Here is a 109,278-nt window from a genome sequence, read left to right on the forward strand (position 1 = left end):
TACAAGAACGGCGACAAGACCGCCGGCGACCTGGACTACGTGCCGATGCCCGACAAGGTGAAGGGCGCCATCGCCACCGCCTGGGGTGACATCAAGGACGCGTCGGGCAAGCCCGTCGCGATCAAGTAAGACCACCACCCCCCGGCGCGCATGAGCACACCGCTTGATCGTGCGCCGGCTTCGGAGCGACCTGTGTCATCCACATTCCCCGCCGGCGCCAGCCCGCTCGACCTCTCGGCCGAGCGCGCCCGTGCCCAAGTCACTCCGCCGCCGGCCAAGCGGCCGCGCAGCGGCCCCGCCACTGACCGCCTGTTCGGCTGGGCCGCCAAGGGCGCCGCACTGCTGACCCTGGCGATGCTGATCGGCATCCTGCTGTCGCTGCTGGTCGGCGCCTGGCCCGCGATCTCGAAGTTCGGCCTCGGCTTCCTCACCAGCAGCGTCTGGGATCCGGTGCAGGACCAGTACGGTGGCCTGGTGATGATCTACGGCACGCTGGCGACCTCGCTGATCGCGCTGCTGATCGCGGTGCCGGTGAGCTTCGGCATCGCGCTGTTCCTGACCGAAATGTCGCCGGCCTGGCTCAAGCGGCCGCTCGGCACGGCGATCGAACTGCTGGCCGCGGTGCCGTCGATCGTCTACGGCATGTGGGGCTTGCTGGTGTTCGGCCCGATCCTGTCGACCTATGTGCAGCAGCCGCTGCAGAAGCTGTTCGAGGGCGTGCCCTACCTGGGCGCGCTGGTGTCGGGGCCGCCGGTCGGCATCGGCATCCTGTCGGCCGGCATCATCCTGGCGATCATGATCATCCCGTTCATCGCCTCGGTGATGCGCGACGTCTTCGAGGTCACGCCGCCGCTGCTCAAGGAGTCGGCCTACGGCCTCGGCTCCACCACCTGGGAAGTGGTCTCCAAGGTGGTGCTGCCCTATACCAAGGCCGGCGTCATCGGCGGCATCATGCTCGGCCTCGGCCGGGCGCTGGGCGAGACGATGGCGGTCACCTTCGTGATCGGCAACACCAACCAGCTCAACTCCCTGTCGGTCTTCGAGCCTGCCAACAGCATCACCTCGGTGCTGGCCAACGAGTTCGCCGAAGCCGGCGCCGGCCTGCACCAGGCTTCGCTGATGTACCTCGGCCTGGTGCTGTTCTTCATCACCTTCGTGGTGCTGTCGCTGTCCAAGCTGCTGCTGGCGCAGATGAAGAAGAGCGAGGGCACCAAATCATGACCACTGCGGAACGCCTCCTGAACGCCAAGACGCTGGAAGAGACCCGCGCGGCGCGCTTCGCCGGCCGCAAGCGGGTCAACTTCGTCGCCCTGACCCTGTCGCTGGCGGCGATGGCCTTCGGCGTCTTCTGGCTGGTGTGGATCCTCTGGGAAACGCTGCGCCTTGGCGTCGGCGGCCTGGCCCTGAGCACGCTCACCGAAATGACGCCGCCGCCGAACGAGGCCGGCGGCATCGCCAACGCGATCTTCGGCTCGCTGGTGATGGTCCTGATGGCGACCTTCGTCGGCACGCCGATCGGCATCATGGCCGGCATCTACCTGGCCGAGTACAACCCCAAGGGCTGGCTGTCGACCATCGTGCGCTTCGTCAACGACATCCTGCTGTCGGCGCCGTCGATCGTGATCGGCCTGTTCGTCTACGCCGTGGTGGTGGCCTACTTCAAGTCCTTCTCGGGCCTGGCCGGCGCGCTGTCGCTGGCGCTGATCGTGATCCCGGTCGTGATCCGCACCACCGAGAACATGTTGCAACTGGTGCCGCCGGGCCTGCGCGAAGCCGCCTACGCGCTCGGCACGCCGAAGTGGAAGGTGATCCTCAGCATCACGCTGCGCGCCGCCCGCGCCGGGGTGGTCACGGGCATCCTTCTGGCCGTGGCCCGCATCGCCGGCGAGACCGCGCCGCTGCTGTTCACCGCGCTCAGCAACCAGTTCTGGACCTCCGACGTGACCCAGCCGATGGCCAGCCTCCCGGTGACCATCTTCAAGTTCGCGATGAGCCCGTACGAGAACTGGCAGCAGCTGGCCTGGGCCGGCGTGTTCCTGATCACCGTCGCCGTGCTGGCACTCAACATCCTCGCGCGGGTCCTGACGCGCAACAAGCTCTAAGAAAAACCATGCCTACCACCACCCTCGCACAGCCGACGCGCTCGAAGATCTCGGTCAAGGACCTGAACTTCTACTACGGCAAGTTCCACGCGCTCAAGGGCATCAACCTCGAGATTCCCGAGAACAAGGTGACCGCCTTCATCGGCCCGTCGGGCTGCGGCAAGTCGACCCTGCTGCGCACCTTCAACCGCATGTTCGAGCTCTATCCCGAGCAGCGCGCCGAGGGCACGATCGCGCTCGACGGCGAGAACCTGCTCACTTCCAAGCAGGACGTGGCCCTGATCCGCGCCAAGGTCGGTATGGTGTTCCAGAAGCCGACGCCGTTCCCGATGTCGATCTACGACAACATCGCCTTCGGCGTGAAGCTGTTCGAGAACCTCAGCGCCTCCGAGATGGACGACCGGGTCGAATGGGCGCTCAAGAAGGCGGCCCTGTGGACCGAGGTGCGCGACAAGCTCCAGCAGAGCGGTTCCGGCCTCTCGGGCGGCCAGCAGCAGCGCCTGTGCATCGCCCGCGGCATCGCGATCAAGCCCGAGGTGCTGCTGCTCGATGAACCCTGCTCGGCACTCGATCCGATCTCCACGGCGAAAATCGAGGAGTTGATCGCCGAACTGAAAAGCGAGTACACCGTGGTCATCGTGACGCACAACATGCAGCAGGCAGCGCGCTGCAGCGACTACACCGCCTACATGTACCTGGGCGACCTGATCGAGTTCGGCGCCACCGAGGAACTGTTCTTCAAGCCGAAGCGCAAGGAGACCGAGGACTACATCACAGGCCGTTTCGGCTAAGGGGACGACATGACCGAGAAGCATCTTTCCAGCCAGTTCGACAGCGAACTCAACACGGTTTCGTCGCGCGTGATGGAGCTCGGCGGCATGGTCGAGGCCCAGATCCACCAGGCGGTCTACGCGCTGCAGGAATTCGACGCCGAGGCGGCCGAGCGGGTCGCCGAGACCGAGCACCGCGTGAACGCGATGGAGATCGAGATCGACCGCGAGCTGTCGTCGATCATCGCCCGCCGCCAGCCGACCGCGCGCGACCTGCGCCTGCTCATCGCGATCTCGAAGACCACCGCCAACCTCGAGCGCGTGGGCGACGAAGCCAACAAGATCGCCCGCATGGTCAAGTCGATCATCGAGAGCGGCTCGGCCCGCGCGCTGCCCTCGACCGAGCTGCGCATCGCCGCCGACCTGGCCTCCGGCCTGCTGCGCAAGGCGCTCGACGCCTTCGCGCGCCTGGACACCGCGGCGGCGCTGTCGATCCTCAAGGACGACGACCTGATCGACAAGGAGTTCGACGGCTTCGTGCGCAAGCTGGTCACCTACATGATGGAAGACCCGCGCAAGATCTCCGCCAGCCTCGACCTGCTGTTCCTCGCCAAGGCGATCGAGCGCATCGGCGACCACGCCAAGAACATCGCCGAGTTCATCATCTACATCGTCAAGGGTGCCGATGTGCGGCACACTTCGATGGAAGCCATCGAGTCGGCGTTGCAGTGACCGGCAGACATTGAATTCATGAAGAAACCAAGGATCCTGATCGTCGAAGACGAGTCGTCGATCGCCGAGCTGATCGCGGTCAACCTGCGCCACAACGGCTTCGAGCCGATCTGGGCCGAGGACGGTGCCGCCGCCCAGCGCGAGATCGACGCCTTCCTGCCCGACTTGGTGCTGCTCGACTGGATGCTGCCGGGCCAGAGCGGCCTGCAGCTGGCCCGTCAGTGGCGCAAGGACCCGCGCACCAAGTCCATCCCGATCCTCATGCTGACCGCGCGCGGCGACGAGCCCGACAAGGTGGCCGGGCTCGATGCCGGCGCCGACGACTACATCACCAAGCCGTTCTCGACCCAGGAGATGCTGGCGCGGATCCGCGCCGTGCTGCGCCGCCGGGCGCCCGAGGCCGTGGCCGAGCGGGTCGAGATCGGCGAACTGGTGCTCGACACCGCCACCCACCGCGTCACCTGGCAGGGCGCGCCGCTGAAGGTCGGGCCGACCGAATTCAAGCTGCTGGGTTTCCTGATGCAGCACGCCGAGCGCGTCCACAGCCGGGCCCAGCTGCTCGACAAGGTGTGGGGCGACCACGTCTACATCGAGGAGCGCACGGTCGACGTGCACGTCAAGCGCCTGCGCGAGTCGCTCGGTGCGGCCGCGCCGATGGTCGAGACCGTGCGCGGCGCCGGCTACCGGCTCACCGCCCAGGCCACCGTCTGAGCACCGATCGCGCCAGAGGCCTGGCCGGCTGCGGCCGGGCGGGATAATCGTCCGGCATGCCGTTTCGTATCGCTACCTTCCTCGCTGCTTCCGCCCTTGGCGGCGGCCTGGCCACGGCCTTGCTGAACTGGCGCCACGCCTGGCTCGGCGCCTGGCTGGGCGCCGTGCTGTGGCTGGTGCTCGATGCCTGGCGCGCCCAGCGGCTGCTGAACGTGCTGCGCCGCGATGCGGCCGGGCTGCCTTCGCGCGGCGCGGGCGTCTGGGGCGAACTGTCCGAGCGCATCCGAAAGCTGCTGCGCGACCGCGAACAGCAGACCCGCCAGGCCGAAGACCGGCTGCAGGAATTCCTGGCCGCCATCCAGGCCTCGCCGAACGGTGTCGTGCTGCTCGACGAGCAGGGCCGCATCGAATGGTGCAACCAGACGGCCGCCGGCCAGTTCGGCATCGATGCCGAACGCGACCTGCTGCAGCACATGGCGAACCTGGTGCGCGACCCGGCGTTCGTGGCCTACCTGGCGTCCTGGAACTACAGCCGCGACGTCGTGATCGATGCCCAGGGGCCGCAGCAGCGCAGCCATCCGGCCCGCCTGTCGGTGCAGGTGCACCCCTATGCCGGCAACCGCCGCATGCTGCTGACGCGTGACATCACCTCGCTCGAGCAGGCCGAAGCGATGCGGAGAGACTTCGTCGCCAACGTCTCGCACGAGATCCGCACCCCGCTCACGGTGCTGGCCGGCTTCGTCGAGACGCTGCAGAACCTGCCGCTCGACGCCGAGGAGCGGGCCCGCTACCTAGGCCTGATGTCGCAGCAGTCGCACCGCATGGAGACGCTGGTCAACGACCTGCTGACCCTGTCGCGGCTGGAGGGCAGCGCGGCCCCGCCTGCGACCCGCTGGACCCGCATGCGGGCGTTGATGGCGCAGTGCGAGGACGAGGGCAGGGGCTTGTCGAGCCGGCTGAGCTCGCACGGGCATCGGCTGTCGTTCTCGATGGAAGCCGACTCCGAGATCGCCGGCGCGCCGACCGAGCTGCAGAGCGCCATGTCCAACCTGCTGAGCAACGCGATCCGCTACACGCCCGGCGGCGGCGAGGTCGCCGTCAGCTGGCGCCTGCTGCCCGACGGCCGTGGCGAGTACGCGGTGCGCGACAGCGGTCCGGGCATCGCGGCCGAGCACCTGCCGCGGCTGACCGAGCGCTTCTACCGCATCGACCGCAGCCGCTCGCGCGAGACCGGCGGTACCGGCCTCGGGCTGGCGATCGTCAAGCACATCGCCCAGCGCCACGGCGCCGAACTGCGCATCGAGAGCACCGTCGGCAAGGGCTCGCGCTTCGCGCTGGTGTTTCCGCCGGCCCGGCTGCGGCAGGCGACGCCCCTCAGCGCCGTCGCTTGAGCGTCGCCAGCAGCAGTGCGACGAACAGGCCGGCCGTGAGCGCCAGGGCCGCCGCGCCCATGAGCCAGAAGGCGAGCGGTGACGCCATCGCGGCCCAGGGGCCGATGCCGCGATAAGCCAGCAGGTAGCCGCCGCCCAGCCCCATGCCCCACAGCAGCGCGCAGTACAGCGCCAGCGGCGTCACCGTGACGTGGTAGCAGCGCAGGACGAAGACGCACAACGTCTGCAGCGCGTCCGCGAAGTGATAGAGCGCGGTGGCCAGCAGCAGCGTGGCGCCGAGCGCGATCACCGCCGGGTTGGCCGAATAGACGGCGGCCAGCTGCCAGCGCAGTGCCGCCATCGCGCCCGCGAACAGCAAGGCGAAGAGCACGGTCAGCTCGAAGCCGCGGGCGCAGGCGCGCCGCGCGAGCGCGGCGTCGCCGGCGCCGAGCCAGTAGCTGACGCGTGCGCTGGTCGCGATCGAGAGCGACAGCGGCACCATGTAGGCCACCGCCGTGAGGTTGGCGGCGATCTGGTGGGCCGCCGAAGCCGCGGTGCCCAGCCGGGCGATGAACAGCGCCATCAGGGTGAAGGACGTCACTTCGACCAGCACCGAGAGCCCGGCCGGCACGCCCAGGCGGGCGAACTGGCGCAGCTGCGGCCAGTCGGGCGGCTCGATGCGCTGCCAGAAGCGGTAGCCGGTGTAGAAGGGGTCGCTGCGCAGGAGCCAGACGGCGGCGCCGAGCATCGCGTAGTTGACCACCAGCGTGGCCCAGCCGCAGCCCACCAGTCCCAGCGCCGGCAGCCCGGCGCCGCCGAAGGCGAACCAGATCGACAGCGGCAGCTTCAGGCCCAGCGACGCCAGCTGCAGCCAGGTCACGAGCTGGGGCTTGCCCAGGCTCTGGCTGAGGGTGCTGAAGACGCGGAACAGCAGCGCCGGCGCCAGCGCGAAGGCCAGCACCTGGAGGTAGGCCTCGACGTCCTCGCGCATGGCCGCGGGCACCTCGGTCCAGCGCAGCAGCGGTGCGGGAAAGAGCAGCAGCCCCATGCCGAGCGCGATCGCGGCGGCGCAGAGGTAGAGCGACTGGCGCACCGAGCGGCCGACTTCGGCGGTGCGCCGGCCACCGTGCAGTTCGGCCCAGATCGGCAGCAGGGCCTGCAGCCCGCCCATCAACGAGACGTAGACGCTGATGAAGATCGCCGAGCCGACCGACAGGGCGGCCAGTGCGCCTTCGGCATAGCGGCCGGCCACGATCGTGTCGGTGACGCCGAAAGCCATCACCGCGAGCTGGCCGACCAGCACCGTCGCGGCGTGGCGTGCGATCAGGCCTCGATCCCGGCTGGCGCCCGGCTTGCTAGCCACCGCCACCGGCCGGCGTGATGCGTTGGTAGAGCAGCAGGTCGTCGCTCGGGCTGGTCGGGCGGCGCAGCGTGCCGATCAGGCGCCAGCCGTCGAGGCTCACGATGTCATGCAGGCGGGCGATCGCCGCCGGGCTCACCAGCAGCCAGGGGCAGGGCGCCTCGGTGGTGAGCGATCTCAGCTTGAAATTGCCGTGGTAGCGCAGCGCGGCGATGTGCGGCCGGCTGAGCGCGAGTTCGGAGATGCATTCGGTCTGGCCGACTTTTTCGGAGATCGCATGGACCTGGGGGATGTAGCTGCGCGCGTAGTCGAGCAGCGGCAGCCACAGCGTCATCAGCAGCATCCAGCACAGCGCGGCGCCGCCGGCCGGCAGCACCAGGGTCTTCCAGAGCGCGGCGCGATGGCGGCCGGTGCGCCAGCGCACCAGCCAGGCCCAGGCCAGCGTCGCGACCAGCGCGAAGACGAAGGCCACGGCCGAGAAATTCGGCACGAAGCCGGGCGCCAGCTTGGCGACGTTGGCGGCCGGCTTGGCCGGCACGCCGGTCTGCATCGCCACCCACATCACCCAGATGATGATGGCCGAGCCGGTGAAGAACAGCAGCGTGAACCAGTCGATCAGCGCCGCCACGCTGCGGCGCAGGGTCGGCAGCGCGAACGCCGCCAGCGTGGCGAGGGCCGGCAGCCCGAGCAGCAGCGAGCGCTCGGAGAAGTCGGTGGTCCAGGTCGCCAGCAGCGGTACCAGGGCGAACCACAGCGGCAGCGCCACGTGGCGCGCGAGCAGCTGCCGGCGCCAGCGCCAGAGCGTCCACACCGCCAGCGGCCAGGTCGGCCAGGTGAACCACAGCAGCAGCTTGGCCTGGTCGCGCAAGTCGGCGATCAGGCGCACGTTCGGGTCGCTGCCAGGCAGGTCGATCTTCCATTGGAAGAGGCCGAGCCCGGCGCCGAGCGCCGCGGCCAGCAGCGTCGTGCCGAACACGGCAGCGATGGCGCCGCGGCTGTAGGTCGGCTCGGATTCGGGCTCTTCATCGTCGCTGCTGCGGCGGCGCTCGGCGACCAGCACCCCGACGCAGCCCAGACCCAGCGCCAGCCCGACCGTCGGCCCGCCGGACAGCACCAGGCCGAGGCTGCCGACCAGCAACGCGACGAAGGCGCCGATGCGGTGATAGGGCAGCGCCGCGACGCCGTAGAAAAGGTGCGCGGCGAAGAACAGCTGGGCCAGCGCCGGCGTGGTTTCATGCCCCAGCTGCGCCAGGCCCAGCGAGGCGATCAGCGCCAGCAGGGCGCCGTCGGCGATGGCCCGCGCATAGTCGGTGGGCCGGGCCTCGCCGCCGAAGGCGAAGGCCACCGGCTGCGCCCGCCGCGTGCGCGCCAGGTAGTAGGCGGCATACCAGGTGGCGGCAAAGGCACCGGCCAGGAGCAGGGCGAAGGCGATCCGCACTGCGAGGTCGGGATTGATCCAGGCCGGTGCGATCTTGATCGCCCAGGCGCCGATCCAGTAGGGCAGCAGCGCCGGCGTCTCGGGACTGAGGCTCAGCAGCATCGGATCGAACCAGCGGGCTAGGCCGCTGCCGCCCTGGGCGAGCTCGGCCATGAAGCCGAAGGCCGCGATATCGGCGCTCTTCCATGGCCCCCGGCCCAGCAACCCCGGCATCAGGTAGGCCGCGCACAGCAGCAGCAGCGCGATCCGCGGCAGGCGGCGCACGGCGCTTTGGGCAACGATCGCGGGCGTCGGCTGGTTCAAGGGTCGGGAGTTCGAGGGAGGCAGATGTGAAAAAGGGCAGCGCGGTAAACCGGGCTGCCCTCGACGCGGAAGCGCCCTCCTTACTTGGAGGCGGCGCCGGTCGTCTTGCCGAAGCGGTTGCGGAACTTCTCGACGCGGCCACCCATGTTGTCGACCGACTTTTGCGTGCCGGTGTAGAAGGGGTGCGACTCGCTCGAGGTGTCGAGCTTGAAGAGAGGCAGTTCGCGACCGTCGTCGGTCTTGCCCATTTCCTTGGTGTTCGCGCACGAACGGGTCACGAACTTGAAGCCGTTCGAGAGGTCAACGAACAGAACTTCGCGGTAGTTGGGGTGAATGCCTTCTTTAGCCATGATTCAAATCCTTTGGGTCGATGCGAGAGCCACTTGCCGGGCAGGACGCCAACGAGAGCACTTTTCGCTAAGCCCGCAATTATCGCATACTGGCCTGTTTCAGCGCCAGAGGCCCATTTCAACATGCCATCTCCCACCCTGAAGGCCGGCCTGGTCGGCTACGGATTCGCCGGCCAGACTTTTCATGCGCCCGTGCTGTCGGCGGTTCCGGGGCTCGAGCTCGGTGCCGTGGCCAGCTCCCAGCCGAACAAGGTGCATGCCGACTGGCCCCGGGTCGACGTGGTCCCGGATATCGGTGCGCTGTTGCGTCGAAGCGACATCGACCTGGTGGTGGTGGCCGCCCCCAACGCCCAGCATCATCCGGTGGCGCGGGCGGCGCTGGAGGCCGGCAAGCACGTGGTGGTCGACAAGCCCTTCACCCTCGATGCGGCCCAGGCGCGCGATCTCGCGGCGCTGGCGAAACGCCAGGGGCGGCTGCTGTCGGTCTACCAGAACCGGCGTTTCGACTCGGACTTCCTGAGCCTGCGCGAACTGCTCGCGCGCCGCGAGCTCGGTCGTCCGGTGTTCTTCGAATCGCACTTCGATCGCTTCCGGCCGCAGGTGCGCGAGCGCTGGCGCGAACAGCCGGTGCCCGGCGCCGGCCTGTGGGTCGATCTGGGGGCCCACCTGGTTGACCAGGCGGTGCAGCTCTTCGGGCGGCCCGACACGCTGCAGCTGGACACCGCCGCGCTGCGCGAGCGGGCGCTGGTCGAAGACTATTTTCATGCCGTGCTGCGCTACGAGAGCGGCGAGCACGCGCCCTTGCGGGTGGTACTGCACGCGACCACGCTGGCGGCGTTCCCGGCGCCGCGCTACATCGTGCACGGCACCCGTGGCAGCTACCTGAAGCGCGGCGTCGATCCGCAGGAAGACGCGCTGCGCGCCGGCGGCCGGCCCGGCGATGCCCAATGGGGCGCCGACCCGGTCGACGGCGAACTCACGCTGGTGGGGCTGGATGGCAGCGCACGCACGCAGAAGCTGCCCACGCAGGCGGGAAACTACGTGAGCTACTACGCGGCGGTGCGCGATGCGATTCTGGGGAAGGGCCCGAATCCGGTGACCCCGGAGCAGGCGGTCGAGCTGATGGAACTGCTCGACCTGGGTCGCCAGAGCGCGGCGGAAGGCCGGGCCCTGGCGGCGCGCTGACAAGGCGTCAGCGCGAGGAGGCGTTCTCAGCCTCCGCGACGCATCATGTCGAAGAACTCGACATTGGTCTTCGTCGCCTTCATGTTCTTGAGCATGAGCTCCATCGACTCGATCTCGTCCATGTTGTACATGAGCTGGCGCAGGATGCGGGTCTTCTGCAGGATCTCGGGCGCGAGCAGCAGCTCTTCGCGGCGGGTGCCGCTGCGGTTGAGCTGGATCGAGGGGAACACGCGCTTTTCGTAGAGGCGGCGGTCGAGGTGGATTTCGGAGTTGCCGGTGCCCTTGAACTCTTCGAAGATCACTTCGTCCATGCGGCTGCCGGTGTCGATCAGGGCGGTGCCGATGATCGTCAGCGAGCCGCCTTCTTCGACGTTGCGGGCCGCGCCGAGGAAGCGCTTGGGCCGCTGCAGCGCGTTGGAGTCGACACCGCCGGTGAGCACCTTGCCCGACGACGGCACGACGTTGTTGTAGGCGCGGGCCAGGCGGGTGATCGAGTCGAGCAGGATCACGACGTCCTTCTTGAGTTCGACCAGGCGCTTGGCGCGCTCGATCACCATTTCGGCGACGTGCACGTGGCGCGCGGCGGGCTCGTCGAAGGTCGAGGCGATGACCTCGCCCTTCACGGTGCGCTGCATCTCAGTCACTTCTTCGGGCCGCTCGTCCACCAGCAGCACCATCATGTGCACTTCGGGGTAGTTGGCGCTGATCGCGTGCGCGATGTGCTGCATCATCACGGTCTTGCCGCTCTTGGGCGGCGCCACCAGCAGGGCCCGCTGGCCCTTGCCGATGGGGGCGATGATGTCGATGATCCGGCCGGTGATGTTCTCTTCGCCCTTGAAGCCGTCGCGCTCGAGCTTCATCTGCTCCTTCGGGAACAGCGGCGTCAGGTTCTCGAACATGACCTTGTGCTTGTTGTTCTCGGGCAGGCCGTCGTTGACCTTGTCGAGCTTGGTCAGCGCGAAGTAGCGCTCGCCGTCCTTGGGCGTGCGCACTTCGCCTTCGATCATGTCGCCGGTGTGCAGGTTGAAGCGCCGCACCTGGCTGGGCGAGATGTAGATGTCGTCGGTGCTGGCGGTGAAGCTGGTGTCGGGGCTGCGCAGGAAGCCGAAGCCGTCGGGCAGGATCTCGAGCACGCCGTCGGCAAACACCTGTTCGCCGGCCTTCGCGCGCTTCTTGATGATCGCGAACATGAGCTCCTGCTTGCGCATGCGGCCGACGTTTTCGATCTCAAGGGCTTCGGCCTGCTTGAGGACTTCGGACACGTGGAGTGCCTTGAGTTCGTTTAAGTGCATGGAATGACCCCGTGCGGGGAAATCAGTCTGAAACCAGGAGGGGGAGGTTTGAGGAGAGGCGAGAAATGCCTCACAAACCGGGGAACTCGAACCGGGTCCCTGGAAGGGCCGGTGATCTGCGGGAGATTATGACAGGAAAATCGGCGGCTGCCGGCGCATTGCGCGCAGGCAGCCGGACAAGGCTTCAGGCGAGCTGCTGGTCGATGAAGGCCGTGAGTTGCGCCTTGCTCATCGCGCCGACCTTGGTGGCGGCGAGTTGGCCGTCCTTGAACAGCATCAGGGTGGGGATGCCGCGGATGCCGAACTTGGCGGGGATGTCGCGGTTCTCGTCGACATTCATCTTGGCGATCTGCAGCTTGCCTTCGTAGGTGTTGGACACCTCGTCGAGGATGGGCGCGATCATCTTGCACGGGCCGCACCATTCGGCCCAGTAGTCGACCAGCACGGGCTTGCCGGACTTGAGCACGTCGGCTTCGAAGGAGGAGTCGGAGATGTGTTTGATGAGGTCGCTGGCCATGGGGTTGTGTCCTTCTGCGCGGAGAGTTTCGGTGTCGCCAAAGTGCAGGTCATTGTGACAGAAACCAAGTGGCGGCGTGGTCGGCCCCCAGGCTATGGCGCCGATAGGCAAAGCGGTGACACTCGACGCATGAACCAAGTAAAGAAAGTCGCGGTGGTCGGTGGCGGCCCCGCCGGATTGATGGCCGCCGAAACGCTGGCTGCCGAAGGCGTCGAAGTGCATCTCTACGACGCCATGCCCTCGGTCGGGCGCAAGTTCCTGCTGGCGGGACGTGGCGGCCTGAACCTCACGCATTCCGAACCCTTCGAACGCTTCGCCGGCCGCTTCGGCGAGCGCAATGCGCAGATCGAGCCGCTGCTGCGCGCCTTCGGTCCTGACCAGGTGCGGGCCTGGGCGCAGGGCCTGGGCATCGAGACCTTCGTCGGCACCTCGGGGCGCGTGTTCCCGAAGGACATGAAGGCCGCGCCGCTGTTGCGTGCCTGGCTGCATCGGCTGCGGCAGGCCGGCGTGCGCTTTCACATGCGCCATCGCTGGCTCGGCTGGGCCGACGCGCAGGCCGCGGCCACCACGCTGCGCTTCGCCGCGTCGGACGGCGAAGCTGCGGTCTCCCATGACGCCGTGGTGCTGGCGCTCGGCGGCGCCAGCTGGTCGCGGCTGGGGTCGGATGGCGCCTGGGTGCCATGGGTGGCCGGGCGCGGCGTCGGGGTGGCGCCCCTGGTACCGGCCAACTGCGGCTTCGACCTCGGCTGGACGCCGCACTTCGCCGAGCGTTTCGCCGGCATGCCCTTCAAGTCCGTGGCGATCGCGTTCAGCGATTCGCACGGTCGCAGTTTCGCGCGCAAGGGCGAGTTCGTCGCCACCGCCACCGGCATCGAGGGCAGCCTGGTCTATGCGGCATCGGCCTTGCTGCGCGACGAGATCGCGGAGCGCGGCAGCGCCACGCTGATGCTCGACTTGCTGCCCGATCGCAGCGCCGAGCAGGTGCGCGCCGCGGTGCTGCACCCACGCGGCGCACGGTCGCTGGCCAGTCACTTGAAGAGCCGGCTCGGCATCGAGGGCATCAAGGCCGGTGTGTTGCACGAGGTGCTCAACCGCGACGAGATGCATGCGCCGGACAAGCTGGCCGAGACCCTCAAGGCGGTGCCGCTCCGGCTGAAGGCCGCGCGACCCATCGACGAGGCGATCAGCACCGCCGGCGGCGTGCGTTTCGATGCGCTCGACGACCAGCTGATGGGGGTCGCGCTGCCGGGCGTTTTCTTCGCCGGCGAGATGCTCGACTGGGAGGCTCCGACCGGCGGCTACCTGCTGACCGCTTCGATGGCCAGCGGTGCAGCGGCCGCGCGCGGCGTGCTGGCGCGCTTGAAGTAGCGTCCGTTCGCCTCAGGGCAGGCCCAGCCAGTGGCGGGCGGTGGTGGCGATGACCTGTGCCGCCCGGGCCCTGATCTGCGGCGCCGCGGGCGGCTCGCAGGCCACCGGAAACGGCCAGGACGTGCGCCTCGCAATGCGGGGCCGAGGCTCGAACGGCAGCACCCTGCCGGCGTTCGACGAGGGTGTGGGGTGGTGCATGGTCTCGCCTCGGCGTGGTGGTGGGGCGGTTCATTCTACAGAAATAACTGTATAAAAGTACAGTATCTCGAGCTCGCGACCGATACCTTCGACTTAAGGCAGTCCTCAGCAACCTCGTTGATGCTAGGGTCATGAGCCCGACCCACCCCAAACACGCCGCCGCGGACCTGCTGGACAGAGGCGGCCGCGCCGATGCACAGGCCGCCGCCCTGAGCCCCGAGGCATCGAAGGCCTGCCGGCGCGCTGCGCGCGCACTGACGGCATACCTGCACGACTGCGGCGAGCAGGCGTTGAGCTATCCGCAGGTCAACCTGATCCGGGCCCTGTTCCTGGCCGAGGCCGCATCGGGCCGCCCGCCGCGCGGCGCCAACCAGACCCTGGGCATGGTGGCGCAGTTCTTCACGCCCATGCAGATGGATTTCGCAGTCGAACTGCTGACCGAGGCCTTGGACGGGGAAGAGGGCGAGGCCTGGGCGATCCTCTCGGAACTCGAGCGCATTGCCGATGAAGCCGCGCCGGGTCGCCCGGACGCGACCCGGCGTCCCGGCTGATCGTGGCGCCGCAGCAGCGTTCTTCGGGCCGGCCCATGTTCACCAAGCTTCTGGCGCTGGCCATGGACTGTGCGCGCCCGCGACCGCCCCAGCGGCCCCTGGTCCCGATCTACATCGAGTCCCAGTGGGAGACCGCCTTCGAAGAGCGGCCCCGCATTCGCGTCCTGCCTCACCGGGGCGCCGTCTGGGTGCCGATATCGGATGTGCGGCTTGCCTTGAGCCCGTCCGCCGACGAACTGGCGCATGGCGTGCGGCAATCGATCGCCACCCACCGGCCCGCGCCGGTCCCCGTGATGCTTCCGGTGCTGCTTGCATGCCCCGAGGCGTCGCACGAAGAGCTCGGTTGCGTGCGGATTTCCCAGCTGGCTGCGCTCGGGGCGTACTGGGGGTGTGAGGCCCGCGCTCGCTACCTGCGGCATTACCTGTCGCTGGCCTTGGGCGAAGGGGGCGGGCGCATGACGCGCTAGATGGCCTGTTTCCGCTGTCCGACCGCCGCCGACGGCACATCGGCACGCAGCAGTGCGCAGATCCCGCGAACCTGCTTCTGGATGATTTTCGCCACCTCGACCCGCCGCTCGGGGCCGAGCCGGCTCGATATGGCAGCCACGCTGATGGCGGCGATGGGGTTTTTGGGCGGAAAGGCAACGCCTACGGCTGCGGTGCCCGGCGTTGCGGCACTGTCCAGGAACGAATAGCCGCGGGCACGGCTTTCGATCAGTGCCGCACGCAGGAAGCCAGGGTCGAAGGCGGCGCCGAACTTCGCATACTGCGCGCCGCTGGCATCGACGATGTGATCGGCTTCGGCTTCGGGCAGCGCGCTGAGGATGGCGAGCCCACCCGCGCCAACTCCCATCGGCCGGCGGATGCCGACGTCGAGCGTCAGCGCCTTGATGGGGTAGTCGCCGAGCGCGCGGCTGGTGCAGATCGATTCGGCTCCGCGCCGCTCGCTCAGGTAGACCGTGTCCTGCGTCTGGTCGGCGATCAGCTGCAGCGCCTCGTTGCACAGTTCGCTCAGCTGATAGCGCGGCTGCGCCAGCAGTCCGAGCTCGTAGAGCAGCGGGCCCAGGTGGTATTTGCGCGTCAGAGGATCGCGATACACCAGTCCTTCGAGTTCCAGTCGCTGGAGCATGCGAAAGCAGGTGGACATCGGCAGGCCGCTGACGTCGACGACGTCCGCGATGCGCATGCCGCGCCGCCCGCGCGTTGCGATCACGCGCAGCATGGCCACCACCCGCTCGATGCTCTGGGTGCCGCTTCTCGCCTGTTGCTCCGGAACTTCGGGAGTCGCGGGCCCGCGCCTTTTGCCTGGCTTGTCTTTAGTTTCCACCATGTGGCAGTAATTCGGGTTGCACCCGAACGATATCAAAGGGGAGATCAATATAGTCGAAAGCACTGACAAACGAAAACCTCCCACATAGTGGGAGTCAAACGGAATCGACAATGCCCCACACGATGACCGAGAAGATCCTGGCCCGCGCCTCCGGCAAGGAGAGCGTGACGCCGGGCGAAGAAATCACGGCGCGCCCCGACTTCGTCATCGCCTACGACTTTCCCGGCTACACCGACGTCTTCTTCAAGGAGACGCGCGAGGATTTCGGCATCGAGAAGGTGTCCAGCCCGGAGCGATTCGTCCTCTTCATCGATCACATGGTCCCGGCTGCGGCGCCAAAGGAAGAAGAGCTGCACAAGATCACCCGCGCCTGGGGCAAGGAGCAGGGCGTTCCGGTCTACGAGCGCGAAGGCATCGGCCACCAGGTGGCGGCCGAGCTGGGCTATGCCACGCCGGGCGGCTTCGTCGTGCACTTCGACGGCCATGTCAGCCAGCTGGGTGCCTTCGGCAGCTTCGCGTTCGGCGCCCGCAAGGGCGTGATCGAATCCTTCGTGACGGAGAACGTGACGATGACCGTACCGGCGACGGTCAAGGTGGAGCTGGTCGGTACGCTTCAGCCCGGCGTGATGGCGCGCGACGTGTTCCACCAGATGGTGCGCGTGATGGGGCCGGCTTCCTGCTGCTTCAAGGCCGTCGAACTCTGCGGTCCCGTCATCGACCAGATGAGCATCGAAGGCCGTCAGACTATCTGCGGCCAGGCGATGTTCCTTGGCGCGACCACCATGCTCATCGCACCCGATGCGAAGACCCTGGCCTACGTGGAGGGCCGCTCGAAGGTCGACCTGGCGCCGGTCTATCCCGACGCCGATGCGGTCTACGAGCGTGTCGTGACCATCGATGTGTCCACGCTCGAGCCCATCGTGGTGGTGCCGCCCAGCCCGGCGAACACGCGCGACCTCAAGGACTACGTCGGGGTGGAGGTTCATACCGGCTACCTCGGTTCTTGCGCCAGCGGGCGGCTGGAAGACCTGCGCGTGGCGGCCCAGGTGCTGCGCGGCCGCCGCATCCAGCCCGGCTTCCAGCTGCATGTGGTGCCGACATCCAAGGCCATCATGGCGGCGGCGGCACGCGAAGGCCTGATCGAATGCCTGGTCGAAGCCGGCGCATTCATCAGCTCGCCCAGCTGCGACTACTGCTTCGGCCGGATCGCCACCATGAGCGCCGGCCAGCGCGCCGTGTCCACCGGCACGCTGAACACGCCGGGCCGCATGGGAAGCGTCGATTCCGAGATCTACATCTGCAACGCGGCCGTGGTGGCGGCATCTGCGCTGGAGGGCCGCATCGCCGATCCGCGCCCGTACCTGGCCGAAGTGGCCAATGTCGCCGGAGCCGCCGCATGAGCCTCGCCAACCTGCGCGGGCGCGTGGCCTGGATCTTCGACGAAGACGATTTCGACATCGACCTGATCGTCGGGGTGCGCAACATCAAGATCACCGACGTGTCGGAACTTGCCGCATTGGCAATGGCCGACTACCTGCCCGACTTCGCCAGCACCGTGCGGAAGGGGGACGTGCTCGTCGGCGGGCGCAACTTCGGCTACGGCCATCCGCACTATCCGGCCATGCGTGCGATGCGGCACCTGGGAATTTCCTGCGTGATCGCGGAGTCGTTCTCGCCGGGATTCTTCCGCGGAGAAATGAGCATGGGCTTTCCGTTGGTCACCTGTTCCGGCATCCGCGCCGCGGTTGCGCGAGGCGATGCGCTGGAAGTGAACTGGGACACCAGCGAAGTGAGCATCACCCGTACCGGTGAGACGTTGCCGCTTCAGCCTTTTTCGGCATCCGAGCGCGGCATGCTCGACGCGGGCGGCCTGATCCCCTATCTCAAGACGCGCATCGCGAAAGCCGAGAACCCCGAGGCGCATGCGCCCTGACCCCATCGGCGCCCCGCGCGCCATGCGGACTTTTCTCAATCAACCGTGCCGCGGACCGTCTCGGACAAGGGCACGATCTTCTGGAGTATCGAGATGACCCCAAGCCGCCAGGCGCTTCGCCAACGCATTACCCACGGCCCCACCTTCTGGTTCGGCGGCGCTCAGGATGCCTTGTCCGCACTGCTGGTCGACCAGTCGGACTTCGATGGCGTCTTCAGCACGGGCTTCGGCATTTCCGCCTCGCTGCTCGGGCAGCCCGACATGGAGCTCTACACGCTGAGCGAGAACGTGGCGACCGTCAACCGGATGGTCAATGCGGTTCGAAAGCCGGTCTTTGCCGATGCCGATACCGGCTACGGCAACGTGCTGAACGTCGGGCGTACCGTGCGCGAGTTCGAGAAGGCCGGCGTGGCCGCGCTCTCGCTGGAAGATCAGGTCAGCCCCAAGCGCTGCCCGGCTGCGGCCACGCAATCGATCGTGGTGTCGATGGAGGCGGCGGTGGCGCGCATCAAGGCCGCGGTGGACGCGCGCCAGGACGCCGACCTGCTCATCGTCGCGCGCACCGACGCGATGGATGCGGGCGAGGCCCTCGAACGTGCGGCCCGGTATGCCGAAGCCGGCGCCGATCTGATCCAGCCCATCTCGCGCACCTTCGACAGCTACGAGCAACTGGTCCAGCTGCGAGAGGTGTGCGGCCGCCGCCTGTCGCTGCAGCTCATGGCGGGCACCTGGATGACGTCGCTGAGCCGGGCCCAGATCGAGCAAGTCGCGGCCTTCGCGACCTACCCCATCGCCAGCCTCCTGAGCATCGTGCAGGCGGTGCGCGGCAACCTGCAGGAACTGGCGCGGCGACGCTCCGGCGACTTCGACGGTCTGCCCTTCGAACAGACGACGATGGCGGCCTTCAAGGACATCATCGGCTGGCATGCCCTCGAGGAGCGGCAGGCCCACTACGAAGTCGGCGGCAGCCACTGACGGCGCGACTTCTTCGACCCATTTCTTCCTTTCCTCCCAGCAAAACGATCAGGAGCAAACGTGCGTACTTTCAAGCTGATGGGCCACCTCGTGGTGGCCGGCACTCTGGCGCTGGCTTTCGGCGCGGCGATGGCGCAGGGCAGCGCCTATCCGACGAAGCCGATCCGAATCGTCGTGCCGTACCCGCCGGGTGGCGCGACCGACGTGGCGGCGCGCATGCTTGTCCCTCGTCTCCAGGAGGAACTGGGCCAGTCCATCGTGGTCGAGAACCGCCCCGGCGCCGGCGGCAACATCGCGATGAACGCCGTGGCGCAAAGCAGCCCCGATGGCCACACCCTGGCGATGACGCTGACGGGGATGCTGTCGATCAATCCCGTGATCTACAAGAAAGCCGGCTTCGCCGCTTCGGACTTCGTGCCGGTCGCTCAGGTCTCGCTGGCGCCGCTGCTGCTGGTCGTGCCGGAAAACTCCCCCTACAAGAACGTGCAGGAACTGCTGGCGGCCGGCAAGAAGGCCGGCAAGGATGGGCTGGCCTACGGTTCGGCCGGTGCGGGCGGCCTGTCGCACCTGGCTTCCGAATCGATCAACGCGCACGCGAACGGCAACTTCGTGCACGTGCCTTACAAGGGCGGCGCGCCGCTGGTGCAGGCGCTGATGGCCAACGAGGTGGCGTGGGGCCTGCTGGGTACGGGCGATGCGCGGAGCTTCGTGCAATCAGGCAAGTTGCGCGCCATCGGCGTGCTGCGCAACGGCCGATCCGAGCTGTGGCCGGGCATCCCCACGCTGACCGAGCAGGGCGTGCCAGGGGGCGTGGACTTCGACGTCTGGTTCGGCGTGGTGGCGCCGGCCAGGACGCCGGCGCCGGTGGTGAAGCTCCTGAACGAGAAGATCGCGCAGATCGTCGCCGAACCGGGCTTTCGCAAGCGGCTGAACGAACTCGGCGGCGTGGCGCCGGTCAGCGGCAACAGCGCCGCGGATTTCGCGGAGGTGCTCAAGCGCGAACTGGCGGTGCTCCCCAAGGCAGCGCAGGCGGCCGGCCTGCAACTCGACTGACCGAGAGGCCTGCGGCTTCAGCTTCGCGGATCGACAGGGAGGACTTGCAAGTCCTTGTCAGCGCGTGAGCTAATGAAAGCTCACGGCTTTTTTATAGGTTGACGAGCCTTACCGCTGCCACGCGCCAAAGAAAACCTAATGAAATCAATAGGTTGGAGGCGCTGCGCGATCTTTAGGTTCTACAGTTTGGTTGCACAGCCGCGGACATCGTAGCACCGGGGCATGGTGGACGATCAGAGCACCGCACTCCACATTTCCGATACCTCCCCGAGCGGCGGACACAAACACACTGTGCAGGTCTGCGCCTCGCTGAGTGAGGTCAGGTGAGCAGTCCGGCCAGAGGTGCAAATATCGGTGCGAGCACTGTTGCGTGGTCGGAGGCGCTGCTCATAAAGCGTTGGTACTTTTCCAGGAAAGTTTTCGTGCCATGCGCTTCTTGCATCTGCTTTGCGGAGCTTGCAAGCGCCTCACGGGCGTCCCGGTCCGCAATCTTAGATACCGCCTCTCCGATGAGGGCGAACACCTCGGCAGACGATTGCGCCTGCACGATGTTTTGCGAGAAGTCCGCAGAGTTGATATTCACACGTGCGTTGCTGCCGCTTACGTTGTAGGTGACCTGTGACGGTGGGGTGGGGGCTTGATTGTTCATCGCGTGAAGGTGGGCTTTGTAGTTGGCAACAACAAACTGCAGTTGTTGGTTCCAGAAGAATTGCTCTGCGACAGAGAACAGATCGAAGTCGGCCGGCGCACCGCTCTTACCCGAATCGTGGATCGGAATGAGAAAGGCGCCGTCCTCGTTGCGAAGTTCAAGCTTGGTGCGGAAAAAGAACTGCCACAGTTGAATGTCTTCAACCCTTGGTGGTAGAGCGGGTGCGCCTTGGTGGTTGAAGCGTCGCAGTTCATCCCCTCCTGCAGGAACGCCTGACAGCTTGTCCTTCAAGACAATCACAGCGTAGTTCTCGTCCAGTTGAAAACCCTCAAAGTCGAACGCTTGAAGCAACGGCCATTGCCGCAGGTCTTGGGGAAAGTTCTGTCGAACGAGCCCTTCGATTGCGCCGCGGATTCCGAAGGCCCAGTCCACCAAGAAATGCTGACGCATGCATAGCTCCCCGATTTGAAAGATGCTGAATCTACCGCAGGCCCGCCACTCGGCCACGAACTCACACTTCCGCGCAGGTTCGGATGCTGCCTGGCGGTGGGGGCCGCCGACGCGAAAGACATCGAGAATATCAACCTGTCGCGACTGTCAACGAAGCGAGAGAATTAGATTGTGTGCAATCAAATTGAACGATAACACACGGAAATCCAGGCGTACTTCCTCGCATAGCCTCCGCCGAATTTCCTGCGCATGATTCGCTCCGTCGCGTCACTTCGGCGCGTGCATCTCAACGGGAAAATCATGGAACTGACATTCGGCTTCGCCTCCAACCGCGTCAACAAACGCCAGGTGGAAATCACCAGCGGGAGCTTCTACTACAAGTCTCAGACGTTGGAGGTCTACCTTCATCGCGAACCTGGCTTGCCGCCCGCGCCGCACCTGGAGACCATGCCGGATGGAAGTGTCTGGCAAGCATTCGGATGGGAACTCATCATCCAGCGTTTCGGTCCCCGCAGGTTTCTCCGAGCGAGGGCGTGAAGGCTCCCTTCCTACGGGATGTGGCATGCTCTTAGTTCAACATGTCCACGGGAATTCAATGCCGGAACTAACAGGGACGGGTGGCGACGGTTTTGCGGGGGGCATCACATCTCGCCAGCGTGCCCACTTCAGCATCTCGCACCTGCTAACCGCCGCCTTCTTCTCGCGGAAAGTAGGTGAGATCGAAAGGGCGAACGCTGGAGCGGAGCTTGGCCCTTTCTGGGACGAAATGTTCTCCTATGCCGTTGGCTGTGTGCTCACGTCCTTTGCGGGTCTGGAAGCGTACGCGAACGAGGTGTTTATAGACTACGCCGACTACTACCCAGAGTACCAAGCACCCGTGATGCAGGACCTTTGGAAAACCTATGAACGCAAGCGTGCGCCGGACAAACTGAAGTTCGCTCTCCTGCTAAAAGGAATCACGCCCGACACAGGAACTTCCACGTGGGAGAACATTCGCTGTCTCGAAGCGTTGCGAGATGCGTTGACGCATTTCAAGGCAGAGTGGTCCGACGAGAAAGCGAAGCACGCTGCTTTGAGCAAGCTGTTGGTCAACAAGGCCGTGCCTGGCACCTTCCTCACGGGCTACAGCGCCTTGTTTCCTCAACTCTGGGTCAGCCACGGCACAGCGATGTGGGCAGTGCGCTCCGTGGTGAGCATCATTCGGGAGTTTGAGGGGCTCTTGCCTCCGCCCAACTCTAAGATGGAATTTTTTGCGCGTCAGCTTGACGACCTTTAGTCAATTGGTCTTTTCGATTTTGGATTTGGAGCAAGAACCCGAGAGCGCCCTCCAGCAAATCCGGCCGCGAGAATCCCCCCCTGGCCCCCCCTCGCGCTTCCACTGGGGCACGCACCGCGCACGTTGACGCCCGCGTTAGGGGGAGCCTGGGGGCCGGACATCAGGGCGGCGCCGCACGGCTTCGACAACAGCACCAGCGAGCGCACAGTGGTAGCCGTCTTCCGGGTCGCACGGAGCGCCCATGACATCGGGAAAGACGGTTGGGACGGCTTCCCAAACGTAAGCGATCAATGGACCGCGTCCTTGAGCCGACTGATGCTGTGTTCGAATCCCGGGTGTAGCCGACTACCTGTCCTGACCAGCAAGCCATTCCGAGATGGCTGATACTGTGGCGGCGGCCCTGGCCGCAACATCTGCTACATCGTGCGTCTCATAGTCGAACGGCACGTCTCCGAACCTGCGCCTGCGAGGAACGTGGTAGTACTTAAGCCGATGACCTGGGACGTGGGTGCCGTCGGCGAGCGCAAAACCTGATTTGCTGCCAAGGCCAACTTCAATATAGAACTGGCCACCCCACTGACTAAACTGTAGGCCGACGACATGAACATGGTCAACGGAGTCTCGAACGAAATGAGGGTAGCTTCCCTTGAAGCCAAGTTCCCGAAGCCTTGGAACAAGTACGGCTTTCAGGGCTGCGTCCATTTCTTTGCGCGGTAGTGTCATCGACTCTCTCCGGAGTACCACGTTCGTCATTGGCCGTCGATGCACTCTGGCATTGGCGGGATGGTGCGAGACTGTCCGCCAACGTTGACGGTGCGCTGCTGCTCGACCGAAGTTTCAGTCGTCAGAGGGAAGATGTTCCAGGGCAGCAGCGCCTCGTAGTCGTCGGCCGTTTGCGCCAGTGGCAGCTTCTTGAACAGGGCCACAAGATAGCGGTACGGCTCGACCCCATTGGCCTTGGCGGTCTCGATCAGCGAGTACAGATTGGCGCTCGCATTCGCACCGCCGACGGTGTCGGCGAAGAGCCAGCCTTTTCTTCCGACAACGAACGGCCGGATCGCATTCTCCACCGGGTTCGTATCCAGAGGCCAGGCGCCGTTGTCCAGGAAGCGCACGAGCTTGGACCACTGCCCGTGCAGGTAGTGCAACGCCTCGCCCAGCAGGCTCGATGGTGCGACGGCGTGGAGATTGGCGAGCAGCAATTGCTCGATCTGTCTCACCACCGCGGCGCTGTAGCGCGCACGCAGCCTTTGACGACGTTGTGGCGTCCAGGCCTTGGCCAACGCCTCCGCGCGGTAGAGCTTGCCGATGAGCTTGATGAAGCGTGTCGCCAGTTGGTCCGGTGACCGGGCTGCTTTCGGGATCGCCTCCTCGGCCTTGATGAAGGATCTGCGCGCATGCGTCCAGCATCCAAGATGCGTGAGGCCATATTCCGCGGCGATGCCGTCATAGACCTGATACCCATCGCTCACGAGCGTGGCGCCGCGCCGGATTCCGGCGTAGAGCTTCCGGGCATGCTCGGTGCCTCGACCTGGCGCATAGGCGAACAATCTCACGGGCGGGCCGCTGCCGTTCATCTGCGCCCACATATAACTCTTCGTCTGCGCCTTGCGCCCGGGCTCCTTGAGCACCTGGACGGTGGTCTCATCCCCGTAGATCAGATCGGAGTCCAGCAGGTGGTCCCGCAGCAGGTTGATGATGGGCTGCACCGCTTGACCGATGCGCACGACGCCGGCGGCCAGGGCGTTGCTCGCGATGTCGCCGCCGAAGCGACGCAGCAGCACGGCTGTGCGATACAGCGGCATGCCGAATTGGTACTTGCCCGTGATGACCCAAGCCTGCGCCTCCTCGGTGAGGAGACCTCGCGGGATGATGCGAGCTGGTGTCGGCGCGACCTTCAGGCTCAGGTCGCAGCAGGGGCACGCGTACTTGATGCGGTGGTGCTGGAGCACGCGCACCTGCTCGGGGATGACGTGCATCTGCTCACTGACCTCGGCGCCGATCTCGACCAATCCGTGGCCGTCGTGAGCACAGACACGCTCCGACTCGGGCAGCTCGTGACGAACGATGTCGCGCGGCAGTGCGGGATCCATCGGCTTGCGGCCGCGCTTCTTGCGTTGGTGCCCGGCGACCGGCGTCGATTCCTCGTCGTCGCTCTCCGCCGGCGGCGTCTTCGCGGTCGGAGCGAGCGCCTCAGCCTCGTTGAGGAACAAGTCCTTCTGATCCGTGCCGCGTGCCTCGCTCTTGGCAGCGAACAGTTGACCCTGCAAGGCCCTCAGCCGCTCCAATGCCAAGTCGCGCTCGGTGGTCACCATGCGCAACTCGCCCATGGCATCGGCCAAGGCCTTTTGCAAAGCGGCGAATTCTTCGGCGGTGGGCATCTGAACCATCGCCTGCTTCGATCCACATCGAACGCGAGCGTTCCGGGATCATCGCATCTCCATGCGAATTCTTCGCGGCGCTGCGCGCCGCGCCCGCCCTCGATCAGGCTACGCGCGTGTAGAAGCGATGGGGATGCTTGCGGATGACGGCGAGGTCGATGCCGTCGAGCAACCAGTGCAGTTGCTCCACCGTCAGCGTCGGCACCGTCGCCGCGTCGGGCCAGATGAAGCGATCCTGTTCCTCGAGTCGCTTCATCATGAGCCAGAACCCATTGCGATCCCAGGCGAGGATCTTCACACGATCACGCCGCCGGTTGCGGAAGACATATACCGCCTTCGCAAACGGATCCAAGCCCAAGGCCTGCTCGACCACGATCGCCAAGCCATTGAGGCCGATTCGGAAGTCGATGGCCTCGCGGTGCAGGTAGACCTTCAGCCCTTCGTCGAAGCGGAACACCGCAGCCTCCCCAACGCTTCGATCATGCCGTATGCCTGCTGCATGTCGCACCCGCGCAAATCGACGACCACCCCATTGGGAAGGCGCGCCTGCACATCCATGGACACGGGTGCCTGCGCAGGTGTCGCAGACGCTGCATCGATGTGGACCGGAACGAACGCCGGAGCCTGAACCTCCAAGGCACTCATGTTCGGCGACGCAGCCTTGGCCATCTTGCGCTCATGCAGCCGCACCCAGCTGTTCACCTGGTTGGCATTGACTCCGCACTCGCGGGCCAACTTGGCAATCGACACCCCTGACTCGCGACACGCCAGGACCAGCTCCAGCTTCGCTTGCGGGTCATAGATGCTCCGACCATCGCGCTTGTGCCCGATCACCAGGCGCCGAGCCAACTCCGAAATCCACTCAGTCATTACGTACCCACGTTCATCTACATGGGCACGTAGGGTCTCAGTTCACCGCGCGAGAAGGAAGGACGTGGTTAATTGACTGCTTACTCCCAAACGGTGGCCTCATCGGCATTCCTCAGGTGCGCCAACCGGAAGGTCATGGCATTGATCCATGCGTCCGGGCCATCGGTGGCCGTTCGCTCATGGACTTCCATTGCCGCCCCCAGGATGCTGGAATTCGTTGGCCACTTTTCCCAGATCACGAAGCAGGGTGGCGACCTCTTCAAATGTCAACGAATAAGTGCGAGACGCGGGGCCGTCGTTGGTCAGCCACATCGGAACCGTGTCATCGGGAAGATGAGAAACGGAAACACCCTTTTTGCTCCAGTGCTTGATGTGGTTGTGCAGTCCGTAGGCGCGTTCTTCCACTGATCCATCGTTCGGATTGAATGCCTTGTCGGGCTTGCTGATCGTGTTGTAGCTCTCGACTGCCATCGCCCAGTTCAGAACTACAGACTCCCAAGCGTTGACCGCTTCAAAGTACCCTGCGATTGATGGGCTACCCGGCTTGAGCCCGGTGAGAAATTTCGCGGTTGCTTCCCTGGCACGCCCGTAATCGCGAAAGCACGCTTGTGCTCGCATCAGAAACGTCACGAAGTGCGGCCGATGACCCGGCTTGAACTTTGGGCCGAACAGCGTGTTCAGAAAGTGATTGGTCATCCAATGCTTCGACTGATCAAACTCGGTTTGAATGTCCGGGATGACTGCGGCCGTAAAGTAGGCGAGACCTGGTGCTACGCCGTTCAGGCTTTCGTCTGAGAACTGGACCACAAAAGAACTCCTAAGCGATTGGCGCTTCAATGTAGCAGGCCACCTGCACCGCGCCGGTTGCGTCCGAAATCGACCGGTTCCGTACACCCCCAGCGACACTGTCCAAAAATTAGCTTGACCGGTTTATGGACATGTCTGATGATTCGGACATCGTTTCCGTACATTCAGGAGCTTCCACATGTCCAGAGTCTTTGCCTACTGCCGCGTCAGCACCACCGATCAGACCACCGATAACCAGGTGCAGGAAATCGCTGCGGCCGGCTTCAGCGTCACCCCTCAACGCACCATCACGGAAACCGTCTCGGGCTCCGTCGCGGCATCGGAGCGGGCCGGGTTCGGGAAGCTCATGGAGAAGTTGGAGGCCGGGGATGTGTTGGTGGTCACCAAGCTGGATCGCCTCGGACGCAACGCAATGGATGTGCGGGCTACGGTGGAGGCGCTCACTGGCCTCGGCGTCCGGGTTCACTGCCTGGCGCTCGGCGGCGTGGACCTCACCAGTCCGGCCGGCAAGATGACGATGGGCGTTATCGCCGCCGTCGCGGAGTTCGAACGGGATCTACTCATCGAGCGAACTCAGGCGGGGCTCGCCCGGGCGAAGTCGGAAGGCAAACAGTTGGGTCGCCCAATGTCCTTGCGGCCGGTGCAAGTTGCGGAAATTCGGGAGCGACTTGCCAGCGGGAGATTTTCGGTGGCTGGATTGGCCGCAGGCTACGGCACGAGCAGGCAGACCATCATGCGTATCCGGGATGCAATGGCGTCGGCATAGGTCCACACGTCCCCCTGAAACGAGCCCCGCAAGGGGCTTTTCTCATTGGACAATGGCCGCATGGAACCATCTCTCGACATCCGCAAGCTGCGGCCTGGCCTCTACGCCTACCATCTGACGGTTGGCGGCGAGCCTTTCATCGACCCTTCCGAAGCCCATCAGACCATCTCTGAATGCCTTCAGGACGCCGCGCAGGCGATGGGTGGCGGTTTCCCCTCAGTTCGCATCTGCTACGGTTCTACGGCCCTCGGAAGCTTTCCCGTAGGGCGCCTCGAAAGCGATCCTGAGGGGCTCGCGGATGAAATGATGGAGCGCGTGTCGGCCCTGATCGAGGCGAACCGATAGTCAGCCACGTCTAGCGCGGCGAGACCACGCCCTTGGTTTGCCGCTTGAGGCCTGTCTGATCTCCTGGGCGACCACCGCGCCGGGGTGTGTCGTCGCTGGCGAAATCGATTAACCCTCCCAATAGGCAGAGCACCGCCCCAAGGCACGTGCGCTACCGCAGACAACCACCCACCAGCCTCCCGCTCACCGCGGCGCAGGCACCTCATCCAAGTTCACCGGACATGCGTTCGCCCCGGTGATAAGACCTCAGCCCTCCGCGGCTTTTGGAAGGAAAAATGAGGGGAGGGGGTGCAGAGACGAAGTCTCCCTATAGGTTTCCTGAAGTTCATCCTGGCGGTGCATCTCTCGATGGAAGACCATAGAAGGGAATCCTCATTCCTGATGCCCATAGAGATGTCCATGAAGGTGACCTGCTGATGTCATCTCCCGGCCATCGCTCCGGGATTCCAACAGCCGGCCTCCATCGTTCCCCCTCACCAGGTGGAAGTTCATGGTCTCCACATTCAAAGATGTCCCCTGACGCCCGCCTAACGAAAGCGGATTGATGCCCGCTCATGTCGCCTCGCCGTGACGCCAATCCGTTTCCGTTAGGTCGCCTCCGCGGCCTTGCTCTCAGCCCCTACGCCTTGTCGGTGTCGGGGCTTTTTTGTTCCCTCTCCACCAAAGTAATAAATCATGCTCAGAGTCCAGGTTTCCGACGAATTCGGGGGTCAGCCCCTCACCACCCACGCCCGCACGATGGCAGCTACCGAACAAGCAGCGCCGCCCGTTCAGGACACCCGGTGGCGTGAGCTTGCGGATGTCTTCGCGCAGGGCGCCGGCCTGGCCGAGACGGTCGGCAAGCAAGCGCATCAGGATGATGAAGCCAGCGCCCAACGGTATGCCCAATCGCTCACCGTAGGGGAACTCGGCAAGGCCGTGAAGGAGGGTCGCATGATGCCCTCGCAATCCCCTGTGTTCGTCGGCACGGTCCAGCACATCTGGGGCGCCAACTCCCACGAGGCCGGCCTTCGGGACATCCAGTCGAAGCTCACCAAGGGCGAACTGAAGTTCAACTCCCCGCAGGAGGCTGACCAGTACCTCACCGAGTGGCGCAACAGCACGCTCGCGGGCCAGTCCAAGTACGCCCAGGCGGGCTTCGATAAGGCGTACCCGCAGACCCGGGAGAAGCTCATGGACGGGGTGAACCGCCAGAACGACAAGGAATGGGTGGACAACGCCCAGGTGCAAGCCACTGACTTCCTGGCGAACTCGGTCAATACGGTCACCGGCAAGGACTTCGCAGGGACGCCCCAGGACGCCGCGAAGCAACTGCTCGACCAGTACCAGCTCATGCGCCACACCATGACGCTGCCCGAGGGTGCCCGCAAGGGAGCCCTTCAGGAGATGCTCACGCGCCTGGCAGGGTCCGGCCACACGGGCGTCCTAAACGCCATGCTCGATTCCAAGCTGGAGGACATCGGCTCGCTGCGCTCCTTCATCGGGGAAGCGAAAGCCCTCACGCTCTCCAACCAGGCCACCCATACGTTCGACGGCGCCCAACGCCAGCGGATCGATGACGAGGCCCTCCCGTGGTATCAGGCCGCGGACAAGGGCGAACTGAACGTGGAGAAGCTCCGCGCCTGGGGCACCTCCGCGGAGAACAAGAAGTACGTCACCTCGGCGTTCATCAACAGCATCGAGAACGCCAACCAGGCGTCCCTCGCTCGGCTCCAACGGGACCTCCAATCGAGTGCCCTTCAGATCGAAGCGGGGCGCCTGGAGGCTGACGCCCAACAGCGGACCCTTGCGGCATTCCGTGAGGGGCGCCTGTACGAGGTCCAAGGGGTGAACCGCCCGCAAGTCATGAGCGCCTCTGGCGACCTCAAGGACTTCGACGTGGACAAGTTCATCACGAAGGCCGGAGCGGCGATGACCTCCAAGCTGCCCTTCGAGCAACAGGTTCACTCCTTTGCGGCGAACGGCCTGGAGCACCCCGACTGGAAGAACCAGAGTAAGCGTCCGGCCATCCCGTCTTGATTCCCACCGCTCCGGCTAGGAGCATCGTGTTCACTACTCCACTTATTTCTTGGCGGACACGTGAACACTATCGAGACGACAGCGGTGAAGGGGGAGCGCCGTCGGAGGCGTCGTCACAGCGATGAATTCAAGGCGAACCTGGTCGCCGCGTGCGCTCGATCCGGTGTGTCGATCGCCTCGGTGGCGTTGGCAAACGGCATCAACGCGAACCTGCTGCGTCGCTGGATGATCGAAGGGGGCCAGGGGCTCTCCAGCCCTGAAGCGACCGCCGAGCTATCGCGCGATCAGCGCAACGGAGCCTTCGTAGCTGTGCAGCTTGGCGCTGCGCAGTCCTCTCCGGTGCAGGACCTCCGAATCGAGCTCAAGCGCGGCGCGACCACAGTGGTCGTGCACTGGCCGAGCAGTGCTTGCGCGGCGAGTGCCGCCTGGCTTCGCGAGATCCTGCGTTGATCCGGATCGAATCGATCTGGATGGCGGTCCAGCCGCTGGACATGCGCGCCGGCACCGAGGCGGCGCTGGCCCGCGTCGTGGTGGTGTTCGGCGCTGCGCGCCCACATCACGCCTACCTCTTTGCGAACCGGCGCGCCAACCGCATGAAGGTCCTCGTGCACGACGGCATCGGCGTGTGGCTGGCAGCCAGGCGGCTGAACAGCGGCAAGTTTGCCTGGCCCAAGAACATCGACGGGACGCTCACGTTGAGCCGGCCGCAGTTCGATGCGTTGGTGCTGGGACTACCCTGGCAGCTCGTCGGTGAGGCCGGTGTGATCACCACGCTGTAGCGCGTCCATTGCGGTATCTGCGGATGGTGCGTGCGCATCCGTGCCGGCACGATCACTGTCCGTGATCGCCGACGACATCGACACGCTGGACCCGCAAGAACTTCGCGAGAGGCTGCGCAAGGCCGACGCGCAGTTGACGTTCCAGCAGTCGATCATCGACAAGCTCACCCATGAGAACGCGGTCCTCAAGCGGCTGAAGTTCGCCGCCAAGAGCGAGGCGTACAACGCCGAACAGAAGAGCCTGATCGAGGAGACGCTGGACGCCGATCTGGCCGCCGTTGCCGCGGAGATCGAAGCGCTGCAGGGAACAAGGCCGCAGGCTGAGAGGCAACGAGCCAAGCGCGAGAAGTTGCCGGCAAACCTGCCGCGTCGCGAGATCCACCACGAGCCGGAGAACACCACATGCGGATGCGGCGAGCCGCTGCAGCGCATCGGGGAGGACGTCGCCGAGAAGCTGGACTACCAGCCTGGCCTGTTCACGGTGGAGCGCCACATCCGCGGCAAGTGGGTGTGCAGGTGCTGCGAGAAAATCACCCAGGCCCCGGTTCCTGCGCACGTGATCGACAAGGGTATGCCAACCACCGGCCTGCTCGCGCAGGTGCTGGTCGCCAAGTACCTGGACCATCTGCCGCTCTACCGACAGGAAGCGATCTTCGAGCGCGCGGGCCACGTCATCGCCCGTTCGACACTGGCGCAGTGGGTGGGTGAATGCGGCATGCAGCTTCAGCCGCTCGTGGACGCGCTGGCGGCAGAACTCTTGCGACACGACGTGCTGCACGCCGATGAGACCCCAGTGGCGATGCTCAAGCCCGGAATCGGAAGGACCCATCGGGCGTACCTGTGGAGCTACTGCACGACGCAGTTCAACCCGATCCAGGGCGTCGTGTTCGACTTCGCCGACAGCCGGGGCGGCCAGCACGTGCGTGACTTCCTCCAGCTCAGCGGCACGAACGCCAAGCCTGGCTGGCAGGGCAAGCTCGTCACCGACGACTTCAGCGGCTACAAGGCCTGCTTCGAGCTCGGGGTGACCGAGGTTGGCTGCATGGCTCACGCGCGGCGCAAGTTCCACGAGCTATGGGCCAACCATGGCAGCCCGGTCGGCGAGCAGGCGCTCAAGTTCTTCGGCGAGCTGTATGACGTCGAGCGTGAGGTGGCCGGGGCCGACAGTGTCGGCAGGCTCGAACTTCGGCGACGACGATCAAGGCCAGTGGCCGATGCGTTGCATCAGTGGATGCGCCAGCAGCGGCAGAAGATCCCCGACGGATCCGCGACCGCCAAGGCAGTCGACTACAACCTCAAACGCTGGGATGCGCTCTCGCGCTTCCTGGAAGACGGTGATCTGCCGATCGACAACAATTGGGTTGAGAACCGCATCCGGCCCATTGCGCTGGGCAGACAAAACTGGCTGTTCGCAGGCTCCCTGCGCGCCGGCAAACGAGCAGCAGCGGTGATGAGCTTGATCCACTCGGCCAAGCTCAATGGGCATGACCCATACCTCTATATCCGCGACGTCCTCAAGCGGCTGCCGACGCAGCCTGCCAGCCGCATCGAAGAGCTACTGCCGCATCACTGGCAACACAGCTAAACGCTGAACTTGCCGTCAAGGCGGGTTGGCCGGACGCTTACGAACCAGATGCAAGCCGGTTTCAACAACCTGGCGAGCATCCGGCTCGATGCCAAAGGGAAGCCCGTGGGGGAACTGAACGACCAGGGCAAGGCCAGCATCGAACTATTTCGGCGGATGGATGCCGTGAACGCCGACTACGCCAAAGGTCTGGTGGGAGCAGAGGTCTACCAGCGTTTCTCCGACATTGGTTTTCTGATGCACCTCGGCAAGGCCCCGAGCGAGGCCGCAAGCATCGCAGCGAACGCGGCATCCGGCGCCGTCCTCGGGAGCGACACGGACAAGCTCATGACGAAGGTCAAGGGCGAAGTAGGCAAGCTCCTCGCTGACCCTTGGTACTCGGCGGACTGGGTGCGCCATCTCGGCGGCGACAACACGCAAGCCAACACGGCGCAGGTTCACGGGTGGATGCGCCGCTACGGCACCCTGCTTGTCCAGAGCGGGATGTATGGCGATTCGGACATGGCTTTGAAGGCTGCGAGCGAGTACCTGGCGAACCCGAAGGTTTCCGCGAAGGTCAACGGGGCGCTCTACCTGCGTTCGGAAATGCCGACAGCGCCGCCTTCGCGCAGCCAGGATGAATGGTTCTCCCGCTTCATTGACGCAGTGCCGAAAGCTCGGGCCAAGGAACTCCACGGTTCGGGCGACCAGGTGCGGCTTGAGTTCGATGAGCACCTCCGGGCCCGTTCATCAAGGGGGTTCCACTCCACGATTCCGAGGGCGGCATCGAGGTCTACACGAAGGCCGAGATTCAGACTTGGTACGCCGAGCAGGAAAAGCGCGACATCTCCGAAGCGGTTGCCAAGGCCCAGACGCTCCAGGCTGACAAAGCCCATGAAGCGTACCGCAAGAGGCTGTGGCGCGAGGTCGGCCAGGTGCAACGGGATGAAGGCCGCTTCGCGATGGAGCGGTATGACGGCACGGTCAACAAGTCCGTGCTGGAGTCACGCATCTTCGGGAGGGATGCCTTCGCACAGATCACCAAGGACGGCCACGCTGGCAAGTCCCTGGGTGAACTCATGAAGCTCTACCCGGCTCGGCGCCAGGCGAATCCATAGCCATTCGTCAGGGGCCTTGCCGGCCCCGTAGCGCCCATCGCGGCGTCTTCTCAAGGCCAACCCACATGAAGCCCCGTTCGGCGTCTCTACGGCGTCCTGCGGGGCTTCCTCGCTCCTACTCAAACAACGAAATCAAACATGACCATCAAACCTACAACTGAACCCCGCCCGAATGCGCAGACTCGCGCCGATGGTGAGGTACTCGTCTACCGCAGCATCACGTTCAGGCTCTCCACCTTTGACGCCCTGATGGCGCACAAACGGGCCATCGCAGAGAGCACCGGCTCGATGCCATCGAATGCAGCCGTGGTGGATCGACTGATTCGCGCACAGCTTCTCGGGGGTGCAGCATGAACACGGCCTCCACTGAAATCCTGGCGTTCGCCTTTGGTGATGCGAAGGTCAACATCCGCGCCGTCAAGGACGCAGCCGGCGCCCCTTGGTTCATCTTCCAGGATGTTCGGCAGGTCCTCGGCCTGGCGAAGTCCGGCCGCACGCTCGGCCGTCTGGACGATGCGGACAAAGGGGTGTGCCAAATGCTCACCCCTGGGGGCCTTCAGTCGTTCGCTACGGTCAACGAAGCGGGCCTCTTTGCGCTCATCTTCCGAAGCCACAAACCTGAGGCGCTGGCGTTCAAGCGATGGGTCACCTGTGTAGTCCTCCCGGCCATCCGCATGGATGGGGTCTACATCCGTGGCGAGGAGCGCCTTGCGCTGGCCGATGCGACCCCCGAGCAACTTCAGGCGCAGCTTGAGGTGCTCAGAGCGACTGCCGCAAAGGCCATCGAGCGAAAGGCCCAACGGGCAGGCTTGAGCGGCCCCGAGGAACTCGATGCACGGCATTGGGCACTGAGGCCCGTCAAAGCAAGGCGTAGGGGCGAGGGCGGTTCGTTCAGCGAGCGAGGACTGTAGGCTGCAAGGGGCGAGGTTGTCCCCCGCTTCGGGGGGCGATGCGCTCAAGGTATGCTATCAAAATGATAGCGTCCCTGTGAGTATCTGTCGTAAGCTTGCGGGGCATCGTTTGGGACATCTCCACGAAACCATTGGCCAGCCATGAAGATTGCCGAGCACATCAAAAATTCCATTGACGCCTGCGGCGCCAAGGAGATGGAAAAGGCAATGCTGTTTGCCTGCATAGCTGTTGACGGGACCGCCAAGCGAACCTATCCGGGAGTTACCAAGGTTGGCGAACGCTTCAGAAAGTTCGTCAACGAGCACCTTGACATCATCGAACTGATGTTCGGCGGGATTGACCTTAAGGAAACCGTCTTCCCCTTCAAGGATGCAAAGGGCAACCTTGGGATCAAGTTTGCTGACATCGTCTACGAGAAGTTCCGCTGCAGCTTGGCGCACGGGGATGAGCTGCCCGATGGGTATGGCGTTTCAGTGCAGATAGCGGAGTTTCATCAGCAGTTCGTCATCGACATTGAAAAGCAGTCGATGACCATGCCGCAAAGCGTCACCTATGCACTCGGGTTGGCATGTGTTCTGGCACCGGCCAACGCCGATCAGAAAATCGGCAACAACCACTACCACTACCGCGACACGATCAATACGTACGTGGTAGACCGGTGGTGGGGAAAGGCTGCGTGCGCAAGGCAGATCATGGACTTCGACGCTCAAGTCCGGGTCAAGATGGATTTTTCTAATGTTTGGCCGTCAAGCTGAAGGCCCGCACCCCTGAGGTCAAGGCGTTCCGTAGATGGGTCACCTCGGTGGTCCTGCCGGCCATCCGCAAGGACGGCGTCAACGTTGTGAGAGACGGCTGCGGAGGTGGTCAAATCCCTGGATGACATCTGACCCTCCGGCTTCGCTGCCATTAGCTCCCGAGCCCCCGACCGTCGCCGCCCCGGCACCCTCAGGCGGACCCGAAATGACTTCGGGCAACTTCTATGAATCCTTGGAGCGTCACTTCACGACCTTCGATGTGAAGATCACCGGACACAACACAGACGCGTATCTGGCAGCATTTACATGTGCGGAAGCTGTGCGCCAGAAGGGCGTTGTCTATCTCTTTCGGGCGGAGCGTGAGGTGCCGCGACTCGTGAAGGAAAGCGACATCCTGTACATCGGCCAAACAAAGAATTCCTTTCAGCGCCGCTACCAGCAGTGGGCGGCGCATCACGCGACCATCAAGCGAAACGAACATGCGCTCAAGGACTATGGGCCCATTCGTCTTTCTGTTTGTGACTATCGGGTGTTCGGGGCGAGCCTGCTCGCAGCAGAGAACCAGTTGCTGTGGTGGTACTACGCAAACCATTTTGAGTACCCGCCCTTCAACTACACGCGAGCGAAGAACCCGAGCAAGACCAAGCCGAAGGCAATGGCCCAGGTAGACCCTCAGGACGCTCCGTAAGGCCCCACTACGGCCAATGTGAGGGCAGGGTGGCGGATCGCCTCCACGGCCTCCTGAACCTCCTTCAGCGTGCGATGGTCGTAGACCACCGTGCCAATGCTGCCCACAGTCTTGTGCCCGGTCACCTTGTCCATCGTGCCCTCGCTGTGGCCCCCCTTGCGCATCAGCGGGCGCACCGTGTGGCGGAAGCAATGGAAGTCGGGGCGGGTGCCGGTGAGACCGAGGGCGTTGCGATGTTCCTTGAACCAGCGGCCGAAGAAGTCGCTCGGCTTCCCCTCGCGCAGCGGTAGGGACGGCCATAGGGAATCGCTGCGGGTCTTCCTGATGGCCTCGACGTACTTGAGGAACCCCAGTCGGATGAGTTCGCTGTGGATCGGAACGCTGCGGTGGCCGGCATCGCTCTTGATGCTCTGACCCTCGCCCTCGTTCGTCAGCACCAGGACATCGATGCCCTCGACCTTCTGCACGTCAGCCGTCCGCAATTGGCAGAGTTCCCCCAGGCGGGTTCCCGTGAACAGCCCCATCAGGGGAATCCAGTAAGCCGCCTCCCGGCCTCCATAGCGGGCGTCGGGGAGCGCATACGCGGTATGCAGTGGCGAGTCGAACAGCGTTTTCAGTTCATCGTCCGTCCACTGCCGGCGCTTGTTCGTTGTCGTGGTCTTGATGTCCAGGCCGCGCCAGGGCTGCTTCGGTAGCCATTCGAGGGTCTCATGAGCGAATTTCAGCAGGGACTTGATGTTCGTGAGCCGGTCGCGTGCGGTTTTCGTCGTGTTGCAGTTCTCACGCAGCCACGTCCGGTAGGTGTCGCCCATCTCCCGCGTGATGTGCTCCAGTGCGATTCCCTTGTGCTGCCCCTCGAATTGCTTCAAGGCCCGGTCATAGACGGCGATGGAGTCGCCCGAGCGGGGAGAATCGCCGGAGGTCTTCCATTTGTCGAAGACATCGCGCAGGGTGCGAGGCGTGGTTTTCAGAGCCTTTGCCGATGAGACCACGGGCGTCTCCACCACCTCACCCGCATCCCTTAGCAACGCCTCTTTGCGCCCCTCTCGGAAAGCCTTCAGGCAAGCCACAAGGGCATCCCGTGTGCCTGGCGTTTTGGCGTCAAACGAAAACCCGCATTTGGTCGCCTCCGCCTGGGCAAGGGGAAGGACTAACGCGAGGTTGCCGCCAGCTTGGGCAATCGCAGCCTTGCCATCAAGGTAGGCGTTCAGGTTTTCCAGTTCGGCCCGCTCCTCGGCCGTGGCCCCGGTCAGGTCATCCTCTCGGGGCTCGGGAAGGTCCCACTGGGGGATGCGCAGGGCGTTGGCCTTTATCCTGCCGAATTCCCGCCCAACGTGGACCATCTCGGCCAGGAGCGGGAGGTTGGAGCGCACTCGGTCATCGTCGGCCAGGACGAAGGCCCTCACCCGAGCGGCCAGCAGCGCGGCCAGGTCCGGCGTAATCACGTCGATGGGGGAGGGGTTCAACTCCCGGCGCTTCGCGGCGAACTCCGCCAGCCATTCGGCACGCTTCATGGTGCCCCGAACGGTGGCCTCGCGGCGGTCGCTGGTTTCGAGCGCCAGGTTCATCGCACGCTTCCCATAGACCTCGCGGAGGTCGGGGGGAACGACGATGTTGATGTACCAACGGGAGCCCCGCAAATTCAGCCCCGTGAGGGTGCTTGCCATGTCTTTCTCCAAGTTCATGGCTGTGCGAGGTTCTACAGTTAGGTTCTACAGTCCGGGGCTCGTAACCCCTTGTCAGCGCTTAAGTTCTTGAGAACAAAAGGCTTTTTTGAATTAGGTTGACGAGCCTTACCCCCGGCACTGGCTACGCAGTTAGGGCTGCTTGGTTCCCCACCTGACCCGGTTGGCCACTTCACCATGCGGGGAGGCCCGTCAACCGAGGATTGTAGGCGACTGCGAAAGCCCCGGCGTTCACCAGACCATCAACGAGGTTTCGAGCGCCGCGTCGGCATAGTAGAGACGCACGCCCACCTGGTATTTGCGGCCCTTCAGCAGCCGCATCGTCACCTTGGCATTGAGGTCGGTGCCGCTGTCGTCCGCGCCGGCGATCTGCACGTTGCCGGTCGGCGTCACCTCGAACAGCACCAGCACGGTGTCCGAGGTGCCGAAGGTGCCGATGTTGTAGGTCCGGGTGCGGGTCGGCGAGAACTCGAAGGTGCGGGTCTCCCCGGCCTTGAGCTTCAGCAGTTGCGACAGCCCGATCTTCAGCGGCGTCGCCGCCGGCGTCCGCACGCCCGGGTACGACTCCACCACCCAGGCCTTGTCCGCGAAAGAGAGCCCGCCCTTGGGCTGCAGGCCGGCCTGGTATTTCTCCGGCGCGATGATCAGGCCGGCATCGAACTGGTATTCCATGACCGAGTCCGGGTCCCAGGTCGTGCCCTTGATCTCCGACACCGGGATCTTGCGCAGGATGTTCCACTCGATCTGCGACTCGTCCCAGTTGTTCGGCGGCCCCTTGAAATACGTCAGCACGGCGTCGCGGTTCCAGGAGATGCCGGCGTTCGGGTTCTGGTGCTCGTGCTGGAGGCCGAGCGTATGGCCGATCTCGTGCAGCGCCGTGTCATGCCCGTAGGCGGTGGTCAGCGACCAGCCGAAGTTCATCGTGCGTTCCTGCGGCGACCGGGTGTTGAGCACATCGCGCCCGACATAGGACCAGGAACCGTCCTGCGGATCGAAGCCGATCCGCACCATCGCATCCTCGGGCGCCTCCACGCGCCGGAATCCGATGCTGAGCCCGAGCTTGGCCCAGGTTTCGAAGGAGCTGTCGACGACCGCTATATCGGCGCCGCTGCCCTGCCAGGCGGCGGGCACGCTGTCGCCGCGTTTGAAGCAGTAATAGGTGATCTGGGTGCCGCCGACCCATTTCTTGCCCGCGGCCAGGATGGCACGGGCTCGGCCGGCAGCGACGCCGGCGTCGAACTGGCGCACCGGCTGCACCGGCTGCGCGCAATAGCGCCGCGCCTCGACGGCGCCGCGCGCACCGGATTTGCTGGCGGCAGCCGGGCGGGCCGCCTTGCGGGTCGCAGTGGGCATGTCGATCTCCTCGTGTTTTTTTCATGCTAGGCGCGGCGAGCGCGAAAGCCATCCGCAAGATGGCCTAGGCCGCTGCGCGAGGTGGTCGCCGCGTCGCCCTAAAATGCGGCGATGGCCTACCTCGTGCTCGCTCGCAAACACCGTCCCCGAACCTTCAGCGAGATGGTCGGCCAAGAGCACGTCGTCCAGGCGCTCGAGAACGCGCTGACCTCGCAGCGGCTGCACCACGCCTACCTCTTCACCGGCACCCGCGGCGTCGGCAAGACCACCGTCTCCCGCATCCTGGCCAAGTCGCTCAACTGCCAGGGGCCCGACGGGCAAGGTGGCATCACGGCCACGCCGTGCGGCCTATGCCAGGCGTGCAAGGACATCGACGCCGGCCGCTTCGTCGACTACACCGAGCTCGATGCCGCCTCCAACCGTGGCGTCGACGAGGTCCAGGCGCTGCTGGAGCAGGCGGTCTACAAGCCGGTGCAGGGCCGTTTCAAGGTCTTCATGATCGACGAAGTCCACATGCTCACCGGCCACGCGTTCAACGCGATGCTGAAGACGCTCGAGGAGCCGCCCGAATATCTCAAGTTCGTGCTGGCCACCACCGACCCGCAGAAGGTGCCGGTCACGGTGCTGTCGCGCTGCCTGCAGTTCAACCTGCGGCCGATGGCGCCCGAGACCGTGCTCGAACACCTCACGCAGGTGCTGCAGTCCGAAGCCGTGCCGGCCGAACCGCTGGCGCTGCGCCTGATTTCGCGCGCCGCCCGCGGCTCGATGCGCGATGCGCTGTCGCTGACCGACCAGGCCATTGCCTTCGGCAACGGCGAACTGCTGGAGACGGGCGTGCGCCAGATGCTCGGCAGCGTCGATCGCGGCCACGTGTTCCGGCTGATCGAGGCGCTGTCGCAAGGCGACGGCAAGACGGTGGTGGAGACCTCCGAAGGGCTGCGCCGCGACGGTCTCTCCGCCGCTTCCACGCTGGAGGAAATGACCACCGTGCTGCAGGCGATGGCGGTGCTGCAGGCGGTGCCTTCGCGGGCCGAGTCGCGCGATGGCGCCGATCCCGACGCGGCGGAGACCGCGCGTCTCGCGGCCCTGCTGCCGGCCGACGAAACCCAGCTGCTCTACAGCCTCTGCCTGCACGGCCGCGGCGAGCTCGGCCTGGCGCCCGACGAGTACGCGGCGCTCACGATGGTGCTGCTGCGCCTGCTGGCCTTCAAGCCCACCGCTTCGGCCGGCGCGGAAAAAAAAACTCTGAATGACGCCGTGCCTGCGGCTGCGCAGGCACCAACGGCCGCGCCGCTGCCTCCTCCCCCGGGGGCTGCGCCAGTGCCGGTCGAGCCGGTGCGGCCACCTGCGGTGGCGGTTCCCGCGGCGCCGGGTCATCGGCTGCCGGTGGTCGAGGCCCCGGCGCTGAGCGCCTCCGCGCCGCCCAGGGCGGCCGCCACGCCCGAACCGGCCGCCAGGCTGATGGCCATGCCGGTGCGCGTGCAGCCGCCGGCCGGCGCGCGCGAGGCGCCGTCGGCTGTTGCCTCGACGCCGATCCCGCCAAGCGAAGAGGGCGATTTCTGGCATGCCACCGTGACGCGGATGGTGGTGGCCGAGGCGATCACTGCGCTGACGCGCGAGCTCGCCCTGCAATCGCAGCTGGTGGCGCGCGATGTCGACCAGTGGCTGCTGCGGGTCGAGCGCGAGTCGCTCAACCAGACCAGCAGCCGCGAGAAACTGCAGGCGGCGCTCGCGGCCCTCGGCCACTCGGTGACAATCGCCATCGAGATCGGCGGCGTGGTCGACAGCCCGGCCCGCCGCAACCGGCAGGCCGCCGAAGAACGCCAGCGCATCGCCGAGGAAGCCATCCACAACGACCCCGAGGTGCAGTCGATGATGCGCGACTGGGACGCGAAAATCGTTCCGGGGACGCTGCGGCCCTCGTGAGACCTTGCGGGACAGACCAAGAAACTGCGAAGCAGTTTTTGCTCTGTCCTCAACTGACTAGACTCTTTTTTTCAACGATCGACAAACAGGATCCCCCATGTTCAACAAAGGACAACTGGCCGGCCTCATGAAGCAGGCGCAGGCGATGCAGGACAACCTCAAGAAGGCCCAGGAAGAACTGGCCACCATCGAGGTCGAAGGCGAATCGGGTGCCGGTCTCGTGAAAGTCGTCATGACCTGCAAGCACGACGTCAAGCGCATCACGATCGACCCCAGCCTGCTGGCCGACGACAAGGACATGCTCGAAGACCTGGTGGCCGCAGCCTTCAATGCCGCCGTGCGCAAGGCCGAGGAAACCAGCGAGCAGAAGATGGGCAAGCTGACCGCCGGCATGCCCGGCCTGCCGCCCGGCATGAAGCTGCCGTTCTGAGCCTCCATCGGTCCTCGATGGCGGATTCCAGTTCGCTCGATGCGCTGGTCGAGGCGCTGCGCCGGTTGCCCGGCGTCGGCGCCAAGTCGGCCTCGCGCATGGCTTTCCACCTGCTGCAGCACGACCGCGAAGGCACGCTGATGCTCGCGCGCGCCCTGCAGCAGGCGGCCAGCAACGTGCGCCACTGCGAGCGCTGCAACACCTTCACGGAAGGCCAGGTCTGCAGCGTCTGCCAGGACGCCCGGCGCGACGGCACCAAGCTGTGCGTGGTCGAGACCCCGGCCGACCAGGCTGCGCTCGAGCGCACCGGCGTATTCCGCGGCTACTACTTCGTGCTGATGGGCAAGCTGAGCCCACTCGACGGCGTGGGGCCGAACGACATCGGACTCGCGAAGCTGTTCGCGCGCGCGCTCGACGGCACCGTGAGCGAGGTGATCCTCGCCACCAACTTCACGGCCGAGGGCGAAGCCACGGCCCATGTGATCGGCGATGCGCTCAAACAGCGCGGACTTTCGGTGACCCGGCTGGCGCGCGGCGTGCCGGCCGGCAGCGAGCTCGAATACGTCGATCTCGGCACCATCGCGCATGCGCTGGTCGACCGTCGCTGAGGGCCGGGCAACGGCCTTTCAGTTTACGTAAAAACCCGCACGGGATGTTCCCGATGCAGGGGCAGGGGGCCGCCCCTAAGCTCGATTCGAATCACACGAAAAGAGCCCGCGGGCGCCACTCATGCTCAATCGCCGTACCTTTACCGTTGCCGCAGCGCTGGGCGCCGCTGCGATCGGGGCGCCGCTGGTCCATAGCCAGCCGAAGCTCGAAAAATCCAAGGTCTCCATCGCGGTCGGTGGCAAGGCGGCGTTCTACTACCTGCCGCTCACCATCTCCGAGCAGCTCGGCTACTTCAAGGCCGAAGGACTCGACGTCGAGATCTCGGACTTCGCCGGCGGCGCACGTGCGTTGCAGGCGGTGGTCGGCGGCTCGGCCGATGTCTGCTCGGGCGCGTTCGAGCACACCATCAACCTGCAGGCCAAGAACCAGTTCTTCCAGGCCTTCGTGCTGCAGGGGCGTGCGCCGCAGATCGCGATCGGCGTGTCGACCAAGAACATGCCCGGCTACACGGGCATCGCCGACCTCAAGGGGCGCAAGATCGGGGTCTCGGCGCCGGGCTCGTCGACCAACATGGTGGCCAACCTGGTGCTGTCGCGCGGCGGGCTCAAGGCCAGCGACGTGAGCTACATCGGCGTCGGCGTGGCCGCCGGCGCGCTGACGGCGCTGCGTTCGGGCCAGATCGATGCGATCAGCAACACCGATCCGGTCATGACCATGCTCGAGCAGAAGGGCGACGTAAAGATCATCAGCGACACCCGCACGCTGAAGGGCACTCAGGAGGTGTTCGGCGGCCTGATGCCGGCCGCCTGCCTCTATGCCTCGTCGGAATTCATCCAGAAGAACCCGAACACCTGCCAGGCGCTCGCCAATGCCATCGTGCATGGCCTCAAGTGGCTGCAGACCGCCGGCCCGGGCGACATCATCAAGACCGTGCCCGAGACCTACCTGCTGGGCGACCGGGCGCTGTACCTTGCATCGTTCGACAAGGTGCGCGAGGCCATCGCCGTCGATGGACTGGTGCCGGCCGACGGCCCCAAGACCGCGCTCACCGCGATCGCGAGCTTCGATCCTACGGTCAAGGCCGACAAGATCGACCTGGCGAAGCTCTACACCAACGAATTTGCGCGGCGCGCCAAGGACAAGTTCAAAGCTTGACCCCGGTGTCGCTGCAACCCGGCCCAGGCCGGGTTTTTTCTTCCAAGCCCATGGCCGCCCACGCGCTCGAACTGATCGACATCCGCTGCACCTTCCGCGCGAAAGACGACCACAGCCAACGCTACACCGCGGTGGCGGACTCCACGCTGCGCATCGCCGACGGCGAGTTCGTCTCGGTGGTCGGACCGACCGGCTGCGGCAAGTCGACCTTGCTGAATGTCGGCGCCGGCCTGCTCGAACCCTCGTCGGGCTCGGTGCGGGTGTTCGGCCAGCCGCTGTCCGGCATCAACACGCGTGCCGGCTACATGTTCCAGAGCGAAGCCCTGATGCCCTGGCGCAGCGCGCTGGACAACGTGAAGGTGGGCCTGCAGTACCGTGGCGTGCCCGATGCCCAGGCCAGGGAGCAGGCCGAGGCCTGGCTCGCGCGGGTCGGCCTCGCGGGCTTCGGCGACCGTTATCCGCACCAGCTCTCCGGCGGCATGCGCAAGCGCACCGCGCTGGCACAGGTGCTGGCGCTCGATCCGGACATCATCCTGATGGACGAGCCCTTCAGCGCGCTCGACATCCAGACCCGGCAGCTGATGGAGAACGAAGTGCTGGATCTCTGGGCGGCGAAGAAAAAGGCGGTGCTCTTCATCACCCACGATCTCGATGAGGCGATCGCGATGAGCGACCGCGTGGTGGTGCTCTCCGCCGGCCCTGCGACCCACCCGATCGGCGAGTTCGAGATCGACCTGCCGCGGCCGCGGGACGTCGCCGAGGTCCGGGTGCATCCGCGCTTCGTCGAGCTTCACACGCAGATCTGGAACGTGCTGCGCGACGAAGTGCTCAAGGGTTATGCGCAGCAGTTGAAGAAGGCAGTGGAATGAACTCGCCCCCAGGTTGGCTCACTTCGTGTAGCCCCCCACCCCCTACCGGGGGCAACACCAGCGGCCTGGCAAAGCCAGTTCCGCGGTGTTTCACGAAGGGGCCTGGCTGCGCCGGCCAACTCAACCCGGTCTGCATCTGTTTTTCGGCTGCGCGCAGCGCGCCCATTCGTGGGCAGTCGCGGAACCGGCTTTGCCGGGCCGCTGACTGCGCCCCCGGCAGGGGGGTGGCGGCCGGACACGAAGTGCCGGGCAACCTGGGGGCGAGATGAAGCTTCGGCCCGACGAGAGCAATGCGCGCCTCTGGCAGCTGGCGGTGCTGGTCGCATTGCTTGCGGGCTGGCAGCTGGCGTCGCGCAACCAGCAGTTTGCCTTCTTCGTCGGCGAACCGATTCAGGTGGCCGGCCGGATCTGGAGCTGGTTCATGCCGTTCGCGATTCCGCCCAATCCGCTGTTCCCCGATGGCCTGGCGGGCAACGCCGACATCTACCTGCACCTGGGCACCACCTTGCTCGAGACCGTGCTGGCGTTCATGATCGGCACCGTGCTCGGCCTGGCCTGCGGCCTCTGGCTGGCCCTGGCGCCGACCGCGAGCCTGGTCTTCGATCCCTACATCAAGGCGGCGAACTCGATGCCGCGCGTGATCCTGGCGCCGATCTTCGCGCTGTGGTTCGGCCTCGGCATCTGGAGCAAGGTGGCGCTGGCGGTCACGCTGGTGTTCTTCATCGTCTTCTTCAACGTCTACCAGGGCGTGCGCGAAGTCAGCCCGGTGGTGCTGGCGAATGCGCGCATGCTCGGCGCCAGCCAGCGGCAGCTGCTGCGCACGGTCTATCTGCCGAGCGCCACCAGTTGGGTGTTCTCCAGCCTGCACACCTCGGTCGGGCTGGCCTTCGTGGGTGCGGTGGTGGGCGAGTACCTGGGCTCGGCGCGCGGCGTGGGCTACCTGATCCTGCAGGCCGAGGGCACCTTCGACGTCAACACGGTGTTTGCGGGCATCGTGGTGCTGACCGCTTTCGCGCTGCTGCTCGATGCGATCGTCGGCGTGCTCGAGAAGCGGCTCATGAAATGGCAGCCTCGCAGCGGCGAGACCGAAAAACTCTAGCGCTTTTTCTTCGACGGCGTGCCGCCGCGCTTCTCGCGCACGACTTCCTTGCTGCTCGACGTCTTGGTCAGCTTGGCGGTCGAGCTTTTGGCGGTCGTGCCGCCACGCGGCGCCACGGCGCTGCTCTTGAGCACCGGCGCGCGGCCGATGCCCGCGCCCACGCCGGCGGCCTTCGCAGCCCGCACCGGCAGGAACACCACCACTTCATAGCCGCGCTGGAAGGTGTGGTTGGCCTTGACGTCGTTCCATTCGGCCACGCTGGCCGGGCTCAGCCGGTAGCGCCGCGCGATGCTGGCGACGCTGTCCTGGCGCCCGGCCTTGATCACCGTGCGGCGGGTGACGATCTCGGGCTGGAAGCTCAGCTGCCCGGTGTCGGCGACCACCGCCGCGACGTCTTCCTGGACCCGCGCGCTGCGCGGAACGATCAAGGTCGAGCCCGACTTGATCAGCATGCGCGGCGGCACGTTGTTGATGGCCCGCAGGTCGGCCTCGCTCATGCCCGAGCGCTGCGCGGCGTCGGCCACGGTCATGGTCGAGGGCACGGTCCAGGCGGTCCAGCTGGCGTACTGGCCCTGGCTGTAGGCCTCGAAGTTGCGCTGGAACACGGCGGCGTTGTCCCACGGCAGAAGGATCTCGGGCGTGCCGGCCGCCAGCAGCACCGGCTTGTGGGCCGACGGATTGAGGGCCCGGAAGTCCTCGATCTGCACGTCCGCCAGCTTGGCCGCCAGCGAGACATCGAGATCGCGCTTGAGCGTGACGGTCTGGAAGTAGGGGTGGTTGGCGATCAGCGGCAGGTCGACGTTGAAGCGCGCCGGATTGGCGACGATGTTCTTGACGGCCTGCAGCTTCGGCACGTAGAGCCGGGTCTCGGCCGGCATCGACAGGTCGCTGTAGGTGGCCGGCAGGCCGGCGCGCTGGTTCTTGGCGATCGCCTTGGCCACGTTGCCTTCGCCCCAGTTGTAGGCCGCCAGCGCGAGCTGCCAGTCGCCGAACATGCCGTAGAGCCGCTGCAGGTAGTCGAGCGCCGCCCGGGTCGAGGCGACCACATCGCGGCGGTCGTCGCGGAAGATGTTCTGCTTCAGGTCGTAGTCGGTGCCGGTGGCCGGCATGAACTGCCACATGCCGGCGGCGCGCGCGCTCGACACGGCCTGCGGATTGAAGGCGCTCTCGATGTAGGGCAGCAGCGCGATCTCGGTCGGCATGTCGCGGCGTTCGAGTTCCTCGACGATGTGGAAGATGTAGCGGTTGGAGCGCTCGGTCATGCGCTGGATGTAGTCGGGCCGGGTGGCATACCACTGCTCGCGATCGCGCACCAGGTCGCCGTCGAGGTCGGGCATCTTGAAGCCGCGGCGGATGCGGTCCCACATGTCGACCGGCGGGGCGAGCGTGACCACGGGGCGCGACTTGGTGTCGCCGGAGGTGATCGGCGTCAGGCTGCCGCGCGGGTAGACCGGCGAGCCACCGCTCGAGGCGGCACCGGACGACGACCCATCCATCGACGGACCGGTGCCTGTGGCGCAGCCCGCCAGGAACAGGGAGCCCGCGAGGCAGGCAGCTAGCAGAAATTTCATCGAAAATCGTTCTTCCATTGGTGCGGGGCAGCGAGCAGGGGCCGTGGCGGCTCGCCGCGCGCACGCAATGCGTCGCAATGCGCCGTGGAGTGAGTGGGATCCGGCTTGGGGGGTTCCATGCTTTGCACGAATCTCAGGTTAGCAAGTGTGTATCCATGGTGCGTCGCCACACCGTCGACGCCGTCGGCGCGAGGGCGCGTGACTAGAATCGCGGCCAGTTGCAGTTGCTCGCGCCCGGGTGCATCGAACACGGGTGTTGCATCCCCTGGGTCGACCTCGATCGCGTTGCGCCCCTGCTGCAGCATCCAGATGTAGTTGTCGGCAAGGGCGGGCAGCGGAACGAGGGTCATGAGCGGTCAAATTATAGGTTTGCACGATTGGTTCGAGACCCCCCCGGGCCGCTACCTGCTGGCTTGGGAGCAGGCCCAGTTCGACCAGGCGGTGGCCGACATGTTCGGCTACCACGCGCTGCAGCTGGGCCTCAGCGAGGTCCAGGGGCTGCGTGCCAATCGAATGCCGCACCGCTGGCTGGCGCTGTCCGATCCGGCGCAGGCCGGCGCGCCCGCGCTCTGGACCGACTTTTCGGCCCTGCCTTTTCCGGCCAACAGCCTCGACCTCGTGGTGCTGCCGCACACGCTCGAGCTCAGTCCGGACCCCCACGCGACCCTGCGCGAGGTCGAGCGCGTGCTGGTGCCCGAAGGGCGGGTCGTCATCTGCGGCCTGAACCCGGCCAGCCTCTGGGGCATGCGGCAGCGGCGCGCCCACCTCTACCGCGGACTCGGGTTCGGCGAGCTGTTCCTGCCCGAGGCCGGTGACTTCATCGGCTACCGGCGCATGCGCGACTGGCTGCGGCTGCTGAGCTTCGAGGTCGAGTCGGGGCGATTCGGCGTCTACCGGCCGGCGGTCCGCAGCGAGGCCTGGCTGGAGCGCTGCCGTTGGTTCGATGCCGCCGGCGAGCGCTGGTGGCCGATCTTCGGTGCGGTCTATTTCCTGGTGGCCGTGAAGCGCGTGCGGGGGCTGCGGCTGCTGAGCGCCGACTGGCGCCGCGCCGCATCGCGCGCCAGTGCGCCGGTGCCGATCGCCGGCAAGATGCACCGGGGGCGCGACAATGGCGGCCAGCTAGAAGAAGGAAGCGGTTCTTGAACGAAGTACAGATCTACACCGACGGTGCCTGCAAGGGCAACCCCGGTCCCGGCGGCTGGGGCGCATGGCTCAAGTCGGGCGCCACCGAAAAAGAACTTTTCGGCGGCGAACTCAACACCACCAACAACCGCATGGAACTGCAGGCCGTGATCGAAGGCCTGGGCGCGCTCAAGCGCCCGTGCAAGGTCGTCCTCTACCTGGACAGCCAGTACGTGCGCATGGGCATCACCGAGTGGATCCGCGGCTGGAAGGCCAAGGGCTGGCGGACCTCGACCAAGCAGCCGGTGAAGAACGTCGAGCTCTGGCAGCAGCTCGACAAGCTGGTGGCCGAGGGCGGCCACCAGATCGAATGGCGCTGGGTCAAGGGCCATTCGGGCGATCCGGGCAACGAGCGCGCGGATGCGCTCGCCAACAAGGGCGTCGAGCGCGCGCTCGGCCGGATCTAGGGCCTGTTCACACTAGCGCCGCAGCAGCCGTTCCGGCGCCTCGGGCACGTCGCCCATGCTGGCCCTGAAGAGCAGATCGTCCGTGATCCGCAAGCGGCGGCTCATTTCGCGGGCGATGTTCATCTGGATCAGCGCGAACTGCTCGACGTCGCGCTCGAACACCCGGTACAGGTTCGCGGAAGTGAGTTCGATCGCGCTGCAGTCGACGTCGGCCCGGACCGAGGCGCTACGCGGGAAAAGGTCGAGCAGCGCCATCTCGCCGAAACAATCGCCCTGTGCCAGGCGCCGGATGAGCAATTCGTGCTGCTGCCAGCTCTTGGAGATGGTCACGCTGCCGCGCTCGAGCACGAACATGCCGTGGCCGGGCTCGCCCTCGCGGAAGAAGTAGCCCCCGCGCGGCACCTCGACCACCGGCGCAGCCGCCAGCAGGAACTCGACGGTGTCCGCGGCAATGGCGCCGAAGATCGGCATCTGCTGCAACAATTCGATCCTGCTCGCTGCCATGCGCAACTCCGGTGAGGCCAGGGCGGGGACCGACCTTACACCACGCCGTCGAAGATCATGACGTCGACCGTGTCGCCCGGGGCCACGCTGGCCTGGTCGTGGTGCAGCACCACCAGGCCGTTGGCCTCGACCATCGAACTCAGCACGCCCGAGCCCTGGTTGCCCGCGATGCGCACCTGCGGCAAGGCACCCGCCACCTGTTCGACCCGGCCCCGCTGGTACTCGGTGCGTCCGGGCTTCTTGCGGATCGCGTCGACGCTGGTGGCGCGCAGCAACGGCGGCGGCGCGGCGCAGGCGGGGTTGCAGCCCATCATCTTGAGCAGCGCCGGGCGCACGAAGGCAAGAAAAGTGACCATCACGGCGACCGGGTTGCCCGGCAGCCCGAACAGCACGGCCGGCCCGCGGGGTGCGCCTGGGGCCGGGATCAGGCCGACCGCCATCGGCCGGCCGGGCCGCATGGCGACGCGCCAGAACGCCATGTCGCCGAGCCGCTGCATGACGGCGCGCGTGTGGTCGGCCTCGCCGACGCTGACGCCGCCGCTGGTGATGATGGCGTCGGCCTGCGCGGCGGCGCGGCGCAGCGCCGATTCGAGCGCCGCCGGGTCGTCGCGCACCAGGCCGAGGTCGATCACCTCGCACCCCAGCCGCGTCAGCAGGCCGAACACCGTGTAGCGGTTGCTGTCGTAGACCGCGCCTTCGCGCGGAAGCTCGCCAAGACTCAGGATCTCGTCGCCGGTGGAGAAGTAGGCGACGCGCAGGCGCCGCAGCACCGGCACCATCGGCAACCCGAGGCTGGCCACCATGCCGAGCGCGGCCGGGGTGACGATCTGGCCGCGCCGCAGCGCCGGCTGGCCCTGCATCAGGTCTTCGCCGGCGAAGCGGCGGTTGTCGCCGCGTCGCAGCGCCTTGGCCGGGAAGCTCACCCGGTCGCCTTCGACCGTGCAGAACTCCTGCGGGATCACGGTGTCGAGGCCGGCCGGCATCACGGCGCCGGTCATGATCTTGACGGCGTCGCCGGTGCCCGACGCGCCGCGCCAGGCGGCGCCGGCCAGGGCGGTGCCGACCACCCGCAGGCTCAGCGCGGTGTCGCCGGCCGCTTCGAGCTGCGCGCCGTCGAAGGCGAAGCCGTCCATGGCCGAGTTGTCGTGCGGCGGCACGCTGACCGGCGAGACGATGTCCTCGGCCAGCACCCGTCCGAGCGCATCCCGCAGGGCCAGGCGCTCGACCTCGGTGACGATCGCCGGCTCGGCCAGCTGCGCCAGGAAGGCCTGCACGGCATCGACACCCAGCGCCTTGGGGTCGTAGCCCGCCAGCGCGGCGGCGATTTCGGCGATTCGGCTCATGACGGGAGAGGCCTCACGAACGCTGGCGCTCGAGCGTCTGCAACTCGGCCAGCGTGTTGGCATTGAAGAAGGCGTCGGCGGCGTCGCCCGGGCGATCGAAGGGCACCAGCACGGTGTGGTGCTGCGCGGTCCATTTGTCGATCTTGCGGCCGCCGTCCTGGGTGAAGCGCACCAGGCTGTCGAGCAGCGTGGCGCGCAGCAGGCAGAACACCGGCTGCGGGAACAGCGCCGCCGAGGCACCCGGCGGACCCGCGGCCTCGGGCGCGGAGACCATCGCGATGTCCGCTTCGTGGGACGCCAGGGCCGCCGCCAGCCTGCTGGCGAGGTCGAGCGGGAACAGCGGGGTGTCGCACGGCACGGTGAGCAGGTAGGGCGTCTCGCAGCGCTCCAGCCCGGTCAGGAAGCCGGCCAGCGGGCCAGCATAGTCGGCCAGCCCGTCGGGCCAGACCGGCACGCCGAAGGATTCGTAGGCGGCCAGGTTGCGATTGGCGTTGACCAGCACCTGGCCGACCTGCGGACCCAGCCGCAGCACCGCATGCAGCGCCAGGGGCGTCCCGTTGAAGTTCTGCAGGCCCTTGTCGACGCCGCCCATGCGCGAGCCGCGCCCGCCGGCGAGAACGAGGCCGGTGATTTCGCTGGCGACGATGGGGGCCGGTGCGCTCATCCGCCGATGTAGCTCATCTCGACCCGGCGCGCCGCGCCGGCATCGGTGTCGGGGACCCGCGACGCGCGCAGCTCGGAGTAGCGATCGCTGCGGCCCTGCCAGATGTGGCCGAGCGCGGAGGTGATCTGCGCGTCGTCGGCATCGCCGCGCAAGAGCGGCCGCAGGTCGTGTCCCTGGCTCGCGAACAGGCACAAGTAGAGCTTGCCTTCGGTCGACAGGCGGGCCCGGCTGCAGTCGTGGCAGAAGGCCTGGGTCACGCTGCTGATGACGCCGATCTCGCCGCCGCCGTCGGCGTAGGCCCAGCGTTGTGCGGTTTCCCCGGGGGCGCTGGCTTCCAGCGGCACGAGCGGGAATTCGGCGCCGACGCGGCGCACCACCTCGGCCGATGGCAGCACTTCGTCCATGCGCCAGCCGTTGGTGGCGCCGACGTCCATGTATTCGATGAAGCGCAGCACCACGCCGCTGCCGCGGAAGTGGCGCGCCATCGGCAGGATCTCCTGCTCGTTGGTGCCGCGCTTGACCACCATGTTGACCTTGATCGGGCCCAGGCCTGCCGCCTTCGCGGCCTCGATGCCGGCCAGCACTTCGGCGACCGGGAAGTCGACGTCGTTCATGCGCCGGAACACCGTGTCGTCGAGGCCGTCGAGGCTGACGGTCACCCGATTCAGGCCGGCGGCCTTCAAGGCGCCCGCCTTGCGCGCCAGCAAGGATCCGTTGGTGGTCAGCGTGAGGTCCAGCGGCTGGCCCTGCGGCGTGCGCAGCGCGGCGAGTTGCTCGACCAGCACCTCGAGGTTCTTGCGCAGCAGCGGCTCGCCGCCGGTGAGCCGGATCTTGCGCACGCCGTGGCTGGCGAACAGGCGCGCCAGCCGGGTGATCTCCTCGAAGCTCAGCAGCGCGCTGTGGGGCAGGTATTGGTAGTCCTTGTCGAACACTTCCTTCGGCATGCAGTAGCTGCAGCGGAAGTTGCAGCGGTCGGTGACGCTGATGCGCAGGTCGGTCAGCGGCCGGGCCAGCCGGTCGAGCAGCACGCCGGTGGCCGCCACGGCGGGCGCGGCCGGCGCGGCGCGGGGCGCGCGACCGATCTCGGCGATTTTGACGACATGCTGCGAACTCATGGGAGGGCCAATTTACCGCATCGCCCGGCCTGATACCGCTGCAAGGCCTTGGCGCCGGTTCAGACGCAGCGGGCGCCGTCGACTTCGATGCAGACCCCGCTGATGAACGAGGCTTCGTCGCTGGCCAGGTAGAGCGCCGCGTTGGCGACGTCGAGCGCGGTCGAGAAGCGGCCCAGCGGGATGGTGGCGCGGAACTTGGCCTTGCGCTCTTCGGTGACCGGACCGCCGGCGAACTCGGCCGCCAGGCCGGTGTCCGGGTTGAACACCGGGTTGATGCAGTTGACCCGGATGTTGTCGGGTCCGAGTTCGGCCGCCAGCGATTTGCTGGTCGTGATCACGGCGCCCTTGGAGCCGTTGTACCAGGTGAGGCCCGGGCGGGGCCGCACGCCCGCGGTCGAGGCGATGTTGATGAACGATCCGCCGCCGTTGGCCCGGAAGGCCGGCACTGCATGGATCGTCGACAGGTAGATGCTCTTGACGTTGACCGAATAGCAGCGGTCGAACTCGTCCTCGCTGACTTCCAGCGCGGGCCGGTTGCGGTGGGTCCAGCCGGCGTTGTTGACCATCACGTCGAGCTTGCCGTGGCGCTGCACGGCGGCATCGACCAGGGCCTTCATCGGCTCGGACTTCGTGACGTCGGCGGCGAAGAACGAGGCCCGGCCGCCGTCGCGCAGGATGGCCTCGACCACCTGTTCGCCGAGCGCCTGGTTGATGTCGTTGACGATGACCTGCGCGCCCTCGGCCGCCAGCCGCTTCGCGATGCCCTCGCCGATGCCGCCGCCGGCACCGGTCACGATGATGGATTTGTCCTTGACGCGCACAGGTGTCTCCTCGAAATAAAGTGCAGCCGGCCAGTGTATCGGCCGGCCCGGCCCTCGCGTTCAGCCGTGCTTGACGGCCACGGTCTTGAGGGTGGTGAAGCCGTAGAGCGCCTCGAAGCCCTTTTCGCGCCCGTAACCCGAGGACTTGACGCCGCCGAAGGGCAGTTCGACACCGCCGCCGGCGCCGTAGTTGTTGATGAACACCTGGCCGCTCTTCACGCGCTTGGCCATCCGGAACTGCCGTCCGCCATCGTTCGTCCAGATGCCCGCGACCAGCCCGAACTGCGTGGCGTTGGCCAGCGCCACGGCCTCGTCCTCGTCGCGGAACGGCATCGCGGCCAGCACCGGGCCGAACACTTCCTCCTGCGCCAGGCGGTGGGCCACCGGCACGTCGCGCAGCAGGGTAGGGGCCTGGTAGAAACCGGCCTGGGGCGCCTCGTCGACCACCACGCCCTGCGCCACCATCGGAATGCCGGCCACATGGGCGTCCGAGAGAAAGTCCCAGACGCGCTGCTGCTGCGTCTGGCGGATCAGCGGGCCGACGTCGAGGTCCATCGCCGCCGGGCCGACCCGAAGCGCCTCGAAGGCGTGGCCGAGGCGCTGCAGCAGCGGCTCGTAAATGGCCTGGTCGATCAGGACCCGCGAGCCGGCCGAGCAGGTCTGGCCTGCGTTCTGCACGATCGCGTTGATCAGCACCGGGATCGCCGCGCCCAGGTCGGCATCGGCGAACACGATCTGCGGGCTCTTGCCGCCGAGCTCGAGCGTCACCGGGCAATGCCGTTCGGCGGCCACCTGCTGGATCAGCGTGCCCACCTTGGGGCTGCCGGTGAAGCTGATGTGGTCGATGCCCGGGTGCCGCGCCAGGGCGTCGCCGACCTCGTGGCCCAGGCCGGTGACGATGTTCAGCGCACCCGGCGGAAAGCCGGCCTCGGCCGCCAGCTTGGCGACCCGGATCAGCGACAGGCAGGCGTCCTCGGACGGCTTCACCACGCAGACGTTGCCCGCGGCCAGGGCGCCGCCGACGCTGCGCCCGAAGATCTGCATCGGGTAGTTCCACGGGATGATGTGGCCGGTGACCCCGTGCGGCTCGCGCCAGGTGAAGACGCTGTAGCCGTCCTGGTAGGGAATCGTCTCGCCGTGCAGCTTGTCGCAGGCGCCGGCATAGAACTCGAAGTAGCGCACCAGCGCGAGCGCATCGGCGCGCGCCTGCTTGACCGGCTTGCCGCAGTCGCGCTGCTCGATCAGCGCCAGCTCGTCGACATGCTCGGCGATCTTCTGCGACAGCTTGTAGAGCAGCCGGCCGCGCTCGGCCGCGCTGACCTTGTGCCAACCGGTCTCGAAGCAATGGCGCGCCGCCTGCACCGCGGCGTCGATGTCGGCGGCATTGCTGCGCTGCAGTTCGTCGAAGGGCTGGCCGTCCGAGGGGTCGATCACCGGCAGCGTGCGGCCGGAGGAGGAAGCAACGTTTTCGTTGCCGATGTAGTTGAGTTGCATGGGGCAAATCTTAAGGTCAGCGCGAAGGCGTCGCCTTCGGCAAGGCCCGGAGCGCATTGAGCATGCGCTCGACGTGCTTGTCCGGATTCAGGTTCTGATAGTAGTAGGCCACCTTGCCGCTGGGCGCGATCACGTAGGACAGGCGATTGGCGAAATCCGGGCGGGTCTGCATCAGGGCGTCGAAGCCCTCGATCACGGTCTTGGCCTCGTCGGACGCGACCGGAAACCGGCTCTGGCAGGACTTGACCGAGAACTTCGCCAGCGTGTCGATGTCATCGGCCGACACCCCGATCACCGTGGCGCCGAGCGCCGCGAACTGATCGATGGCCTCGGCGAAGGCGTGGGCCTCGATCGAGCAGTCGGTCGAGTCCGCCGCCGGAAAGAAGTAGAGCACCACCGGCCCCTTGGCCAGCGCATCGGCGAGCGAATAGCGAAAGGTCTTGCCGCCGAGCGCCGCGTTGGCCGTGAATTTCGGCACCGGGTCCCCGATGTCGAGCGCGGCGACGGCCGGCAGGGCCAGCATGGCGGCGGCCGCCATGAAAATTGCGCGCGCGCTGATCGAGAACGTCATGATGTAACCCCGGGTGGAAGCGTTTCGAATTCTAGGACTGCATGCCGCGGTCCATGACGCCCGCCCGCCGCCACGAAAGCACACACGACATGAGGATTGACCTGGACCGCTGGCTTCGCCTGGCGCTGGTCGCGGCCGGCATCGCGCTGCTGGGTGCCTGCGGCTCGCTGCCGATCGCCCGCGACCGTCCGGCCGATTACGCCGCGGCGCCCGACCGATCGACCCGGCTGGCCAAGATCGTGGCCGATTCGACGCCGCCGGGGGAGCAGTCGGGATTCCGGCTGATGCCGCTGGGCGTCTATTCGCTCGACGCCCGCATCCAGCTCGCCCAGCGGGCCCAGCAATCGCTGGTGGTGCAGTACTACCAGCTCGAGAACGACGCCACCGGACGGCTTTTGATGCGCGCCGTGCGCGAAGCCGCCGCCCGCGGCGTCAAGGTGCGGGTGCTGGTCGACGACCTCTACACCGCCAAGAGCCAGCAGCCGCTGCTGGCGCTGTCGCACACGCCCAACGTGGAGGTGCGGCTCTTCAACCCCTTTTGCTGCGGCCGCGACGGCTTCCTGTCGCGCTTCATCGCCTCGCCGCAGGACATCGCGCGGCTCAACCACCGCATGCACAACAAGCTCTTCATCGCCGACGGCGTGGTGGCGGTGGTCGGCGGGCGCAACATCGCGGACGAGTACTTCGTTCTCAGCCAGGCGCAGAACTTCATCGACATGGACGCCCTAGTGGTCGGCCGGGTGGTGGCCGAACTCGAGGCGATCTTCGACGCCTACTGGAACGCCGAACAGGTCTGGCCGATTGCCGAGATCGTGCGCGGACCCGGCGGTCGTCCGCCCGGCCCGGACGACTTCGATGCCTGGATCGGCATGAGTTCCCCGGCGCCGAAGGTCGAGCTGCCGCCCTCGGACGTGCTTGGCTACGGGCCGATCACCGAGGAGCTCGACGGCGGTCGCATGGGCCTGCTGTGGGGCGAGGCGCATGCGGTGGCCGATCCGCCGACCAAACCGGCCACGATGAGCGCCGACGAGGCGCTCGCGACCAGCGTGACCATGAAGGTCTGGGGCCTCCTGATGGATGCGCGGTTCGAGGTCGACCTGACCTCGCCCTACCTGGTGCCGGGCGAGAAGGGGATGGCCGCGTTCGAGGACCTGTCGCGGCGCAAGGTCAAGCTGACGCTGCTGACCAATTCCCTGGCCGCCAATGACGAGCCGCTGGTCCACACCGGCTATGCGCGCTACCGCGAGCGCCTGCTCGCCAGCGGCGCCGACCTCTACGAGCTGAGCCCCGAGCGCACCACCGCCAACAAGCGCTTCGACATGTTCGGCAACTCGCTCGGCCGGCTGCATGCCAAGACGGCCGCGATCGACCGGCGGCGCATCTTCATCGGCTCGATGAACCTGGACCCGCGCTCGGCGACCCAGAACACCGAAATGGGCGTGGTGGTCGACAGCCCCCAGCTGGCGCGCGAAATGCTGCGCGTGATCAACATCAGCAAGCTGCAGAACTCCTACCGCCTGCGGCTGGACAAAGACACCGGCGCCCTCGAATGGCTCACCACCGACGGCGAAAAAGAGATGATCCTCCACTCGGAACCGGAATCCAGCTTTTTCAAGCGTTTCTACAATTCGCTGATCGCCCCGATCGTGCCGGAGATGCTGTTGTAGGCTCGGGGGATGGTTCTTTCACGCCCTTGCAATCCTTCGGCACCGCCCCACATGCTGTGCATGAACGCTACCCACACCCCCGCGCACAAGGCCGACCTGGCCGTCACGCATGTCCTGGCCCAGCTCCTCGAGCGGCTGGAACACAGCGCCGTGCCGGTAGGCCCCGAGCAATACCGGTCGGTGGTGACGCACCTGGTCGAGCAATTCCGCGACTCCGAGCCCGGCTCCGAGCTGGGCCGGCTGCTGGATGCCTATCCGGCCGCCTCCGAGGTGTACGAAAACCTCAACTACCAGCACGCCGGCCTCTGCCGCTCGGCGCTCGACGCCTCGCTGGCCGGCGAACTGGCCGCCCGGAAGGCGATCGAACGCGCCATGCACGGCGTTGGACCGGAAGCCGCCCATGAGTAAGGCCGAGGTCAAGACCGCCGTGGTGGCCGACGGGCTGCGCTACAAGGCCAAGGCACCCGGCTCGCCGTTCCGGGCCTCGGCCTCGTTCAGCGGCGCCACCATGTCCTGCTTCATGTGCGGCAAGCATCGGGTCCGCTCGCAAATGCGCACCCGGCAGCTGCTGGGCAAGTCGCAGACCGTCTGCGCGCCGTCCTGCAAGGCGCTCGACGAATTGGTGGAAGCTTCCGGCGGCGCCTGAGACGGCGAGCCGGCGGCCGGCTATCGGCCGCTCATTGGCAATTGATTGAGTCAATTTAATACTTCGTGTTGCCTATCCATTGAAGGCAATTCGGACTACAGTTAGAAACAATTGGTGCAGCAGATTGTGCCCAATACCTAAGTTCTAATTAAGTAGATTCAATGCTTCCAATGAAACCCATTGCCTGCAACGGGTCGAAACTGACTCGAATGCTTGCGAAAGGACGGCCTCTGTGAGCCAGCTGCGTCACGTCATCATGCAGGTCGTCAAGCGCTCGGGTGGCGCGACGCACCATGTCGAGTTCTGCATCGACGACAACTTTGCCGAACGCCTGCGGCAGTTGCGTTCGCTGGTGCCTCCGCTCAATGCACTCAACAAACAGCGCGACCTGGTCATCGACAAGGTGCGCGTTCGGCTGCCGACCGCCATCTGGCGCTGCGGGGGCGACATCGACAGCTCGGTCGAAGGATCGTGCATCGTGATCGCTGCCGAAGGCTTCTTCAATTGCGGTGCCAAGGACCGCAAGACGAAGGAAAAGCTGGTCACCTACACCTTCCCGATCGCGCGCCTCATCGAGCTGCACATGGAGCGCCCGGCGGGCGAGACCTTCTACATCCGCGACGGCATCTTCACCAACGACGAGCCGGCGGAGTCCGCCGCCGGTCGTTGGGTCGCCTCGCTGCATGAGCTCGAGGAAATGCGCGTGCCCGAGGCGCCGTCGGATTTCGACACCCTGCAGGGCGTGCCGCTGCGCACCGAGCAGGGCGCGCTGCCGGTGCAACGCGCCAGCCTCAACTGAGCGTCGAGGCCGAGGGCAGGGCCTTACTGCAGCTTGACTTCGACCCGGCGCGCTTCGGCCGGCGGCCCGTCGGCCTGGGTCTGGGCCGGCTTGGCGAGTTCGAGCTTGTCTTCGGGCACGCCGGCGATCTTGAGCGCGGCACCCACGGCCATCGCACGTTGCTTGGCGAGTTCGGCGTTTTTCTCGGGGTCGCCGGTGGCGTCGTGGTAGCCGCTCACCAGCACCCGGCCCCCGCTCTGCACTGCCTTCACGACATCGGCCAGCGCCGCGCTGGATCCGGCGGGCACTTCGGCGCTGTTGGTGGCGAAGTAGAACTTGACCACGCCGCCCTCGGACTTGATCGAGGCGCCGCCGTCGGCGACCGGCGCCGCAGCGGGCGCTGCCGCGGCAGGGCCCGGTGACGGTGCGGCCGGTGCGGCCGGCGCGCTGGCCGGCGGCGGGGCCATGGTGGGCGCCGTCATCGCACCCGCATCGCCGGCGTGGAACTTGACCACCAGCGGCACGATCAGCAGCGCCACGATGTTGATGATCTTGATCAGCGGGTTGACCGCCGGGCCGGCCGTGTCCTTGTAGGGATCGCCCACGGTATCGCCCGTGACCGCGGCCTTGTGCGCCTCCGAGCCCTTGCCGCCATGGTGGCCGTCCTCGATGTACTTCTTGGCGTTGTCCCAGGCGCCGCCGCCGGTGCACATCGAGATCGCGACGAACAGGCCGGTGACGATGGTGCCCATCAACAGCCCGCCGAGGGCCTTGGGTCCGAGCAGCAGGCCGACCAGGATCGGCACCACCACCGGCAGCAGCGAAGGAATCATCATTTCCTTGATCGCGGCGCCGGTCAGCATGCTCACGGCGCGGCCGTACTCGGGCTTGCCGGTGCCTTCCATGATCCCGGGGATCTCGCGGAACTGCCTGCGCACCTCCTCGACCACCGAGCCGGCCGCGCGGCCCACGGCTTCCATGGCCATGGCGCCGAAGAGGTAGGGGATCAGGCCGCCGATGAAGAGGCCGACGATCACCATCGGGTCGCTCAGGTTGAAGCTGATGGCGAGCCCGTAGCTCTCGAGCTTGTGGGTGTAGTCGGCGAACAGCACCAGCGCTGCCAGGCCGGCCGAGCCGATCGCGTAGCCCTTGGTCACGGCCTTGGTGGTGTTGCCCACGGCATCGAGCGGGTCGGTGATGTCGCGCACGCTGGCCGGCAGCTCCGACATCTCGGCGATGCCGCCGGCGTTGTCGGTGATCGGGCCGTAGGCGTCGAGCGCGACCACGATGCCGGCCATGCTCAGCATCGCAGTGGCGGCGACCGCGATGCCGTAGAGGCCGGCCAGCGTGTAGGAGGCCAGGATCGCGATGCAGACGAAGATCACCGGCCAGGCGGTGGACCGCATCGAGACGCCGAGGCCGGCGATGATGTTGGTGCCGTGGCCGGTGGTCGAGGCCTGCGCGATGTGCTGCACCGGCGAATACTGCGTGCCGGTGTAGAACTCGGTGATCCACACCAGCGCTGCGGTCAGCGCCAGGCCGACGAAGCAGGCGCCGAACAGCTTCAGCTGGCTGCCGCTGGCGGCGATCGCGTTGTCGGGGATCAGCCAGGCGGTGACGAACCAGAAGGCGATCAGCGACAGGATGCCCGCCACCGCCAGCCCCTTGTAGAGCGCCGGCATCACGTTGACCATGCCCGGCGAGGCCTTGACGAAGAAGCAGCCGATGATCGACGCGATGATCGACACGCCGCCCAGCGCCAGCGGATAAAGCACCGCGTTGACCGGCGCCGCCGTCACCATCAGCGCACCGAGCACCATGGTGGCGATCAAGGTCACGGCGTAGGTCTCGAACAGGTCGGCCGCCATGCCGGCGCAGTCGCCGACGTTGTCGCCCACGTTGTCGGCGATCACGGCCGGGTTGCGCGGATCGTCCTCGGGGATGCCGGCCTCGACCTTGCCGACCAGGTCGGCGCCGACGTCGGCGCCCTTGGTGAAGATACCGCCGCCGAGGCGGGCGAAGATCGAGATCAGCGAAGAGCCGAAGGCGAAGCCGATCAGTGGGTTGAGCAGGCTGGCCAGGCTCTTGTCCGGCGTCAGGCTGCCGTTGCCGGCCAGGAACCAATAGAAGCCCGACACGCCCAGCAGGCCCAGGCCGACCACCAGCATGCCGGTGATGGCGCCGCCGCGGAAGGCGACGTCGAGGGCCGGGCCGATGCCTTGCGTGGCGGCCTGCGCGGTGCGCACGTTGGCCCGCACGGAGACGTTCATGCCGATGAAGCCGCAGGCGCCGGAGAGCACGGCGCCGATCACGAATCCCACGGCCGTGGTGAAGTCGAGGAAGAGGGCGATCAGGATCGCCAGCACCAGGCCGACGACCGCGATGGTGCGGTATTGCTTCGCGAGGTAGGCCGCGGCGCCGGTCTGGATCGCGGCCGCGATCTCCTGCATTCGGGCGTTGCCCGGGTCTTTCGAAAGAATCCAGCTGCGCGCCCAGAATCCATAGGCCACGGCCACCAGGCCGCAAACCATGGCAAGGACGAGAGGGGTGTTGCCAGTCATGCCGTTGCTTCTCCAGTCGTTCGTTGTAACTAATGGAGACGAAAGCCGGACCCTGTGCGCAACGCGTACGGGACAGTGCTTCCGCCGCGTTGCTTCCTCGAAGCCCCGGCGCTGTGAAAGGCAGGGACCGATTGGCCAACGTGGGCAATTTACAGGCAAAAACGGCTTTGTGTGCGACTGTCCGATGACATGGAAAGTAAACTTCGGGTTTGTCCGCATCCCGCTAACACTTTCAACTACTCCAAGTCAGACCATGTCCCTCGGCCAAGTTTCCCCCGGCAAAGACGCCCCCGAAGCCTTCAATGTCGTCATCGAAATCCCGATGAACGCCGACCCGATCAAGTACGAAGTCGACAAGGAATCGGGCGCGATCTTCGTCGACCGCTTCATGACCACCGCGATGCACTACCCGACCAACTACGGCTACGTGCCGCAGACGCTGTCGGGCGACGGCGATCCGGTCGACGTGCTGGTGATCACGCCCTGGGCGCTGGTGCCCGGCGTGGTGGTGCCGTGCCGCCCGATCGGCATCCTGATGATGGAAGACGAGGCCGGTGTCGACGGCAAGGTGCTGGCCGTGCCGACCACCAAGGTGCTGCCCATCTACAGCCACTGGAAGACGGTGGAAGACGTGAACCAGATGCGCCTGAAGGCCATCACGCACTTCTTCGAGCACTACAAGGATCTCGAGGCCGGCAAGTGGGTCAAGGTGCTCGGCTGGGAAGGCATCGATGCCGCCAAGAAGGAAATCATGGACGGCATCGCGAACTACAAGAAGTAAACGCCGCCGTAGCAAATCAACGCCCCGCGATCTCGGCCGCGGGGCGTTTTTTCATTCGGACGCAGTGTGGCGGAACGGGCTGCGTTCGCCCAGGTGGTCCAGGTAGTTCTCGATGCCTGCGCCTTCGCGCTCCAGAAAGCGCTCGACCGCGTCGGCGAAGGCCGGGTGGGCCAGCCAGTGGGCACTGGTGGTGCGCACCGGCATCAGCGCGCGCGCCATCTTGTGCTCGCCCTGGGCGCCGCCCTCGAAGCGACGCACACCGTGCTCGATGCACCACTGCAGCGGCTGGTAGTAGCAGGCCTCGAAATGCAGGCAGTCGACCCGTTCGAGCGCACCCCAGTAGCGGCCGTAGGCGACCCGCGGCGCGGGCGAGTCGTCCCCGCCGCCGGGCCCCGCCGACAGCGCGATCAGGCTGGATGCGATCGGCTTGCCCTCGCGCTCGGCGATGAACAGCAGCCAGGCCTCGGGCATGTCCGCGGCCATGCGATGGAAGAAGTCGCGGTTCAGGTAGGGCGGATTGCCGTGCTCGCGATAGGTGCGGGCATAGCAGCGGTAGAAGAAGTCCCAGTCGGCCGCGCGGATGTCGGTGCCGCGCGACCAGCGGAAGGAGACGCCGGCGTCGTGCACCTTGCGGCGTTCCTGGCGAATCTTCTTGCGCTTGTCGTGGGCGAGGCTGGCGAGGAAGGCGTCGAAGCTTGGCCAGTCGGCATTGTCCCAGTGGAACTGGACCGTGTGGCGCAGCATCAGGCCGGCTTCCGAACAGGCCGCGATGTCCTCGTCGACGCCGAACAACAGGTGCAGCGACGACAGTTCCTCCTCCTTGCACCAGGCGACCAGGGCCTGCACCAGCAAGGCGCGGCTCTCGGCATCGCGGGCCAGCAGGCGCGTCCCCGGCACCGGCGTGAAGGGCACCGCGCAGACCGCCTTCGGGTAATAGGCCAGCCCGTGCTGCTCGTAGGCGTTGGCCCAGGCCCAGTCGAACACGTACTCGCCGTACGAATGGTCCTTGATGTAGAGCGGGCAGGCCGCCATCAACTGCTTGCCGCGCCAGAGCGTGACGAACTGCGGCGTCCAGCCGCTCGCCGGCGAGGCGCTGGCGCTGGCGTCGAGCGCGGCCAGGTAGGCGTGGCGCATGAACGGGGAGGGCGCAGGCTGCAGGGCCAGCAGCGCGTCCCAGTCGGCGGCGTCGATCTCGGACGGCGAACGGTGGATGCGGACGATCGGCGTGGTCAAGGGCGTGGGGTCAGCGTTGCTTGCCGGGCCCGAAGGTCTCGGCGATGTAGATGCCGCCCAGCACCAGCGCCAATGCGAGCGCGTGGTAGGCGGAGAGCGGCTCGCCGAGGACCAGCACCGCCAGCAGCGGGCCGAAGATCGGCACCAGGTTCAGGAACAGCCCGGCGCGCGCCGGCCCGATCGCCTCGACCGCCTGGATGAAGAAGATCTGCGAGACGAAGCTCGGCAGCAGGCCGATGAAGACGATCAGGGCGACGCCGGTGGCGGTCGGCATGAAGAAATGGCCGGTGACGATCTCGGCCACCACCAGCGGCACCGAGGTCAGGGCCGCCACCGCCGCCATCGCGGCAAAGAAGACGATGGCCGGCACCGCCGGCCGGTTGCGCAGCGCGAGCGCATAGCCGGCATACAGCAGGCACGCCAGCACGATCCAGAGGTCGCCGATGTTGAAGGCGAGGCCGGCCAGCAGCGCGAACTGCCCGCGCGATGCCACGACCACGATGCCGGTCAGCGTCACCAGCACGCCGATGATCTGCAGCAGGCCGATCCGGCTGCCGAAGAAGATGAAACCGCCCAGCAGCACGAGCACCGGAATGGTGCCCTGGATGATCGCGATGTTGATGGCGGTGGTGTGGTGCGCCGCGGCGTAGAAGAGGGCGTTGAAGCCGGTGAAGCCGAGCGTGCCCATCAAGGCGATGGAGCGCCAGGACGGCCGCAAGGCCCGCCAGTGCGTCGAGATCTCGCGCCGCGAACTCAGGGCCAGTGCGAGGCAGCAGACGATCCAGCGCGAGAAGGTCAGCATCATCGGCGAGACCTCGCCCACCGCCAGCCGGGCCGCCACCGCATTGGCGCCCCAGGTCAGCGTCGCCAGTACCAGCAGCAGGTAGGCCCGGCCCTGGGGCCGGGGCGCAACGGCGTCGGAGAAGCTGGGGGAAGAAGAACCTGTGCGCATCGCCCGTCGAGGGTAACAGCCCGCGCCGCGGCGTGTGGAACGTGGTCCGCAAGCCATGGGATTCGAAGGCCGATGACATAATCGACCAGCCTTTTTTCTACATCGACATGACCCTGAAACTCGCCATCGCGCAGCTCAATTTCGTCGTGGGCGACCTCGCCGGCAACGCCCGCAAGATCGTCGACGCGGCCCGCGACGCCTATGGACAGGGTGCGCGCCTGCTGCTCACGCCCGAACTGTCGATCTGCGGCTATGCCGCCGAGGACATGTTCCTGCGGCCGGCCTTCGTCACTGCCTGCGACGACGCGGTGCGCGCCGTGGCCGCCGAACTGGCCGACCTCGACGGCATGGTGGTGGTGGTGGGACATCCCACGGGCGGCAGCCTGCGCAGCCGGTCGGTCGCGGTGCAACTGCGCCACAACGCCGCCAGCGTGCTCAGCGAAGGCCGCATCCTCGACACCTACGCCAAGCGCGAACTGCCGAACTACCAGGTGTTCGACGAGCGCCGCTACTTCACACCGGGCGAGGGCGTCTGCGTGTTCGAGGCCGGTGGCATCCGGGTCGGCCTGCTGATCTGCGAGGACGCCTGGTTCGACGCCCCGGCCCAGCTCGCCAAGGACGGCGGCGCCGAGATCCTCGCGGTCATCAATGCCTCGCCTTTCCATGTCGGCAAGGAGGGCGAGCGGGTCGCGCGCATGGCCGAGCGCGCCACCGCGGTGGGGCTGCCGCTGGTCTACGCGCACCTGGTGGGCGGCCAGGACGAGGTGGTGTTCGACGGCGCCTCCTTCGCCCTCGAGGCCGACGGCGCCAGGGTCTTGCAGGCCGACAGCTTCCAGGAGCGCCTGGTCTTCGCCCAGCTCGAACGGCGCGCGACCGGCGTCGGCTTCGTGCGCAGCGAGGGCGCTGTCGCCGCACCGCGCGCGCCCGAGGCCCAGCTCTGGGATGCGCTGGTCGTGGGCGTGCGCGACTACATCGGCAAGAACGGATTTCCGGGCGCCATCCTCGGCCTGTCGGGCGGCATCGATTCGGCGCTGGTGCTGGCGATCGCGGTCGACGCGCTCGGCAAGGACCGCGTGCGGGCCGTGATGATGCCCTCGCCCTATACCGCCGACATCAGCTGGATCGACGCCCGCGAGATGGCCAAGCGGCTCGGCGTGCGCTATGACGAGATATCCATCAAGCACACCTTCGAGTCCTTCCGCGGCGCGCTGGCCGAGGAGTTCAAGGGCCTGGCCGAGGACACGACCGAAGAGAACCTGCAGGCCCGCATCCGCGGCACCCTGCTGATGGCGCTGTCGAACAAGTTCGGCTCGATCGTGCTGACCACCGGCAACAAGAGCGAGATGGCCACCGGCTACTGCACGCTGTACGGCGACATGGCGGGCGGATTCGCGGTCATCAAGGACCTGCTGAAGACCACCGTGTTCGCCCTGGCGCGCTGGCGCAACGCGCACGACCCCTACGGCACCGGCACCGCGCCGATCCCCGAGCGGATCATCACCCGGCCGCCCAGCGCCGAGCTGCGGCCCGACCAGACCGACCAGGACAGCCTGCCGCCCTATGACATCCTGGACGGCATCCTGGCGCGCTACATGGAAGACGACGAAGGCATCGACGAAATCATCGCCGCCGGCTACGAGCGCGCCGTCGTCGAGCGGGTGGCGCGCCTCATCAAGATCAACGAGTACAAAAGGCGCCAGGCGCCGGTGGGTATCCGCGTCACCCATCGCAGCTTCGGCAAGGATTGGCGCTACCCTATCACCAGCAAGTTCAACGAAACCGCCGGAAGAAAGACCGTATGAAGCAAATCACCGCCATCCTCAAACCGTTCAAGCTCGATGACGTGCGCGAGGCCCTGGCCGAGGTCGGCGTCACCGGACTCACCGTCACGGAGGTCAAGGGCTTCGGCCGCCAGAAGGGCCACACCGAGCTCTACCGCGGTGCCGAGTACGTGGTCGACTTCCTGCCGAAAATGCGCGTCGAGGTGGTCGTCAACGAGGCCGACGTCGAACGCTGCGTCGACGCCATCGTCAGCGCCGCGCGCACCGGCAAGATCGGCGACGGCAAGATCTTCGTCACCAACGTCGAACGCGTGGTGCGCATTCGCACCGGCGAAGAAGACGAAGCCGCTGTCTAGGCTCGCGCGCTACAGGACTTCTGCGAGCTTGTCGCCCTTGGGGTGACGCCGGGCTTCGTCGGCCAGGGACTCGAGCAGGGCGGGGGCGTCGGTGCCGGTGCGCACCAGGGTCATCTGCCAGTCGTTCATGAAGCCCGCGCGGACGCTCTCCGCCAGGAAGGCGAGCATGCCGTCGTAGTAGCCGCCGGCGTTCAGGATGCCCACCGGCTTGTCGTGGTAGCCGAGCTGGCGCCAGGTCCAGATCTCGAACAGTTCCTCGAAGGTGCCGATGCCGCCGGGCAGGGCCAGGAAGGCGTCGGCGCGTTCGCCCATCATGGCCTTGCGCTCGTGCATGGTGTCGACCACGTGCAGCTCGTCGCTCTGGCGGTTGGCGAGTTCCTTGTCGACCAGGGCCTTGGGAATGATGCCGACCACCCGGCCGCCGGCCGCGCGGGTGGCCTCGGCCACGGTGCCCATGAGGCCGGTGCGGCCGCCGCCGTAGACCAGCTGGCCGCCGCGCTCGCCGATCCAGCGGCCGACCGCCTGCGCCACGGCGGTGAATTCAGGGCGCTCGCCGGGACGCGAGCCGCAATAGACGCAAATCGAGAAAGAGGGGGAAGTCATCATCCCCCGATCATGCCGCGGGCCTGAGACTTTGCGGGACAGACCAAGAAACTGCGCAGCAGTTTTTGCTCTGTCCTCGACTTCCTGAGACCTTGTGGGACAGACCAACAAACTGCGCAGCAGTTTTTGCTCTGTCCTCAATTGACTAGAAGAATTTTTGCCACAAGGCGGCCAGCCAGACGCCAACGCACAGCAGGATCGACAGCAGCACCGCCGCGCTGCCCAGGTCCTTGGCGGCCTTCGACAGCGAATGCCATTCGGGCCCGATGCGGTCGATGGCGGCTTCGATCGCGCTGTTGAGCAGTTCGACGATCAGCACCAGCACCACTGTGGCGACCAGCAGCGCCACCTCGACCCAGCTGCGGCCGACCCAGAAGGCGGCCGGGACCATGACGACGGCGCAGGCCACTTCTTCGCGGAAGGCGGCCTCGCGCCAACCGGCGCGAAAGCCGTTCACCGAGATCAACGCGGCGTGCCAGACGCGCTGGATGCCGCGCCGCAGGGCCTGCGGATTGACCGGATCGGAGCCGTTCATCGCCGGCTCATCGGCTTGGAGGTGATCAGCCGGGTGCCGGCCCAGGCGTCGTGCCAGAACTGGCGCTCGGGATGGAAACGCGCCAGCAGGGCCCAGACCGCCACCCAGCCGAGGACCAGCACGGAGGCTTCGCCGCCGCCGAGCTTGAACGGCGCGATGAGCGCGAGCGGCGGCAGGAACCAGACCCAGCTGAGCAGGTAGCGCAGCAGCGCCCGGCCCTGGCTCAACGCCCGGCCCCGGCGGTCGACCACGCGGATGCCCCAGGTCTTCATGGCCAGGGTCTGGCCCTTGGCCCAGAAAAAGACGAAGTAGACGCCGAAGACGATGAACAGGAAGGCCTGCAGCAGATGCCGGCGCGAATCCATCGCGTCACGCATCTGGCCCAGGGTGCTGAAGAGCCAGCCGGCGACGAACACCACCGCGAACAGCAGCATGCCTTCGTAGAGCCAGCAGGCCATGCGGCGCCAGAGACCGGGCGTGCCCGGCAGCGGGGACGCGGCGTCGCCGCCGGCAGCCGTGTGCGGTCCGGTCGGGCCGGAGAGTGTGGATGCCATCGACGATCAGGGCGCCGACGATGGCTGTTCGGTCTGGCGGACCGGCGGGGTCGATGCCACCGGCGGCTCCGCGGCGGGGGCGTTGGGGGTTGGCGGCGGCACCTGCGCTTCGGCGGAGACGGGCGGGCTGAACGAGGGCGCCGGGGCGACCGGGCGCGCGACGACCGTCGGCGCGGTCGGTGGCGCCAGCTGGATGCGCGGCGTGTGCTGAGGGTCGGGGCCGGCCGCGGGCACCGGCACCAGCTTCTGGAGCGGCACTGGCCGGATGGCCGCGGCGGCGCCCGGCGAGGTCGTCGGAGCGCTGGCGGCAAGCCGGCTCTTTTCCTCGTCGCTGAGGGCCTGGTAGGCCTCCCACTTGGCCTTGCGCTCATCGGCGGGCAAGCGCTTCGCGTCGGCGAAATTGAGACGCGCCTGCGCCCGCTCCTGGTTGCTCAGCTTGGCCCACTCTTCCATGCGGCTATGCAGGATCTCGCGGTCTGCGGTCGACATCTCCGCGTAATCACGCACGATCGCGAGCCATTTGCGCTTATGGGGCTCGGTCAATTCATCCCAAGTGGACGCCAGGGGCTCCAAAGCCCTCTGCTGACGCGCGGTCAGATCGCGCCAAGCGGGCTTGGCGACGGCCTTGGCCGCCGGAGCCGGTGCCTTGGCGGGCGGGGCGTCGGCGGGCGGCCCGGCCGCGGTCTCGAACGCGACCAGCACCAGCGCCGCGAACAAGACACCGGCCGCGGAAGAGAGGGGAAGTGAAGGCAGCATTCGTCGCGGGGAGGAATCAGCGCTCGCCAGCGTCGCTGGTCTTCAGGAACTGGGCGAAGCCGGGGTCGGTGTAGGCCGCGGGCGGCAGGTCATCGGTCAGGAGTGCCGAGTCGACTTCCGCCAGTTCGTCGGTACGGCGTTCTTCCTGGATCACGCTGATCGCCATCAGGCCCGCCACCAGCGCCACCAGCGGCACCACCGAGCCGATGCGCGTCCACCAGCCGCCACCCAGGACGGCGGCGCGGCCGCTGGCCACCACCACCGGGACCGATCGGAGTTCGGGTGCGGTCTTGCGGCGTGCCACGGCCTGCACGCGGGCAGCGCGCAAGCGCTCGCCAACCTCGTGCGAGAGATCGAGGTTGCCGGCAGACAGGCGCGCGGCGACCCGGCGGCCGAATTGCTCTTCGAAGGCAACGGCGGACCCTGTCGGGGTGGTGTTAGTCGGTTTCATAGCGAAATTCCCTTGGCTCTGAGCGCCTTGCTCAAGGCGTGCACTGCCCGCGAACAGTGGGTCTTGACGCTCCCTTCGGAGCAGCCCATCGCGGCGGCCGTCTCGGCGACGTCCATTTCCTCCCAGTAACGCATTAGAAAGGCCTCGCGTTGACGTCCTGGCAGTGCGGCAATTTCTTCTTCGATCTCGTGAAAGATCTGCGTGCGCCGGGTGGCGTCCTCGGCGCTCTCGCTTTCGCGCGTGTCGGTCGGGGCCTGGACGTGTTCCAGAAGGTCGAAATCGCCGTCGTCGTCGATCGATTCGAAATCGCTCAGGTTCGAGAACAGGGCCCGCCGGGTCTTCTGGCGCCGGAACCAGTCGAGCGTGCAGTTCGAGAGGATCCGCTGGAACAGCATCGGCAGCTCGTTGGCCGGCTTGTCCCCGTAGTGCTCGGCCAGCTTCATCATGCTGTCCTGCACGATGTCGAGCGCTGCCTCTTCGTCCCGGACGTGGTAGACGGAACGCTTGAATGCCCGTCGTTCGACGCTCTTCAGGAAGTCGGAAAGTTCTTTTTCAGTGGCCAAGCGAATCCGGCGCCGGGGAAGTGCGCCGCGTGGGGAAAAGTCTCGGGGACGTTTGTCTTTTTGTCGCCGCGAATTATGCCCCGGTGCCCGAAGGGCTCGCTCGGGCCGCCAATCGGGGTTCCTCCATGTCATAATCCGCCTTGCAAGTCAAAAGGCAAACGGGTCACGGTCCGGCGGTATACAGATACGCTCATGGTTGTGGCCTCAAGTCCTGACGCGGCTTCAAAAGAGCTGGCGAAGGGGCACCCAAGGTTTTTCGTTCCCGAAAAAACACAAAGGTTCATCATGGAAATCTCCAAGGCGGAACTCACTTCCGCAGCAGCCGCATCCTCCGGGATGGGCAACCAAACCCAAGAACTCATGGGCGCCGAGGTGCTGGTCAAGGCACTGCAGGCCGAGGGCGTCAAGTACGTCTGGGGCTACCCCGGCGGCGCGGTTCTCTACATCTACGACGCCTTCTACAAGCAGGACACCATCCAGCACGTGCTGGTGCGCCACGAGCAGGCCGCCGTCCACGCGGCCGATGGCTATGCCCGCGCCACCGGCGACGTCGGCGTCGCCCTGGTCACCTCCGGTCCGGGCCTGACCAACGCGGTCACCGGCATCGCGACGGCCTACATGGACTCGATCCCGATGGTGATCATCTCGGGGCAGGTGCCGACCGCGGCGATCGGCCTCGACGCCTTCCAGGAATGCGACACCGTCGGCATCACGCGGCCGATCGTCAAGCACAACTTCCTCGTCAAGGATCCCAAGGACCTGGCGATGACCATGAAGAAGGCCTTCCACATCGCCCGCAGCGGCCGCCCCGGCCCGGTGGTGGTCGACGTGCCGAAGGATGTCTCCTTCAAGAAGGTCCCCTACAGCGGCTATCCCGACAAGGTCGAGATGCGCTCGTACAACCCGGTGCGCAAGGGCCACGGCGGCCAGATCCGCAAGGCGCTTCAGCTGCTGCTGACGGCCAAGCGCCCCTATATCTATACCGGCGGCGGCGTGCTGCTCGGCAACGCCACCAACGAACTCCGCACCCTGGTCGACATGCTCGGCTATCCGGTCACCAACACGCTGATGGGCCTGGGCGCCTATCCGGCCAGCGACCGCAAGTTCCTCGGCATGCTGGGCATGCACGGCACCATCGAAGCCAACAACGCGATGCAGAACTGCGACGTGCTGCTGGCCGTGGGCGCGCGCTTCGACGACCGCGTGATCGGCAACCCGAAGCACTTCGCCCAGAACGAACGCAAGATCATCCACGTCGACATCGACCCGTCGAGCATCTCCAAGCGCGTCAAGGTCGACATCCCGATCGTCGGCGACGTCAAGGACGTGCTGACCGAGCTGATCTCGATGATCCGCGAGAGCACGACCCGGCCAGATGCCGGCGCGCTGGCCAGCTGGTGGAGCACCATCGAGGAATGGCGCGGCAAGGACTGCCTCAAGTACGACCGTGGCAACAAGGAAGTGATCAAGCCGCAGTACGTCATCGAGACGCTGTGGAACATGACCAAGGACGCCGACACCTACATCACCTCCGACGTCGGCCAGCACCAGATGTGGGCGGCGCAGTACTACCGCTTCGACGAGCCGCGGCGCTGGATCAATTCGGGCGGGCTGGGCACCATGGGCGTGGGCATTCCGTACGCGATGGGCATCAAGCTCGCCAAGCCGGAGTCGGAAGTGTTCTGCGTCACCGGCGAGGGTTCGGTGCAGATGTGCATCCAGGAGCTCTCGACCTGCCTGCAGTACAACACGCCGATCAAGATCTGCTCGCTCAACAACCGCTACCTGGGCATGGTGCGCCAGTGGCAGGAAATCGAGTATTCGGGCCGCTACAGCCACAGCTACATGGACGCGCTGCCCAACTTCGTGAAGCTGGCCGAGGCCTATGGCCACGTCGGCCTGCTGATCGAACGGCCGCAGGACGTGGAGCCGGCGTTGCGCGAGGCGCGCAAGCTCAAGGACCGCACCGTGTTCATGGACTTCCGCACCGATCCGACCGAGAACGTGTTCCCGATGGTCAAGGCCGGGATGGGCATCACCGAGATGCTGCTGGGTTCCGAAGACCTCTAGCGCGAGCGAAAGCGAAGCCACAAGTCCCCGGTTCGCAAAACCGGGTTTCAACTTTTAATTGACGAATCTATTGTCCGTCGAGCCCGCGCATTACCGTGCACGGGGGAGGGCGGCGAAAAGAGGAGTCCTGCTGACATGAAACACATCATTGCCGTGCTGCTCGAGAACGAGCCCGGTGCACTCTCCCGCGTCGTCGGCCTGTTCTCGGCCCGTGGCTACAACATCGAATCGCTGACTGTCGCGCCGACCGAGGATCCGAGCCTCTCGCGCATGACCATCGTCACCGCCGGCTCGGACGATGTGATCGAGCAGATCACCAAGCACCTGAACCGCCTGATCGAGGTCGTCAAGGTGGTCGACCTGACCGAAGGCGCCTACACCGAGCGCGAGCTCATGATGGTGAAGGTGCGCGCGGTCGGCAAGGAGCGCGAAGAAATGATGCGCATGGCCGAGATCTTCCGCGGCCGCATCATCGACGTGACCGACAAGAGCTACACCATCGAGCTCACCGGCGACCACGGCAAGAACGACGCCTTCCTCGAAGCCATCGATCGCGGGGCGATCCTCGAGACGGTCCGTACCGGCGCCAGCGGCATTGGCCGCGGCGAGCGCATCCTGCGCGTCTGAACCCATCCATCCACACACCAGCGAATCAACGAAGGAGCACTCTCATGAAGGTTTATTACGACAAGGACGCCGACCTCAGCCTGATCAAGGGCAAGACCGTCGCGATCATCGGCTACGGCAGCCAGGGCCATGCGCACGCGCAGAACCTGAACGACAGCGGCGTGAAGGTCGTGGTCGGCCTGCGCAAGGGCGGCGCATCGTGGGACAAGGTCGGCAAGGCCGGCCTCAAGGTCGCCGAAGTCGCGGATGCGGTGAAGTCCGCCGACGTCGTCATGATCCTGCTGCCCGACGAGCAGATCGCCAGCGTCTACAAGAACGACGTCGCGCCGAACATCAAGGAAGGCGCTTCGCTGGTCTTCGCCCACGGCTTCAACGTGCACTACGGCTTCGTGCAGCCGCGTGCCGACCTCGACGTCTGGATGGTCGCCCCGAAGGCGCCCGGCCACACCGTGCGCAGCACCTACACCCAGGGCGGCGGCGTGCCCCACCTCGTGGCCGTGCACCAGGACAAGAGCGGCAAGGCGCGCGACCTGGCGCTGTCCTACGCCACCGCCAACGGCGGCGGCAAGGCCGGCATCATCGAGACCAACTTCCGCGAAGAGACCGAGACCGACCTGTTCGGCGAACAAGCGGTCCTGTGCGGCGGCACGGTCGAGCTGATCAAGGCCGGCTTCGAGACGCTGGTGGAAGCCGGCTACGCGCCCGAGATGGCGTATTTCGAATGCCTGCACGAGCTCAAGCTGATCGTCGACCTGATCTATGAAGGCGGCATCGCCAACATGAACTACTCGATCTCGAACAACGCCGAATACGGCGAGTACGTGACCGGCCCGCGCATCGTCACCGACGAGACCAAGAAGGTCATGAAGCAGGTGCTGAAGGACATCCAGACCGGCGAATACGCCAAGAGCTTCGTGCTCGAAGCCGCCGCCGGCCAGCCCGCGCTGATCAGCCGCCGCCGCATCAATGCCGAGCATCAGATCGAAGTCGTCGGCGAGCAGCTGCGCGCGATGATGCCCTGGATCAAGAAGAACAAGCTGGTCGACCAGACCCGCAACTGATCCGGATTCTTTCCGATGCAAGAAGGGCCACCCTGCGGTGGCCCTTTTTCATGGAGGCGCGCTGTGCGCCTGAACTAAACTGCCACCGATGTTTGCCATCTCCCGTCCTGCCCCGTCCCCGAGCCCCTTTCGCACTGGAGGCCGACCCCATGCATGACGACACGCTTCCGGACGACGTTCCGACGCGCAAGCGGCGCAAGGGCATCTACATCCTGCCGAACCTGTTCACGCTGGCGGCCTTGTTCGGTGGTTTCTACTCGGTCGTGATGGCCATGAACGCGCGCTTCGACCTGGCCGCGCTCGGCGTCTTCGCGGCCATGGTGCTCGACAGCCTGGACGGGCGCGTGGCGCGCATGACCAATACGCAAAGCGCCTTCGGCGAGCAGATGGACTCGCTGTCCGACATGGTGTCGTTCGGCGCCGCGCCGGCCCTGATCGCCTACGAGTGGTCGCTCAAGGGACTGGGCCGCTGGGGCTGGATCGCGGCCTTCGTCTACTGCGCCTGCGCGGCGCTGCGGCTGGCGCGTTTCAACGTCAACACCGGGGTGGTCGACAAGCGCTGGTTCCAGGGCCTGCCGTCGCCGGCGGCGGCGGCGCTGGTGGCCGGCTTCATCTGGCTCGTGACCGAGTGGGGCAAGCGGGGCGGCGAGGTTCTGTACCTGTCGTGGAACCAGATCACCTGGATCACCTTCGCCTTCACGCTGTATGCGGGGCTGTCGATGGTGACCAATGCGCCGTTCTACAGCTTCAAGGACATCCAGGTGAAGCGCAGCGTGCCGTTCGCCGTGATCGTGCTGATCGCGCTCGGCATCGCGGTCATCAACATCCACCCGCCGACCGTGCTGTTCGGCGTCTTCGTCGCCTATGGGCTGAGCGGCTACGTGGTGTACGCATGGCGCAAGGCCAAGGGGCAGCAGGTGAGCGTGATCAGTATCTCGACGGACGAGCCCGACGAACGCGGGCTCCACAATTGAGCCGCACTGTGCTACATTCGAAACCCTCATGAACAAGATTTCGCTGGCCCTACTACTGATCCCCTTCGGGCGGAGACGGTAGAGCGCGCGCGCAAATCCCTCACCACGGCCCGTTCGCACCAGCAACGGGCCGTTTTGTTTGGGGTTGCTGGTGGACTCCCAACCACAGCGAGAAATCCAAGATGTTGAAGCAACCCGACCGCAAGTACCGCGCCTTCGCCCCGATCGCATTGAAGGACCGCACCTGGCCCGACGCCGTGCTGACCCGCGCGCCGATCTGGCTGTCGACCGACCTGCGCGACGGCAACCAGGCGCTGGTGGAGCCGATGGACATCGCCCGCAAGATGAAGATGTTCGAGACGCTGGTGGCGATCGGCTTCAAGGAAATCGAAGTGGGCTTTCCCTCGGCCTCGCAGGTCGAGTTCGATTTCGTGCGCAAGCTGATCGAGGAAGATCGCATCCCCGACGACGTCACGATCCAGGTGCTCACGCAGGCCCGCGACCACCTGATCGAGCGCACCTTCGAGGCGCTGCAGGGCGCGCCGCGCGCCATCGTGCACCTCTACAACGCGGTGGCGCCGATCATGCGGCGCGTGGTGCTGGGCATGGACGAGAACCAGATCGTCGAGCTCGCGACCACCCATGCGCGCATGTTCAACGACTGCGCCGCCAGGCAGCCGGCCACGCAGTGGACCTTCCAGTACTCGCCCGAGATGTTCTCGGGCACCGACCTCGCGTTTTCCAAGCGGGTGGTCGATGCGGTCACCGAGGTCTGGGCGCCGACGCCCGAGCGCAAGTGCATCGTCAACCTGCCGTCGACGGTCGAGCATTCGACGCCGAACATCTTCGCCGACATGATCGAATGGATGCACCGCCATCTCGCGCGCCGTGACGCGATCGTGCTGTCGGTGCATCCGCACAACGACCGCGGCACCGGCACGGCAGCCGGCGAGTTCGCCCTGATGGCCGGCGCCGATCGCATCGAAGGCTGCCTGTTCGGCAACGGCGAGCGCACCGGCAACCTCGACCTGGTGAACGTGGCGCTCAACCTCTACACCCAGGGCGTGTCGCCCGAGCTCGATTTCTCGAACATCGACGAGATCCGCGCCATCGTCGAGCATTGCAACCAGCTGCCCGTGCACCCGCGCCATCCGTACGTGGGCGACCTGGTCTACACCTCGTTCTCGGGCTCGCACCAGGACGCGATCAAGAAGGCCTTCAGCGACCGCAAGGACGGCGACATCTGGGACATGCCGTATCTCCCGATCGATCCGAAGGACGTCGGCCGCAGCTACGAGGCCGTGATCCGCGTCAACAGCCAGTCGGGCAAGGGCGGCATCGCCTACCTGCTCGAAAGCGAATACGGGCTCGAGTTGCCGCGTCGCCTGCAGATGGAGTTCAGCCAGACCGTGCAGCGGGTGATGGACGTCGCCGGCAAGGAGCTCACCGCGGCCGACCTCTATGCGCTGTTCGAGCGCGAGTACGGCGTGCGCGACGACAACGGCCCGCAGCACCAGGTGCTCGAAGAGCAGGGCGAAGGCGCCGCCGCATCGGTGGTGCTGCGCGCCGACCTGCCGTGGGAGGGCGACATCCGTCCGATCGAAGGCCGCGGCAACGGACCGATCGACGCCTTCATCCACGCCCTGGCCGGTGCCACCGGGCACGCGATCCGCGTGATCGACTACCACCAGCACGCGATCGGCGCCGGTGCCGACGCCCAGGCGGTCGCCTACCTCGAACTGCGCGTCGACGAAGCGATGACGCTGTTCGGTGTCGGCATCGATGCCAATATCATTTCGGCCTCGCTGAAAGCCATCGTTTCGGGGTTGACCCGGGCGCGGGCACGGGGCGCGCACAGCGCACAATCGGTGGCTGAAACCGCGTAAGGCGACGCACGGACGCGCCCGATGGGCGCGTCCCGGCACAAGGAGACCACGATGGCTGACAAACTGATCATTTTCGACACCACCCTGCGCGACGGCGAACAGTCGCCCGGTGCCTCCATGACCAAGGACGAGAAGCTGCGCATCGCGCGCCAGCTCGAGCGGCTGCGGGTCGACGTCATCGAGGCTGGCTTCCCGGCCAGCTCGAACGGCGACTTCGATGCCGTGAGCGCGATCGCCAAGGCGATCAAGGACTCGACCGTCTGCGGCCTGTCGCGCGCCAACGACCGCGACATCTCGCGCGCGGCCGAGGCGCTCAAGGGGGCGGCCAACGGGCGCATCCACACCTTCATCGCGACCTCGCCATTGCACATGGAGAAAAAGCTGCGGATGACGCCCGACGAGGTGTTCGAGCAGGCGAAGCTGGCGGTGCGCTTCGCCCGCAACCTGGTGGCCGACGTCGAGTTCAGCCCCGAGGACGGCTACCGCAGCGACCCGGACTACCTGTGCCGGGTGCTCGAGGCCGTGATCCAGGAAGGCGCCACCACGATCAATGTGCCGGACACCGTGGGCTACGCCATTCCCGAGCTCTACGGCAACTTCATCAAGTCGCTGCGCGAGCGCATCCCGAACAGCGACAAGGCCATCTGGTCGGTCCATTGCCACAACGACCTCGGCATGGCGGTGGCCAATTCGCTGGCCGGCGTCAAGATCGGCGGCGCCCGCCAGGTCGAATGCACCATCAACGGGCTGGGCGAGCGCGCCGGCAACTGCTCGCTCGAAGAGATCGTGATGGCGGTCAAGACCCGCAAGGACTACTTCGGCCTCGAGATGGGCATCGACACGCGCCACATCGTGGCCGCCAGCCGGATGGTCAGCCAGACCACCGGATTCGTGGTGCAGCCGAACAAGGCGGTGGTGGGGGCCAATGCCTTCGCCCATGCCTCCGGCATCCACCAGGACGGCGTGCTCAAGGCCCGCGACACCTACGAGATCATGCGGGCCGAGGACGTCGGCTGGAGCGCCAACAAGATCGTGCTGGGCAAGCTCAGCGGCCGCAACGCCTTCAAGCAGCGCCTGCAGGACCTGGGCGTTACCATGGACAGCGAGGCCGACATCAACGCAGCCTTCGCCCGCTTCAAGGAACTGGCCGACAGAAAAAGCGAAATATTTGACGAAGACATCCTCGCTTTGGTCAGCGACGGAGAGCTCTCGCACGTTGGTGAGCAGTTCAGCTTTGTATCCTTGTCGCAACATAGTGAAACAGGTGAACGGCCCCAGGCCCGCATCGTCTTCACCGTGCAGGGCAAGGAGGTCACGGGCGAGTCCGACGGCAACGGTCCGGTCGACGCGTCCCTGAAGGCGATCGAGGCCCATGTGAAGAGCGGGGCCGAGATGGTGCTCTATTCGGTCAATGCGATCAGTGGATCGACCGAGAGCCAGGGGGAAGTGACGGTGCGTCTGCAGAATGCCGGCCGGGTGGTCAACGGGGTCGGCGCCGATCCCGACATCGTGGTCGCTTCGGCAAAAGCATACTTAAGTGCTCTCAACAAGTTGCAGAGCCAAGCTGAGAGAGTGGCTGCACAAGGTTAGGTTTTCGGTGCTCCTTGTATTCGATTTGAAGAAGAGGGTGCAAGTAACTGATATTGCGTGTCTTTTTTGATTTCGTTTACACTGCGGTACCTTTTATCGCCGCTGGAGAGTTTTGAATGTCTGAAGCCCGTTCCTACCGAGTTTCCAGCCAGCGGTTCCTACCCACCCTCCGCCTTGCCGCCGTCGTTCTCTGTACGACGGCGTTTTTGTTGCCCGGCGCGCAGGCCACCACCGCCGCCAAGAAGAAGACGGCCGTGAGCGCCGACTCGAGCCGCAAGGCCGCGTCGGGCGCCAGCGCGAAACACGCCGGCGGCAAGCCGGTCGCGAAGGTTGACAAAGCCGACAAGAGCGTGAGCGGCGGACGCAACGTGGTGGCGACGATCCGCCAGAAGAATGGCAAGACCGTGGTGGCCGTGCAGCGCCGCTCGATCGTCCGCGTCGCGGAAGCCGCGCCGGCGCGCCAGTCCTTCGGACAGATGGCCGGCCTGCACAGCACCGAAGACGCACTCGACCTGAAGTCCAGCGTGGCCCTGGTGATCGACCAGGACACCCAGGAAGTCCTGTTCAGCAAGAACGACCACGCCGTGCTGCCGATCGCATCGTTGACCAAGCTCATGACCGGCCTGCTGATCAGCGAGGCCAAGCTGCCCTCCGATGAACTGATCACCATCACCCAGGACGACGTCGACACCGAGAAATTCAGCCGCTCGCGGCTGGTGGTGGGCACCAGCCTGCCGCGCGGGGAACTGCTGCACCTGGCGCTGATGTCGAGCGAGAACCGTGCGGCCCATGCCCTCGGCCGCACCTACCCTGGCGGCCTGTCCACCTTCGTGAGCATCATGAATGCCAAGGCCAAGATGCTCGGCATGAAGGACACGAGCTACGTTGAGCCGACCGGCCTGTCGAGCCGCAACCAGTCGAGCGCCCAGGACCTGGCCCTGCTCGTGAATGCCGCCTACGCCGACGCGACCGTGCGTCAGCTGTCGACCTCGCCCGAATACCAGGTGGAAGTCGGCAACCGTACGCTGCAGTTCAACACCACGAACCGCCTGGTCAAGAGCCCGGATTGGGACATCGGGGTGCAGAAGACCGGCTACATCTCGGAAGCCGGCCAGTGCCTGGTCATGCAAGCCAAGATCGCCGGTCGCAAGCTGATCATGGTGTTCCTGGATTCGGCCGGCAAGTTCAGCCGGATCGGGGATGCGGAGCGGGTCCGCCGCTGGGTCGAGGCGACCCATATGGGCAGGCCGAATCCGGGGATGCAGCAGGCTTTTGCGCACGCTGCCAGCTGAGGGCGGGGGGAGCGGGGACCTCTAGTCAGTTGAGGACAGAGCAAAAACTGCTGCGCAGTTTTTGGTCTGTCCCGCAAGGTCTCACGAAGCGACCGCCTGGTCGGCCTTGTACCCCAACGCGCCTGAAATCTCGTTGGCGGTGGCTTGCAGCTTCGGCAGCCAGCCCTCGTCGAGCCGGTCGGCCGGTGCCGAGATCGACAGGCCCGCGACCAGCTTGCCCTGGTCGTCGTAGATGCCGGCGGCCATGCAGCGCACGCCGAGCTCGAGTTCCTCGTTGTCGCGTGCGATGCCGTACTGGCGGGCCTTGGACAATTCGCGCTCCAGGGCCGGCAATTGCGTGATGCTGTTGCGCGTGTGGCCGGCCAGGCCGGTCCGGGTGGCGTAGCTGCGGATGCGCTGGGGCTCGTCGACCGCCAGGAACAGCTTGCCGGTCGAGGTGAGGTGCAGCGGCGCCCGGCCACCGATGGCCCGCACCACCTGCATGCCCGAGCGCTCGCTGTAGGCGCGCTCGATATAGACGATCTCGTCGCCCTGGCGCATGCTGAGGTTGACCGGCTGCTGGGTGAGCTTGTGCAGTTCCCGCATCGGCGTCAGCGCCGCGTCGCGCACATTGAGCCGGCCCTTGACCAGATTGCCCAGCTCCAGCAGCCGCATGCCGAGCCGGTAGCTGCCGGCCTCGGGCCGGTCGACGAAGCGGCCGACAGCCAGGTCGTTGAGGATGCGGTGCGTGGTCGACGGATGCAGGCCCGTCTTTTCGCTGATTTCCTTGAGGGAAATCGCTTCTTCACGCGACGCCAGCACATCGATGAGCGAAAACATCCGCTCGATGACCTGGATCACGGGGGTGGCGGGAACGTCAGATTGTGGTTTTCTCATGTGCAACGCGGTGGGAGACCGGTCGCCATTTTACTTGGTGAAATGGGTTTGCGGTTGCCAGCGACCGTCGATCAGCACTTCGTGCGGCGTAAAGCGTGCCTTGTAGTTCATCTTGGCGCTGCCTTCGATCCAGTAGCCGAGGTAGACGTGGGGCAGGGCGAGCTTGCGGGCCTGTTCGATCTGCCACAGCACGCTGTAGTTGCCGTAGCCGGCGCCCGGCTCGGGCTCGTAGAAGGTGTAGACCGCCGACAGACCATCGTTCAGCACGTCGAGGATGGAGACCATCTTGAGGGCGCCGGCGCTGCCGTCGGGGAGCGTCTCGCGGAACTCGACCAGCCGCGAGTTGACCCGGCTCTGGAGCAGGAACTGGGTGTACTGGTCGATGCTGTCGTGGTCCATGCCGCCACCCGAATGGCGGCCGTTCTGGTAGCGCAGGTAGAGCTGGTAGTGCTCGGGCACGAAGCACAGCTTGAGCACCCGGGCCTGCAGGTTGGCGTGGCGCGTCACGGCGCGGCGCTGGCTGCGATTGGGCTTGAATTCGTTGGCCAGCACGCGCAGCGGCACGCAGGCGCTGCAACCGTCGCAATACGGTCGGTAGGTGAACATGCCGCTGCGGCGGAAGCCGCTCAGCACCAGGTCCGAGTAGGCGTCGTTGTGGATCAGGTGGCTCGGCGTGGCGACCTGCGAACGCGCCTGCCGGTCCGGCAGATAGCTGCACGGATAGGGGGCCGTTGCGTAGAACTGCAGCGTGTGGAGCGGGAGATCCTTGAGGTGCGTCACGTCGGGTTGGAGCTTCGCGCAGGCAGGAGTTCATTCCAGTATACGGGCTCGAAGCGCCAGACAGGGCCGGGTTCCCGGCGCGCGTGGGCGACGTGCGACACGAAGCGCTGGCGCGGCATTTCGCGGGCCCCGAGACTGGCGAGATGGCTGGTCTTCTGCTGGCAGTCGATCATGGCGATGCCATGGCGGCGGCAGAACGCGACCAGGGCCGCCAGCGCGATCTTGGAGGCGTCGGGACGGCGCGTGAACATCGATTCGCCGAACACCGCGCGGCCGATGGCGACGCAATAAAGGCCGCCAGCCAGCGCGCCGTCGATCCAGGTCTCGATGCTGTGGGCATGGCCGGCCCGGTGCAGATCGCCGTAGGCGGCCAGCATCTCCGGCAGGATCCAGGTGCCGGACTGGCCGGCCCGCGGTGCCTGGGAGCAGGCCGAGATGACGGTCTCGAAGCTGTGGTCGAAGCGGATTTCGCAGCGCGGCGAGTCGCGGAAGGCGGTGAGGGTCTTGCGCAGCGAGCGGTGCAGCCTGAAGTCGGCCGTCTGGAGCACCATGCGCGGGTCGGGGCTCCACCAGAGGATCGGCTGGCCCTCGCTGAACCATGGGAAGATGCCGCTGCCATAGGCCTGCAGCAGACTGGCGACGTCGAGGCTGCCGCCGGCCGCCAGCAGGCCGGGCACGGGATCGGCATCGCCCCAGGCCAGGGCGGCATCGGGCAGGGGATCTCCAGGATCGAGCCAGGGCAGTTGCATGGTCGGAGGTATACACGGCTTCGGACGGGTCGCATCCGTTGCACAAGCCGAATGATCGCCAAAACCCTATAGTCGTTCCTGCACCCGCAAAAAAATGCCCCCAACAAAGCAAGAGGACCCACGGTGACCACAGATACGAATCCCATGCGCTTCGGCAGCGGCCAGGCCGTCAGACGGCTCGAGGACGAGAAGCTGCTGGCCGGCGCCGGCCGCTACACCGACGACGTCGCACCGGCGGGCCAGAGCTGGCTTTGCTTCGTGCGCTCGCCCTATCCGCATGCGCGGCTGGTGACGGTCGATACGGCGGCGGCCCGCGGGATGCCCGGCGTGCTCGGCGTCTTCACCGGGGCCGACCTGGACCGGGCCGGTGTCAAGCCGATGCCGGGAGCGCCCTTCAAGCGCGCCGACGGCGCCGACTGCGCGACGCCGCTGCGCCGCGTGCTGGCGCTGGAGCGCGTGCGTTTCGTCGGTGAGCCAGTCGCCGTCGTGGTCGCCCAGACCCTGGTCCAGGCGCGCGATGCGGCCGAGGCGGTGATGGTCGACTACGAAGAGCTGCCGATGGTGGTCGACCTGCGGACTGCGACCGCCGAAGGCGCGCCGCTGATCTGCGACGAGGGCACCGGCAACATCGCGGCCGAGATGCGCCACGGCAGCGCCGAAGCGACCGCGGAGGCCTTCTCCAAGGCCAGCCACGTGGTGGCGCTCGACGTCGTCAACCAGCGCGTGGTCGCGCTGACGATCGAGCCGCGCACCGTGCTGGCCGAGTTCGACCCGGCCACCGACCGGATCACGATCCGGATGAGCACGCAGATGCCTTCCGGCGTGCGCGATTCGGTGTGCGACGCGATCGGCCTCGCGAAGGACAAGGTGCGCGTGGTGGTGGGCGACGTGGGCGGCGGCTTCGGCATGAAGACCGGCGCCTATCCCGAGGACATCGCGGTCGCCTACGCCGCCCGCGCGCTGCAGCGCCCGGTGAAGTGGGTGGCGGACCGCAGCGAAGAATTCCTGGCGACCTCGCACGGTCGCGACATCGAGGCCAAGGCCGAGCTGGCGCTCGACGCCCAGGGCCGGATCCTCGGCCTGCGCATCCGTACCCATGCCAACGTCGGCGCCTACGCGACCGCCACCGGGGTCGCGATCCAGCTGCTGATCGGCCCGTGGGTGCAGACCAGCGTCTACGACATCCAGACCATCGACTTCCACTTCAAGGCGGTGCTGACCAACACCGCGCCCACCGGCGCCTACCGCGGGGCCGGCCGGCCCGAGGCCATCTACACGATGGAGCGGCTGATGGACGAGGCGGCGCGCCAGACCGGCATCGACCGGATTGAACTGCGGCGGCGCAACTTCATCGGGCCGGCGCAGATGCCCTACAAGAATCCGATGCAGCAGGTCTACGACACCGGGGCCTTCGAATCGGTCATGGACCAGGCACTGGCGCTGGCCGACTGGCAGGGCTTCGATGCCCGGGCGGCCGAATCGAAGCGGCAGGGGCGGATGCGCGGACTGGGCATCGCCACCTTCCTCGAGTGGACCGGCGGCAACGTGTTCGAAGAGCGCGTGACGGTCGCGGTGCGCGCCGACGGCGTGATCGAGGTGTTCTCGGCCGTCAATGCGATGGGGCAGGGCATCGCGACCACCCTGGCGCAGCTGGTGGTCGACGCCTTCGGCGTGCCGATCGAGCAGGTGCACATCGTGCTGGGCGACACCGACCGCGGCGACGGCTTCGGCAGTGCCGGCTCGCGCTCGCTGTTCACCGGCGGCTCGGCGGTCCGGATCGGCGCCGAGCGCACCATCGAGAAGGGCCGCGAACTGGCGGCACAAGAACTCGAGGTGGCGACGGCCGATGTCGAATACGCGGCCGGCGTGTTCAAAGTGGCGGGCACCGACCTGAAGCTCGACCTGTTCACGCTGGCCGGCAAGCAGGCCGAGCAGCAGATCTTCGTCGACTCGACCAGCACGGTGTCGGGGCCGACCTGGCCGAACGGCTGCCACATCACCGAGATCGAGATCGATCCGCCCACGGGCGAGATCAGCGTGCAGACCTATGCCTCGGTCAATGACGTCGGCCGGGTGGTCAACCCGCTGATCGTGCGCGGCCAGCTCGAGGGCGGGGCGGTGCAGGGCATCGGCCAGGCGCTGTGCGAGCGGGTGGTCTACGACAGCGAGACCGGCCAGCCGCTGACCGGCAGCCTGATGGACTACGCGGCACCGCGCGCCGACATCATCGCCACCATGTTCCGCATGGAGATGGACGAATCGACGCCGTGCAAGAACAACCCGCTGGGGGTCAAGGGCGTGGGCGAGCTGGGGACCATCGGCGCCACGCCCGCGGTGGTGAATGCGGTGGCGGATGCGCTGGCGCGCAACGGGCTGGCGGATCGGACGCCGCATCTGGACATGCCGTTGACCCCGGATCGGGTCTGGCGGTTGATGCAGGCGGCCTAGGAAGATCTAGTCAGTTGGGGACAGAGCAAACAAACCGCTTCGCCGTTTGTTGGTCTGTCCCGCAAGGTCTCAGAAGCTTTCCATCGGCAATCCCACATAGTTCTCGGCCAGCGAGGTCGAAGCCGCATGCGAGTGCACCAGGTAGTCGAGCTCGGCCTCCTGGATCTTCTGGCCGAACTCGCCGGTGTCCGGGAAGCGGTGCATCAGCGAGGTGAACCACCATGAGAAGCGCTCGGCCTTCCAGACCCGGCGCAGGCAGAGGTCGGAGTAGCGGTCCAGGGCCGAGGGCGTCTTCTCGCCGTAGTAGATCTCGAAGGCGCGCGACAGGTAGCCGACGTCGGCCGTGGCCAGGTTCAGGCCCTTGGCCCCGGTCGGCGGCACGATGTGGGCGGCGTCGCCGGCCAGGAACAGGCTGCCGAAGCGCATCGGCTCGGCGACGAAGCTGCGCAGCGGGGCGATGCTCTTCTCGAGCGACGGGCCGGTCACGAGGCGGTCGCGGGCCTCGGGGTCGAGGCGCAGGCGCAGCTCGTTCCAGAAGGCCTCGTCGCTCCAGTTCTCGACCTTCTCTTCGGTCGGGACCTGGACGTAGTAGCGGCTGCGGGTGGCGCTGCGCATGCTGCACAGTGCAAAGCCGCGGGCGGTGTTGGCGTAGATCAGTTCGTGCGACACCGGCGGCACGTCGGCCAGCACGCCGAGCCAGCCGAAGGGGTAGATCTTCTCGTAGGTGTGCAGCGAATCGGCCGGCACGCTGGCGCGGCTGATGCCGTGGTAGCCGTCGCAGCCGGCGATGAAGTCGCATTCGACCTCGTGGGTGGCGCCGTCCTTCTGGTAGCGCACCCGGGGCCGGGCGGTGTCGAAGTCGTGCAGGCTGACCGACGCGGCGTTGTAGATGGTGGTCAGGCCGGCGGCCGCGCGCGCTTCCATCAGATCGCGGGTCACTTCGGTCTGGCCATACACCGTGACCTGCTTGCCGTCGGTCAGGCCGTGCAGGTCGATGCGGTGCCGGGCGCCCTTGAACAGCAGCTCAATGCCCTCGTGCGGCAGGCCCTCGGCCTTGGCCCGGGTGTCGACGCCGGCGCGGGCCAGCAGGTCCATCGTGATCTGCTCGAGCACGCCGGCGCGGATGCGGCCGAGCACGTAGTCCCCGCTCTGGCGTTCGAGAATGATGTTGTCGATGCCGGCCTTGTGCAGCAGCTGGCCGAGCAAGAGGCCGGCGGGGCCTGCACCGATGATGGCAACCTGTGTTCGCATGCGAGTCTCCTGAAGTTTGTGCAAGCGTAGGGCGTCGGCTCCGTTTCAGGGGACCCGGATGGCGCGCGCTGTGCGATCATGAAAGCACTTGCGCGATGATCGCGCAATCCCTTCCGACCATGACCATCGCCAAACCGGATTTCATCGAGGGCATCGCCAAGGGCATGGCCGTGCTCGAGAGCTTCGACACCGAGCGCCAGCGGCTCAATGCCACCCTGGCCGCCGAGCGGGCCGGGCTCACGCGCGCCGCGGCCCGGCGCCACCTGCTGACCCTGGCACACCTGGGCTACCTGGAAACCGACGGCAGCTATTTCTGGATGTCGCCCAAGGTGCTGCGCTTCTCGGGCAGCTACCTGGCGTCGTCGCGGCTGCCGCGGGCGTTGCAGCCGACCTTGAACCGCCTCGCGGCCCAGACCCAGGAATCGTTCTCGGCCGTGGTGCTCGACGGCGAGGAGGTGGTGATCGTCGCGCGCAGCGGCAGCTACGCGGCGCCGACCCGGGTGCTGGCCTATGGCCTGCATCTCGGGGCCCGGTTGCCGGCCCACGCGACTTCCACCGGCCGGGTGCTGCTGGCCGCGCTGAGTCCGGCCGAGCTCACCGCATGGCTCAAGGCGCGGCGGCTGTCGCGGCTGACGCCCCAGACCATCACCCAGGCGCGGGAACTGCGCCAGCGCATCGCGCAGGCCCGCAAGGACGATTTCTGCTTTGCCAGCGAAGAGCACGAACTCGGCGTCCAGGCATTGGCGGTGCCGCTGCGCGACATGCAGGGGCGCACGGTGGCGGCGCTCAACGTGGTGCTGTCCGGGGGGCGCTACCAGGAGGACGCGCTGCGCCGCGACCTGCTGCCGCTGCTGTTCGATGCGGCCAGAGAGGTCCGGGCCTTGCTGTGAGTCGCTACCATCTCGTTCGACCCACCGCGGATGACTGAACCATGCGACTGCTGCTGCTCGAAGACGACGTGATGATCGGCGAAGCCGTGCTCGACCTGCTGCGCGCGGAGCAGTACGCGGTCGACTGGGTCAAGGACGGCGACGCCGCCGACACCGCCCTGCGCACGCAGCAGTACGACCTGGTGCTGCTCGACCTCGGCGTGCCGCGCCGCGACGGGCTCGACGTGCTGCGCGCGCTGCGGGCCCGCAAGCAGCGCATGCCGGTGCTGATCGCGACCGCGCGCGACTCGGTCGCGCAGCGCATCGAGGGGCTCGATGCCGGCGCCGACGACTACGTGCTCAAGCCCTACGACCTCGACGAGCTGCTGGCCCGCATCCGGGCGCTGCTGCGGCGGGCCTCGGGGCGGGCCGAGCCGGTCTACGAGCACATGGGCGTGAGCGTCAATCCGGCCACGCGCGAGGTCACGGTGGCGGGCCAGCCGGTGATCCTGTCGGCGCGCGAATGGGCGGTGCTCGAGCCGCTGCTGGCCCGCCCCGGCATGGTGCTGTCGCGGGCCCAGCTCGAGGAGAAGCTCTACAGTTGGAAGGACGAGATCAGCAGCAACGCGGTCGAGGTCTACGTGCATGGGCTGCGCAAGAAGCTGGGCGCCGACCTGATCCGCAATGTGCGGGGGGTGGGGTACATGGTGCCGAAGGAATGAAGAGCGCAGCGCCGGGCCGCCCCAAGCAAGCTCGCGCCCCCTCGGGGGGCAGCGAGGACACGAAGTGCCGAGCGTGGGGGCATCGATGAAGTCCCTCAGGGCCCGGTTGCTGTGGTTCCTGCTCGCGGCGATCGTGCTGGCGGCCGGCACCCAGGCCTTCGCCACCTACCGTGCGGTGCTCGAGGCGGCCGACGACATCTTCGACCAGCACATGCAGCAGATGGCGCTCTCACTGCGTGCCGGCCTGCCGCCGAACTCCACAGTCGGCGGCCTTGGCGGCGGCGAGGAGAATTTCGAATTCATCGTCCAGATATGGACCCTGGACGGCAACCGGATCTTCGATTCGGCCGCCCAGTCGGCACTGCCGCAGCGCGCGGTGCTCGGCTTCTCCAACGTGAAGGCGCGCAGTACCACCTACCGTGTGTTCTCGCTGGCGACCGGCGCGCTGGTGATCCAGGTCGCGCAGGACATGGCGGCACGGCGCCGCATGGCCGGCACGCTGGCTTTGCGCACCGTCGGGCCGATCGTGCTGGCGGCGCCGCTGCTGATGCTGGTGGTCTGGTGGGTGGTGAGCCGCTCGCTGGCCCCGGTGGCCCGGGTCCGCCGGCAGGTGGCGACCCGGCAGGCCGACGACCTGTCGCCGCTCAACGAAGCCGACCTGCCCGAGGAGGTGCGGCCGCTGGTGCACGAGCTGAACCTGCTGTTCGTGCGGGTGCGCCAGGCCTTCGAGGCCCAGAAGCACTTCGTCGCCGACGCGGCGCACGAACTGCGATCGCCGCTGGCGGCGCTCAAGCTGCAGGTGCAGGGCCTGCAGCGTGCGGCCGACGATGCGACGCGCGAACTCGCGGTGGCCCGGCTGGCCGCCGGCATCGACCGGGCGACCCGGCTGGTCGAGCAGATGCTGGCCCTGGCGCGGCACGAGGCCAGCGCGGCGGCGGGCGCGCAGCCGGAAGCCGTCAGCCTGCCCGAGGTCGCGCGCCTGGCGATCTCCGACACCGTGGCCGCGGCCCAGTCGCGCGACATCGACATCGGGATCGCGCGGGCCGACCCGGCGACGGTGCAGGGCCAGCCGGAGGCGCTGCGCACCCTGCTGCGCAACCTGATCGACAACGCGGTGAAGTACACGCCGCCCGGCGGCCGCGTCGACGTCGGGATCGCCGCCGGAGCGGGCGTCGTCGAACTGAGCGTCGACGACAGCGGACCCGGCCTGCCCGAGAGCGAGCGCGAGCGCGTGCTCGACCGCTTCTATCGCGCGGGCCAGCCCCAGGCCCCCGGCAGCGGCCTGGGCCTGTCGATCGTCAAGTCGATCGCCGACCTGCACGGTGCGGCCGTGTCGCTGGATCGCTCGTCCCTCGGCGGCCTGCGCGTCCTGGTGCGCTTCTCCACCGTCTGACTGCCCCTGGCCGGCGCAGCCCGGCCCGTTGGTGAAACACCGCGGAACTGGCTTTGCCAGGCCGCTGGTGTTGCCCCCGGCAGGGGGTGGGCGCCCGGACACGAAGTGCCGGGCAACCTGGGGGCGAGCCCATTTAAGCCGGGCCTAAGGCTGGGGCCCGACATTCCTTTCGTGCTCTCTTCCCATACTCGAAAGGATTTCTGATGAAAACCGGTTTGACCTCGCCTCGCGCGCTCGTGCTTTCGCTGGCAGCCGCCGGCGTGATCGGTGCCGTCGGCACTGGCGCCTACACCAGCGCCCGTGCCGTGGCCGCGCCCCCGGCGCAGGCCGTTGCCGTCGCTGGCACCACCACCGCGCCGACGGTGACCATGCCCGACTTCTCCACCATCACCGCCCGCGACGGCCAGGCGGTGGTCAACATCAGCGTCACCGGCACCACCAAGACGGCCGCCGCCGAAGGCGGCCCGCAGATGGACCCGGACGATCCGATGTACGAGTTCTACCGCCGCTTCGGCGGCGGCCAGGGCCCGCGCGGCCAGCAGCAGCCGCAGCGCGAGACCCCGGTCCGTGGCCAGGGCTCGGGCTTCATCCTGAGCGCCGACGGCATCATCCTGACCAACGCCCACGTCGTGAAGGACGCCAAGGAAGTCACCGTCAAGCTGACCGACCGCCGCGAGTTCAGCGCCAAGGTGCTGGGGTCGGACCCCAAGACCGACGTCGCCGTGATCAAGATCGAGGCCAAGAACCTGCCCGTGCTGGCGGTCGGTAGCACCAAGGACCTGAAGGCGGGCGAATGGGTGCTGGCGATCGGCTCGCCGTTCGGTTTCGAGAACACCGTCACCGCCGGCGTGGTCAGCGCCAAGGGCCGCTCGCTGCCCGACGACGGCTACGTGCCCTTCATCCAGACCGACGTCGCAATCAATCCGGGCAACTCCGGCGGCCCGCTGCTCAACACGCGCGGCGAGGTGGTCGGCATCAACTCCCAGATCTACAGCCGCAGCGGCGGCTACCAGGGCGTCTCGTTCGCGATCCCGATCGAGGTCGCGATGCAGGTCAAGGACCAGATCGTCGCGACCGGCAAGGCCACCCATGCGCGCCTCGGCGTCGCGGTCCAGGAAGTGAACCAGGCCTTTGCCGATTCGTTCAAGCTCGACAAGCCCGAAGGCGCGCTGGTCTCGAACGTCGAGAAGGGCGGCCCGGCCGACCAGGCCGGCCTGCGCTCGGGCGACGTGATCCGCAAGGTCGACGGCGAGCCGATCGTTTCCTCGGGCGACCTGCCGGCCCTGATCGGCCAGAAGAAGCCGGGCAGCAAGATTGCGCTCGAGATCTGGCGCCAGGGTGCGCGCCAGGAAATCTCCGCCAAGCTGGGCGACGCGGCCGAGAAGGGCACCGCGGTGGCGAAGAACGAGGAGGGCGGCGCCAAGCAGGGCAAGCTCGGTCTCGCGCTGCGTCCGCTGCAGCCGCAGGAACAGCGCGAAGCCCAGGTCGACGGCGGCCTGCTGATCGCGGAGGTCGCGGGTCCGGCGGCGCTGGCCGGCGTGCAGACGGGCGATGTGCTGCTGGCCATCAACGGCACGCCGGCGAAGAGCATCGAGCAGGTGCGCGAGGTGGTGGCCAAGGCCGACAGGTCGGTGGCGCTGCTGATCCAGCGCGACGGCAACAAGATCTTCGTGCCGGTGCGCCTGGGCTGAGGCGCTGCCCTTTGCGGGCCGGCCGATTGCGACTTAGTGCCGGTCTCGCGGGGTGATCGTCAAGGCAGCGTGCAAAAGTGCCTTGGCGATCAAATCACCGCCCAGTAACAATCCAGGCTTCACTGTTCGAAAGGTTTCCCGGTGGCACTTCGCGATATAGCGCTGACTGTTCTCGAACTGGAACCCAATGAATTCCATTGGGTTCTGATGGAGGCAGTCCAGGCCGAGTCCGAGGATTGCCTGGGATTCAGGCCGATCGACTGCTCGACACAAGGTGTTCCGGACTATTCGGAAGCGCTCATCCAGGGCGCCTCGGCGCTGCGCGTGCTGCAGGGCCTCGCGCCTTTCGGCAAGCCGAAGACGCCGGTCAGCATCGGCGAGAGCACCGCGGCCGCCTTGCCCGACCCGGGCGGGGCGACCACCGCCTATTCGAGCGGACCGGACTCGTGCATGTTCACCACGGACCACTCCATCCTCTAGATTCAGGTCCTGCGTTCAACGGCCCTGGGCATCGAAGTACAGCGCCGTGACCGCGATCACCTGAGCCGCCCGCGAGCGGATGGTGCCTCGCTGGGACACGCCGCGAAGCACCAGCAACGGCGGGGCCGGCGTGCGGCAGGGTGCAGGGGACTGGCGATGGAAGCCGACCGCCGCGAACGGCAGCAGAAATCTGGCGGCGAACGTGTCGGGATGTTGCATCATCCTGAAGTTACGCGGCCGCCGCTCTTTCGCCCATCTCTCCGAAGGAGGCATGGCACCCCCAAAGCGGCATAGACCGGAAGGGCGGCCAGGCCGTTCGGGTATTCACCAAGGAGAGAATCGAACAATGACGAGACTGATCGTGCTGCAGAAGAACGGTTCGGCCAAGCAGGTCAACATGACCCGCACGCCCTTCGTCGTCGGCCGTGCCGACAGTTGCGACCTGGTGCTGGACAACCCGCTCGTGAGCCGCTCCCACGCGGTGTTCGAGGCCGTGGGCGACGCCATGACGATCCGCGATCTGCAGAGCCACAACGGGACCTATGTCAATGGCCAGCGGGTCGAGGACACCGCATTGAACAATGGCGACGAAATCAAGATCGGCGGCTACCAGATCCGCTTCCTGTCGCAGGGCAGTCCGATCGGGGCCGCGGAGGCGCTGCGCCTCGTGACCGTGCCGGGCCGCCTGGCCGACATCGACCTGCAACGGCTGAGCGCGAAGTCCTGATCCGCGCCAGCCTCGGTTGGCAACACACGCCGTTTGGCAGATTCCCGTCGACCCGTTTGCGGCGCAGAGTGTGCGCTCGACGACTCCGGGAGCACAGCATGGACTCTGAGGTCTTGACCCTTGGCGTACTGGCGATCCTGGCGGCGGGCGGCTGGTTGTTCGACGTCCTCGGTCACCGGGGGGCATCGCCGCTGCAGCGCCGCATGGTCCACCAGATCAAGAAATCGGCCGACACGATTCGCGGCGCGCCGCTGCGCTGATCCGATCCGCGATCCGTCATCGGGAGGACGTCGGGCGGTTCTTTTTCCGTGAACAATAGCGCCCATGCTCACCCGCACCCTCGTTGGCCACCTCAAGATTTGCGATGGATCGATTCTCTGGGCCGACGAAGACGCGCACACGCTGCTCGACTATCCGTCGGGCGCGCTCACGGACATGCCCTTCGACGACGTCCTGCCGCCCGCGTCCGCCAACGAGATGAAGCTCCCGGCGCGCGGCGCGGTCGATGGCCGCCGGGTCGTGTTGCGGGCCCGGCACGGCCACACGATCATGGCCGACCTGCGCGGCGAGCGCATGGACGACCACTGCGTCCTGTGGAGCTTCACGCCGACGGCCCGCGGCGTGCGCGGCGAGCGGCTCGACCTGCTGTCGCGCCATGACGCGCTCACGCGGCTGCCCAATCGCGTGCCCTCGGCCGAGGAACTGAACCCTGCGCCGGTGCGCAACGGCGACGGCGAGCGCCTGCTGGCGGTCTGCTACCTCGACCTCGACCGCTTCCGCGACATCAACGAGAGCTTCGGTCCGGTGGGCGGGGATGCGGTGCTGCGCGAGGTGGCGCGCCGCCTGAAGGCCGCGGTGCCGAACGATGCCAGCGTCGCCCGGGTCGGCGGCGACGAGTTCGCGCTGCTGCTGTTCGTCAATGACGCGGCGCACTCCGAGGCGCTGCTGGAACAGATCCTGGCGCGGCTCGCGCATCCGTTCCGGCTGCAGGACCGTTCGACGCGGCTGCGCACCAGCGTCGGCGTCTCGCTGATGCGCCAGGGCGAGCAGCCGACCGAAGTCATGCTGCAGCAAGCGCAGCACGCGGTGTTCTTCGCCAAGCGGGCCGGTGGCAGCCAGGTCCATTTCTTCGACGCCGGCCTGGCTCACGAGGAACAGCAGGAACAGCAGATCCGCGAGCGGATCCAGGCGGGCCTGGCGAACCACGAGTTCCTGCTGGCCTACCAGCCCAAGGTCGACATGCTGTGCGGCCGGGTGATCGGCTTCGAGGCCCTGGTCCGCTGGCAGCATCCCGAGCGGGGGCTGCTGCAGCCATCCGCCTTCGTGCCGATGATCGAGGACCACGAACTGGTGGAGCAGCTCGGCGACTGGGCCATCGGCGAGGCGGTGCGGCAGGCGGCCGACTGGCTGGCCGCGGGGGTCAAGACCTCGGTCAGCGTCAACATCAGTCCGCGCCACCTGCTGCGGCCGGACTTCATCGAGCGGCTCGGCTTTCACCTGGGCCGCTTTCCGCAGCTGCACGCGGGCGTGCTCGAGCTCGAGATTCTCGAGACCACCGCCATCAAGGACTTCGGCGCCGTCGCCGATTTCATCGGTGCCTGCAAGGCGCTCGGCGTGCCGGTGGTCATGGACGACTTCGGCACCGGCTATTCGTCGCTGACCTACCTTCGGCGCCTGCCCGTGACTGCGCTCAAGCTCGACCAGTCCTTCGTGCGCGGCATGCTCGAAGACCCGGAGGACGAGGCGATCATCCGCGGCATCCTTGTGATGGCACGCGGCTTCGGCCGCAAGACCATCGCCGAGGGGGTCGAGTCGGTGGCGCACGGCAATGCGCTGCTGGCCCTCGGCTGCACGCTCGGGCAGGGCTATGGCATCGCCAAGCCGCTGCCGGCCGCCGAGGTGCCGGCATGGATCGCAGCGTTCGAGCAGGCGCCGCCCTGGGGCCGGGCGGCGGGCTGCTGAGCGCCAGCAGGTTCCTAGAGCAGCGGCGTGTAGGGCGAGCTCACCGGCTTCAGCGTGGCGCCGGCCGGGGCGCCGTAACGTCCGGTGTTGCCGAGCATGTAGCGCAGGTAGGCGCTGACCGTCACCTGGCGGTAGTTCTGCGCATTGTTGAAGGCCATGGCGCCGCCCAGGAAGAGCTGCGGCGCCACCTGGTATTCGACGATGCCGGCCAGGTTGTAGGCCACGCCCGTGTGGCTGTTCGACAGGTAGTAGCCGGTGAACGGGGCCTTGTTGAGCCCTAGTCCGGTGGCGGTCGCGACGGCGCTCGCGGCGGCGGCCTGGCGCGCCGGGTCGGTCGGGAACCAGGGCGATGCGTCCTCCGTGAACGACTGGATGCCCAGCGAGGCATTGAGCCGCCACGAGAGCCGGTCGTCGCGGCCGGTCCAGTCGACCGGGAAGGCCACGCTCACATAGGACTGCGGGCTGAAGTAGCCGCCCTGGCCGAAGGTGAAGAAGCTCAGGTTCTTGTCGTAGCTCAGCAGGTCGAGGTTCATGCCGGCGGTCAAGGTCGAGCCGGGCTTGTTCAGCAGGTGCACGTACATGCCGCCACCCAGTTCGTAGCGGGAGTTGTCGGCCACGTTGCGGCCGGTGATCGAATGGGCTGAGCCGTAGCCGTAGAGGCCGTAGGTGCCGTCGTCGCGGGTCAGGTCGAGCCGTGCGCCGGTCGCCACCACGCCGCCCCAGCGGTCGCCGGTGCGGGTGTCCTCGGTGCCGGCGAACGACAGCAGGCTGTCGGTGACGGCGCGGCGCGACAGGTCGCCCTTCATGGACACGGTGTCGGAAAGGGCGCCGCTGTAGGTGAGGTTGCCGACCGCGCTGGTCTCCTGGAAGCCGAGCGGCGTGGTGCCGATGCTGGCGTTCAGGTTCTTGCCCTCGTAGCCGACCGCGAGGCCGACGCCGCTGGCGTGCTGGCCATCCACCGCCGGGACCCTGCCCGCGAGCAGGTCGATCGCCGCCTGCGGCCCGCCGCCGAAACGGCTCGAGGTGCCGTAGTCCTGCGCCAGCGCGCCGTTGTCGAGCACCGTCGGCGTGGCGCTGAGCACCACCTTGCCGTTGCCGGCCGGGAAGCGGGCCTCGATCGGCACCTGCAGGTCCTGCAGCCGGCTCAGGCCCGATTCGCCGTCGCGGCTGCGGTAGACGCTGCCGATGTCCAGCGTCGTGCTGCGTTCGGACTGGAGGTCCTGCAGTTCGCTCAGTAACGGGTTGGCCGGCGCCGCACCGGCGCGCGGCGGGGCGTTCCAGCTGCCTTCGGTCGCCAGGCTGCTGCCGGGCACCGGGGGTGGCAGTGGATAGACCGGCTGGCCGGCGGGCTGGGGCAGCGGATAGGCCTGGGCCTGGGCGTATTGGGGAGCGGCCAGTGCCAGTGGCGGCTGCGGCGGAGCGCCGGCTGGCGCGGCCTGCTGGCTGGCCGCGGCATTGCGGCGGCGGAATTCGGCGCTGTTGCGCGGGGCGGTGGACTTGGGCGCGGCCGTGGCGGCGGTCGCCGGCGCGGCTGCGGTGCTGCCGCCGGCGCCCCAAGGCAGGTTGGCGGCCGCCTGGCTCGCTGCCGCATAGGCGGGCGGCGCGGCCGCAGGCAACGGCGGCAGCGCCGCGATCGGGGCCGCACCGCCGCGCATGCCGGCAAAGGGCGAGGCTGGGGCGGCCGCCGGATAGCCGGGCGCGGGCAGTCCGACCGGCTGCAGGGTGGCGGCGAACGGGTTGCCGCCGCTGGCGGCACCGCCGGTCATGCCGGCGAAGGGATTGGCCGGGGCCGCCGGCACGCCACCCTGGCCGGCCGCCAGGCCGACGCCGCCGGCCGCGCGGTTTTCGGCGGCGACGGCGGCGCGCAGGTATTGCTCGGCCCGCGCGTTGTCGCCCGCATTGCGATAGACGCGGCCGGCGGCCGCCAGCACGCGCGACTGGTCGGGCGCCTGCTTCAGGGCCGCCTGCACGTAGCTCTCGGCCTCGCCATGGGCGCGGAGCGCGCTGGCGCTGGCGGCGGCGGCGAGCAGGGTGTCGAGGTCGGTCGGGCTGCGCTGGAGGATGCGCTGGTAGATCGCCAGGGCCTGCTTCTCGTCGCGCGCCGCCGCATAGAGGCGGGCCAGTGCGGCCAGTACCTGCGGGTCTTCGGGCCGCGCGGCCAGCACCGGCGCCATCGCGTTGTAGGCCGCTTCGAGGTTTCCGGCCTCGCGCAAGGCGTCGGCCTGGCGCAGGCTGAAGGCGATCGTCAGGCGCTCGTAGTCGGCCCGCTGGGCCGTGGTCATGCTGGCTGACTGCAGCTGCCGCAGCACCGCGGAGAGCTCGACATCCTGCTGGGTCTTGAGCAGCACCGAGGCGTAGAGCAGGCGGTCGCCGACGCTCGGGTTCGGGCTGCGCGCCAGCAATTGCCGGCTCATCGCCAGGGCGCGTGGCGCGTCGCCGATGTCGGCGTAGGCGATGGCCAACTGGCCCCAGAGCTCGGGCGGCATGTCGGCGCCGAGCGCCGCTTCGGTCTGCGCCAGCACGCCGCGGGCCGCGGCCACCTGGCCCTGCCGCGCCAGCGCCTGCGCCTGCTGCGCCTGGCCGGCCGCCCACAGGCGGCGCTGCAGCTGGGTCATCTCGCGGGTGCGCGAAGCGGCCGGGATGCGGTCGAGGTACTGCAGGCCGGCCGCCGGGTCGCCGGCATCGGAGGCGAGCAGGGCGCTCGCATAGAGCGCGTCGGGCATGTCGGGCTGCGACATGAGCAGGCCGTCCATGACGCCGCGGGCCTGAGCCATCAGCCCCTGGCGACGGTAGATGTTGGCCAGGTCGAGCCGGACCCAGGGGCTGTCGGGGGCGGCCAGCATGGCGTCCTCGAGCGTGCGCTGGGCGCCGGCGTTGTCGCCGGCTTCGATCTGGGCGCGGGCCTTGGCGCGCGCGGCCTCCACCTTGACGTCCTGCAGGCTGCCGATCTGCCGCGCCTGCTCGGGGCTGAGCTTCTGCGACAGGGCCATGGCCTCGTCGCTGCGGCCCTGGCGGGTGTAGGCCGTGATCAGGCCGCGCAGCGCCTGGGTGTCGTTGGGCTTGCTGTCGAGCGCGCGCCGATAGCCTTGCTCGGCACCGGCGTAGTCGCCGGCCGCCAGCCGCAGGTCGGCCAGCGCGACCTGTCCGACGCTCTCTCGCGGATCGATCTTCACGGCGCGTTCGAGCAGGCCCTGGGCCGTGCGCGTGTCGCCCTTGGCCCGCGCGGCATTGGCTTGGCCGACGAGGTTCCAGTAGGTGGCGCTTTGCAGCGCCGACGCCCACTTGCCGCCGCCGGCGCTTTTCGCGGCCTGCTCGAGCAGCTGCTGGGCTTCGGCGAAGCGCTCCTGGCGCAGCCGGATCAGGCCCAGGCCACCGAGCGCCTCGGCGTCGCCGGGCTCGACCTTCAGGGCCTGCTGGAAGCGCTGCTCGGCGGTTGCGGTGTCGCCGCGATCCAGCGCCTTGAAGCCTTCGCCGAGCGGCTGGGCGGCTGGCGACGCCGGAGCCGCGGCGCTGCGGGCGGCGCTCAGGCTGTCCAGCCGCGCCTGCACGGCGGGGTCGGGATGGGCGGCCAGGAATTCGGTGTAGAGCGGCGCGTCGGCCTGCCGGGCGTCCAGCCAGATCAGCGCCTGGCGCCAGCTGGCCGTGGCCGCCACGCCCACCCCGGGCTGCGTCGAGAGCGCCATCAGGCTGCGGATGCCTTCGCGCCGGGTCGGTTCGCGGTAGGTCTGCAGCTGGGCCAGCGCCAGCTTGTAGCCGAGGTTGTCGGGCTTGTCCTTGACCAGCTGGTCGAGTCCCTTGCGGCCTTCTTCCCAACCCTGTTGCGTGCCGCCGAGCAGCTGGTAGTACTCGACCGCCAGCGGCTCGGGCGGCGGCCGGTTGGCGAAGATCGCGCGGTAGATCTGGATCGCTTCGGCGGTGCGGCCGGCCTTGGAGGCGGCGCGCGCGCGCTGCAGGTCGGTCTGCGGCGTGCCGGACTGCGCGCCCTGAGGCGCACCGCGCGGGTCGTCGGGATGGGCGGCGTGCAGCCGCGTGATCCAGCCGCGCGCCGGCTCGGGCTTGCCGCGCGCGAGTTCCACCTGCGACATGCCGTACATCGCATCGGCCGATTGCGGATCGATGCTCAAGAGCTTGCGCCAGCTCTCCTCGGCCAGCTCGGTCCGGCCCATGCTCTGCCAGTAGTTGCCCTGTTCGATCAGGGCCGTCTTGGCGTCGCCCTGGGCCTGCACCGGCGTGCCCGCGTAAAGCGCACCCACCAGGCCCAGGCAGGCCATCAGGCGGCTCGCGGCGGTGGAGCCCTTCAGGCGAGTTGGGTGGCGGGGCATAGCAGTCTCCAATGGGTTTGCAGCTGGCCGGTGCGGCTGAATGCGAAGCGGCCATCGAGCCAGGCTTGTCCGAAGAGAAGCAACATGCGCTCGTAGTACGGAAGGGGCTTGGGCGCGGGCTGGGCCGGACTGCCGACCCGGGCGCGAACGCGCGCCAGTTCGGCGTCGAGCTGCGGCGTCAGCGCCTGCGCCTTGAGATAGGGCAGCAGCGCGCCCGAGAAGCCGACCGGACCGGTGCCGCGCATGACGCCGGTGTCGGTGTCGATGAATTCGGCCATCGGCTTGCCCTGTTCGAGCAGCCGGCGCGGCCCGTAGAGCGACTTCAGCAGTGGCTGGCGGGCCGGATCGGCGGCGTGCAGCATGCCGGCCCAGAGGTAGACGCGGATGGCATCGTAGCTGCCCACCGCGCCCTTCTCCGGATCGGCGACGAAGGCCTGCTCCTGGGTCGACCAGGCGCACCAGTCGGGCGCGAAGCCCTGCGGCGTCACGGCGGCAGTCATGCGCACCGTGTTGTCGGCGATCTCGCCCCACGGGCCCTTGCCGTCCAGCTGCTGGAAGCGGCGCAGCAGCTGCAGCGGCAGGTAGCTCGGGTTGAGCCGCCACGCCGGGCCCTTGGCCACCGACTTGGGCCATGGCAGCAGCATGCGGCCGAGCCCCGGCAAGGTCGCGACCTCGTCGCGCGCGGCCATCGCGAGCACTGCGCGGCCCAGGGTCTGGTAGCGCGGCTCGTTCCACAGGCGGCCGGCTTCCAGCAGCGAGTAGGCGATCCAGAGGTCGGAGTCGGAAGCCGGGTTGTCGTCGAGCACGCCCCAGCTGTCGTCCGGCTTGTGCCCCCACTGCCAGGCCGGCAGGCGCTGCGCGAGGCTGCCGGCCGCCAGGTTCTTCTCGGTCCATTCGAGGATGCGCGCAAAGGCGGCGCGGTCGTTGTGCACCAGCGCGAAGAACAGGCCGTAGGACTGGCCTTCGGAGGTCGAGTGCTGCTTCGGCGTGTCGAAATCGACGATGCGGCCATCGGCCTGCAGGTGGCGGGCGGCGAAGGAGGTCCAGTCGGTCGCCGGCAGGCAGGCGCCGAGAGCCTGCTGCGCCGCGGCCGGCAGGGCGTTGGCGAGCGGCATCAGGGCCAGGCCCGCCAGCCAGCGGCGGCGGCCGATGGTCGTGGCGGGGCAGGACGGGGCGGGCGAGGGAGGTCGGGTCATGGCCAGGGGGCTTTCGAGGCCGTGTCAGCGCAGCCGACGGCGGGCGCGCAGTTGAAGACTGAGATAGGCCGCCACGGCGCCGATGAAGGCCAGCGCCACCACCGCCGCCGCCAGCAGCAGCGGGCTGCGCGACAGGGTCCACTGCAGCCACATCACCGGCGGCAGCCGGCCGACGTAGTAGGTGCCCCCGGCCAGCAGGCTGCTGACCTGGTTGCCGCGCACGAAGGCGGTGCTGCCCTGGATGTCGCGCACCAGGCTCGGGCTCATCAGTGCATTCAGCAGCGCCGGCTGCGAGGCCGCGGTGGCGACCACCGCCACCACGCTGCGCTCCTTCTGCAACGGCGACTCGAAGCCGGCCAGCACGGCATCGGTGCCGTCCTCGGCCACGGTCATCCGGGTCGTGGCGGGAAGGTCCTCGCGCTGGCGGGTGCCGGTGATCAGGTCGAGCGTGTCGTCGATCCAGCTGCCCAGGTGGAACTGCTTGGCTTCCTGGGCCCGCTTGAGCGGCATCCGGTCGGCCCACTGCGTGAAGAGCGGCTGGCTCTGCAGGCTGCCGAGGACCAGCAGGTCCTTCTGGGCCCATTGCGAGACATTGGCCGCCCGCCCCAGCGTGAGCCTGAGCGCCGGATAGCCGGTGGCGTTGCCCAGGTGGCCGAGCAAGGCCAGGTAGGTCTCGATGTCGCTGGTCTCGGGCTGGTCGGGCAGTACGACGACGGTGTCCGCCAGGTCGGCCAGGCGAGAGAACGGAAAGCCGCTGTTGGCGTAGGCCGCGAGTTCGGGCATCGCGATGTAGTGCGGCAGCCGCGAGACGTCGATGGTCGAGGCTGGGTCGATGTTGCCGCGCACGTTGTCGAGCAGCGGCTTGCAGTCGCTTGCCTGCGGCTCGAAGTAGTAGTGCATGCGCAGCTGGCTGCGCGAGCCCACCAGCAGCGGCGACAGGCTGAGGCTCTTGCTCTGCGACACGGTGCCGTCGGGCAGCAGCGGCAGCAGGAACTGGTTCCACCAGTGTTCGCCGGCCGGATTGGCCGCCCGCAGCGGCAGCGAGGCGACGAAGCTCTCGTTCAGGCTCAGGTTGAGGGTCGACTGGTCGGCCCGCACGCGCGGCGTGTAGTTGAAGCGCAGGTCGAGCGGGAAGCCGCGGCTGCGCCAGGTGAACAGGTCGGGCGCCGGCTGCAGGTTGACCTTGACCACGTCGGGCGCATAGCCCGCGACCGAGAAGTCGGCCACCGGCGCGAGTTCGCCGAGCTTCACCGGCCGGTCGTCGGCGAGCCAGCGCGGCGAGTCGTAGGGCCGGCGTGCCGGCGGTTCCTGGAAGTTGCTGACCGTCGCCGTGCCGCCGGTGAAGACCCGGCTGTTGACCGCGAGCGCCGCGGCCGCGGTGCGCAGTTCGGCGGGATTGCGGCCCAGCACCAGCAGCAGCTTGTGCGTGGCGTCGCGCGGGTGGTCGACCACGCTGAGGGTCGGACCCTGGATCGGCGGCAGGCTGAGGCCGTCGATGGTGGTCTCGGGCGTCGCGAACACGACGGCATGGGCGGCCGGGAGTTCGCCGCTACTGACCGGGAACACCGCGCCGCGGTAGCCGGCGAGACCGCCGAACCAGGACGAGACGATGCCCGCGGCCTCGAGGGTCGGCGTGCCGGCGGCATTGCCGAACACGAAGGGGATGCTGGCGCGGCGGACGTCGCGGCGGTCGAAGAAGGGCTGCGGCAGGGTGCCGAGATCGGCCGCCACCTTGAGCGGCACGACATTGAGGCGCAGCGTGCTGGAGGCGTCAACCGTGGCCCACAGGCTGCTGTGTACCGGGTCCTCGCACTCGCGCGTGTAGTGGCCGACCAGTTCGATGTTGATGCGGTTGAAGTCGGTGATCAGCCGCCGGTCGATCGGGATCTCGGCGCTCTGGGGCTTGCCGGCTTCGCCGCGGACCACCGGCAGCGTGGTCACCAGCACGTCGTTGACGCTGACCTTGATGTGGGACAGCTCCGGGATCAAGGCCGGCGAATAGGCGTAGTTGAGCTTGAGCGCCGCGCTGGTGACCAGCTCGTCGGCCCGGACGCTGAACGGGATGCCGACCGTGCCGCTGATGCCGCGCAGGTTGATCGCGTAGTCGACGCCGAGCTGGGTCAGCGTCAGTTCGCGCGTCGTGCCCGCCGGCGGTGCCGGCTGCGCGATGGCGGGCAGGCCGGGCGCAGCAGGCGCGGTGGCCGCGGGCTTGCCCTGTGCCAGCGCCGAGCCGCCGGCCCAGGCCAACAAGGCCAGGGCGATCGCGCCCGCCTGTTTCCGATGAAGCGCCGATGTCACGTAGGTTCCTTTGCGTTGGCGGAGCGTGGCGCGGCCGGGGCCGGGCGCAATTTGCGGCCGGCGGCGCGCGCGTAGTGGCCGAACATGTCGCGGAAGCCGACCAGGCTGATGCGCGCGATGTGGCCGATCACGCGGTGGGCGGGCACCCGCGGGTGGTTGCCCCAGCGCGCGGCCCAGATGTCGGCGCGGGCGGTGGTGCACTGGACCAGCGCGCGCTCCTGCGCGAAGTCGAGCGCGGTGAACTGCAGGCCCAGGCGCTTGCCGCGGTTGAAGCGCACCGTCGCCGGAAAGCGGTATTCGGTCTCGCCGCGGTAGAGGGCCACCTCCAGCGGCGCATCCTGCGCGAGCGCGATTTCCGCCGGCAGCTCGAGGCCCAGTCCGCCGCTGGAGAAATCGAAAGTGTTGCAGCGCATCGAATGGCCGTCCGCGAAATGCAAGGTGGCCGGCACGTTGAGCGTCACGCGGTGGGCGCCGCGCACCTGGCGCGACTCGTTGGCCGCCGCCACGCAGGCGCCCAGGATCATCAGGTTGTAGGCGGTCCAGGCCAGGTTGAGCCAGACGGTGGCGATGTTGTCGGCGTCGACCCAGGTCAGGCGCCAGAGCCCGGCCGCGACGCCGAGGAAGTTGAGCGCCAGCAGGAACAGGCTGGCCTTGGCGATCTCGGTGTCGAAGTACTGCTCCTGGATCAGGCCGCCCTTGGCCGTCACGTTGAAGCTGCCGAGCTTGGGGTTGATCAGCGCCACCAGCGTCGGGCGGAAGATGTACCAGGCCAGCACCGCCTCGTAGACCTCGTTCCAGAACAGGTAGCGGAAGCGCCCCTGGATGCGGCTGTTGGTCAGGTTGGCGTGGAACAGGTGCGGCAGCGCATAGGCGAAGATCATCGGCGCCGAGGCATGGATCACGCTGGCGCCGAACAGCAGGTAGGCCAGCGGTGCCGTGAGGTAGATGATGCGCGGCAGCCCATACAGGAAGTGCAGCATCGCGTTGATGTAGCAAAGGCGCTGGGCCCAGCTCAGGCCGCGCCCGAAGAGCGGGTTGTCGACCCGGAAGATCTGCGTCATGCCGCGGGCCCACCGGATGCGCTGGCCGACATGGCCGGACAGGCTCTCGGTCGCCAGGCCGGCCGCCTGCGGCAGCGCCAGGTAGGCCGTGTTGTAGCCCCGGCGGTGGATCTTGAGCGCCGTGTGGGCGTCCTCGGTCACGGTCTCGACCGCGATGCCGCCGACCTCCTCGCAGATCGTGCGGCGCAGCACCGCGCAGGAGCCGCAGAAGAAGGTCGCGTTCCAGAGGTCGTTGCCGTCCTGGATCAGGCCGTAGAACAGCTCGCCCTCGTTCGGCACGGTGCCGAAGGTGTCGAGGTTCTTCTCGAACGGGTCGGCCGAGAAGAAATAGTGCGGCGTCTGCACCATGCCGAGCTTCGGATCGCGGCCGAACCAGCCCATGGCGATCTGCAGGAAGGAGCGCGTCGGCGTGTGGTCGCAGTCGAAGATGGCGATGAATTCGCCGCTGGTGTTCTTGAGCGCCGCGTTGATGTTGCCGGCCTTGGCATGGCGGTTGTTGTCGCGCGTGACGTGATGCACGCCGACGCCCTCGCAGAACACCCGGAACTCCTCGCGCCGGCCGTCGTCGAGCACGTAGATGTTGATCTTCTCGCGTGGCCAGTCGATCGACTGGGCCGCCAGCACGGTCGGCCGCACCACCGACAGCGGCTCGTTGTAGGTCGGGATGAAAACGTCGACCGTCGGCCAGTCGCGCGGGTCGTCCGGCAGCGGATGCGGCTTGCGCTCCAGCGGCCAGGCGGTCTGGATATAGCCCAGCAACAGCACCACGAAGGCATAGATCTCGGCCATCAGGAGCCCGCTGCCCAGCACCAGGTCGAGCAGGTTGTCCATGTACATGGTCTCGGTGATGCGCCAGTACATGTAGCGCGACGAGACGATGACCGACAGGAAGATCATCACGAGCGTCGGGATCCGGCCCGGGAAGCGGTTCAGCACCAGCGCGGCGATGAAGATCGCGACCGACAGCGTGAGCTGCTGGTGCAAGGTCAGCGGCGTGATGACGATCATCGGCAGCACGACCAGCGTGATGGCCCAGGCGACGATGCGGGGCAGCCGATGGCTCGGGGGAGGCGGCGCGGCGGGGGTGGTCATGGTCGGCGGATCTCTGCGGGGGGCGCCAGCGGCGCGAGACGTCGGAGGACCTGGCGCGCGCACTGGACGAAGTCGTCCGCGGCCTGGCTGAAGGGTGCATAGCGGCGCACGTCGGTGGCGCTGGCCAGCGCCTCGCACACGGCCTGGTCCTGGTGGACCACGCCGAGCAGCCGGTCGCCGAGTTCGTGGCGAAGCGCCTGCAGCACGTCGCGATTGAGGCGCTTGCCGGCGTCGACCTGGTTGACGAGGCAGATGCTGGCGATGAAGTCGGGGCGGCCGCGGCAGTATTTGTCGACCATGCGGTCGACCAGCGGCAGCGTGGCGAAGGAACCGGCGTCGGGCAGCACCGTCACCACGCCGAGTTGGGCGACGCGCAGCGCCTGCTGCAGGTAGACCGACGGCCCCGGCGGCGTATCGAGAAGCACCAGCGTTTCGGGCGGAAGCTGGAAGCGCGCCAGCGTCTCGGCGAGCCAGCCCGGATGGTCGGCCAGCTGGCGTTCGAGGTCGATCTGGTGCTCGTCGTCGATCGCGCCGAAAGGCAGCAGCACCACGCCGCCACGGCCCGGCTGCATCGCCTGGGCCCAGTTCGCGCGCCCGGCCAGCACGCCGGCCAGGCCGCACTCGCAGGCCGCGCGATCGAGGGCCAGGTGGAAGCGCAGTGCATTCTGGGGATCGAGGTCGATGGCGAGGACGGATTGGCCCGCGTCCGCCAGTGAGGTGCTGAGGTTGGCCGCCACCGTCGTCTTGCCGACGCCGCCCTTGGCACCGATGACCGCGACCACGGGCATCGTCAGGAGGGCTTGCGCCATCGGGACATGAGCCCGTGGCCGCCTTCGGGGGCAGGTTGGGGCTGGCCGGCCAGCCGGGCGAAAAGGAGGTCGAGCTCGCGCGGCATGCCGGTCGGCGACGCTGCCGCCGCGCCGAGTGAAGCGGCCGGTGGCATCGGCACCGGTGCGGGTGCGGGTGCCGCAGGCTCCAGGACGACGGCAGGGGGTACGGGCGCCGCGATGGCCGCTGCCGGCGCCGCCGGCGCACCCGCCGACCCCGGGATCAACGTCCACGCGCCCTGGGGCTGGCCGACCTCGGGTGCCGGCTCGAATTCCTTGTAGCCCTTGGCGTCGCCGCCGAACTTGCGGAACAGGCCCGCCACATCCTCGGCTTCGTGATCGTCGTTGCTCATCGTTGGACCCTGCCCAGCCGCATCATGACCTGCGGTGATCCGTCCGCCGGCGCGGCTTCGGCCTGCACCCGCAGCTCCGGGGGTGTGCCCTGGGCCGCGAACCAGGTCTGGTAGGCGCCCTCGAAGAAGCCGCTCGCCCAGTCTTCGGTATCGGGCCCGAAGGCCATCGCCAGCGGGCTGCAGGCGTGCACGATGCGCAGGTGGTCGGCCTGTTCTTGCAGTGTGGCGAAGCCCCAGTCGATCGCCTCCCAGCGGGCGTTGAAACCATCGCGCAGCTGCTCGACGGTGTCGCAGCGCTCGACCGGCAGCGCCAGCGCGATGCGCTCGCCGATCCGGCGGAACAGCTGGCGGATGTCTTCAGGCGGCAGGCCGGCGCTCAGCTCGGCGGCGAACGCCCGGTTGAATTCCATCCATTGGGCGGAGCATGTACGGCGTTCGTAGTAGCTGAGGAGGGTGTCTTGATCTGTCATGGGCAGCGGTTTCGATTGTCACGGCGCTGCAGCGGATTGACAACAAAGCGGCGCCCGGCTGTCGTGTGGATGCGATTCAGGGTTCAGTGGCCGACGACCCGGTTGCGTCCACCGCACTTGGCTTCGTACAGGCGGGCGTCGGCGGCTGCGATGAGCAGGTCCGGCGAAGCGTCGGGCGGCGCGACCATGGTGGCGGTGCCGATGCTGACAGTGACCGAGGTCGGCTCCGGCGCGTTGTGCGGGAGGGGCGTGTTCTCGACCGCCCGCCGCAGCGTCTCGGCGATGGCGCCCGCCTGCGTGGCGGTCGCGCCCGGCAGCACCATGGCGAATTCCTCGCCACCGAAGCGCGCCGGCAGGCAGGCCGGGTCCGGCTGGGCATTGCGGATCGCCTCGGCCACGCACTTCAGTGCGTCGTCGCCCGCCAGGTGGCCGAAGCGGTCGTTGTAGTTCTTGAAATAGTCGACATCGATCATTAACAGCGACAGCGGCGACCCCTGGCTTTGCGAAGTGGCCCACGCGCGTGCCAGGTAGTCGTTGAACGAGCGCCGGTTGGGCAGTCCCGTGAGGCCGTCGGAGTTGGTCAGCCGCTGCAGTTCGAGGTTGCTGAGCAGCAGCTTCTGCTGGCTCAGGCGCAGGGCCCGGTAGGCGTTGTCGCGCTCGACCAGGGCCATGTAGGCGCGCGAGTGGTAGCGGATCCGGGCGATCAGTTCGATCGGCTCCGGCAACTTGACCACGTAGTCGTTGGCGCCGATGGCGAAGGCCGATCGCTTCATTTCCGGCTCGTCGTTGGAAGACAGCACGATGATCGGAATGTCGCGGGTCTCGGGCATCGAGCGGTAGGCCAGCACCAGGTCGAGCCCGTTGGCCTCGGGCATGACCAGGTCCTGGAGGATCACGGTGGGGCGCACCTCGCGCGCCCGGGCCACGGCCTCGGTGGCGTGGGTGCAGACCTGGACCTCGATCGCGGGGTCGACCGCGAGCATCTTGCGCACCATCATCGCGATCACGGGCTGGTCGTCGACCAGAAGCACGGTGACCGTATCCTGCGCGCCGTCGTCCGGATCTTCGGCTCGCGTATTCCCGGGCATACTCATTGGACGATGAACGCCAGGGCGAGCCGGGCGCCGGTGGGCTGGATGGTGATCGTCGGATGTGCCATGGAGACCTGGAACCGTTTCAGCAAGACGCGGGGTCGCCCGGAAGGCGATCCGCGTCCATTATCAGGGCACGCCCCGAAGTCCCGACAAAGGCCCCGTGGATGGCAGCAGACGAGATGACACACCCGGCCCCCGATGCCGACGCGCAGGATGCGCTGGCGCGCCTCGAAGCCTCGCAGCAGCGCCAGCTCGAACTGGTCCGGCGCGTGGTGGCGCTCACGGCCGAGCGCGACAAGCTCGCGGCCCGCGTGCGCGAGCAGGACCAGGAGCTCGACGCCTCGCACAAGGTGCTGGTGGCCGCCAAGCGCCACCTGATGGTGGCCGAGGCGGCCCGCGTGGCGCAGTGGGAGTGGGACATGGCGGGCGGCCGGGTGCTGCTCGGACGCCGCTGGGACCGGATGATCGGCGAAGAGGTCGAGGACCGCCGCTGGGTGCTGAGCGCCCTGGAGGCCCGGGTCCACCCGGACGACCTGCCGCTGGTCCGCCAGGCCCTGAAGGATGCGCTGAGCGGCAAGGCCGACCGCTACATCGCCGAGCACCGGGTCTCGACCGCCAACGGCTGGATCTGGATCGAGAGCGTCGGCATGGTCACCGAGCGCGATGCCGCGGGCGCACCCTTGCGCCTCACCGGCTTCAACACCGACATCACGGCGCGGCGCACGATGCATGCCGAGATCGAGCAGGCCCGGGCCCAGGCCGAGGCCAGCAACCGGGCCAAGAGCGAGTTTCTCGCCAACATGAGCCACGAGGTTCGCACGCCGCTCAATGCCGTGATGGGGCTGACCCGGCTGCTGCACCAGTCGCCGCTGAACGAGGAACAGCGCCAGCACCTCGAACTCATCGACAACTCCGCCACCTCGCTGCTGGCACTGCTCAACGACGTGCTCGACCTGTCGAAGATCGAGGCCGGCAAGCTGGTGTTCGAGCAGGTGCGCTTCGACGTCGGCCGCTGGGTGCGCGAGGCGGTGGCGCTGCACCGGCCGGCGGCGGCCAAGAAAGGCCTGAAGGTCGAGCTCGAGATCGCCGAGGACGTGCCGTGGAAGGTGGCGGGGGACCCGGGGCGGCTGCGCCAGGTGATCTCCAACCTGGTGTCCAACGCGGTCAAGTTCACCGACTTCGGCCGCATCTCGGTGACCGCGCGGCTGGCGCCCAACCAGAGCGAGCTGCGGCGCGACCAGCTGCGCCTGCTGTTCACGGTGCGCGACACCGGCATCGGGGTGGCCCAGGACAAGCAGGCGCACATCTTCGAAGCCTTCACGCAGGCCGATGCATCGATCACGCGGCGCTATGGCGGCACCGGGCTCGGGCTGGCCATCTGCGCGCGGCTGGTGTCGATGATGGGCGGGTCGCTGAACCTGCTGAGCCGGCCGGGCGAGGGCAGCACCTTTCGCTTCACGGCGGTGTTCGAGCAGGCGGCCGACGAGATGAGCGTGCTGACCGAACCGGCCCCGCTCGAGGCCATGAGCCTGCAGGGCCTGCACGTGCTGGTGGCCGAAGACCATGCGGTCAACGAACTGCTGATGCGCAAGCTGCTGACGCAGATGGGCTGCACCTTCCACGTGGCGCGCAACGGCGAGGAGGCGGTGCGCTGCTGGCGGGAGCGCCGCTTCGACCTGGTGCTGATGGATGTCCAGATGCCGGTGCTGAGCGGCCTCGACGCCGTGGCGCAGATCCGCGCCGTGGAAGCCGCCGAGCCGCGGCGCGGGCACACGCCTGTCGTGGCGCTGACCGCGCATGCGATGGCCGGCGACCGCGAACGCTGCCTGGCCGCCGGCATGGACTCCTATGTATCGAAACCGGTGTCGCCGGCGCTGCTGGCCCAGGCGATCCAGGAGGCCCGCGCGGCGCGCCGCGAACCGGGGGACGAGTGGGACCCCGGGCAGTTGGGCATCGAAGACCTCTTCAAGCCCGAGGCCGAGATGGCGCCGGCGGTCGACATGCGGCAACTGGTGCGCACGTTGGGCGGCGACCTGGTGGTGGTGCGCGAGATCGCGGTCGCGATGCGCAGCGACATGGCGGTGCGGCGCGAGGCGATCGCCGCGGCGCTCAGGGACGGCAACGCCACTGCCGGCCAGGAGCAGGTGCACGCGCTCAAGGGGGCGCTGGCCAGCATCGGCGCGCACCAGGCGGCGCGGCAGGCCAAGAACGTCGAGAGCGCGTGGCGCCAGGGCGACTGGGACACCGTGCGCGCCGCGGCCGAACTGCTGGAGCGGGAGGTGGAGCGGGTCGACGCGGCGCTGGAGGAAGTGGTCGACGGTTGAGCGGTTGCGCGCGACGGCTATTTCTTGAAGGCCGAGGCCGGCAGCCGGAGGTCGGTGAGCTTCCAGTCTGCGAAGCCGCTGCGTTCGAAGACCAGGCCGAGGCGCTCGCTGTTGGGCTCGTCGTCGGGGCGGGCGGGATCGACGGCGTAGGCCGTGACCCGGCTGGCGCCCTGGCGCTCGATGATCCAGCGGGCCTTCTTCGGCTCCGGCGCGGCGTTGTCCACCGGGGCGTTGCCGGGGGGCGGCGGCGCCGGCTCGGATGCGCTGCGGCCGAGCCGGCCGTTCTGCATGGCGGCCATCACCGTTTCCGGCCGCACCAGCGTGTCCACCAGCGGATTGACCAGGCTCGCGCCGATGACGTTGCCGAGCGCGCTCAGCGGGTTGCCGCCGTCCTTCGGTGCCCCGAGTTTCTGCGCCAGCAGGGCCGTCAACTGTGCCTTGAGGCTTTCGCGCAGCCGGGGATAGTCGATGTGGTCATTGAGGGCTTCGGCGTCGCCGCGCTGTGCAGCCGCCTGGAGCTGGCGCACGGCCAGAAAGGGCGAGAAGTACCAGTAGCCGGCGCCGGCCAGCAGGAGCAGCAGGGCGAGGGCGGCCGCAGCCAGGCGTTGAGATTTTTTCATCCCCCGATTCTGCCCATCGGGACGCGCTCGCCGCGCTTCAGTACTTGAGGGTCACGCCGGCCTTCACGCCCTTTTGTTCCTTGCCGTCGGAGAACACGCCAGCGGAATAGGACAGGTCGCCTGCCGTGCTGCCGCCGAGCGAATAGGTCGGCCGGGTCCCGGTGGTGTCGACGCCGATGTACTTGCTGCTGCCGTCCGGGCGCTGGGCGCCGACCGTGGCGCCCTTCGATTCCATCGACGTCTCGGTCGAGGACACGTTGGGCTCGACGTAGACGGTGCCGTTGTCGTCGCTCTTCAAGGGCAGCTTCGGGGTCTGGGCGAGGGCGGCGGCACAGCACGCGGCCAAGCCCAGCACTGCAACGATGGGTGTGCGCATGCGTTTGATCCTGAGGCCGATGGGGCGGCGGCGGCGTAGGCCCGAGTCGCCGGATCGGCTGCGCGTTGTCCGACAGGCAGTCGGCGCTTCTGAGGTTCAGCGGCGCATGGCATCGCGGATGGCGGCGACCGGGCCGATTCCGAGCGAGCCGAGCAGTGTCAGGACCCAGAAGGTGACCGCGGCCGGTCCGACGACGACGACCGCTGCGGCGGGCAAATGCTGATCGGCCCAGCCGACCGCGAGGACGACAATCGTGAAGACGATCGTCACGAAGACGCGATAGCTCGATACGCCTGGACGCCAGCGTCCGGTTCCGGCGGAAAGTCGAGCCATGCTCGGACGCATGAGTCGGGCAGATCGCAAGCGCGGGGCCGCCAATGGCTGTGGCGAGAGTTCGATGAACGGAGAAGGCATGACGGAATTGTGCGGTGCGGAACCTGACTGTTGGCCTCCCAACGGCCAGGGGCTGACCAAAATCCGCAGCCTCTTCCGTTTTTGAGAAGGCACGCATGTCCGTCACCCGACTGCTCACCGACTATGGCTACCTGGCTGTCTTTGCAGGCTGTCTTCTCGAGGGCGAGACGATCCTTCTGCTGGCCGGATTCGCCGCCCACCAGGGTCACTTGTCGTTGCCGCTGGTCCTCGCGATCGCCTTCATCGGTGGGGCTCTGGGCGACCAGATCTTCTATTGGGCGGGGCGCGCATGGGGCACGGCGCTGCTGGGCCGGATACCCGGTTTCCATGAGCGGGCGCGGCGGGTCATCGCATTGCTGAAGCGCCACGACGCATTGCTGATCGTCGGCATCCGCTTCATGTACGGCCTGCGCATCGTCGGGCCGATCGCCATGGGCGCCGTCGGCCTGTCGTCTCGGCGCTTCAGCGTTTTCAACCTGGTCGGCGCAGCCATCTGGGCGCCGCTGGTGGGTGGCCTGGGCTACCTGTTCGGCCATGCCGTCGAGGCGCTGCTGGGCGACATCGCGCGCTTCGAGGAAGTGGCCCTGGCCCTGATCGTCGCTGGCGCGGCCCTGTTCGCGCTCATCCACGCCTGGCTGCGGGCGAGATCGAAATCGAAATCGAAGGATCCGGATCGATGAGGCGCAGCGGGTCAGTGCGTGTCGTGCTCGGTCCTGCGCCATTCCCAAGGCGGCACCGGGTCGGCGTCCCGCCAGAGCCCGATCTTCTTCGCCCGGGCTTCGGCTTCGGCGAATTCATGCTGGCCGCGGGCCTGGGGCGTCTGTTCGTGGGCATAGGCGCGGTACCACCAGGCCATTCCGAGCGTGAGCATCGCCAGCCCGGCGTCCAGTGTCTTCGGACCCTGCGGCACCGATGCCGGCGCGACCCGCACGCTGCATACCGCGCGGCCATAGCGGTCGGTCTTCGGGCAGTCGAGTTCGACCTCCTTCGCGAAGACCAGTCGCGACAGCGCTTGCTTCGCGCGGGTGCCGAAGGCCTGGCGCTGCTCGGGCGCGTCGATGGCATCGAGGCGGACCTTCAGCCGTTCGTAGCCACCTGTCCCCGGACAGCGCGCCGTCAACGTGTCGCCATCGGTGACGCCGACCACCAGGCAGGTGCGCGGCGCGGCGTGGAGGGCGAAGGGCAGGGCGAGGATGAGGGTGAAGAGAAGGCGGCGCATCGAGAGGTCGGGTTGCCGATCAAGGCACCCCAAAGGAAAATGCCCCGCTACCTTTTGAGTAGCGGGGCATCCAGTGGCCTTGCGGCACGTTTTGGCTCCTCGACCTGGGCTCGAACCAGGGACCTACGGATTAACAGTCCGGCGCTCTACCAACTGAGCTATCGAGGAACAAGCCTCAAATTATATATCGAGTGAACGGGCCGAATCCCCAGGCACACATGCGACGCGCTAC

Annotated in this window: 110 protein-coding genes, 1 tRNA gene, 1 other RNA gene and 1 pseudogene; 61 read left to right on the forward strand and 52 right to left on the reverse strand. The window is 67.2% G+C overall.

The features are described from left to right. The 7 genes and pseudogenes from QTI68_RS35320 to phoR all read left to right on the forward strand — a co-directional run. A pseudogene (locus QTI68_RS35320) lies at positions 1 to 129 on the forward strand (phosphate ABC transporter substrate-binding protein PstS); the annotation flags it as partial. Positions 130 to 150: 21 nt separating this feature from the next. Continuing rightward, a complete protein-coding gene (pstC, locus tag QTI68_RS35325; protein ID WP_286528683.1) occupies positions 151 to 1,221 on the forward strand; it encodes a phosphate ABC transporter permease subunit PstC in 1,071 nt (356 codons plus the stop codon). After that, complete coding sequence (pstA, locus tag QTI68_RS35330) at positions 1,218 to 2,102, forward strand: phosphate ABC transporter permease PstA (protein ID WP_286528685.1); 885 nt, start codon at positions 1,218 to 1,220, stop codon at positions 2,100 to 2,102. The genes pstC and pstA overlap by 4 nt, the downstream gene beginning before the upstream one ends. An 8-nt stretch (positions 2,103 to 2,110) precedes the next feature. Beyond that, a complete protein-coding gene (gene pstB / locus QTI68_RS35335) occupies positions 2,111 to 2,893 on the forward strand; it encodes a phosphate ABC transporter ATP-binding protein PstB (protein WP_286528688.1) in 783 nt (260 codons plus the stop codon). A 9-nt stretch (positions 2,894 to 2,902) separates the two neighbouring features. Continuing rightward, positions 2,903 to 3,604: a phosphate signaling complex protein PhoU gene (phoU, locus tag QTI68_RS35340; RefSeq protein ID WP_286528690.1), complete on the forward strand. Its 702-nt coding sequence runs from the start codon at positions 2,903 to 2,905 to the stop codon at positions 3,602 to 3,604. Positions 3,605 to 3,622: 18 nt separating this feature from the next. Beyond that, positions 3,623 to 4,315 carry a phosphate regulon transcriptional regulator PhoB gene (gene phoB / locus QTI68_RS35345; protein WP_286528691.1) on the forward strand — a complete coding sequence of 231 codons (693 nt, stop codon included), beginning with the start codon at positions 3,623 to 3,625 and terminating at the stop codon, positions 4,313 to 4,315. A 56-nt stretch (positions 4,316 to 4,371) separates the two neighbouring features. Beyond that, entirely contained in the window at positions 4,372 to 5,706 is a 1,335-nt protein-coding gene (gene phoR / locus QTI68_RS35350) for a phosphate regulon sensor histidine kinase PhoR (RefSeq protein WP_286528693.1), read from the forward strand. Here the strand turns inward: phoR and QTI68_RS35355 are convergent. From QTI68_RS35355 to QTI68_RS35365, 3 genes are all read right to left on the reverse strand, one after another. Next, positions 5,690 to 7,054, reverse strand: coding sequence for an MATE family efflux transporter (locus tag QTI68_RS35355; RefSeq protein ID WP_503011795.1), 1,365 nt, complete (start codon positions 7,052 to 7,054; stop codon positions 5,690 to 5,692). The genes phoR and QTI68_RS35355 overlap by 17 nt on opposite strands. Then, positions 7,041 to 8,786 (reverse strand): hypothetical protein, encoded by a 1,746-nt coding sequence (locus QTI68_RS35360; protein WP_286528696.1) that lies wholly within the window; start codon positions 8,784 to 8,786, stop codon positions 7,041 to 7,043. Before QTI68_RS35360 ends, QTI68_RS35355 begins: the two co-directional genes overlap by 14 nt. Positions 8,787 to 8,866: 80 nt before the next feature. Beyond that, positions 8,867 to 9,136 (reverse strand): type B 50S ribosomal protein L31, encoded by a 270-nt coding sequence (locus QTI68_RS35365; protein ID WP_158722485.1) that lies wholly within the window; start codon positions 9,134 to 9,136, stop codon positions 8,867 to 8,869. A gap of 123 nt (positions 9,137 to 9,259) precedes the next feature. On the opposite strand from QTI68_RS35365, the gene QTI68_RS35370 reads away from it, so the two are divergent. Beyond that, positions 9,260 to 10,321: an oxidoreductase gene (locus tag QTI68_RS35370; RefSeq protein WP_286528699.1), complete on the forward strand. Its 1,062-nt coding sequence runs from the start codon at positions 9,260 to 9,262 to the stop codon at positions 10,319 to 10,321. 26 nt (positions 10,322 to 10,347) lie between these two features. Here QTI68_RS35370 and rho read toward each other — a convergent pair whose 3' ends face one another. Both rho and trxA read right to left on the reverse strand, forming a co-directional pair. Continuing rightward, positions 10,348 to 11,613 (reverse strand): transcription termination factor Rho, encoded by a 1,266-nt coding sequence (gene rho / locus QTI68_RS35375; protein ID WP_158722484.1) that lies wholly within the window; start codon positions 11,611 to 11,613, stop codon positions 10,348 to 10,350. A gap of 184 nt (positions 11,614 to 11,797) precedes the next feature. Further along, on the reverse strand, positions 11,798 to 12,130 hold the full coding sequence (gene trxA, locus QTI68_RS35380) for a thioredoxin TrxA (RefSeq protein ID WP_028253873.1): 333 nt from the start codon (positions 12,128 to 12,130) through the stop codon (positions 11,798 to 11,800). Positions 12,131 to 12,259: 129 nt separating this feature from the next. Here trxA and QTI68_RS35385 point away from each other — a divergent pair, with 129 nt between their 5' ends. Continuing rightward, on the forward strand, positions 12,260 to 13,498 hold the full coding sequence (locus QTI68_RS35385) for a TIGR03862 family flavoprotein (protein WP_286528701.1): 1,239 nt from the start codon (positions 12,260 to 12,262) through the stop codon (positions 13,496 to 13,498). Positions 13,499 to 13,510: 12 nt separating this feature from the next. On the opposite strand, the gene QTI68_RS35390 is transcribed toward QTI68_RS35385, so the two are convergent. Next, on the reverse strand, positions 13,511 to 13,696 hold the full coding sequence (locus QTI68_RS35390; protein WP_286528703.1) for a hypothetical protein: 186 nt from the start codon (positions 13,694 to 13,696) through the stop codon (positions 13,511 to 13,513). Between the two features lie 131 nt (positions 13,697 to 13,827). Between QTI68_RS35390 and QTI68_RS35395 the strand changes: the two genes are divergently transcribed. Together QTI68_RS35395 and QTI68_RS35400 are read left to right on the forward strand one after the other, a co-directional pair. Next, entirely contained in the window at positions 13,828 to 14,247 is a 420-nt protein-coding gene (locus tag QTI68_RS35395) for a hypothetical protein (RefSeq protein WP_286528705.1), read from the forward strand. Between the two features lie 35 nt (positions 14,248 to 14,282). Next, the gene (locus QTI68_RS35400) at positions 14,283 to 14,714 is read left to right on the forward strand and encodes a hypothetical protein (RefSeq protein ID WP_286528707.1); all 432 of its coding nucleotides are present in this window, start codon (positions 14,283 to 14,285) and stop codon (positions 14,712 to 14,714) included. On the opposite strand, the gene QTI68_RS35405 is transcribed toward QTI68_RS35400, so the two are convergent. Then, positions 14,711 to 15,577 (reverse strand): IclR family transcriptional regulator, encoded by an 867-nt coding sequence (locus tag QTI68_RS35405; protein ID WP_286528937.1) that lies wholly within the window; start codon positions 15,575 to 15,577, stop codon positions 14,711 to 14,713. The two genes, QTI68_RS35400 and QTI68_RS35405, sit on opposite strands and share 4 nt — an antisense overlap. A gap of 110 nt (positions 15,578 to 15,687) precedes the next feature. Here QTI68_RS35405 and QTI68_RS35410 point away from each other — a divergent pair, with 110 nt between their 5' ends. From QTI68_RS35410 to QTI68_RS35425, 4 genes are all read left to right on the forward strand, one after another. Then, complete coding sequence (locus QTI68_RS35410; protein ID WP_286528709.1) at positions 15,688 to 16,977, forward strand: 3-isopropylmalate dehydratase large subunit; 1,290 nt, start codon at positions 15,688 to 15,690, stop codon at positions 16,975 to 16,977. Next, complete coding sequence (locus QTI68_RS35415; RefSeq protein WP_286528711.1) at positions 16,974 to 17,510, forward strand: LeuD/DmdB family oxidoreductase small subunit; 537 nt, start codon at positions 16,974 to 16,976, stop codon at positions 17,508 to 17,510. The genes QTI68_RS35410 and QTI68_RS35415 overlap by 4 nt, the downstream gene beginning before the upstream one ends. Before the next feature lie 93 nt (positions 17,511 to 17,603). Further along, positions 17,604 to 18,485, forward strand: coding sequence for an isocitrate lyase/PEP mutase family protein (locus QTI68_RS35420; RefSeq protein ID WP_286528713.1), 882 nt, complete (start codon positions 17,604 to 17,606; stop codon positions 18,483 to 18,485). Positions 18,486 to 18,545: 60 nt separating this feature from the next. Continuing rightward, positions 18,546 to 19,538 carry a Bug family tripartite tricarboxylate transporter substrate binding protein gene (locus tag QTI68_RS35425; protein WP_286528715.1) on the forward strand — a complete coding sequence of 331 codons (993 nt, stop codon included), beginning with the start codon at positions 18,546 to 18,548 and terminating at the stop codon, positions 19,536 to 19,538. 319 nt (positions 19,539 to 19,857) lie between these two features. Here QTI68_RS35425 and QTI68_RS35430 read toward each other — a convergent pair whose 3' ends face one another. Then, complete coding sequence (locus tag QTI68_RS35430) at positions 19,858 to 20,637, reverse strand: hypothetical protein (RefSeq protein ID WP_286528717.1); 780 nt, start codon at positions 20,635 to 20,637, stop codon at positions 19,858 to 19,860. Between the two features lie 249 nt (positions 20,638 to 20,886). On the opposite strand from QTI68_RS35430, the gene QTI68_RS35435 reads away from it, so the two are divergent. Together QTI68_RS35435 and QTI68_RS35440 are read left to right on the forward strand one after the other, a co-directional pair. After that, a complete protein-coding gene (locus tag QTI68_RS35435; protein WP_286528719.1) occupies positions 20,887 to 21,174 on the forward strand; it encodes a hypothetical protein in 288 nt (95 codons plus the stop codon). Between the two features lie 58 nt (positions 21,175 to 21,232). After that, entirely contained in the window at positions 21,233 to 21,913 is a 681-nt protein-coding gene (locus QTI68_RS35440; RefSeq protein WP_286528722.1) for a hypothetical protein, read from the forward strand. 345 nt (positions 21,914 to 22,258) lie between these two features. On the opposite strand, the gene QTI68_RS35445 is transcribed toward QTI68_RS35440, so the two are convergent. The 5 genes from QTI68_RS35445 to QTI68_RS35465 all read right to left on the reverse strand — a co-directional run bounded on the left by QTI68_RS35445 (position 22,259) and on the right by QTI68_RS35465 (position 25,971). Further along, positions 22,259 to 22,636, reverse strand: a complete 378-nt coding sequence (locus QTI68_RS35445) for a DUF4304 domain-containing protein (protein WP_286528724.1) — start codon at positions 22,634 to 22,636, stop codon at positions 22,259 to 22,261. A 26-nt stretch (positions 22,637 to 22,662) separates the two neighbouring features. Next, on the reverse strand, positions 22,663 to 24,294 hold the full coding sequence (tnpC, locus tag QTI68_RS35450) for an IS66 family transposase (RefSeq protein ID WP_286528726.1): 1,632 nt from the start codon (positions 24,292 to 24,294) through the stop codon (positions 22,663 to 22,665). 103 nt (positions 24,295 to 24,397) lie between these two features. Further along, entirely contained in the window at positions 24,398 to 24,751 is a 354-nt protein-coding gene (tnpB, locus tag QTI68_RS35455) for an IS66 family insertion sequence element accessory protein TnpB (RefSeq protein WP_286528728.1), read from the reverse strand. After that, positions 24,727 to 25,164, reverse strand: a complete 438-nt coding sequence (tnpA, locus tag QTI68_RS35460) for an IS66-like element accessory protein TnpA (RefSeq protein ID WP_286528730.1) — start codon at positions 25,162 to 25,164, stop codon at positions 24,727 to 24,729. Before tnpA ends, tnpB (QTI68_RS35455) begins: the two co-directional genes overlap by 25 nt. A 177-nt stretch (positions 25,165 to 25,341) precedes the next feature. Beyond that, entirely contained in the window at positions 25,342 to 25,971 is a 630-nt protein-coding gene (locus tag QTI68_RS35465) for a hypothetical protein (RefSeq protein ID WP_286528732.1), read from the reverse strand. A 178-nt stretch (positions 25,972 to 26,149) separates the two neighbouring features. Between QTI68_RS35465 and QTI68_RS35470 the strand changes: the two genes are divergently transcribed. From QTI68_RS35470 to QTI68_RS35520, 11 genes are all read left to right on the forward strand, one after another. After that, complete coding sequence (locus tag QTI68_RS35470; RefSeq protein WP_286528734.1) at positions 26,150 to 26,737, forward strand: recombinase family protein; 588 nt, start codon at positions 26,150 to 26,152, stop codon at positions 26,735 to 26,737. A 60-nt stretch (positions 26,738 to 26,797) separates the two neighbouring features. Continuing rightward, the gene (locus tag QTI68_RS35475; RefSeq protein ID WP_286528736.1) at positions 26,798 to 27,082 is read left to right on the forward strand and encodes a hypothetical protein; all 285 of its coding nucleotides are present in this window, start codon (positions 26,798 to 26,800) and stop codon (positions 27,080 to 27,082) included. A 675-nt stretch (positions 27,083 to 27,757) separates the two neighbouring features. After that, positions 27,758 to 29,101: a hypothetical protein gene (locus QTI68_RS35480; protein WP_286528738.1), complete on the forward strand. Its 1,344-nt coding sequence runs from the start codon at positions 27,758 to 27,760 to the stop codon at positions 29,099 to 29,101. A gap of 60 nt (positions 29,102 to 29,161) precedes the next feature. Beyond that, on the forward strand, positions 29,162 to 29,551 hold the full coding sequence (locus QTI68_RS35485) for a transposase (RefSeq protein WP_286528739.1): 390 nt from the start codon (positions 29,162 to 29,164) through the stop codon (positions 29,549 to 29,551). After that, positions 29,548 to 29,880 (forward strand): IS66 family insertion sequence element accessory protein TnpB, encoded by a 333-nt coding sequence (gene tnpB, locus QTI68_RS35490; RefSeq protein WP_286528741.1) that lies wholly within the window; start codon positions 29,548 to 29,550, stop codon positions 29,878 to 29,880. Before QTI68_RS35485 ends, tnpB (QTI68_RS35490) begins: the two co-directional genes overlap by 4 nt. A gap of 55 nt (positions 29,881 to 29,935) precedes the next feature. Further along, a complete protein-coding gene (gene tnpC, locus QTI68_RS35495) occupies positions 29,936 to 31,465 on the forward strand; it encodes an IS66 family transposase (RefSeq protein ID WP_503011798.1) in 1,530 nt (509 codons plus the stop codon). 48 nt (positions 31,466 to 31,513) lie between these two features. Next, positions 31,514 to 32,527: a hypothetical protein gene (locus tag QTI68_RS35500; RefSeq protein WP_286528743.1), complete on the forward strand. Its 1,014-nt coding sequence runs from the start codon at positions 31,514 to 31,516 to the stop codon at positions 32,525 to 32,527. Between the two features lie 173 nt (positions 32,528 to 32,700). After that, a complete protein-coding gene (locus QTI68_RS35505; protein ID WP_286528745.1) occupies positions 32,701 to 32,916 on the forward strand; it encodes a hypothetical protein in 216 nt (71 codons plus the stop codon). Further along, complete coding sequence (locus QTI68_RS35510) at positions 32,913 to 33,473, forward strand: BRO-N domain-containing protein (protein ID WP_286528747.1); 561 nt, start codon at positions 32,913 to 32,915, stop codon at positions 33,471 to 33,473. The genes QTI68_RS35505 and QTI68_RS35510 overlap by 4 nt, the downstream gene beginning before the upstream one ends. Positions 33,474 to 33,614: 141 nt before the next feature. Further along, positions 33,615 to 34,229: an Rv1289 family protein gene (locus tag QTI68_RS35515; protein WP_286528750.1), complete on the forward strand. Its 615-nt coding sequence runs from the start codon at positions 33,615 to 33,617 to the stop codon at positions 34,227 to 34,229. Between the two features lie 205 nt (positions 34,230 to 34,434). After that, positions 34,435 to 34,917 carry a GIY-YIG nuclease family protein gene (locus tag QTI68_RS35520; RefSeq protein ID WP_286528752.1) on the forward strand — a complete coding sequence of 161 codons (483 nt, stop codon included), beginning with the start codon at positions 34,435 to 34,437 and terminating at the stop codon, positions 34,915 to 34,917. Here QTI68_RS35520 and QTI68_RS35525 read toward each other — a convergent pair. The 3 genes from QTI68_RS35525 to QTI68_RS35535 form a co-directional block, all read right to left on the reverse strand. Further along, on the reverse strand, positions 34,902 to 36,584 hold the full coding sequence (locus tag QTI68_RS35525; RefSeq protein WP_286528754.1) for a site-specific integrase: 1,683 nt from the start codon (positions 36,582 to 36,584) through the stop codon (positions 34,902 to 34,904). The two genes, QTI68_RS35520 and QTI68_RS35525, sit on opposite strands and share 16 nt — an antisense overlap. 115 nt (positions 36,585 to 36,699) lie before the next feature. Beyond that, positions 36,700 to 36,796: signal recognition particle sRNA small type (gene ffs / locus QTI68_RS35530), an RNA gene on the reverse strand. Between the two features lie 37 nt (positions 36,797 to 36,833). Continuing rightward, on the reverse strand, positions 36,834 to 37,955 hold the full coding sequence (locus tag QTI68_RS35535; RefSeq protein WP_286528756.1) for a M12 family metallopeptidase: 1,122 nt from the start codon (positions 37,953 to 37,955) through the stop codon (positions 36,834 to 36,836). Positions 37,956 to 38,066: 111 nt separating this feature from the next. Here QTI68_RS35535 and dnaX point away from each other — a divergent pair, with 111 nt between their 5' ends. From dnaX to QTI68_RS35565, 6 genes are all read left to right on the forward strand, one after another. Further along, complete coding sequence (gene dnaX / locus QTI68_RS35540; protein WP_286528758.1) at positions 38,067 to 39,881, forward strand: DNA polymerase III subunit gamma/tau; 1,815 nt, start codon at positions 38,067 to 38,069, stop codon at positions 39,879 to 39,881. Between the two features lie 97 nt (positions 39,882 to 39,978). After that, positions 39,979 to 40,311 carry a YbaB/EbfC family nucleoid-associated protein gene (locus QTI68_RS35545; protein WP_012747441.1) on the forward strand — a complete coding sequence of 111 codons (333 nt, stop codon included), beginning with the start codon at positions 39,979 to 39,981 and terminating at the stop codon, positions 40,309 to 40,311. A 17-nt stretch (positions 40,312 to 40,328) separates the two neighbouring features. Continuing rightward, positions 40,329 to 40,919, forward strand: coding sequence for a recombination mediator RecR (gene recR, locus QTI68_RS35550; RefSeq protein WP_286528760.1), 591 nt, complete (start codon positions 40,329 to 40,331; stop codon positions 40,917 to 40,919). Between the two features lie 121 nt (positions 40,920 to 41,040). Beyond that, complete coding sequence (locus tag QTI68_RS35555) at positions 41,041 to 42,075, forward strand: ABC transporter substrate-binding protein (protein WP_286528762.1); 1,035 nt, start codon at positions 41,041 to 41,043, stop codon at positions 42,073 to 42,075. Between the two features lie 50 nt (positions 42,076 to 42,125). Then, positions 42,126 to 42,944, forward strand: a complete 819-nt coding sequence (locus tag QTI68_RS35560; RefSeq protein WP_286528764.1) for an ABC transporter ATP-binding protein — start codon at positions 42,126 to 42,128, stop codon at positions 42,942 to 42,944. A gap of 265 nt (positions 42,945 to 43,209) precedes the next feature. Further along, complete coding sequence (locus tag QTI68_RS35565; protein ID WP_286528765.1) at positions 43,210 to 44,043, forward strand: ABC transporter permease; 834 nt, start codon at positions 43,210 to 43,212, stop codon at positions 44,041 to 44,043. Here the strand turns inward: QTI68_RS35565 and QTI68_RS35570 are convergent. Together QTI68_RS35570 and QTI68_RS35575 are read right to left on the reverse strand one after the other, a co-directional pair. Further along, positions 44,040 to 45,614, reverse strand: coding sequence for a transglycosylase SLT domain-containing protein (locus QTI68_RS35570; protein ID WP_286528767.1), 1,575 nt, complete (start codon positions 45,612 to 45,614; stop codon positions 44,040 to 44,042). The two genes, QTI68_RS35565 and QTI68_RS35570, sit on opposite strands and share 4 nt — an antisense overlap. Continuing rightward, positions 45,611 to 45,964, reverse strand: coding sequence for a hypothetical protein (locus QTI68_RS35575; RefSeq protein ID WP_286528769.1), 354 nt, complete (start codon positions 45,962 to 45,964; stop codon positions 45,611 to 45,613). Before QTI68_RS35575 ends, QTI68_RS35570 begins: the two co-directional genes overlap by 4 nt. On the opposite strand from QTI68_RS35575, the gene QTI68_RS35580 reads away from it, so the two are divergent. Beyond that, a complete protein-coding gene (locus tag QTI68_RS35580; RefSeq protein WP_286528771.1) occupies positions 45,963 to 46,757 on the forward strand; it encodes a class I SAM-dependent methyltransferase in 795 nt (264 codons plus the stop codon). The genes QTI68_RS35575 and QTI68_RS35580 overlap by 2 nt on opposite strands. Next, positions 46,754 to 47,203 carry a ribonuclease HI gene (gene rnhA / locus QTI68_RS35585; protein ID WP_286509015.1) on the forward strand — a complete coding sequence of 150 codons (450 nt, stop codon included), beginning with the start codon at positions 46,754 to 46,756 and terminating at the stop codon, positions 47,201 to 47,203. Before QTI68_RS35580 ends, rnhA begins: the two co-directional genes overlap by 4 nt. Positions 47,204 to 47,215: 12 nt before the next feature. Here the strand turns inward: rnhA and QTI68_RS35590 are convergent, their stop codons facing one another. The 7 genes from QTI68_RS35590 to QTI68_RS35620 are packed head-to-tail and all read right to left on the reverse strand — an operon-like array spanning position 47,216 to position 53,715. Then, positions 47,216 to 47,707, reverse strand: a complete 492-nt coding sequence (locus QTI68_RS35590) for a Crp/Fnr family transcriptional regulator (RefSeq protein ID WP_286528773.1) — start codon at positions 47,705 to 47,707, stop codon at positions 47,216 to 47,218. Between the two features lie 35 nt (positions 47,708 to 47,742). Further along, positions 47,743 to 49,050: a molybdopterin molybdotransferase MoeA gene (gene moeA, locus QTI68_RS35595; RefSeq protein WP_286528776.1), complete on the reverse strand. Its 1,308-nt coding sequence runs from the start codon at positions 49,048 to 49,050 to the stop codon at positions 47,743 to 47,745. Positions 49,051 to 49,063: 13 nt separating this feature from the next. Then, complete coding sequence (gene mobA / locus QTI68_RS35600; protein WP_286528777.1) at positions 49,064 to 49,714, reverse strand: molybdenum cofactor guanylyltransferase MobA; 651 nt, start codon at positions 49,712 to 49,714, stop codon at positions 49,064 to 49,066. Then, on the reverse strand, positions 49,711 to 50,829 hold the full coding sequence (gene moaA, locus QTI68_RS35605; protein WP_286528779.1) for a GTP 3',8-cyclase MoaA: 1,119 nt from the start codon (positions 50,827 to 50,829) through the stop codon (positions 49,711 to 49,713). The genes mobA and moaA overlap by 4 nt, the downstream gene beginning before the upstream one ends. A gap of 59 nt (positions 50,830 to 50,888) precedes the next feature. Beyond that, positions 50,889 to 51,650 (reverse strand): SDR family oxidoreductase, encoded by a 762-nt coding sequence (locus QTI68_RS35610; protein ID WP_286528781.1) that lies wholly within the window; start codon positions 51,648 to 51,650, stop codon positions 50,889 to 50,891. 60 nt (positions 51,651 to 51,710) lie between these two features. Then, a complete protein-coding gene (locus QTI68_RS35615; protein ID WP_286528782.1) occupies positions 51,711 to 53,144 on the reverse strand; it encodes an aldehyde dehydrogenase family protein in 1,434 nt (477 codons plus the stop codon). A 16-nt stretch (positions 53,145 to 53,160) separates the two neighbouring features. Then, on the reverse strand, positions 53,161 to 53,715 hold the full coding sequence (locus QTI68_RS35620; protein ID WP_503011796.1) for a peroxiredoxin: 555 nt from the start codon (positions 53,713 to 53,715) through the stop codon (positions 53,161 to 53,163). 89 nt (positions 53,716 to 53,804) lie between these two features. Between QTI68_RS35620 and QTI68_RS35625 the strand changes: the two genes are divergently transcribed. From QTI68_RS35625 to QTI68_RS35640, 4 genes are all read left to right on the forward strand, one after another. Next, entirely contained in the window at positions 53,805 to 55,382 is a 1,578-nt protein-coding gene (locus QTI68_RS35625; RefSeq protein ID WP_286528784.1) for a phospholipase D family protein, read from the forward strand. A gap of 60 nt (positions 55,383 to 55,442) precedes the next feature. Further along, the gene (locus QTI68_RS35630; protein ID WP_286528786.1) at positions 55,443 to 55,790 is read left to right on the forward strand and encodes a hypothetical protein; all 348 of its coding nucleotides are present in this window, start codon (positions 55,443 to 55,445) and stop codon (positions 55,788 to 55,790) included. Continuing rightward, positions 55,783 to 56,028 carry a hypothetical protein gene (locus tag QTI68_RS35635; RefSeq protein WP_286528788.1) on the forward strand — a complete coding sequence of 82 codons (246 nt, stop codon included), beginning with the start codon at positions 55,783 to 55,785 and terminating at the stop codon, positions 56,026 to 56,028. Before QTI68_RS35630 ends, QTI68_RS35635 begins: the two co-directional genes overlap by 8 nt. Before the next feature lie 232 nt (positions 56,029 to 56,260). Further along, positions 56,261 to 56,827, forward strand: coding sequence for a hypothetical protein (locus QTI68_RS35640; RefSeq protein WP_286528790.1), 567 nt, complete (start codon positions 56,261 to 56,263; stop codon positions 56,825 to 56,827). Positions 56,828 to 56,850: 23 nt separating this feature from the next. Here QTI68_RS35640 and QTI68_RS35645 read toward each other — a convergent pair whose 3' ends face one another. Beyond that, complete coding sequence (locus QTI68_RS35645) at positions 56,851 to 59,367, reverse strand: sodium-translocating pyrophosphatase (RefSeq protein WP_286528792.1); 2,517 nt, start codon at positions 59,365 to 59,367, stop codon at positions 56,851 to 56,853. Between the two features lie 253 nt (positions 59,368 to 59,620). On the opposite strand from QTI68_RS35645, the gene ppa reads away from it, so the two are divergent. Beyond that, positions 59,621 to 60,148 carry an inorganic diphosphatase gene (ppa, locus tag QTI68_RS35650; RefSeq protein ID WP_286528793.1) on the forward strand — a complete coding sequence of 176 codons (528 nt, stop codon included), beginning with the start codon at positions 59,621 to 59,623 and terminating at the stop codon, positions 60,146 to 60,148. A 51-nt stretch (positions 60,149 to 60,199) separates the two neighbouring features. On the opposite strand, the gene QTI68_RS35655 is transcribed toward ppa, so the two are convergent. Then, positions 60,200 to 61,381, reverse strand: a complete 1,182-nt coding sequence (locus QTI68_RS35655; RefSeq protein WP_286528795.1) for a GNAT family N-acetyltransferase — start codon at positions 61,379 to 61,381, stop codon at positions 60,200 to 60,202. A 10-nt stretch (positions 61,382 to 61,391) separates the two neighbouring features. Then, on the reverse strand, positions 61,392 to 62,333 hold the full coding sequence (locus QTI68_RS35660) for a DMT family transporter (protein WP_286528797.1): 942 nt from the start codon (positions 62,331 to 62,333) through the stop codon (positions 61,392 to 61,394). A 107-nt stretch (positions 62,334 to 62,440) separates the two neighbouring features. Here QTI68_RS35660 and QTI68_RS35665 point away from each other — a divergent pair, with 107 nt between their 5' ends. Both QTI68_RS35665 and QTI68_RS35670 read left to right on the forward strand, forming a co-directional pair. Then, entirely contained in the window at positions 62,441 to 64,135 is a 1,695-nt protein-coding gene (locus QTI68_RS35665; RefSeq protein WP_286528799.1) for an NAD+ synthase, read from the forward strand. Then, complete coding sequence (locus QTI68_RS35670) at positions 64,132 to 64,470, forward strand: P-II family nitrogen regulator (RefSeq protein ID WP_286368035.1); 339 nt, start codon at positions 64,132 to 64,134, stop codon at positions 64,468 to 64,470. Before QTI68_RS35665 ends, QTI68_RS35670 begins: the two co-directional genes overlap by 4 nt. A 9-nt stretch (positions 64,471 to 64,479) precedes the next feature. Here the strand turns inward: QTI68_RS35670 and QTI68_RS35675 are convergent, their stop codons facing one another. The 6 genes from QTI68_RS35675 to QTI68_RS35700 all read right to left on the reverse strand — a co-directional run bounded on the left by QTI68_RS35675 (position 64,480) and on the right by QTI68_RS35700 (position 67,932). Beyond that, positions 64,480 to 65,073, reverse strand: a complete 594-nt coding sequence (locus tag QTI68_RS35675; protein WP_286528942.1) for an LOG family protein — start codon at positions 65,071 to 65,073, stop codon at positions 64,480 to 64,482. Positions 65,074 to 65,218: 145 nt separating this feature from the next. Continuing rightward, positions 65,219 to 65,608, reverse strand: a complete 390-nt coding sequence (locus QTI68_RS35680; protein WP_286528801.1) for a diacylglycerol kinase — start codon at positions 65,606 to 65,608, stop codon at positions 65,219 to 65,221. Further along, entirely contained in the window at positions 65,605 to 66,162 is a 558-nt protein-coding gene (locus tag QTI68_RS35685) for an RDD family protein (protein ID WP_286528803.1), read from the reverse strand. Before QTI68_RS35685 ends, QTI68_RS35680 begins: the two co-directional genes overlap by 4 nt. 6 nt (positions 66,163 to 66,168) lie before the next feature. Then, positions 66,169 to 66,879: a DUF3106 domain-containing protein gene (locus tag QTI68_RS35690; RefSeq protein ID WP_286528805.1), complete on the reverse strand. Its 711-nt coding sequence runs from the start codon at positions 66,877 to 66,879 to the stop codon at positions 66,169 to 66,171. Between the two features lie 55 nt (positions 66,880 to 66,934). Then, complete coding sequence (locus tag QTI68_RS35695; protein ID WP_286528807.1) at positions 66,935 to 67,369, reverse strand: DUF3619 family protein; 435 nt, start codon at positions 67,367 to 67,369, stop codon at positions 66,935 to 66,937. Then, positions 67,366 to 67,932: an RNA polymerase sigma factor gene (locus QTI68_RS35700; RefSeq protein WP_286528809.1), complete on the reverse strand. Its 567-nt coding sequence runs from the start codon at positions 67,930 to 67,932 to the stop codon at positions 67,366 to 67,368. Before QTI68_RS35700 ends, QTI68_RS35695 begins: the two co-directional genes overlap by 4 nt. A gap of 285 nt (positions 67,933 to 68,217) precedes the next feature. Between QTI68_RS35700 and QTI68_RS35705 the strand changes: the two genes are divergently transcribed. The 7 genes from QTI68_RS35705 (at position 68,218) to QTI68_RS35735 (ending at position 77,432) form a co-directional block, all read left to right on the forward strand. Then, entirely contained in the window at positions 68,218 to 70,002 is a 1,785-nt protein-coding gene (locus QTI68_RS35705) for an acetolactate synthase 3 catalytic subunit (protein WP_286509036.1), read from the forward strand. A 135-nt stretch (positions 70,003 to 70,137) separates the two neighbouring features. Beyond that, complete coding sequence (ilvN, locus tag QTI68_RS35710) at positions 70,138 to 70,629, forward strand: acetolactate synthase small subunit (RefSeq protein WP_076998466.1); 492 nt, start codon at positions 70,138 to 70,140, stop codon at positions 70,627 to 70,629. A gap of 44 nt (positions 70,630 to 70,673) precedes the next feature. After that, the gene (gene ilvC / locus QTI68_RS35715; RefSeq protein WP_286368026.1) at positions 70,674 to 71,690 is read left to right on the forward strand and encodes a ketol-acid reductoisomerase; all 1,017 of its coding nucleotides are present in this window, start codon (positions 70,674 to 70,676) and stop codon (positions 71,688 to 71,690) included. 149 nt (positions 71,691 to 71,839) lie between these two features. After that, complete coding sequence (pssA, locus tag QTI68_RS35720) at positions 71,840 to 72,664, forward strand: CDP-diacylglycerol--serine O-phosphatidyltransferase (RefSeq protein WP_286528811.1); 825 nt, start codon at positions 71,840 to 71,842, stop codon at positions 72,662 to 72,664. Positions 72,665 to 72,846: 182 nt separating this feature from the next. Beyond that, positions 72,847 to 74,550, forward strand: a complete 1,704-nt coding sequence (leuA, locus tag QTI68_RS35725; RefSeq protein ID WP_286528813.1) for a 2-isopropylmalate synthase — start codon at positions 72,847 to 72,849, stop codon at positions 74,548 to 74,550. Between the two features lie 51 nt (positions 74,551 to 74,601). Beyond that, the gene (locus tag QTI68_RS35730) at positions 74,602 to 76,140 is read left to right on the forward strand and encodes a 2-isopropylmalate synthase (RefSeq protein ID WP_286528815.1); all 1,539 of its coding nucleotides are present in this window, start codon (positions 74,602 to 74,604) and stop codon (positions 76,138 to 76,140) included. A gap of 116 nt (positions 76,141 to 76,256) precedes the next feature. Further along, positions 76,257 to 77,432, forward strand: a complete 1,176-nt coding sequence (locus tag QTI68_RS35735) for a serine hydrolase (protein WP_286528821.1) — start codon at positions 76,257 to 76,259, stop codon at positions 77,430 to 77,432. Between the two features lie 81 nt (positions 77,433 to 77,513). On the opposite strand, the gene QTI68_RS35740 is transcribed toward QTI68_RS35735, so the two are convergent. The 3 genes from QTI68_RS35740 to aat are packed head-to-tail and all read right to left on the reverse strand — an operon-like array spanning position 77,514 to position 79,837. Next, entirely contained in the window at positions 77,514 to 78,308 is a 795-nt protein-coding gene (locus QTI68_RS35740; RefSeq protein WP_286528823.1) for an IclR family transcriptional regulator, read from the reverse strand. A 30-nt stretch (positions 78,309 to 78,338) separates the two neighbouring features. Then, positions 78,339 to 79,088, reverse strand: a complete 750-nt coding sequence (locus tag QTI68_RS35745) for an arginyltransferase (protein WP_286528825.1) — start codon at positions 79,086 to 79,088, stop codon at positions 78,339 to 78,341. Beyond that, the gene (gene aat / locus QTI68_RS35750) at positions 79,085 to 79,837 is read right to left on the reverse strand and encodes a leucyl/phenylalanyl-tRNA--protein transferase (protein WP_286528827.1); all 753 of its coding nucleotides are present in this window, start codon (positions 79,835 to 79,837) and stop codon (positions 79,085 to 79,087) included. Before aat ends, QTI68_RS35745 begins: the two co-directional genes overlap by 4 nt. A gap of 123 nt (positions 79,838 to 79,960) precedes the next feature. Here aat and QTI68_RS35755 point away from each other — a divergent pair, with 123 nt between their 5' ends. After that, positions 79,961 to 82,285 carry a xanthine dehydrogenase family protein molybdopterin-binding subunit gene (locus QTI68_RS35755; RefSeq protein ID WP_286528829.1) on the forward strand — a complete coding sequence of 775 codons (2,325 nt, stop codon included), beginning with the start codon at positions 79,961 to 79,963 and terminating at the stop codon, positions 82,283 to 82,285. A 69-nt stretch (positions 82,286 to 82,354) separates the two neighbouring features. Here the strand turns inward: QTI68_RS35755 and pobA are convergent, their stop codons facing one another. Further along, a complete protein-coding gene (gene pobA, locus QTI68_RS35760) occupies positions 82,355 to 83,536 on the reverse strand; it encodes a 4-hydroxybenzoate 3-monooxygenase (protein WP_286528831.1) in 1,182 nt (393 codons plus the stop codon). Positions 83,537 to 83,655: 119 nt separating this feature from the next. On the opposite strand from pobA, the gene QTI68_RS35765 reads away from it, so the two are divergent. The 5 genes from QTI68_RS35765 to QTI68_RS35785 all read left to right on the forward strand — a co-directional run bounded on the left by QTI68_RS35765 (position 83,656) and on the right by QTI68_RS35785 (position 88,691). Beyond that, positions 83,656 to 84,426, forward strand: a complete 771-nt coding sequence (locus QTI68_RS35765) for an IclR family transcriptional regulator domain-containing protein (protein ID WP_286528833.1) — start codon at positions 83,656 to 83,658, stop codon at positions 84,424 to 84,426. Between the two features lie 41 nt (positions 84,427 to 84,467). After that, positions 84,468 to 85,127: a response regulator gene (locus QTI68_RS35770; protein WP_286528835.1), complete on the forward strand. Its 660-nt coding sequence runs from the start codon at positions 84,468 to 84,470 to the stop codon at positions 85,125 to 85,127. A gap of 85 nt (positions 85,128 to 85,212) precedes the next feature. Further along, a complete protein-coding gene (locus QTI68_RS35775) occupies positions 85,213 to 86,520 on the forward strand; it encodes an ATP-binding protein (RefSeq protein WP_286528837.1) in 1,308 nt (435 codons plus the stop codon). A gap of 203 nt (positions 86,521 to 86,723) precedes the next feature. Further along, the gene (locus QTI68_RS35780; RefSeq protein WP_286528839.1) at positions 86,724 to 88,211 is read left to right on the forward strand and encodes a DegQ family serine endoprotease; all 1,488 of its coding nucleotides are present in this window, start codon (positions 86,724 to 86,726) and stop codon (positions 88,209 to 88,211) included. A 207-nt stretch (positions 88,212 to 88,418) separates the two neighbouring features. Beyond that, positions 88,419 to 88,691 (forward strand): hypothetical protein, encoded by a 273-nt coding sequence (locus QTI68_RS35785; RefSeq protein ID WP_286528840.1) that lies wholly within the window; start codon positions 88,419 to 88,421, stop codon positions 88,689 to 88,691. 15 nt (positions 88,692 to 88,706) lie between these two features. On the opposite strand, the gene QTI68_RS35790 is transcribed toward QTI68_RS35785, so the two are convergent. Continuing rightward, a complete protein-coding gene (locus QTI68_RS35790) occupies positions 88,707 to 88,913 on the reverse strand; it encodes a hypothetical protein (RefSeq protein WP_286528842.1) in 207 nt (68 codons plus the stop codon). A 124-nt stretch (positions 88,914 to 89,037) separates the two neighbouring features. Here QTI68_RS35790 and QTI68_RS35795 point away from each other — a divergent pair, with 124 nt between their 5' ends. From QTI68_RS35795 to QTI68_RS35805, 3 genes are all read left to right on the forward strand, one after another. Continuing rightward, positions 89,038 to 89,418 carry an FHA domain-containing protein gene (locus QTI68_RS35795; protein WP_286528844.1) on the forward strand — a complete coding sequence of 127 codons (381 nt, stop codon included), beginning with the start codon at positions 89,038 to 89,040 and terminating at the stop codon, positions 89,416 to 89,418. A gap of 98 nt (positions 89,419 to 89,516) precedes the next feature. Continuing rightward, positions 89,517 to 89,678, forward strand: a complete 162-nt coding sequence (locus tag QTI68_RS35800) for a hypothetical protein (protein ID WP_286528846.1) — start codon at positions 89,517 to 89,519, stop codon at positions 89,676 to 89,678. A gap of 64 nt (positions 89,679 to 89,742) precedes the next feature. Beyond that, positions 89,743 to 91,380 carry a putative bifunctional diguanylate cyclase/phosphodiesterase gene (locus tag QTI68_RS35805; RefSeq protein WP_286528848.1) on the forward strand — a complete coding sequence of 546 codons (1,638 nt, stop codon included), beginning with the start codon at positions 89,743 to 89,745 and terminating at the stop codon, positions 91,378 to 91,380. Between the two features lie 14 nt (positions 91,381 to 91,394). Here QTI68_RS35805 and QTI68_RS35810 read toward each other — a convergent pair whose 3' ends face one another. The 8 genes from QTI68_RS35810 to QTI68_RS35845 all read right to left on the reverse strand — a co-directional run bounded on the left by QTI68_RS35810 (position 91,395) and on the right by QTI68_RS35845 (position 104,030). Then, entirely contained in the window at positions 91,395 to 95,702 is a 4,308-nt protein-coding gene (locus QTI68_RS35810) for a cellulose biosynthesis protein BcsC (protein WP_286528850.1), read from the reverse strand. After that, positions 95,678 to 96,898: a cellulose synthase complex periplasmic endoglucanase BcsZ gene (gene bcsZ / locus QTI68_RS35815; protein WP_286528852.1), complete on the reverse strand. Its 1,221-nt coding sequence runs from the start codon at positions 96,896 to 96,898 to the stop codon at positions 95,678 to 95,680. The genes QTI68_RS35810 and bcsZ overlap by 25 nt, the downstream gene beginning before the upstream one ends. Positions 96,899 to 96,922: 24 nt before the next feature. Next, positions 96,923 to 99,196: a cellulose biosynthesis cyclic di-GMP-binding regulatory protein BcsB gene (bcsB, locus tag QTI68_RS35820; protein ID WP_286528854.1), complete on the reverse strand. Its 2,274-nt coding sequence runs from the start codon at positions 99,194 to 99,196 to the stop codon at positions 96,923 to 96,925. Beyond that, positions 99,193 to 101,349 (reverse strand): UDP-forming cellulose synthase catalytic subunit, encoded by a 2,157-nt coding sequence (bcsA, locus tag QTI68_RS35825; protein WP_286528855.1) that lies wholly within the window; start codon positions 101,347 to 101,349, stop codon positions 99,193 to 99,195. The genes bcsB and bcsA overlap by 4 nt, the downstream gene beginning before the upstream one ends. Beyond that, the gene (gene bcsQ, locus QTI68_RS35830) at positions 101,346 to 102,158 is read right to left on the reverse strand and encodes a cellulose biosynthesis protein BcsQ (protein WP_286528858.1); all 813 of its coding nucleotides are present in this window, start codon (positions 102,156 to 102,158) and stop codon (positions 101,346 to 101,348) included. Before bcsQ ends, bcsA begins: the two co-directional genes overlap by 4 nt. Continuing rightward, on the reverse strand, positions 102,140 to 102,529 hold the full coding sequence (locus QTI68_RS35835) for a hypothetical protein (RefSeq protein WP_286528860.1): 390 nt from the start codon (positions 102,527 to 102,529) through the stop codon (positions 102,140 to 102,142). Before QTI68_RS35835 ends, bcsQ begins: the two co-directional genes overlap by 19 nt. Continuing rightward, positions 102,526 to 102,999 carry a cellulose biosynthesis protein BcsD gene (bcsD, locus tag QTI68_RS35840; RefSeq protein WP_286528862.1) on the reverse strand — a complete coding sequence of 158 codons (474 nt, stop codon included), beginning with the start codon at positions 102,997 to 102,999 and terminating at the stop codon, positions 102,526 to 102,528. Before bcsD ends, QTI68_RS35835 begins: the two co-directional genes overlap by 4 nt. 83 nt (positions 103,000 to 103,082) lie before the next feature. Further along, the gene (locus QTI68_RS35845; RefSeq protein ID WP_353506468.1) at positions 103,083 to 104,030 is read right to left on the reverse strand and encodes a diguanylate cyclase domain-containing protein; all 948 of its coding nucleotides are present in this window, start codon (positions 104,028 to 104,030) and stop codon (positions 103,083 to 103,085) included. A gap of 242 nt (positions 104,031 to 104,272) precedes the next feature. Here QTI68_RS35845 and QTI68_RS35850 point away from each other — a divergent pair, with 242 nt between their 5' ends. Continuing rightward, positions 104,273 to 106,417, forward strand: coding sequence for an ATP-binding protein (locus QTI68_RS35850; protein WP_286528867.1), 2,145 nt, complete (start codon positions 104,273 to 104,275; stop codon positions 106,415 to 106,417). Between the two features lie 17 nt (positions 106,418 to 106,434). On the opposite strand, the gene QTI68_RS35855 is transcribed toward QTI68_RS35850, so the two are convergent. The 3 genes from QTI68_RS35855 to QTI68_RS35865 all read right to left on the reverse strand — a co-directional run bounded on the left by QTI68_RS35855 (position 106,435) and on the right by QTI68_RS35865 (position 107,746). Then, entirely contained in the window at positions 106,435 to 107,037 is a 603-nt protein-coding gene (locus QTI68_RS35855; protein ID WP_286528869.1) for a DUF2939 domain-containing protein, read from the reverse strand. Between the two features lie 37 nt (positions 107,038 to 107,074). Further along, positions 107,075 to 107,413, reverse strand: a complete 339-nt coding sequence (locus QTI68_RS35860) for a hypothetical protein (protein WP_286528871.1) — start codon at positions 107,411 to 107,413, stop codon at positions 107,075 to 107,077. Between the two features lie 96 nt (positions 107,414 to 107,509). After that, positions 107,510 to 107,746: a hypothetical protein gene (locus QTI68_RS35865; RefSeq protein WP_286528873.1), complete on the reverse strand. Its 237-nt coding sequence runs from the start codon at positions 107,744 to 107,746 to the stop codon at positions 107,510 to 107,512. Positions 107,747 to 107,922: 176 nt separating this feature from the next. Here QTI68_RS35865 and QTI68_RS35870 point away from each other — a divergent pair, with 176 nt between their 5' ends. Continuing rightward, positions 107,923 to 108,507: a DedA family protein gene (locus QTI68_RS35870; RefSeq protein WP_286528875.1), complete on the forward strand. Its 585-nt coding sequence runs from the start codon at positions 107,923 to 107,925 to the stop codon at positions 108,505 to 108,507. Positions 108,508 to 108,518: 11 nt separating this feature from the next. On the opposite strand, the gene QTI68_RS35875 is transcribed toward QTI68_RS35870, so the two are convergent. After that, the gene (locus tag QTI68_RS35875; RefSeq protein ID WP_286528878.1) at positions 108,519 to 109,046 is read right to left on the reverse strand and encodes a thermonuclease family protein; all 528 of its coding nucleotides are present in this window, start codon (positions 109,044 to 109,046) and stop codon (positions 108,519 to 108,521) included. A gap of 92 nt (positions 109,047 to 109,138) precedes the next feature. Further along, a tRNA-Asn gene (locus QTI68_RS35880) sits at positions 109,139 to 109,214 on the reverse strand. Positions 109,215 to 109,278: the final 64 nt, after the last annotated feature.

Origin of the sequence: Variovorax sp. J31P207, from assembly GCF_030316965.1 — a bacterium.
Lineage (GTDB): Bacteria > Pseudomonadota > Gammaproteobacteria > Burkholderiales > Burkholderiaceae_C > Variovorax > Variovorax ginsengisoli_B.

Excerpts from the sequence above, each read along its gene's own strand:
- pstC (WP_286528683.1), top strand. The coding sequence starts at position 151 with ATGAGCACACCGCTTGATCGTGCGCCGGCTTCGGAGCGACCTGTGTCA.
- pstA (WP_286528685.1), top strand. The coding sequence starts at position 1,218 with ATGACCACTGCGGAACGCCTCCTGAACGCCAAGACGCTGGAAGAGACC.
- pstB (WP_286528688.1), top strand. The coding sequence starts at position 2,111 with ATGCCTACCACCACCCTCGCACAGCCGACGCGCTCGAAGATCTCGGTC.
- phoU (WP_286528690.1), top strand. The coding sequence starts at position 2,903 with ATGACCGAGAAGCATCTTTCCAGCCAGTTCGACAGCGAACTCAACACG.
- phoB (WP_286528691.1), top strand. The coding sequence starts at position 3,623 with ATGAAGAAACCAAGGATCCTGATCGTCGAAGACGAGTCGTCGATCGCC.
- phoR (WP_286528693.1), top strand. The coding sequence starts at position 4,372 with ATGCCGTTTCGTATCGCTACCTTCCTCGCTGCTTCCGCCCTTGGCGGC.
- QTI68_RS35365 (WP_158722485.1), bottom strand. The coding sequence starts at position 9,136 with ATGGCTAAAGAAGGCATTCACCCCAACTACCGCGAAGTTCTGTTCGTT.
- QTI68_RS35370 (WP_286528699.1), top strand. The coding sequence starts at position 9,260 with ATGCCATCTCCCACCCTGAAGGCCGGCCTGGTCGGCTACGGATTCGCC.
- rho (WP_158722484.1), bottom strand. The coding sequence starts at position 11,613 with ATGCACTTAAACGAACTCAAGGCACTCCACGTGTCCGAAGTCCTCAAG.
- trxA (WP_028253873.1), bottom strand. The coding sequence starts at position 12,130 with ATGGCCAGCGACCTCATCAAACACATCTCCGACTCCTCCTTCGAAGCC.
- QTI68_RS35385 (WP_286528701.1), top strand. The coding sequence starts at position 12,260 with ATGAACCAAGTAAAGAAAGTCGCGGTGGTCGGTGGCGGCCCCGCCGGA.
- QTI68_RS35390 (WP_286528703.1), bottom strand. The coding sequence starts at position 13,696 with ATGCACCACCCCACACCCTCGTCGAACGCCGGCAGGGTGCTGCCGTTC.
- QTI68_RS35395 (WP_286528705.1), top strand. The coding sequence starts at position 13,828 with ATGAGCCCGACCCACCCCAAACACGCCGCCGCGGACCTGCTGGACAGA.
- QTI68_RS35400 (WP_286528707.1), top strand. The coding sequence starts at position 14,283 with ATGTTCACCAAGCTTCTGGCGCTGGCCATGGACTGTGCGCGCCCGCGA.
- QTI68_RS35405 (WP_286528937.1), bottom strand. The coding sequence starts at position 15,577 with ATGGTGGAAACTAAAGACAAGCCAGGCAAAAGGCGCGGGCCCGCGACT.
- QTI68_RS35410 (WP_286528709.1), top strand. The coding sequence starts at position 15,688 with ATGCCCCACACGATGACCGAGAAGATCCTGGCCCGCGCCTCCGGCAAG.
- QTI68_RS35415 (WP_286528711.1), top strand. The coding sequence starts at position 16,974 with ATGAGCCTCGCCAACCTGCGCGGGCGCGTGGCCTGGATCTTCGACGAA.
- QTI68_RS35420 (WP_286528713.1), top strand. The coding sequence starts at position 17,604 with ATGACCCCAAGCCGCCAGGCGCTTCGCCAACGCATTACCCACGGCCCC.
- QTI68_RS35430 (WP_286528717.1), bottom strand. The coding sequence starts at position 20,637 with ATGCGTCAGCATTTCTTGGTGGACTGGGCCTTCGGAATCCGCGGCGCA.
- QTI68_RS35435 (WP_286528719.1), top strand. The coding sequence starts at position 20,887 with ATGATTCGCTCCGTCGCGTCACTTCGGCGCGTGCATCTCAACGGGAAA.
- QTI68_RS35440 (WP_286528722.1), top strand. The coding sequence starts at position 21,233 with ATGCCGGAACTAACAGGGACGGGTGGCGACGGTTTTGCGGGGGGCATC.
- QTI68_RS35445 (WP_286528724.1), bottom strand. The coding sequence starts at position 22,636 with ATGACACTACCGCGCAAAGAAATGGACGCAGCCCTGAAAGCCGTACTT.
- tnpC (WP_286528726.1), bottom strand. The coding sequence starts at position 24,294 with ATGCCCACCGCCGAAGAATTCGCCGCTTTGCAAAAGGCCTTGGCCGAT.
- tnpA (WP_286528730.1), bottom strand. The coding sequence starts at position 25,164 with ATGACTGAGTGGATTTCGGAGTTGGCTCGGCGCCTGGTGATCGGGCAC.
- QTI68_RS35470 (WP_286528734.1), top strand. The coding sequence starts at position 26,150 with ATGTCCAGAGTCTTTGCCTACTGCCGCGTCAGCACCACCGATCAGACC.
- QTI68_RS35475 (WP_286528736.1), top strand. The coding sequence starts at position 26,798 with ATGGAACCATCTCTCGACATCCGCAAGCTGCGGCCTGGCCTCTACGCC.
- QTI68_RS35480 (WP_286528738.1), top strand. The coding sequence starts at position 27,758 with ATGCTCAGAGTCCAGGTTTCCGACGAATTCGGGGGTCAGCCCCTCACC.
- QTI68_RS35500 (WP_286528743.1), top strand. The coding sequence starts at position 31,514 with ATGCAAGCCGGTTTCAACAACCTGGCGAGCATCCGGCTCGATGCCAAA.
- QTI68_RS35505 (WP_286528745.1), top strand. The coding sequence starts at position 32,701 with ATGACCATCAAACCTACAACTGAACCCCGCCCGAATGCGCAGACTCGC.
- QTI68_RS35510 (WP_286528747.1), top strand. The coding sequence starts at position 32,913 with ATGAACACGGCCTCCACTGAAATCCTGGCGTTCGCCTTTGGTGATGCG.
- QTI68_RS35515 (WP_286528750.1), top strand. The coding sequence starts at position 33,615 with ATGAAGATTGCCGAGCACATCAAAAATTCCATTGACGCCTGCGGCGCC.
- QTI68_RS35520 (WP_286528752.1), top strand. The coding sequence starts at position 34,435 with ATGACTTCGGGCAACTTCTATGAATCCTTGGAGCGTCACTTCACGACC.
- QTI68_RS35525 (WP_286528754.1), bottom strand. The coding sequence starts at position 36,584 with ATGGCAAGCACCCTCACGGGGCTGAATTTGCGGGGCTCCCGTTGGTAC.
- QTI68_RS35535 (WP_286528756.1), bottom strand. The coding sequence starts at position 37,955 with ATGCCCACTGCGACCCGCAAGGCGGCCCGCCCGGCTGCCGCCAGCAAA.
- dnaX (WP_286528758.1), top strand. The coding sequence starts at position 38,067 with ATGGCCTACCTCGTGCTCGCTCGCAAACACCGTCCCCGAACCTTCAGC.
- QTI68_RS35545 (WP_012747441.1), top strand. The coding sequence starts at position 39,979 with ATGTTCAACAAAGGACAACTGGCCGGCCTCATGAAGCAGGCGCAGGCG.
- recR (WP_286528760.1), top strand. The coding sequence starts at position 40,329 with ATGGCGGATTCCAGTTCGCTCGATGCGCTGGTCGAGGCGCTGCGCCGG.
- QTI68_RS35555 (WP_286528762.1), top strand. The coding sequence starts at position 41,041 with ATGCTCAATCGCCGTACCTTTACCGTTGCCGCAGCGCTGGGCGCCGCT.
- QTI68_RS35560 (WP_286528764.1), top strand. The coding sequence starts at position 42,126 with ATGGCCGCCCACGCGCTCGAACTGATCGACATCCGCTGCACCTTCCGC.
- QTI68_RS35565 (WP_286528765.1), top strand. The coding sequence starts at position 43,210 with ATGAAGCTTCGGCCCGACGAGAGCAATGCGCGCCTCTGGCAGCTGGCG.
- QTI68_RS35570 (WP_286528767.1), bottom strand. The coding sequence starts at position 45,614 with ATGAAATTTCTGCTAGCTGCCTGCCTCGCGGGCTCCCTGTTCCTGGCG.
- QTI68_RS35580 (WP_286528771.1), top strand. The coding sequence starts at position 45,963 with ATGAGCGGTCAAATTATAGGTTTGCACGATTGGTTCGAGACCCCCCCG.
- QTI68_RS35575 (WP_286528769.1), bottom strand. The coding sequence starts at position 45,964 with ATGACCCTCGTTCCGCTGCCCGCCCTTGCCGACAACTACATCTGGATG.
- QTI68_RS35590 (WP_286528773.1), bottom strand. The coding sequence starts at position 47,707 with ATGGCAGCGAGCAGGATCGAATTGTTGCAGCAGATGCCGATCTTCGGC.
- moeA (WP_286528776.1), bottom strand. The coding sequence starts at position 49,050 with ATGAGCCGAATCGCCGAAATCGCCGCCGCGCTGGCGGGCTACGACCCC.
- mobA (WP_286528777.1), bottom strand. The coding sequence starts at position 49,714 with ATGAGCGCACCGGCCCCCATCGTCGCCAGCGAAATCACCGGCCTCGTT.
- moaA (WP_286528779.1), bottom strand. The coding sequence starts at position 50,829 with ATGAGTTCGCAGCATGTCGTCAAAATCGCCGAGATCGGTCGCGCGCCC.
- QTI68_RS35615 (WP_286528782.1), bottom strand. The coding sequence starts at position 53,144 with ATGCAACTCAACTACATCGGCAACGAAAACGTTGCTTCCTCCTCCGGC.
- QTI68_RS35620 (WP_503011796.1), bottom strand. The coding sequence starts at position 53,715 with ATGACGTTCTCGATCAGCGCGCGCGCAATTTTCATGGCGGCCGCCGCC.
- QTI68_RS35625 (WP_286528784.1), top strand. The coding sequence starts at position 53,805 with ATGAGGATTGACCTGGACCGCTGGCTTCGCCTGGCGCTGGTCGCGGCC.
- QTI68_RS35630 (WP_286528786.1), top strand. The coding sequence starts at position 55,443 with ATGAACGCTACCCACACCCCCGCGCACAAGGCCGACCTGGCCGTCACG.
- QTI68_RS35635 (WP_286528788.1), top strand. The coding sequence starts at position 55,783 with ATGAGTAAGGCCGAGGTCAAGACCGCCGTGGTGGCCGACGGGCTGCGC.
- QTI68_RS35645 (WP_286528792.1), bottom strand. The coding sequence starts at position 59,367 with ATGACTGGCAACACCCCTCTCGTCCTTGCCATGGTTTGCGGCCTGGTG.
- ppa (WP_286528793.1), top strand. The coding sequence starts at position 59,621 with ATGTCCCTCGGCCAAGTTTCCCCCGGCAAAGACGCCCCCGAAGCCTTC.
- QTI68_RS35660 (WP_286528797.1), bottom strand. The coding sequence starts at position 62,333 with ATGCGCACAGGTTCTTCTTCCCCCAGCTTCTCCGACGCCGTTGCGCCC.
- QTI68_RS35665 (WP_286528799.1), top strand. The coding sequence starts at position 62,441 with ATGACCCTGAAACTCGCCATCGCGCAGCTCAATTTCGTCGTGGGCGAC.
- QTI68_RS35670 (WP_286368035.1), top strand. The coding sequence starts at position 64,132 with ATGAAGCAAATCACCGCCATCCTCAAACCGTTCAAGCTCGATGACGTG.
- QTI68_RS35675 (WP_286528942.1), bottom strand. The coding sequence starts at position 65,073 with ATGACTTCCCCCTCTTTCTCGATTTGCGTCTATTGCGGCTCGCGTCCC.
- QTI68_RS35680 (WP_286528801.1), bottom strand. The coding sequence starts at position 65,608 with ATGAACGGCTCCGATCCGGTCAATCCGCAGGCCCTGCGGCGCGGCATC.
- QTI68_RS35685 (WP_286528803.1), bottom strand. The coding sequence starts at position 66,162 with ATGGCATCCACACTCTCCGGCCCGACCGGACCGCACACGGCTGCCGGC.
- QTI68_RS35695 (WP_286528807.1), bottom strand. The coding sequence starts at position 67,369 with ATGAAACCGACTAACACCACCCCGACAGGGTCCGCCGTTGCCTTCGAA.
- QTI68_RS35705 (WP_286509036.1), top strand. The coding sequence starts at position 68,218 with ATGGAAATCTCCAAGGCGGAACTCACTTCCGCAGCAGCCGCATCCTCC.
- ilvN (WP_076998466.1), top strand. The coding sequence starts at position 70,138 with ATGAAACACATCATTGCCGTGCTGCTCGAGAACGAGCCCGGTGCACTC.
- ilvC (WP_286368026.1), top strand. The coding sequence starts at position 70,674 with ATGAAGGTTTATTACGACAAGGACGCCGACCTCAGCCTGATCAAGGGC.
- pssA (WP_286528811.1), top strand. The coding sequence starts at position 71,840 with ATGCATGACGACACGCTTCCGGACGACGTTCCGACGCGCAAGCGGCGC.
- leuA (WP_286528813.1), top strand. The coding sequence starts at position 72,847 with ATGTTGAAGCAACCCGACCGCAAGTACCGCGCCTTCGCCCCGATCGCA.
- QTI68_RS35730 (WP_286528815.1), top strand. The coding sequence starts at position 74,602 with ATGGCTGACAAACTGATCATTTTCGACACCACCCTGCGCGACGGCGAA.
- QTI68_RS35735 (WP_286528821.1), top strand. The coding sequence starts at position 76,257 with ATGTCTGAAGCCCGTTCCTACCGAGTTTCCAGCCAGCGGTTCCTACCC.
- QTI68_RS35740 (WP_286528823.1), bottom strand. The coding sequence starts at position 78,308 with ATGAGAAAACCACAATCTGACGTTCCCGCCACCCCCGTGATCCAGGTC.
- aat (WP_286528827.1), bottom strand. The coding sequence starts at position 79,837 with ATGCAACTGCCCTGGCTCGATCCTGGAGATCCCCTGCCCGATGCCGCC.
- pobA (WP_286528831.1), bottom strand. The coding sequence starts at position 83,536 with ATGCGAACACAGGTTGCCATCATCGGTGCAGGCCCCGCCGGCCTCTTG.
- QTI68_RS35765 (WP_286528833.1), top strand. The coding sequence starts at position 83,656 with ATGACCATCGCCAAACCGGATTTCATCGAGGGCATCGCCAAGGGCATG.
- QTI68_RS35770 (WP_286528835.1), top strand. The coding sequence starts at position 84,468 with ATGCGACTGCTGCTGCTCGAAGACGACGTGATGATCGGCGAAGCCGTG.
- QTI68_RS35775 (WP_286528837.1), top strand. The coding sequence starts at position 85,213 with ATGAAGTCCCTCAGGGCCCGGTTGCTGTGGTTCCTGCTCGCGGCGATC.
- QTI68_RS35780 (WP_286528839.1), top strand. The coding sequence starts at position 86,724 with ATGAAAACCGGTTTGACCTCGCCTCGCGCGCTCGTGCTTTCGCTGGCA.
- QTI68_RS35785 (WP_286528840.1), top strand. The coding sequence starts at position 88,419 with ATGGAGGCAGTCCAGGCCGAGTCCGAGGATTGCCTGGGATTCAGGCCG.
- QTI68_RS35790 (WP_286528842.1), bottom strand. The coding sequence starts at position 88,913 with ATGATGCAACATCCCGACACGTTCGCCGCCAGATTTCTGCTGCCGTTC.
- QTI68_RS35795 (WP_286528844.1), top strand. The coding sequence starts at position 89,038 with ATGACGAGACTGATCGTGCTGCAGAAGAACGGTTCGGCCAAGCAGGTC.
- QTI68_RS35800 (WP_286528846.1), top strand. The coding sequence starts at position 89,517 with ATGGACTCTGAGGTCTTGACCCTTGGCGTACTGGCGATCCTGGCGGCG.
- QTI68_RS35805 (WP_286528848.1), top strand. The coding sequence starts at position 89,743 with ATGCTCACCCGCACCCTCGTTGGCCACCTCAAGATTTGCGATGGATCG.
- QTI68_RS35810 (WP_286528850.1), bottom strand. The coding sequence starts at position 95,702 with ATGCCCCGCCACCCAACTCGCCTGAAGGGCTCCACCGCCGCGAGCCGC.
- bcsZ (WP_286528852.1), bottom strand. The coding sequence starts at position 96,898 with ATGACCCGACCTCCCTCGCCCGCCCCGTCCTGCCCCGCCACGACCATC.
- bcsA (WP_286528855.1), bottom strand. The coding sequence starts at position 101,349 with ATGACCACCCCCGCCGCGCCGCCTCCCCCGAGCCATCGGCTGCCCCGC.
- bcsQ (WP_286528858.1), bottom strand. The coding sequence starts at position 102,158 with ATGGCGCAAGCCCTCCTGACGATGCCCGTGGTCGCGGTCATCGGTGCC.
- QTI68_RS35835 (WP_286528860.1), bottom strand. The coding sequence starts at position 102,529 with ATGAGCAACGACGATCACGAAGCCGAGGATGTGGCGGGCCTGTTCCGC.
- bcsD (WP_286528862.1), bottom strand. The coding sequence starts at position 102,999 with ATGACAGATCAAGACACCCTCCTCAGCTACTACGAACGCCGTACATGC.
- QTI68_RS35850 (WP_286528867.1), top strand. The coding sequence starts at position 104,273 with ATGACACACCCGGCCCCCGATGCCGACGCGCAGGATGCGCTGGCGCGC.
- QTI68_RS35855 (WP_286528869.1), bottom strand. The coding sequence starts at position 107,037 with ATGAAAAAATCTCAACGCCTGGCTGCGGCCGCCCTCGCCCTGCTGCTC.
- QTI68_RS35860 (WP_286528871.1), bottom strand. The coding sequence starts at position 107,413 with ATGCGCACACCCATCGTTGCAGTGCTGGGCTTGGCCGCGTGCTGTGCC.
- QTI68_RS35865 (WP_286528873.1), bottom strand. The coding sequence starts at position 107,746 with ATGGCTCGACTTTCCGCCGGAACCGGACGCTGGCGTCCAGGCGTATCG.
- QTI68_RS35870 (WP_286528875.1), top strand. The coding sequence starts at position 107,923 with ATGTCCGTCACCCGACTGCTCACCGACTATGGCTACCTGGCTGTCTTT.
- QTI68_RS35875 (WP_286528878.1), bottom strand. The coding sequence starts at position 109,046 with ATGCGCCGCCTTCTCTTCACCCTCATCCTCGCCCTGCCCTTCGCCCTC.